This is a genomic window from Myxococcus sp. AS-1-15, from assembly GCF_020037055.1.
GTDB classification, from domain to species: Bacteria; Myxococcota; Myxococcia; order Myxococcales; family Myxococcaceae; genus Myxococcus; species Myxococcus fulvus.
In genome coordinates, this window is sequence record NZ_JAIQDF010000010.1 from 56248 (window position 1) to 171590 (window position 115343).

Genomic DNA, 115343 nt, shown 5'->3' on the forward strand with positions numbered 1-115343 from the left:
CATTCAGGGAGAAGGTGCCGCCGGGGCGCTCGCCGAGCAGCTCGCGCTGACGGGCATTGATGGCCTGGTAGACCCAGCCCGTGGACCCCGCGGTGCCCACCGCCAGGCGCCACTCCTTCGCGAGCGCCTCCCGCCGGGGGTCCTCGCGCGACAGCCCCAGCATCGAGTCCGACAGCCGCGCCTCCCGGGGCGGGCCCAGCTTGCGCAGCTCGGGGAGCCCCTGGGACTGCTCGACGGCCTGGACATAGCGACCGAGGTAGGCGGCGTGGTCGGCCAGGTACGTCCTGCCCGCGGTGACGGCGTGCTCGCTCACGGCCTGGCGCAGCGAGTCCGGCAGGGCCGCGTCGTGACGGAAGAAGGCGGGTCTGCCCGGGTAGCCCAGCGGCCCCGACGCGGGCTCCCCCGCGAGCCGCTGGAGCATGCCCTTGGCGTGGGCCTGCTCCAGGAAGGACGCGCGCGCCTGGGGAGACTGCTCGGCCAGGAAGGTCTTCAAGAGGCCCTCGCGCTCCATCCGCTCCAGGGTGGCGCGGTAGCCCTCCGGCGGGAGCTGTCCCAACAGCGTGTGCACCGTGCGCACGTCCGCGTCGCTGACCGTCCAGTCGCCGAGGCTGCGCGTCAGCCTCGCCTGGAGGTCCGGGTAGACGTCCGCGGGGACCTCCGCGCTCCGGGCCCGGAGCCTGCCGCCCAGCGCCGTCAGCTCTCCGGCCGACACGGTGGGGCCGGTGTCCCGGGACGTGCTCCCTGGCTGCGGAGGGGACGGGGACTTCGAGGTGGGTTCCTTGAACGGCTGCACCGCGTTGCGCTCACGGGCGGCCGGGGTGGGGGGATGAGGAGGGGGCCGCGCCGGCGTGGGCACCTCGTCAGGGACCAGGTCGAGAGCCAGGGCGTTGCTGCCTGCTGTGTCGATTCGGGACATGCGCTCGCTTCCGCAAAGGGGACCTCCGGCCGCACTGCACCGGGCACACCAGGGTCCACTCCGAGCGGCGCGCGGGCCCTCGGCGCCTCACGCCATCGCCAGTTCCGGACGTGAAATCTCCCGGCACGGACGTCCTCGCGCGCGAGGTCGGCGCGAGTCAGGCGACCACGGCGGCGACGGCCCGGGAGTCGAGCGGCAGCTCCAGCGTGAAGGTCGTCCCGGTGCGATCCCCGCTCTCGATGCTCACCCGTCCACCATGGGCCTGGGCACAGCCCCAGACCAGGGTCAGCCCCAGGCCCCAGCCCTTCGAGGGCCCCTCGCGCGCGGAGCGCGTCCTCGAGAACGGCTTGAAGAGCAGGTCCTGGTCGGACTGGGAGAGGACCCGGCCCTCGTTGTGGACGGAGACCCTCGCGCCTGAAGCCGTCCGCGCGACGGTGAGGGTGACGGGGGAGTCGCTCGCGCCGTACTTCACCGCGTTGCTGGTCAGGTTCCAGAGTGCCCGGCGCAGCTCGTCCTCGCTCCAGAAGCCCTCGACGGGCGCCTCGGCCACGAGGAGGAAGCGCTCGCCGTGGATGGTGCTCAGCTCCTCGATGACCTCCCGGGCGATGGCCCGCAGGTCGCACGGCGCGAACTGGAGCGAGAGCTGCTCCCCGGCGCGCAGGCGGTTGGCGTCGAGCAGGTCCCGCACCATGCGGTCCGTGCGCTCGATGTTCTGGTCGATGCGCCGGGCCAGGTCCCGCCGCTCCTCCATCATCTCCGGCCGGCGCAGGAGCAACTGCGCCGCCACCTTCGCCGCCGACAGCGGCCCCCGCAGGTCATGGGCCAGGACGGAGACGAAGCGCTCCCGGAGCACCCGCTCCTCCTGCAGGGTGTCGACCTTCGTCTGCAGGTCCGCGTACAGCTTCGCGTTGTCCAGGTGGATGGTGAGCCGCTCGCCCAGGGACTCGAGCCGCCTCCGCTCCCGGGCCGTGAAGTCGCGCGACGCGGCGGCGCCGACGTACAGCACGCCCCTCAGGGCGTAGTGCGTGGCCAGCCGGATTCCCAGCAACGAGGAGAGCCCCTCGCGCCGCAGGTCCTCGCTCACCGCCATCGGCGTGGCCTCCGCCTCCTCGCCCGAGCCGGGGTCCTCGTCCACGACGCCTCGAGTGGTCGCGTATCGCGCGAGGGCCTCCATCGCCACGCCCGTGGAGACCACCGTGCCAAGACCGGGGAGCGGGGTCTCCTTCAAGAGCAGGGCCGCGCCCTGTCCCCCCAGCGCCTCCATGATGAGCTCGAGGACCTCCCTCAATCGCTCCTGGAGGGAGGCGGCGTCCACCTCCAGGGCCTCGTTGGCCACCTTCTGGATGAGCCGCAGGTAGCGCTTCTCCGCCTGCTCATCCTCCCGCATGTGCTCGCTGAACAGCGCGATGACGCTCGCCGAGGCCGCATGCAGCTCACCGAGCAGCCGCTCGACGTCCTCGACGTCGGGCCGCGCCTGGGGCGGGGCCTCGGCCCACATCCTGGAGATGCACCTGCCCAGGAGCGCGAACTCCTCGACGACCTCCGCGACGTGGAACCCCTGGCGGAGTCGCGCGGCCACATGGCCCTCCACGTACTTGCGCCGCTCAGCGAAGGTGGTGGCCGGCGCCTTCGCGTCCTCCGCGAGCGAGGCCAGATAGGTCGGCATGATGTTCTTGAGCTCGGGGGCGTCCAGGCCTCGGGCGGAGGCGGCCCGGGTCGCCTCCTCGGTCCACAGCCGGACGATGGCGTCGTAGTGCCGGTGGATGATGTCAGCGATGCGGTTCATCGTGTGGCCCCATCGTTCTGCCGCACGGAGACGCCATCCCGTGCATTCCTGGAGAGGGGATAAGGCCTGGGCCTCCCGGAGGTGAGCGGGGAGAGCGCCGGGCCCGCGGACCACCGTTCGCTGGCATACACGCCCCGGGGAGGTCGCGACGGGTGCCCGAGTGGGGGAGGGCATCCCGCCCCGAGGACCGAGGACCCATCCCCGAGCCCCCTCGGCGGGCGAGTGGCCCGCCGCTCCATGTCCGCGGCCGCCTCCGTGTCCATCCTCAAGAAGCTCAACCTTCCCCTTTCAAGCTGTCCTTCTCGCGAGTCGCGCGGCGGGCCGCCCGAGGTCCGCCATGCCTTCGTACACGGTCGACATCCCGCTCCATCTCCACCACGCATACTGGCAACTGCCCAATGAGATGCGCATGGCCGTCGCGCTGCATCTGCTGGCGATGGCGGAGCTGGCGCCCCGGAGATACTCCGCCGTGGACGGGGGGCCGAGCCGCAGTGACATCGCCGGCCTGGACGCGGGCGAGCACCTCGTGGAGCTCGGCGGGCTCTGGTTCTCCTATCGCATCACCCCTCAGGAGAACCTCTTGCGGTTGCTGGATTTCGGGGGCACGACGCGGGGTGTCCCCGCCCCCGCGCCCTCCACCTGGAGAAACCACCTGCTGGACCAGGATGTCTGGACCAACGAGGGCGGCGGCAGCCATGCCCTGGCGCGGGGTGACGACGTGGCGGGGACCTGAAGCCTCCCGCGCGCGGAGCACGCGCGTGGGCCCGAGCGGGCGTGGCCTCCTCTTCAGTTCATCGTGGAGCCGCGCAGCCGCGCCCTCAGCACAGCGGCCTCGTCCGTGTCGCGCAGCACCACCAGCGTCTGCACGTAGTACGCGAGCGCCCACAGGTTCTCCTCGGGAATGGCTCCCTTCCACGTCGGCATGGCCGCGCCGCCCACGCCCGCCGCGATGACCCGGTAGAGGTCCTCGCGCTGACGCTCGGGAGTGTACGGCGCGCCTTCGATGGTTTCTCCCACGGGCCAGATAGTGCGCAGGGGCTGGAAGAGGAAGTCTGGCGGGAGCACTTTCTGCGTGCGCGTGGGCTCGCCGTTCGCGTCCACCTCCACCGGGTGGTCCGACTCGCGGACCTGTGCGGTGTAGGGGTCCACCTTGGACAGGTCCACGTCGCGCCCCGTGGTCTTCTTCATCAACGCCGCCAGCTCCGCGCGGGGAAGGTACGCGACATGACAACTGGAGCAGCCCGCGTTGCCCGCGCCCGACACGTGATAGGCGACGCGGCCCCGCTCGATGGCCTCCGCTTCACGGCCTCGCCACGGGTCGGGTGACATCTCCAGCGGCTTACCGGGGACCTCTTCCTTCCAGCGAGGGCTGAAGGTCTTGAGGTATTGCACCACCGCGTCGAGGTCCGCGTCGGGCACATCCCACGCGAACATCGGCGTGCCATGGAGCCCTCGTCGCAGCGTGCGCTTCAGCGCCTCGTCCGTGGGCAGCTCTCCCACGGAGACACCGCCGAACTTGAACAGTCCCTGACGGAAGCTGCGAGGCACGGGCCGCATGCCCCGTCCCGCCGGGCCTTGTCCGTCGCCCTGCGCTCCGTGACAGGAGGCGCAGTAGTACGCGTACACCGAGTGCCCACGCACCAGCGTCTCCGCGGAGAGGACGCGGCCGTCGGCGAGCTTCAGGGGCTCGAACGTGGGCGAGCTCTTCGAGCGACACCCCGCGAGCGACACCAGGAGCAGCAGGGCCGACAGCACACGAGAGGTCATGGGAGGTACACCGCGATGAAGAGGAACACCCACGTCACCGTCACGAAGTGCCAGCCCAGGGCCCAGGTCCGCCACGAGGCTCGCACGTCCGCTCCGCGCAGATGACGCCAGCAGCAGGCGAAGAGCCCGACCTCCACCGCGAGCACGTGCAGCGCGTGCAGCGCGGTGAGGCCATGGAAGGCCGACGCGGACACGCCGCTCTCGGGGATGCGCAGGTGCTCGGTCCACCAGGCCCGGTGCATCCACATCGCCTGGAGCACGAGGAACCCGAGCCCCGCGGCCCACACTCCCCAAGTTGCCCACAGGGGACGAGGGCCCTCGCGGCGTGAGCCCAGGTGCAGGGCCGCGCTCCCCGCGACGAGCAGGAGCCCCGTGAGGCCCAGACCCCACGTGGGCACCCGCGGCGACGGCCACGCCTCGCGCATCCGGTACCAGCCCACCGCGAACACGAGCGCCGCGAAGAACATCGCCCACGCGGACAGGCCCAGCACCGTGCCGAGCCACTGTGTGGCCTCGGCCCGGGTGTCCGCTTCGGGCCGCGGGCTCATGACGTGCGCTCCAGGAGGGGCAGCGGGCTGCTGATGGCTGGAGACTCCGCGGGCAGCACCTCCGCCTGTCCCACCCAGTCGCGGCCCAGCTGCTCCAGCACCTCCGGCTGGGACAGGGCATGTGGCCCGCGCAGCACGACGGGGAGCTGCTCGAAGTTCTCGTCGCTCGGAGGGCTGGCCGCGCACGTCCACTCGAGCGTGCCCACCTGCCACGGGTTCGCGTCCGCCACGCGCCCGCGCCAGAGCGTCCACACCAGGTTCACGACGAACAACACCTGCGCGGCCCCGAGCAGGAACGCGCACGCCGTGGTCCACTGGTTCAGCGGCAGCAGGTGCTTCAGGTACGTGTACTGGTACGGGTCATAGAGCCGGCGCAGCTGTCCCGCGTAGCCCGCCGCGAGCTGTCCGCCGAAGACCCCGAGGAACAGCACCGCGCTCGACACCACGTGCGCCTTCGCGAGCCCTTCGTGAAGCTGTCGCCCGAACATCTTGGGGAACCAGAAGTACAGCCCCGCGAAGACCCCCAGGAAGCTGGCCGCGCCCATGGTCAGGTGGAAGTGCCCCACCACCCACAGCGTCCCGTGCAGGGGCACGTCCGTGGCCACCGCTCCCAGCGCGAGCCCGGTGATTCCGCCCAGTCCGAACACCCCCATCGTCGAGAGCGCCGCGAGCATCGGCGAGGTCAGCCGCACGCTGCCGCGCCACAGCGTCATCAGCCAGTTGAGGAACATCACCTCCGCCGGCAGCGAGATGAGCAGCGTCAACACCATGAACGTGCGCCCCAACAAGGGCGACATCCCGCTGGTGAAGAGGTGGTGCGCGTAGACCAGCCCGCTCAGCGCGGACACCCCGCCCATGGCCCCCGCCGTCAGGCGATAGCCGTGCGCGGGCTTGCGGCTGAAGAAGGACACCAGGTCCCCCACCATGCCCCACGCGGGCAGGATGAGGATGTAGACCTCCGGGTGGCCGAACAGCCAGAACAGGTGCTGGTACACCACCGGGTCCCCGCCGCCGCCCACCGCCGCCGCGCCCGCGATGAAGAACTGTGTCCCCAGCAACCGGTCCATCAACAGCAACACGGTGGCGGCCGCCAGCACCGGCACGAAGAGCACGTTCAACACCGACGCGAAGAACAGGCCCCACACGGTGAGCGGCAGTCGGCCCCAGGTCATCCCGGGCGCTCGGCATCGCGCCACCGTGACGACGAAGTTCAGCCCGTACGTGAAGGCCGAGACACCCGCGCACAACACCGCCACCGTCACCAGCGTCTGGCCCAGGCCCGGGGTGAACGCGGTGGTCGACAGCGGAGGGTAGGCCGTCCACCCCGCGCTCGCGGGCCCCAGCCGCACCGCGAACGAGAGGAGCACGAGGGCTCCGCCCAGCGCGTAGACCCAGAAGCCCAGCGTCGACAGCCGGGGGAACGCGAGCCTCCGCGCGCCGATGGCCAGGGGCAACACGAAATGCCCCAGCGCGCCGAAGAGCAGCGGCGTCACCGCGAAGAAGATCATCACCAGGCCGTGCATGGTGAAGACGGAGGTGTACGTGGGCGGCGTCAGCGCGCCTCGGGACTCGGGCAGCGCCCACGCGAGCCCAGGCACGGGCTGCCCCGGCCACGCCCACTGCCAGCGGATGAGCAGCGCCAGCAGTCCGCCCAGGAGGAGGAAGCCCAGCCCGCTCCACAGGTAGCGCCGGGCCACCTGCTTGTGGTCGACGCTCACGGCGTCCTCCAGTCCCAGCCCCAGTGGGCCGCGACGTCGTCCGCGTCGTACGCCTGGAGCGCCTGTCGCCCCGCTTCGCGCAGCCACGCGGCGTACGCCTCCGAGGACAGGGCGCGCAGCTCACCGCGCATCCGGTAGTGGCTGGTGCCGCAGTGCTGGTAGCAGGCCACCTCCCACGTGCCCTCGCGCTCGGCCTGGAACCAGGTCTGGTTCACGCGGCCTGGAATCGCGTCCACCTTCACGCGGAAGTGCGGCAACGAGAAGCCGTGCACCACGTCCGTGGAGACGAGCTGCACCCAGACGGGGACGCCGGCGGGGACCCGCAGGTCGTTCCACGTCACCACGTCATCGGGCGTGTTGAAGCGGCCGTCCTCGCCCGCGTAGCGCGCCTCCCAGGACCACTGGTGCGCGTTGATTTCGATGCGCACCGTGCGCGGGTCCTCGGCGGGGACCTGGAGGTTCCACAGCACGTCCCGCAGGTAGCCCTCCGAGCCCACCAGCAGCGTCCCGTCCACGATGAGGAACGTGGTCAGCGCCAGGCCGAGGACGAAGGCGATGGAGCGCTTGGTGCCTCCGTCCGAGGCCGCGCGCTTCGCGCCCCGGAAGCGCCACACCGCGATGAGCATCCACCCGAGCGCAATCGCCGCGAGGCCCGCCTCGAAGCGGTGACTCCACCCGAGCAGCGCGTCGATGCGAGGGCCGTGGGTGCTCGCGTTCTCGGGCAACGCGAGGGTCTTCAGCCCGGAGGGCGCTTCCGTGTCCGTCGAGACAGGGGAGGACCCTTCGACGGGGGTGCTCATGTCGGGTCCTTCCGGCTGTCCTCACGGCTGGCGCGACGCACGGCCCACACGCCCACGCCCAGGACCACGAAGGGCGTGAGCATCAAGCCCACCACGAGCAGCACCGAGCGCACCGCGGACTCCGGCTCCCTGAGCGAGCACGTCGCGCAGGCCCAGGCCTCCACGGGAAGCAAGGCCAGGAGTGCCAGCGCGAGGGCCGCGGCGGCGTGCGCCTGGCTCGCGACACATCGACGAGACGTGGTGCTCCGTGAGGGCTTCACGCCCGACATCGAAGACCGGGCGGTCCACCGGCGCCAGCCGCCTCGAGGGGACTCGCCGCCTCGGCCTTCCTCGAGCGTCGGGTGGGAAGCCAGAGGCGCGGTGGCACCTCGGAAGGACTCGTCGTCCCGGCAGTCCTCCCAGGTTGGGGCGAGCGACGGGCGCGCAGAGGCGCCTCGATGAGGCTCGTGGCCTCGGCCTCCTCTGGGGATTGAGCGTGGCGCGGTTGCGTTTGTTCGGGGGAACTCGTCGACCCAGCCGTCCTCGGGGCAGCACTCCGGTCGAGCCTCGGACCGGACGAAGATGCCTCTGCCCGCTCCCGGGAGGCGGGATGCGGCTCGTCGACCCTGGTTGGAGCGCTCACCGTTCATCACCGCCCTCCCGGCTAGCACGCGGGAGTGGCCGTCTCAAGCCGAGGCCCTCCTGGGCTCGGCTGCCCACCGGGGTGACCTGCCACCGGCTACACCTCGCGAGTAGGCGGGTTGGCCCCTGCGACACCTCGGCGCTTGTGCGCACCCAGGCCTTTCGTTAGTCCCAGGCCCATGTCCGCCGAATCGCCCCTCGCGCTCCCCCAGGCCCGTCTCACCCAGCGCCCCGCCTTCTGGGCCGGCCTGGCCGTCATCGCCCTGGGACTCACCGCCGCCCTGGGCCTGTCCCTGGTGCGCGGAAGCAGCGAGCCGCTGCCCCGGCTCGGCACCCTCCCGGACTTCTCGTTCACCCGGCAGGACGGACAGCCCTTCGGCAACGCCCAGCTCCGCGGGCATCCCTACATCGCCAACTTCATCTTCACCCGCTGCCCCACCATCTGCCCCGCGTTCACCCGGAAGATGGCGCACGTGCAGAAGAGCACCGACGCCCACGGCACGGGCCTCCAGCTCGTCTCCTTCTCCGTCGACCCGAAGTACGACACCCCCGAGCGCCTCGCCGAGTACGGCCAGACGCACGGCGCCAACTTCGCCCGCTGGAGCTTCCTCACTGGCGACTACGCCGTCCTCCAGGACGTCATCGTCCAGGGCTTCAAGGTCAGCATGGGCCGCGAGGCCGGCGCCCCCGAGGATGACCTGACCTCCATCTTCCACGGCTCCCACTTCGTCCTCGTGGACTCGAAGGGGGAGATTCGCGGGTACTACGACAGCGCTGACAGCGACTCGACGGACCGGCTCCTCGTCGACGTGAAGCGGCTGATGCGCGAAGAGGCGTGACGCGAACGGAGTCCCCGCACCCGGGATTGTTGATCCACGGAGTGGTGTTCCCAGCGCGCGCGTGAGGCCGCCAGCGCTCCTCTCGACTCCGGCTCCGCCACGAATCACAGGGCCTGGCGAGCCGGGCGGACTCAACCACTGGCAGTATGACTTCGGGCTCCCGATTCTTGAGTAATGAGGATCATCCGGCCTGCCCTGCCGCGCGAGCCGAGCCCGAGCGGCGGCTCGCCCCACGTATCAGCCTGCCCCCCCCGGGAGCCCGTTGAGTGGCCTCGCGCCTTCGGGCAGCGGCCCTTGATGGACCCGTGAAACCGACGAGTCAGGCCCAAACGGCATCCGGGTCCTCGCGGATAGCGGCCCGTCTGAAGCTCAGGTCGCGCTCCGCATGGACGAAGGGCGGGCTCCGCCTCATGCGTGGAACCACCGTGAAGCTGAAGGGCCGGCCCCGCGTTGGCGGAGGACCGGCCCTCGTCGCATGCCCACGAACCGAAGGGCCGGCACCTCTCTCGGAGGACCGGCCCTCGCATCCGCCCCGCAAAGCCGAAGGGCCGGCCCCGCGTTGGCGGAGGACCGGCCCTCTGGCTTGCCACCTCATCGCGCCAGGGGCGCGAGGTGCCTTACTCGATGAAGGCGGCGTGGCGCTGCGCGATGATGTTCTGCACGTTCTGCTGGCCGAGGACGTTGTCCGTCCACGCGCCCACCTTCTCGGCGCCAGCGCGAACCTGCTCGGCGACCTTGGTCACGTCCTCGATCTTCGAGGTGGCCTTCGCCAGCGCGCCGATGCCGCCGATGGGGCCCTCGCCGACCAGCGACGTCACGCCCTGCTTCAGCAGGCCGTCCACCACCGGGGCCAGGAACTTGCCCACGTAGGGGATCTTGTTGATCTGCTCGCTGATCTTGTTGGTGATGGGCTCGATGATCTCCGAGGCCGGCTTCTTCAGGAAGCCCAGGAGCTTCTCACCGAACTTCGCGATGCCACCGGCGATGCCGCCGACCTTCTCCGCCGCGGTGCCAACGGTCTTGATGACGTTCTGGAACAGCTTCGCGGGGTTCAGCTTGTCGAACAGGCCCATGGTGACACCTCAAAGTTCGCGGGGGACGCGGAAGTTTTTTGGGAGAAGGAAGACTCGAAGTGATTCTCGACAGAGCGGCTGAATAGTTTCCGCCAGAATTTCCGTGAGAATTTCTCCGGACTTCCGCCCCCCGGGGCAGGACCTCAGGCCCTGCCACCACCGCCCCGCTTGATCTGATCCAACATCGCCTGCCGGGCCGCGGCGTCCTGGTTCCCCCCCGTGGAGGGAGCCTGGGTCGTCGTCGACGGAGGCGCGTCCGCGTTCAGGGAGGGCTTGCCCGCGGTGCCCGGGGTGGACTTCTCGAACTTGGAGTTGTCGAAGTCCGGCGCCGACCCGGGCAGCTCGCCCTTCATGCCCCGGATGAGCAGATCCGCGGCCTCATCGGAGGTCACCGGGGTGATGCCGTTCTTCTTGAGCTCCTCGTCGGGGACGATGTTGAGCTCCGGCTCCAGGTCCTTGTCCTGCGCGTACTTGAGGACCAGCTCGACGTAGTCCTCCAGCTTCATGCCGACAGCCTTGGCGATCTTCTTGGTGTCCGCGTCGTTCAGCAGCTCGGCGCGAACGACCTCGATGGGCCGCTTGAGCCCGCGCTTGGGCTTGGCGGGGGCGTTATCCTGAGACATGTGATGCTCCGACGAAGAAAGGACGTGGGCGAAACTCTAGCCCAGTTTTTCTCGTTCACACATTCTCGCCCCCGCCTCCCTCTGACGACAGCGCCGTGAGGGCTCGCTGGTAGGTCTCCAGGTCCGCCTGGGAGAAGAGCACCACCGTCACCTTCTCCAGCTGGGGCAGCCGCCCGAGCGCCGCCCGGATTTCCCGGAGCGCGATGAGCGACGCCCGCTCGATGGGGAAGCGATACACGCCCGTGGAGATGGACGGGAACGCCACCGAGCGCAGGCCGTGCTGCTCCACCAGGGCGAAGACGCTCTTGTAGCACCGCGCGAGCGTGGCCTCCTCGCCCCGAGCCCCCCCGCCCCAGACGGGCCCCACCGTGTGGATGACGTGGCGGGCGGGCAACCGGTAGCCCTTCGTCAGCTTCGCCTGGCCCGTGGGGCAGCCATGCAGCAGGCGGCACTCGGCCAACAGCTCCGGCCCGGCCGCGCGGTGGATGGCGCCGTCCACGCCGCCTCCGCCCAAGAGCGCGCTGTTCGCCGCGTTGACGATGGCGTCCGCGTCGACGCGGGTGATGTCACCTCGGATGAGCTCCAGGGTCATGGCCTCTCCTCTTGCCACGGGTGGGCCACGGACGACGCCTCCGGCGACCGCGCCTGACTCGAGGCGCGGCGGGCCGGGACCACGGGTCCTCAGCGCGGCGAGGCGTTGCGAGGCGCCGACTTGCGCGTGCTCGACACGGGCTTGCGCGCCTTGGGGAAGGTGCGCGTCACCGTGCCGGGGCGGCGGGCCTCGGCGGCGGCGCGGGCCTTCTCCTCGGCGGCGCGGGCGGCGGCGGCCTTCACCGCGAGCTGCTCGGCCTGGAGCGCCCAGCGCCGACGCAGCAAATCCCGCAGGCCCTCCTTCTGGAGGTCCACCTGCGCCTGATGCAGCCGGTAGTGCAGGTCCTCGCGCAGGGTGCCGCGCGCGAGCGCCGCGTCCGCCGCGCCCGACACGCCCACCACCACCTTGGGCCGCTCCTCCTGCATCTGCAGGCAGCGCAGGATGAGCCCCTGCGCCTCGCGCCCCAGCTTCACCGCATCCGGGATGAACACCACGCCGTTGCGCTGGCGGAGCGCGTTGGCCAGGTCCGCGGCCTGCCGCACCTCCACCAGCTCCACGTCGAAGCTGCGCGCGGCCTCCTGGGCCCAGCTGCGTCGCTCCTCCTCCGTGCCTCCGTGGATGATGAGCGAGGCACGATTGCAGACGAGCTCTTCTTCTCGGTAACCGCTGAGCGTCACCGGCAAACCCCCTGCTGCCTGAAGCGTGGAGGCCGGATTCTAACGCCCCCCCGGGTCCTCCATTCAACGCCCCGGGTATCCTGGCAGGTGGGGCTCGGAGCGACCCACCTGAAAGCCCTTTCATGTGTACCTGGGTGACAGCTGTCTCGGGGCTGTCACGAGGCGGGCACCACCATGACGGGGCGACGGCAGCGCGCCACCAGCTCCCGGGCCACCACCACGGGCAGCGCGTCCGGGGCCTGGGAGGGCACGCCCGACGTGCCCAGGCACACCAGGTCCACGCCCTCGCGCTCCGTGGCCTGGCAGATGGCCAGCGCGATGTCCTCGCCGGACACGCCCTCCACGCTCCAGCGCAGCGCCCGCGCGCCCTCGTCCCGGGGGACCAGGTCCCACAGCCGCTGGAGCGTCGCCTCGTGCTCGCGCGGGGGCTCGGGCAGCACGCCGGAGTGGTCCATGAAGCCCGTCTCGCCGAAGCGTCGACGGTGCACGTGCAGCAGGTGCACCCGGCCTCCCGGCCCCACCATCGAGCGCGCCTGGGTGATGGCGCGCAGGCACGCGTCGGAGAAGTCCACTGGCACCAGCACGCTCCTGGGAGGCTGCGCGCGACGGGGCTCGCGCAGCGTGTCCGGCACGCACACCACCGCCTGCTCCGCGTTGCGCAGCACGCCCGCGGACACCGAGCCGTGCCACCAGCGCTTCACCGGCCCCTGCGCGCGCATGCCCACGACGACCAGGTCCGCGCCGCGCGAGAGCGCCACATGCAGCAGGTGGTCCGCCGACCGCCCGAAGCCCGGCTCCAGCACCACCTCCACGCTCCCCTCGCCGAGCAGGTCGCCCACCTGCTCGCGCACCTCGCGCAGCAGCACCGTCTGCACGGCGGGGTCCAGCGCCTCCATGTCCCGCAGGCCGGGCTCCAGCACCTCCACGTGCACCGGCGTGTGGATGCCCAGCCGCTCGCGCGCCTCCAGGGGCGAGCACACGTACGTGGCCAGCACGTCGCACGGCCCCACCCGGCGCAGCTCGCGCAGGAAGCCCACCGCCGCGTCGGCCGTGGGGGACAGCGGATCCACGCCCACCACGACGAGCAGCCGCCTGCGTCCGCGCATCCAGTCCACCAGCGCGTCCGCGCGGCGCACCGACAGCACCGGTCCGCAGCCGTGTCGGGCCAGCCGCTCGGGCAGCGAGGCGCGCCGCCACGCCGACGTGCGCCAGCCCTCCGCCGCGGCCACCACCCAGCGCGAGTGCCTGCACTCCTCGTCGGCGAGCACCGCCTCGGTATCCGAGCGCACCCGGCAGCTCACCCGGCCCGGAGGCAGGTGCAGCCGCTCCGCCTGGGCCTCCAGGTCACGCTGGGCCTCCCGGCGCACGGCGTCGGTGAGGGGCTCGCCGTCCATCACGCCCACGAGCAACAGCGGCTCCCCCAGCCGCGCCGCCAGCGCCGCGGCGACCTCCACTTCGCGGGACTCCCGCGCCATCAGCGGGCTCGCACAGACGATGGCCATGGCCGCCCTCCTCGGAAGGGATGGCCGAGACTCCACCCCTGGAGGACAGATGCGCACGCCGCGCGCGGACGGGGCCCCCTCGGCGGACGGGGAGGAGCGCGGGGACCACCGCACGCCTGCTCCCCTCACACCGCGCGGACGCCTGTCCGGACGGCTACTTCACCTCCGGCCGAGGGTGGCCGTCGTGGTTGGTGTGGTCCTGCTCCTCGCCGTTGCCGCCCCGGTCATCGCTCTTGCCGAACGTGGCGAGGAACACCTGGCTGCCGTTGCTGGTGTAGCGGTAGTGCCGGCCCCACGGGTCCAGGGGCAGCGCGGGCAGGTACTTGGGGACGAGCAGCGGCTCCAGGTCCGCCTCCTCCGGCAGCACGTTGCCGTCCGCGTGGTAGCGGTTCAGGGCGTCCTCCAGCACCGCGAGGTCCTGATGGATGCGCTCCGCGTGCACCGCCTTCGAGCGCGTCAGCGCCCCCACCAGCACCGCCCCGACGAGCGCGACGGCGAACACCAGCCCCACCCAGAGGACGGGGGAGCGGCGAGAGGGCGGAGGGTGGGCATCGGAGGCGGGTGCTGTCATGCCCCCACCCTACCCGTTGAGACGCCCCGGGGCGCGAAAGACTTCGCGTGGGGCCCGGCGGCTAGAGCGCGCGGTAGAGCGGCACGGGCTGCTGCTTGCCCTTCAGGCGCACGGGAGGCAGGTCCTCGAAGGCCGTCTCCCGGGCGTCCACCAGGTCCCGGGTGCGCTCGCCCACCAGGATTTCCCCGGGGCCGGCCAGGGCACACAGGCGCGCGGCGACATTCACCGCGTCGCCGATGCAGGTGTACTCCGAGCGCACGGTGCTGCCGATGTTGCCCGCGACGACGACGCCGGAGTTGATGCCCACGCCCAGCTCGAGCACCAGCGGATGGCCCTCGCGCCCGTTGGCGGCCCACTCGGCCTCCGCCTCCACGCGCAGGTCCGTCATCGCGTCCATCATCATCTTCGAGCACTGGAGGGCACGCAGCGCGTCGTCCGTGCGCGCCACCGGGGCGCCGAACACGGCCATCAGCCCGTCGCCGAGGAACTTGTCCAGCGTGCCGCCGCACGTCAGCACCGCGTCGGACAGCCGGCCCAGGACCTGGTTGAGGACCCCGACGACCTGCTCGGGAGGCAGGCTCTCCGCCAGGCCCGTGAAGTTGCGGATGTCCGCGAACAGCAGGGTGACTTCGCGCTTCTCGCCGGTGAGCACCACGCCGTCGGCGCTCTTGAGGATTTCATCCACCACGGCCGCGGAGGTGTAGCGCGCGAACAGCTTGCGCATGCGCTCCGTCTCGCCGGTGCGGCGCACGACGCTCTCGATGCGCGCGGCGAGCTCGTCCATGGACGCGGACTTGTTGACGTAGTCGTCCGCGCCGGCGCGCAGGCCGCGCACCTTCTCCGCCTCGCGGTCGTTCGCGGTGAGGATGATGACGGGCAGCCCGCGGGTGGGGCCCTCCTTGAGGCGGCGGCACAGCTCCACGCCGTCCAGGCCGGGCATCTCCAAATCACTCAGGACGATGGCGGGCTGCAGGCGGCTCATGCCTTCGAGGGCCTCGAACGGGTCCTGGAAGCAGAGCACCTCGTAGCCCAGGGCGACGAGGCCCTCCTGCACGAAGGCGCAGGCGAGCGGGCTGTCATCGACGACGACGACGCGGCGGCGCCCGTCGATGAAGGGGCGGGGGTTCTCCTGGCGGCCGGCGATGCGGTTCTGCAGGCCCAGGGCCTCGTAGATCTGCTTGTAGGTGCAGTGGCCCAGCTCCACGAGGATTTCGCCCAGCTTGCGGCCGTCGCGGCGCTGGCGGGCGAGCGCCTCCTCGAGTTGAGCGAGCGTCACGTACTTGAGGCCCACGAGCAGCTCGCCCAGCGCGGGCTGGGAGGGGCCCTTGTCGTGGTGCAGGCCCAGGGCCTCGCCGAGCGCGTCCTGAATCTGCTCCCGGGTGACGTAGCCGAGGGAGATGAGGGCCTCGCCCACGCGCTGACCGGTGAGGGCCTGGAGGGCCAGGGCCTCCTGCACCTGCACGGGCGTGACGATGCCCAGCTTGAGCAACAGGTCACCGAAAAGGGGGCTGGATGCGCTCATGTGGGGGCGGCCTTCCGCGTCCAGGAAGCCAGGGACGCAAGGACCGCAGCGTATCCGACCTGCCCCCGGTCCGGGAGGACTCCCACCACCGTGACCAGGACCCTCACGTCCGGAGCGGGCGAGGCATCCAGGACCCGCCCGCGTCGACGCTCAGCGCGGGGCCACGTCCGGCAACGGCAGCTCCACGGTGAAGGTGGAGCCCCGGCCGGGCTGGCTCTCCACGCGGATGCCGCCGCCGTGGGCCTCGACGATGCGCTTGGTAATCCAGAGCCCCAGCCCCAGGCCCTTGAAGTGCTGCGCGGACTCGGTGCGCTCGAAGCGCTCGAAGATGCGCTCCTGGTCCTCCTGCGCCACGCCGATGCCCTCGTCGCGCACCGCGAGCGCCGCCACCAGCCCCCGCGCCTCCACCTGCACCGTCACCGGCCGCCCCGCGCCGTACTTGGCCGCGTTCGACAACAGGTTCACCAACACCTGCTCCAACCGCAGCTTGTCCCAGTGCCCCAGCACCTCCACGTCCGCCACCAGCCGCACCTCGCTGCCCGCGCGCGCCAGCTCCTCGGACATCCGCGACACCAGCTCGCGCGTCAGCGCCGCCAGGTCCAGCTCCTCGCGGTTGAGGCTCAGCCGCCCCGCGCTGATGCGCGACACATCCAACAGGTCGTCGATGAGCAACCCCAGCCGCTGCCCCGCCCGCGCCGCCTTCTCCGCCCGCTCCGCCAGCCCGCTCGCCGCCATCGCGTCCTTCGCCATCCGCGCCAGCAGGTGGATCTGCAGCTGCAGCGCGTTGAGCGGCGACTTCAGCTCGTGCCCCGCCACCGACAACAGCTCGTCACGCGCCTTCACCGCCTGCGTCGCCGCGCCGTACAGCCGCGCGTCCTCGATGGCCAGCGCCGCCCGCGCCGCCAGGCTCTCCAACAGCGCCCGCTCCTCCGCCGTGTACTCGCGCCCCCGCGCCTCGCGGATGACCCCCAGCGTCCCCAGCACCCGCCCCCGCGCGCCCAGCGGCACCACGATGAGGCTCTGCGGCCCGTACCGCTCCAGGAATCCCACCCCCTCCGGCGAGCGGTCCCCCCGCAGCTCCTCCGCGCTCAGCCGCGGCACGAAGAGCGTCTTGCCCGTCGCCACCACCCGGCCCGACAGCCCCTCCCCCACCCGCGCCGGGTCCCTCCGCAACGCCTCCTCCAGCACGCCACGCGCCCGCGGATCCGGATGGTGCGCCGCCACCACCTCCAGTTGCTCCCGGTCCTCCCCGAGCAGCTGCAGCACGCACCCACCCCCCAGCGCCTCCGACACCTTGCTCGCCAGCACGTCCAGCACCGTGGGCAGGTCCAACCCCGCCTCGGCGATGAGCTGGCTGACCTGCACCAGCACATGCAACCGCGCCGCGCCCCGGCGGCTCTCCTCCTCCGCCGCGCGCGCGTCCCGGAACAGCCGCGCGTTGTCCATCGCCAGCGCCGCGCGCCGCGCCAGCTCCTCCGCCAGCGACACGTCCGTCACGTCGAAGGGCGCCCGCTCCGAGTCCCGCACGAAGGTCAGCGCCCCCAGCGTGCGCTGCCGCGCCACCAGCGGCGTGAGGATGACCGTGCTCGCGCGCCAGGACGCGCCGGGCTTCGCGTCCCCGGGCGCTCGCGTCCCGCGGGTCTCCAGCCGGGACTGCCCGCTCGTCAGCACCCGCGACAGGAGCGACGGCTGCCCCGCGTCCAGCGGGAAGCTGGTCAGCTCCAACACCCGCTCCGCCTTCTCCGGGTCCGCGTGCAGCACCGCCAGCCGGCGCACCACGCCGTCCTCGTACGAGTCCACCGCGCACCCGTCCGCGAAGTGCCCCAACGCCAGCCGCGCCACCCCCGCCACCGTCTCCTCCCAGCTCAACGAGCCGGACACCAACGCGCTCGCGTCCGCCAGCAGGCTCAACCGAGCCCCCAGCGCCTCCGCCTCCAGGCGCGCGGTGTGCTCGCGCTCGTACAGCCGCGCGCGCTCCAGCGCCTGCCCGCACTGCCGCGACAACCCCACGAGCGACGCGCGCTCCAGCGCGGAGAACGCCTTCTCCCGCTCGAAGCCGAAGGCCAGCGTCCCGAACACCCGCCCCTCCACGAACAACGGCAGCAGCGCCAACGCGCGGGGCGGCCCCTCCCCCAACGGCCCCGCCAGCGTCGGGTAGCGCTCGCGTATCGCCGCCACCGTCTCCAACCACACCGGCGCCTCCGCGCGCTTCGCCGTCTGCGCCAGCAGCTCCTCGCCCCCTCGGGGCAGCTCGCGCAGGGGCTCCACCAGCGCGTCCGGAACGCCCACCGCCGCGACGAGCTCCGAGGCCGCGCGCCCTTCCGCCGTCAGGTGCACGATGCCCGCCGTCGCCTCCACCGCGGGCAGCCCCAAATCCAGCACGACATGGGCCACCTCCTCGCGCGTGAGCGTCTGACCGAACGCCTCCGTCACCGCCTGGAGACGGCTGAGCCGCAGCACCTCCGCCTGCTCCACCTCCGCGCGCGCCCGCGCCACCGCCTCGCGCGTGCCGACCACCGCCCACTCGCGCTCCAGCGCCAGCCCCGCCAGTCGCGCCTGCAATCCCAGCCGCGCCAGCTCCTCGTCCGTCGGCCCCCGGCCCTCGGGCAGCACCGCGCACAGCACCCCCACGCCGCTGCCCGGCTCCACCCCCGCGAGCAGCGGCAGCGCCACCAGCACCTCCCGCTCCGCGTCCAGCGCCACGTACGGCAACAGGCCCCCGTCGATGTCCCGCAGCCCATCCAGCAGCCGCTCGCCCCGCGCGCGCGCGGCGTCGACGGACAGCCCCGGCGTGACGAGCACGTGCGCTTCGCTTCCGTCCTCTCGCCAACACATGAAGACGTCGGACACGGCGAGGGCGGACGCGGCCTCACGCAGCAGCGCCTCCAGCACCGCCTCCACGGACGGCGCGAGGGACAGCCGCTCCAACGTCCGCGTCACGCGGTCCTCGGCGGCTCCCCGGTTGCTCTCGGGCACCTTCATGCCCACACGTCCCCCCAGCCAAGGCCCACCGGCGGGCCCCACCGCGAATCCCCAGTGTCCCATGTCCGCTGTGCTCGCGAAACCCGCGCGCGCCTTGTACCCGGGAACAAGTCGTCCGGGCGTTCAGTGGACGAACACTCGGCCCTCAGTGGGCGAACACGTTGAAGAAGGCGAAGAAGATCTCCAGGACGATGAGCAGCACGATGACCGCCTCCAGGGTGTGCGAGCGGTCGATGTCCACGTCGCCCTTGAGCAGGCCGTACGTCTGGGCGAGCAGCTGCTGCTTGCGCGTCACCGAGCCCTGCCACGCGGGGATGCGCATGCGGCGCACCGCGGCCTCGTAGACCTTGGCCAGGTAGAAGTCGCCGATGATTTTCAGGCTGTTGTCCACCCGCTCGATGAACTCGTTCAGGTCCACCAGCGTGCCCAAGGTCTGCCGCGTCAGCGTGCGGTACGGACTGCGGAACAGCCGCGTCCACCCGTGGCGCTTGGCCTGCACCTCGTCGTGGATGCGCGCGATGTGCTCGTCCAGCTTCTCGTCGAAGTAGCGGAACTCCAACAGCTGCGCGTTGGCGATTTCGAGCAGGTCCGGGATGTCCCCGGAGCCCGACGGCTCGTAGACGAACGCGCTGTTCCAGTCGATGACGACCAGGTCCTTCACCGTGTAGCTGAAGCGCACCTGGGTGACGGCCTCGCTCTCCCGGCGCGACAGCGGCGTCTCCCCGTTCTCCCCCAACAACAGCCGCGCCAGGTCCGCCTTCTCCAGGAGCTCCTCCGCCGTGGGGTTGCCCCGGATGCTCTCCGCGAAGATGACCGTGTAGCTCTCGTTCTGGTCCCACAGGTGCGCGCCCTGCACCGCCGGCGCAATCGTGCGCCGCACGCCCTCCACCCAATCCAGCGCCAGGTCCTCCAGCGCCTGGCTGTCGTAGAGCTCGTCCGCCACCCGCGTCAGCTGCTCCAGCGACGTGCCCGGCACCACCGGCACCCGCAGGATGATGGACGCCGCGCCATGGTCGAACAGCCGCGCGGTGGCATCCACCGTGACAGGACCGTCACGAAGCGCCAGCGCCCGGCGCCCCAACTCATACGCCAGCGGCGGATTGGGCAGCTGCAGGTACTGGCCATTCTCGCGCGACAGCTTCAGCCGGCGGGTGTCCTCCGAGACGGCCCTGCGCGCCCGCTCGAGGTTGATCTCCTCCGCGATATCGAAGGTCCGGTAGCATAGGATGTGCGCCTTCTCGAAGAGCAGGGGAGACTCGGCGGCCATGGTGCGCTGAAGCCTAGCCGCTGCCTCCCACCCTTCCGCGCGCCAGGTGCCCTTCCTCGCCCGCATGTCCGGGAGGCGTCATTCCATCCACGGCCACTTCACGCGGGGCCCCCGGGGGACCACCCCACCCGTCCTCCCACGTCACATTGTCGATGTTTCAGCGGCCGAAGCCTGTCACCCCCGGCTTCGCCTCATTCCTCTCACCCTCTTGGATGTCAGGACAGGCGCGCAACGCCTGCCATGACCGGGGAAGGCTCACCGCGTGGGAGACGGGGGCCGGGCGCCGGGCGGCAGGAGCTCCGTGCGCACGTCCCACAGCTCCGGGAAGAAGCGCAGGTCCAACGCCTTGCGCAGGAAGGACACGCCCGTCGAGCCACCGGTGCCCTGCTTGAACCCGATGATTCGCATCACCGTCATCATGTGACGGTAGCGCCAGAGCTGGAAGCGCTCCTCGGTGTCCACCAGCTTCTCGCACATCTCGTACGCGTCCCAGTGCGCTTCGGTGTCCTCGTAGATGCGACGGAACACCTCCACCACCGCGGGGCTCTTCTCGTACGGCTTCTTCCAGTCGCGCTTCGCGTGGTCCTCGGGAATCGCGTGGCCCTTGCGAGCCAGGTAGCGCAGGAACTCGTCGTAGAGGCTGGGGGACTCGAGCAGCCGCTCCAGCTCCCCGTGCACGTCCGGCTGGTGACGGAAGGGGCCCAGGGCGTTGGCGTCCTTGTTGCCCAGCAGGAACTCCACCGCGCGGTACTGCCAGCTCTGGAAGCCCGACGCGGGCCCCAGCGCGTCACGGAACTCCAGGTACTCATTCGGCGTGAGCGTCTCCAGCACGCTCCACTGCTCGAAGAGCATCCGCTGGATGTTCCCCACCCGCGCGAAGATCTTGAAGGAAGGCTCCAGCCGGTCCGCCTGGACATAGCGGATACACGCGCTCAGCTCGTGGATGAGCAACTTCATCCACAGCTCGCTCGTCTGGTGCTGGATGATGAAGAGCAGCTCGTCGTGATGCGGTGGCTGCGAGCGCGGAACCTGCGCCGACAACACCCGGTCGAGCTGTAGGTATTCACCGTACGTGGTCCGTCCGGCCAGGTCGGTGATGATGCCAGGCTCCAGATCTCGTTTGTTCATGGGCCCGGGCATTCATGCCCCTGCGAGCCCCCGCGGGCAAGACTTCCCGTACGGGCGTCCCTCGAACCCTCTCCCGACGACGGAGCCTGGGTTGACGAAGGTGCGCGGTCACTCTCTGCCCGGGCCGGGGCAGCGTGCCGCTGTTTAACCGTTCGCGGCTTGCGCTGCTGCTGCCAGGGCCTTCGACGCGGCGCGGCCACGCGGAAGCTTGATGTCCTCGACGCTGTCAGCGGGGGCGTAATCCACCCACGCGGAGGGCCGGCGGTTGGTCTTCTCCAGCATGCGCAGCTTCTGGTAGTGCGCCGCGCAGTAGCCCTTGGTCCGGCTGGGCTTGCCGCAGCCGACGATGGCGCACGCGCGCGAGCCATCCGCCGCCGCCGCCGCGGGCTTGCGACCCCGGCGCTTGCCACCCACGGGGGCCGCCGCGCTCACCGCGCCACGCGCCGCCGCCGCCGGGCGACCCACGGCCTTGCGACCGGGCTTCGCCGCGGGCAGCTGGGCGCCGAACAGGGGACCCACCACCTCGGCCAGGGGGGCCAGCCGCTCCGCCACGTTGCGCAGCGCATCCAGGTCCGCCGTACCGGACTCCAGGCGGGAGACCACGTCGCGCAGCGGCTTGAGCTGGACCTCGATTTCGTTACGGATCATGTCCCGAAACGCTTTATCCACGGACATTCGTTCAATCCTCGTCTTGGCTAGTCTGGGTGTTGAAGGTCTGGAAGGGGGAGTTGATTTGTGAAGCCGTCCATACCCATACCTTCCAATTTAGGATTTGTCTAAAGGAAGCGATAAAAGGTGTGACTGAAGGACGTATCACCCCCCCCGCCGTCCCAGGTCGGGTCCCATTCCAGTGAGGCGGGAACGGCGCTCAACCCTCCCAGCGCAGGTCATCCAGGAAGGGTCCGGAGCCCGAGAAACCGGCCTCGGAGCCCGAGGAGCGCGTGTCCCGCCGGCACCGGGACAGCTCCTGGGCGAGCGCCTGTTGCTCGCGTGGAGCCATCACCGCGGTGAGCCGGGGCAGCAATGAGGACTCCACTTCTTGGAGATGCGCGACCCACAGGTCCTCGAGCGTGAGGAAGCGGGCCTGCCATTCCGCGCTCTGGAGGGGATGCTCCTCCAGCTCATCCAACAGCTCATGCATGGCCTGCCGATCCCCGGCCTGCTGCCGACCCCGGGCACGCCCCTCCACCCGGGTCACCCAGGGCTGAAGACAGCGCTCCTCCAGCCAGAGGTGGTGTCGCAACAGCGCCACCAGCTCCCGCACGACACCGGATGACCCAGACTCATCGTCCCCCGCGCCCAGGGCCTCGAAGCGCTCCTCGAGCTCCCGGTGCTGCTCGACGAGAATGTCGAAAGGGCCTCCCATCCCTGAACCATCTGCACGACGGGGCAGGCAGACAACCAAAGGCGGGCTTCATCCTCACATTATCGAAACTCAAACGATGGGTGGATCGAACGTTCGACAGGGGTGAAACAACCACATGGAATCGTGCCGTATCCGGGGGCTGAAAGCCCATGGGGGTCGACGCCAAGCGTTGCCTACTCAAAGCAACCTGGGGGGTGGGCCGGGAGCATCCCCCCGGGGACGGTGCGTGGGTTTGGGGCGTCTGGGGACATGGAGTCCAGGGGCACGACTGCCCGGCCGGTCCGGCTGACGTGGCGCCCGGGCGTCTCCATGATGAGTCTCCGTGGAAGCCTCGCTCGCCACCGTGCGCAGGGCCGTGTTCCGCCTCGCCGAGCGGGGGGCGGCGCTGTCGGCGCTCTACCATCGCGCGCGGCTGGTGGGGGCCGAGCACGTGCCGACCCGGGGCCCCGTGCTGTTGGTGGGAAACCATGGCGTCTGGGGTTACGAGACACCGGCCTTCTTCCACCTGCTGCACCAGGCGACGGGACGCCGGGCGCTGGGGCTGGCCGAGCGCGGCTTCTTCCGCATCCCCGTCCTCCGCACGGTGTTGCCGTGGCTGGGCGGGGTGGAGGGGACGAAGGACAACGCGCTGGCGGCGCTGAAGGAGGGGGCGCTGGTGGTGTGCTACCCCGGCGGCGCGCGCGAGGTCTTCAAGCGTCCTCCGGGCCGCTATCAGCTCCGGTGGGAGCAGGCCCTGGGCTTCGCGCACGTGGCGGCGCGCGCGGGGGTGCCGGTGGTGCCCTTCGCGGGCTTCGGGGTGGATGACACGTTCCTGTTCCCTCCAGGCGAGGCGAAGCTGGGCGTGCGGCTCACCGACGAGGAGAAGTACCGCGTGCCCCTGCTCGTGGGGTTGGGGCCGCTGCCCTTTCCGGTGCGGCTGACCTTCGCGCTGGGAAGCCCGCACATGCCGCCGCCGGCCGGAGCCTCCGAGTCCCGCCTGCGTGCGTTTCGCGACCGCGTGGCCACGAGCGTGCACCGATTGATGGTGAAGGCCCGCCATGCTTGAGCCGCCCTCCTCTTCCCTGCAGCGCCGTCGCGCGGCACCGCTCGTCCCGGACGTGGAGGACATCCCCTCCGGCTACGAGCGACTGGTGTGCGAGGAGCGCCCGGTGAAGGGGACGTCGGTGCGGCTGTTCACCTTTCCCGACGGCGACACGGACCCATCGCGCACCGTGGTGTGTCTGCCGGGCCTGGGCGCCAGTGGCCGCTCCTTCGCGCCGATGGAGCCCTTGTCCCGCCTGTTCCGTCTGCTGTTGTGGACGCCGCCCCTGCACACGCCGGCCACGCACTCGCCGCTCGCGTGGAACCTGGCCGTGCTGGACCATGTCGAGGCGCGGCTGCCGGAGCGCTTCGCGTTGGTGGGCTCGTCCTACGGGAGCCTGCTGTCCATCGCCTTCGCGCTGGCGCATCCGGAGCGGGTGCGGGCGCTGGTGCTCGTGTCTCCCGTGGCCAGCGTGCGTCGGGTGAGGCGGCTGGCGGTGTCGCTGTCGACGCTGGTGCGCGCGCCTCGGCCGCTGGCGTACCTGGTGGCGCCCATGGTGGCGCGGGTGCTGGGGGGCGCGCGGCTGCCGCCCGAGGGGCGCGCGGAAATCGTGCGCGAGGCGCGGCGGCTGACGCCCCTGGAGCTCTTGCGTCGACTGAGGGACGTGCTGGCCGCGGACTTCCATCCCCGACTGCACGAGCTGCGCGTGCCCACGCTCGTCATCCAGGGCGGCCGGGATTTGCTGGTGCCGCCCGAGGCCGCGGTGGACGTGGCCCGGCACATCCCCGGAGCGCGGCTGGAGCTGCTGCGCGACGCGAGCCACCTGCCGTACATGAGCCACCCGGAGGCGTTCAACGCCCTCGTGGGGGCCTTCCTCGAGGAGTATGGGGTCGCCCCCCGGGAGCTGCGTGGATGAGCGCCATCGCCGAACAGTGGTCTCGCGGAGCGCTGATGTTCCTGTCGCGGCGGACGGGCCTGAAGGACTGGGCCACGCGGCTGCCTCCGCTGAAGAAGCTGTCGCGGCGCTTCGTCGCGGGCGAGACGCTCGACGAGGCGATGGACGCGGTGAAGGCGCTCACCGCGCAAGGGCTGTCGGCGTCCTTCGACCACCTCAACGAGGCGGTGAAGGACGCGGCGGAGACCCGCGAGGAGGTGCGCGAGTACCGCCGACTGCTCGCGCGCATCGACCAGACGGGGGTGCGGGCCAACGTGTCGCTGAAGCTGACGCAGTGCGGGCTGCTGCTCGATGAAGCGCTGGCGCTGGAGAACGCGCGACAGGTGGTGGCGGACGCCACGTCACGCGGCTCGTTCGTGCGCATCGACATGGAGCACGGCGCGGTGACGCAGGTCACGCTGGACATCGTGCGAAAGCTCCACGCGGAGTTCGGAGAGCCGCACGTGGGCGCGGTGCTGCAGAGCTGCCTGCGGCGCACGGAGGCGGACACCCGCGCGCTGTGCGATGAGCGGGTGCGCATCCGTCTGTGCAAGGGCGCCTATCTGGAGAGCGAGGCCATCGCCTATCCAGACAAGGCGGACGTGGACGCGAGCTTCGTGCGGTGCATGAAGGTGCTGCTCGACAGCGGCGTGTATCACGGCATCGCCACGCACGATGAGCGGATGATTGACGCGACGCTGGAGCACGCCGCGCGGCGGGGGCTGCCTCGCGGTGCGTTCGAATTCCAGATGCTCCACGGCATCCGCGCGGACCTGCAACGACAGCTCGCGGACCAGGGGCATCCGGTGCGCGTGTATGTCCCGTACGGCCGCCACTGGTATCCCTATCTCATGCGCCGCATGGCCGAGCGCCCGGCGAACCTGGCCTTCGTGCTGAAGAACCTCGCGCGAGGTTGAAGCGGACACCTTCCCTCGCGTTGGATTGAACAGACGTCCCGTCCGCGAGTCGTGAGCGCTCAGGATTCGCGGGCCGCGTGCGTCCTCCTCCCACGGGAATTCCTGTCGTCCCGCCACCACGACGCCGTGCCAGGACACCCGGGTGTGCCGCACCCGGCAGGGGGAAGCACATGGCCATCCATCTCCGACTCCGGAGCCGTGCTCGCGCGTGCGGTGCGCTCCTCTTCGCCCTCGGGCTCGCGTGCGCGGGAGGCGGCACGGGCGGCTCGGGTCGACCCGACGTGCCCATCGAGCAGGACGCGGCCCGGCTCCATGAAGCGCGGCAGGTCGCCGTGCGCGTGGCGGCGCTGGCCGGCACCGTGCGCGAGGTCGGCTCCAGGCTGGAGCTCACGTTCTGGTCGGAGCAGGGCGCGCTGACGCTGGTGGGCTACCAGGCCCAGGAGCGCGGCGGACGCGCGGGCCGGCCCGTGGACGCCGCGGAGCTCCAGCGACAGGTGGCCACGCGGCTCCTGTCCACCACGCGACAGCCGCCGGGAGAGGTGGTGCTGACGCTGGAGCGCGGGGCCTCCTCGTGGCGGGTGGAGCCGCCCCTCCTGCTCCCGGCCGAGCGTCCCCTGGGAGCCCGCCGCGCCCCGGGCCGACGCGAGGCCGGAACGCCCGAGCCCGGCGCCGTGGTGGAGGGCCTGAAGAAGCTGCTCGCGCCGGTGCGAGTGCCGGCGGGAGGCAGCGCGTGGGCGGACGTGACGGTGCGCCTGCGGGACGGCCGCGTGGTGGGCTGGGGGCTGAAGGACTGGCGCGAGCTGCGGGGTGGCCGGGACGACGCGACGCGACCGGTGTCCCGAAGGGTGCTGGAGGAGACGGCCTCCGTGCTGCTGCTCCATGCGCCGGCGACGGGGGAGCGCTCGCTGCAGCTGGGGCTGCGTCTGGTGCACGAGCCGGGCGCGGCGGCCGCGGGCGGCTGGGTGGAGGTGGCGTCCCCATGAAACGACACGAGCCCCGACGCGCGGAGGAGACTTCCAACCGTGCGCGGGGCCCGTGGGTCCTGCCGACGACTGCCGACTAGAAGTAGCCGCCGAGCGTGGTCGCCACGCCGAACGTCACATCCACGTCGTCACCCAGGCCGATGGCCAGACGGGGGCCGGCGCCGATGAAGAAGTGGCTGGTGACGTGGTACAGGAACGGCGCGTAGCCATCCAGGATGACGGTGGACGCAGCCCCCGTCCCGTCCTGCGTGGCGATGATGTCGTCACCGACGAACAGCGTCACGCCGGCCTTCGGCCACACGGAGATCTTCTCCGCCAGCGCGATGTTGTAGCCCACGCGCCCGCCGATACCGAAGGCGGCCACCGTGTCTCCCTCACCGAAGAGCACGCGCAGCTGCACGTTGGCTCCGACGGAGAGGTTCTCCTTGAGGAAGTAATCGGCGCTCGGCGCGATGTGGAAGTAGCCGTACCCCGCACCCTCCGTCGTGTAGCCCAGGTTACCGAACGCATCCGAGCTGACGACAATCTGCCCGGCGTTCCCGAAGCTGCCCGAACCGCCACCCGTCTCCTGCGCGCTCGCCGTCGACGCCACCATCAACCCTGCCGCCACGGCCATCGCCTGCCACTGATTTGCCTTCATGAAGCGTCCCTCCGTTGCGTTAGCCCGCGGTCATTCCCGGGCGCTCGGCGGCCCCTTCTAGTCAATGGGCGAAAGCGTGCATCCTTTTTTCGTTCTTCATGTGTCGGCTATCGCATCACCACTCCTTGAGAATTCGCGCAGGAGCGTACGACCAGGGTCCCATGGGCCCGGAGAACGGGGAGTTGGCGGAGGCCTCCCGCGGTGGGCGCGCGCGGTGGGGCCCGGCGTGAGACATCGCTGAGACACGGCGCGGAGCACACGCGTCACGCCGCGAGCCCGCGGACGAGAAGGCACGGCCGGGCGGAGGAGTCATGGTTCCCGGCCGGCCTCCCCATTCGCGAAGTCCCACGCACCAGGCGGCCCTGACCGCCCGGGAGGAGTGCGCGGCACGAAGCGTTGGATAGCAATCACCGAGCCACCCGCGCGCCCGGGCGAAATCAATCCCTTGTCACCCCGGGGCCCTCGGCGGACGCGCGGAGGTGGGACCCGCTCATCCCAGAAGCGAACAGTCTTGCAATGATTGGCATGACTGACGTTGCCGTGCTTCTTTAGGATTCCAGCAGGTGCCCCGTTCGCGGTGGGAGGGGACCATGCCTCGAGTGCGCACGCCCGCGGTCGCGGGTTCCTTCTATCCGGCCCAGCCCTCCACGTTGTCCACCCAGCTGGACACGTGGCTGGAGCAGGCGCGTGTGCCGGGGGACGCGTCGCCCGCGGCGCTCATCGTCCCCCATGCCGCGTATGTCTATTCCGGCGGGGTGGCGGCGGCGGCGTACGCCACGCTGTGGCCGCGCCGCGCCGCGCGCACGCGGGTGTTGCTGCTGGGCCCCAGCCACTTCGTCCCCCTGCGGGGCGTGGCGTATCCGGAGGTGGACCTGCTGTGCACGCCCCTGGGGGACGTGCGGCTGGACGAAGGGCTGCGCGAGCGGGCCATGCGGCTGCCCCAGGTGACGGCGTCGACGGGAGCGCACGAGGCGGAGCACGGGCTGGAGGTACAGCTCCCCTTCCTGCAGCGGGTGCTGGAGCACTTCACGGTGTTGCCGCTGGTGGTGGGCCGGGGCGCGGCGGACGAGGTGGCCCAGGTGCTGGAGGCGCTGTGGGACGAGGACGTGCTGCCCGTCATCACGTCGGACCTGTCGCATCACCTGCCCTACGAGCACGCCGCGCGGGCGGACCGGGTGACGGCGGCGCGGGTGCTGTCGTTGGAGGAGCCGCTGGACGCGGGGAGCGCGTGTGGCGCGGAGGCCATCAACGGGCTCTTGCGCGTGGCGAAGCGGCGGGCGCTGCGGCCCCGGATGGTGGCGCTGCGCAGCTCCGGGGATGCGTTCGGCGCGCACGAAGGCGTGGTGGGCTACGGGGCCTTCGTGTTCGACGCGCCGTGAGTCAGTCGTCCCAGGAGAGGGTGTACTCGCTGTCGAGCAGCGACGTCTGGCGGCCCCGCACCTGGATGTCCTGGGCGCCCACGGCCTGGAGCGCGCCCTCGAGCATGCCCTCGTTGTAGGCGACGGGGGTGAAGATGCGGCGCATGTGGATGCGGCCCGCGCGGGCGCTGGTCCACTCCACCACCAGCTCACCGAAGTCGATGGCCATGCGGTAGGCCTCCGGCAGCATGTTGACCAGCTGCTTCGGGTCGCCGCCCACCTGCTGACGCACCTCCGAGCCGAACATGGAGTGCACGAAGGCGAGCGTGCCCTGGACGCCAATCTGGCGCATGGCCTCCTCGAAGCCGCCCAGCTGGGGCGCGAGCAGGTGGGCCGCGGCGAAGAACAGCCGCATGAAGGGCGGCACCGGGTACAGCTCGGTGGGGTCCAGGTCCGCGGGCATGTCGCCCGCGTCGACGATGCGCTTCACCGCCTGCTCACCGCCCAGGAAGCGCACGGTGTCGAGCACGGCGGCGAAGTGCATGCCCCGGATGTGCTCGGAGGGCTGCACGAGCGCGAGCCGCGCCTCCAGCTCGCGCTGGACGTCCTCGGGCGTGTTCCAGATGCCGCGTTCCATGAGAGCCGACCTCCACCGTGAAAAAATCCGCGCGGAATGCTCGCACAGCTTGCTCGCGCGCGCGAACTCCTTGGAGGGCTCGCACCCGCTCCGCGTGGAGCACGAGCCGACGTGTGAGGTCGGGTGACGCCCTCGGCGGAGCCTCCAGCGCTCTGGGTTCAGGAACCAAGGGGGCCGGCGGCACGGGGGGTGGTGGAGGCTTCCTCTTTCCGGAGCTTCGCGTCGAGCAGGAAGTTGCCGAACGGCACCAGCGACGCGCCGAACGCGAACACCACGCGCGAGAAGGACCAGCGCAGGGCGATGGCCACCTCCATCAGCGCGAAGAGGTACAGCACGAACAACAGCCCGTGGGCCATGCCCGCGAAGCGCACCGCCAGGGGCATCCCCGCCGCGTACTTCAGGGGCATCGCGATGAACAGCAGCGCGATGAAGGACAGGCCCTCCAGCAGGGCCACGGCGCGGAATCGTCCAAGAGGGGTCTTCAGCATGAGGGTCTCCTCGTCCTCTCTCCCACCCCCAGGCCTGTCCGTCCATGCGTCAGTGTGACGCACCCGGTGGCACGCTCGCCCGCCAGGTGTGCCCGGCGCATACCCCGCCGCCTTCGAGCCGTGTCATGCCGGGCGCTAGAATGGACGGCGGGCAGGACGTCGGCGTCCACCCAGACCCACGAGGGGGGAACATCATGTCGGGAAACGACAAGCTGGAGTCCACCATCCAGGTGCCTCGCGCGGACCGGAAGGGGGCGAAGCTGGTGCTGGAGCGCCCCTCCGGCACGCTCAACACCGTGGCCATGCGGCTGGTGGTGAGCGGGAAGATGCAGGGCCAGGAGCGGCGGCAGTTGCACTCGGCGACCTTCGCGGGAGAGACCACGCTGCCCCTGCCGGATGACTTCCTGACCAGCGCGGCGCAGGGCTTCGTGCGCGTGGTGTTCTCCGTGGCCGACCCCGCGGGCGTGGGGGCGCGGTTCCTCCAGCGCGCCTCGCTCGTCTTCGAGAAGGGCGGCAAGGAGGCCCTCTGGGATGACTTCTCCCTGGAGAAGGGCTCGGTGGCGGACTTCATCACGCTGACCTGGACGGTGGTGGAATGAGGGCGGCGCTCGCGCTGCTCACGGCGCTCTGCGCGGGGGTCGCGAGTGCCCAGGCCACACCGCCGAAGCCGAACACGGTGGAGCTGGACTTCCCGAGCATCCTGCGCGGCGGCTCGGAGGCGGCCGCGGGGTTGGATGTCGCCACGGCGGGAGAGCTGGTGCACCCGGCGAACCCCACGGCCCTGGTGGCGAGCCTGCGCGGCGTGGGCGCGGTGCTGAATGGAACCCAGGCCTCGTTCGCGCTGCAGTTCAATCCCTACCTGCTCACCGAGGGCTTCGAGCGGCTCTACTCGGAGGCCGTCGCCTCTCGCAATTCGTCGCTCGTCACGCGGCTGCTCCAGGACACGGCCATCACGCTGGGCATCGGACAGGACACGCCGTTTCCGGACGCGGCGCCCCAGAAGGGCCGCTTCGCCACGGTGATGGCGGGTGTGTCCATGGACGTGCTCGGAGAGCGCAGCATCTACGGCGCGCGCTACAGCCAGTGCATCGCCAACGTGCTGGCGGACCCGACCCTGTACGAGTTCCCCGACAAGCCCCTGCCCGGGGACTACGACAGCGCGGAGGACTTCAAGAAGGCGGACGCCGAGTACCGGGTCGCGATGGAGGCCACGCGGCAGGCGGGCATCGCGCGAATCCGGCAGGGGCTCCCCGCGTGCACGAAGGAGTCGCGCGCGTCGTCCAGCGCGCTGTTCCTCTCGGCGGGGGGACGCTGGGTGACGCCGGGGCTCGAGTCGCAAGACGGGGATGGGGTCGCCATCCAGCGCGGGTTCGGCGCGGCCACGTTGGAGTTGTTGAGCGACGCGGACGCGAACCTGGAGGTGGCCCTGCAGGTCCGCGTGCTGCAGGAGCGCGCGCGGCCGGAGCTGTCGATGGAGAAGTGGGTGGACGTCGGCCTGTCGTTCGGCGTCGCGTCGCCGCGCTTCCAGCTCAAGCTGGAGGCGACCCAGTCCCTGCTGAAGCTGGGGGGCACGGAGTCGAGGCGGGCCAGCGTGGTGGCGAGCACGCGGGTGCGCCTGGGCGACAACTTCACGGTGGGCCTGGGCGTGCAGGGGCAAGGCGAGGACATGTCCGATGCGCTCGGACAGATTCGCCCCAGCCTCGTGCTCGACCTGGCGGAGCTGCCCACGCTGCTCCAGTCCGTGCCGACGCCGAGGTGAACCGTGGCTCACCGTGGCGGCAGCGAGACACCGTGCCGCGCGAGGTCCTCGGGGGTGTTGACGTTCACCAGGGAGCGCAGCGTGGGGTCCACCGCGCGCAGTGCGCTCTCGGGCAGGACCCGGGAGCGGAAGCGCGAGAGCAGCCGTCGCAAGGACGGGTCCTCCGGGAGCAGGGGCCTCCAGTGGGACGCCAGCTCGGCGCGATACACGGCGAGGAGCGGCTCCATCCGTCCCTCGGCCTCGAAGCACACCGCGTCCACGTCCTCGCCGCGCGCGGCGAGCAGCACCCGCAGCGCCTCCAGCGACACGAAGGGCATGTCGCACGCCACGGTGACGACCCAGCGCGTGCGCGACGCCGTCAGCGCCGCGTGCACACCCCCTGGAGCGCCCTTGTCCGGGATCGGGTCCGCCACCGTGCGCAGGGCATATGCCGCGTAGGGAGCGGGGGCGTTCGCCACCAGGAGCACGTCGCCGAAGTGGGGGGACAGCGCGAGCTGCCGTGACAGCACGGTGCGCCCCTCGACCTCCAGCAGTCCCTTGGGCACGCCCGACAAGCGACGCCCCTGACCGCCCGCGATGATGGCGAGCGTCACGTCCGGGAACTCGGTGCCAGGGCGGGGGGCCATGAAGAAGGGCGCGTGTCCGGCGGAGGACCGTGGGGCCCGCGCGGCTGGAGCATGACATACACCGGGGGCCTGTCGCGGACAGGTCCCGCGCTTCCACCTTCGGACCATGACGCAGGCCATCTCCGGGGCACGTCTGCGCTGCTCATCGTGCCGTCGGGAGGCCGACCATCGTGGCCTGCAAGGCCTCCCGACAAGCGCACCGGGCGCGTCCCTCGGAAATCCCTCACCCAACACCCCGTGGAGCCACCCGCCAGACAGGATCCGCAACCCGACCGCTGGCCCCCGCGCCCGGCGAGGTGTCCATCCATCGTGGTCCGCAGGGCCTCCCGACAAGCGCACCGGGCGACCCTCGCTACTTCTTTTGAGTCAGGTGCCTGGTGAGTCTCTTCCTGCCCAGCACTCCGTCCGATGAACTTCGCATCCGCCGGTGTCGTGGTCTTCCGCGCCTGGCCTCGCGTCGAGGCATCGCCCGAACCACCCTCCGGACGCCACGGCCAGTCCCCTGGCGGTCACCCGCCAGCCAACGCCCTCCGGATGACGCACCGGCCCACGTCGTGTCCGGCAGGCGGGCAACCGTCACGGGGTACGATGGACAAGGCGCCGCTCCCTCGACGTAGTCTGCGCCGCGTCGATGCCGCTCACGTCCCTTCACACCGCCCGGCAGGCCGCGCTCGAAGCCCTCTCACCGACGGCTCCCGAGTCCGTGCTGCTGCTCGACGCCCACGGCCGCTTCCTCGCCGAGGACGTCCGCGCGGTGCGCTCGCTCCCCGGCTGCGACAACTCCGCGATGGATGGCTGGGCCGTGCGCGCCGAGGAGACCCGCGGCGCCAACCGGGACCGCCCTGCTCGACTCCGGGTCGTCGACACCGTCTACGCGGGCGCCCTGCCCTCGCGCGCGCTCCAGCCCGGAGAGGCGGCCCGCGTCTTCACCGGCGCGCCGATTCCCTCCGGCGCGGATGCCGTCATCCGACAAGAAGCCGCGCGCGCGACGGAGGACGGTCGCCACGTGGACCTCTTCATCACCGTCCCTCCGGGCCATGACATCCGCCGCACGGGCGAAGAGGTGCTCGCGGGCACGCTCCTGTTCAGCGCGGGTCAGCGCTTGAGCGCATCGGCGCTCGGGGTCCTCGCATCCCAGGGGGAGACCCACGTGCGCGTGAGGTCCGCGCCTCGTGTGGCGGTGCTCGCGACGGGGGACGAACTCATCCGCCCGGGCCAGCCCGCGCTCTCGCATCAGGTATACGAGAGCAACTTGATTCTGATAGCGGCGCTCGCTCGCGAGGCCGGCGCGGACGTGCGCCACCTCTCCCGCGCCCGTGATGACGAGCAGGCGCTGCGCGAGTCCATCGAGCACCTCGCGCCACAGGTCGATGTGCTCATCACCACCGGTGGGGCCTCGGTGGGAGACAAGGACCACGTCAAGCGGGTGCTCACGCGCCTGGGCGCGCGCTTTCTCGTGGACGGCGTGGCGCTCAAGCCGGGCAAGCCCGTGGCCGTGGCGAGGTTGGGCACCACCGCCGTCGTCGTGCTGCCGGGCAACCCGGGCGCGGCGAGCGTCGCGTTCGACCAGCTCGCGCGGCCCCTGCTGCTCCGGCACCAGGGAGTCCTCGAGCTGCGCCGCCGTGTCCGCGCGCGCCTGTCCGAGCCGCGCCACAAGCAGGCGGGCCTCACGTACCTCATCACCGCCCTGCTCGAACACGACGACACGGGCGCCCGCGCGGTGCTGCGCCCCCAGGGCGCCGGACAGATTCTCCAGAACGTCCAGGCGGATGGTTGGGCCGTCCTGCCTCCAGGCCAGGCCGACTTCGCCGAGGGAGACGTGGTCGAGGTGGAGCTGTTCGACCGTCCGACACATGTCGCCGTCGACGCCCCCACCGGGGGACAGCCCACATGAGCCGCGTCCCCACCATGCGCATCCACGTCGCCGAGGACGACCTCGCGCGCCGCATCCGCCCCACCCAGGTCGACGCCACGGCTGCGGGGCTCCACCCATGAGCCGAGTCCCCGCGGTGAGCATCATCGGCTGGTCCGGCGCCGGGAAGACGACGCTCCTCGCGCGCCTGCTCCCGGAGCTCGCCTCGCGCGGCCTGCGCGTCGCCGCCGTGAAGCACTCCTCCGACGCGCACCCGCTCCACCGCCCCGGCAGTGACACCGCGCGCTTCCAGCAGGCTGGCGCCGTGCTCACCGGCTTCGCCACCCCCGAGGGCGTCCAGCTCACCCACGACCCGGCCCCCGCGGACAGCCTGCCCACGCTCCTCTCCCGCCTCGTCGGACGCCTGGACCTCGCCCTCGTCGAGGGCTGGAAGGACGGCCCCCTGCCCAAGCTCGAGGTCTGGCGCGAGGGACTCGGCCCGCCCCTGGCTCCGTCACGGCCCGAGGTCTTCGCGCTCATCACCGACTCGCCCCCCCCGAGTCCCACCAGCCCACGAGTCCTCTCCCCCGAGGACCTCGGCGCCATCGCAGACGCGGTGCTCGAGCACCTGCGCCCGCCCCGCCCCGCCCCCCTGGCTCCCGCCGACGCGCGCGGCGTCGCCTCCAAGCCCGTGCGTCGCTGGAGCGGCGCCACCTTCCAGCCCACCGAGGACGACGCCCTCGCCGTCGAAGAGCCGCTCGAGCTTCGCGTGAATGGCGAATCACTCGTCACCACCATGCGCACCCCCGGACACGACCGGGAGCTCGCCGTGGGCTTCCTCCTCGCCGAGGGCCTCATCCGGGGCGCCGAGGACCTGGGCACCCTCGCCCACTGCGGACGGCCCGGAGAGGAAGGCTGGGGAAACGTGCTCGAAGTCACGCCCGCCCCAGGCGTCTTCCTCGACCCGGAGCCCCTGCGCGCCACCCGTCGCGGAACTCTCACCACCTCAGCATGTGGAGTGTGCGGGAGGCGCAGCGTCGAGGACCTGCTCACCGGCTGCACGCCCCTGCCGCCAGGCCCCGTGCTCTCCCCCTTCGCCGTGGCCCGCGCCACCGAGCGCCTGCGCGACGTGCAACGCAACTTCGCCCGCACCGGAGGCGTCCACGCCGCCGCCGCGCTCGACACCGAGGGGCGCCTGCTCGCCGCCTTCGAGGACGTGGGCCGACACAACGCCGTGGACAAGGTCGTCGGCGCGCTCGTCCTGGCGGGCACACTCCGCGCAAATCTCGCGCGCCCCGCCGATTTGACGCGTCAGCCCGCGCTCCTCGCCGTGAGCGGACGCGTCAGCTTCGAAATCATCCAGAAGGCCGTCCGCGCCCGAATCCCCGTCGTCGCGGGCGTTTCCGCGGCCACCACCCTGGCCGTGGACCTGGCCCTGCGTTCCGGCGTGACGCTGGCCACGTTCGTGCGGGACGGCCGCTTCAACGTCCACTCCCACGCGGAACGCCTGGCGGGCGCATAAACCCATGAATTCCCGGCGCACGTCTCGCATGCATCCAGCCCCCCCTCCACGCCCGTACCCCTTCACGTCAGACCGGCACCGTAGATGCAGTATCCCGCACGGCTCCTTCGCAGCGGGGAAGCGAAGGGAGCACTCCCGGTGTTCGCTGGGACCCCGTGAGATGCGACGAGAGTCGGATGATCCAAAGATTTCACACCATGTCACGTCTTACTCACGGTGCGGGGGGTTGCAACGCACCGCACAAGCATGGCAAAAAGCAGTTCTTTCCGACTTGAAGATTTTCAGCCTCAACGGCAGCCTCTATCTGGACTGAACACTCGGTCGAGCAGGTAGAGGGGGGTGGACACGATGAGCAGCGCAAGTACTGGTGCGGCGGTCGGTGCTCCTGGGTCGGCATCCGCTCAGGGCAACGTGGGGGTCGTCGCGGCGGAAGAGCAGGTTCCGGGGCCGAAGCTGGCGCCTGGCTTCGCGGCGAAGTTGAACCTGACGGTGGACCTGGTCCTGATGACGGTGGTCCTGACGGCCTCCGCGTGGATGGACGGCCAGCTGCGGGCGGAGCCCGGGTGGCTCTTGCCCGCCGTCGTGCTGGCGTCGCTGGTGGTGTGGATCATCACCGGCACGGCCCTGTGCCTGTACGACTCGCGCTTCGCCGAGCGCAGCCGGCTGGACCACGTCGCGCTGGTGTCGGTGACGACGCTCGCCGTGGTGACGGTGCTCGCGGTGGCGAACCTGGCCCTGCCGGAGACCCTGAAGGTCCCGGGCCTGGCGCCCCTGCTCATCCTGTTCTGGCCCGTGGCGCTCTTGCTGCGCCTGTTCGTCTTCCGTCCGGTGGCGGCGCAGGAGCGCCCCATGGACGCGGTGCTCATCGTCGGCACGGGGGCCATGGGCCGCTACTCCGGCGAGGACCTGACGCGCCGCGGCCGCCGGCAGATTCTGGGCTACGTGCGCTTCCACGACGACACGGGCTCCATCGGCGAGCTGCCCTCGAAGGTGCTCGGCACGGTGGATGACCTGGAGCACATCCTGCGCAACACGGCGGTGGACGAGGTCTACATCGCGGGCAACACGCTCAAGCAGGGCGAGGCGATGCAGGCCGCCATCAAGCTGGCCGAGCGCTTCGGCGTGCCCTTCGCGCTGCCGGCGCACACCTTCCGCCTGGACCGCGCGCGCCCCGTCGACAGCCGCGCGGTGGCGGACGGCTTCCTGCACTTCGCGGCGGTGAGCCCCAAGCCGCACCAGATGGCGATGAAGCGCCTGTTCGACATCTGCGTGTCCGCGGTGGCGCTGTGGATGCTGCTGCCGCTCCTGGGCTTCGTGGCGCTGATGGTGAAGCTCACGTCGAAGGGGCCCATCTTCTTCAAGCAGTACCGCGTCGGGCAGAACGGCAAGCCGTTCTACATGCTCAAGTTCCGCTCCATGGTGGTGAACGCGGAGGAGCTCAAGGAGAAGCTGGCCGCGCTCAACGAGCAGTCGGGGCCGGTCTTCAAGATGAAGAACGACCCGCGAATCACGGGCATCGGCCGCTTCATCCGCAAGTTCTCCATCGACGAGCTGCCCCAGTTCATCAACGTGCTGCGCGGGGAGATGAGCATCGTCGGCCCTCGGCCGCCGGTGCCCAGCGAGGTGGCCAAGTACGAGACGTGGCAGCGCCGCCGGCTGTCGGTGCGCCCGGGCCTGACGTGCATCTGGCAGGTCTCCGGCCGCAACCAGATTTCCTTCGAGGAGTGGATGTACCTGGACATGCAGTACATCGACCACTGGACGCTGACGAGCGACCTGCGCCTGCTGCTGCAGACGGTGCCGGTGGTCATCACGGGTCGCGGGGCCAGCTAGGCCTCCAGGCGACCTGACTTCCCGCGGGGGTGGCATTGACGTGCCGCCCCCGCTCGTCTTCTATGCACCCGGGCCGTCCGGCCGACGCCGGGAGCGCCCGACTCCCCACCGTGACTACCCACAGCGAATCCTCTCAGCAGAACGCCCAGGAGCATGAGCGCTCCCACGAGGCGATGGGCGCGGTGCGCAACGGCCTGCAGCTCGGCGGCTCGCTGCTGGTGACGTACGCCATCGCCTTCGGCATCCGTCCGCTGCTGACGCACTACCTGTCGCCGGAGGCCTTCGGGCGCTTCAACTGGGCGGACAGCTTCTCCGCCATCTTCTTCATCGCCACGAACCTGGGCCTGGAGATGTACATCCGCAAGGAGGTGTCGCGCAGGCCGGAGCACGCCAGCGACTTCTTCGGCGCCTCCATGCTGCTGCGGCTCATCCTCACCGTCGTGCTGATGGGCGCGCTGTCGCTCGTGATGGCGTGGCGCGAGGACCCGCCGGAGATGCGCGCGCTGGTGTACGTGTTCGGCGTCGCGCAGCTGCTCGTCATGTGCAACGCGTCCATGGCGGCGCTGCTGCACGCCAAGGGCAAGGTCGCGGGGCTGTCCATCTCCAACGTCGTCACCAAGGTGGTGTGGGGCGGCGGCCTGCTCGCGGTGGGGGTGCTGGGGCTGCCCTTGCCGTGGCTCGCGGTGCCCGTCGTCGCATCGGAGGCCATCAAGCTGGGCATCGGCTGGTACCTGGCGCGCGTGCACATGGGCCTGGTGTTCCGCGTGGACTTCCCCGCCACGTGGAAGGTGTGCAAGGCGGGCCTGCCCTACTTCCTCACCGCCGCGGCGCTCGCCACCAACGGACGGCTGGACATCATGATTCTGGGGATGCTCGGCAGCCACGAGGAGGTGGGCTGGTACTCCGCCGCGTGGAGCATCTCCAACGTCACCTTCGCGCTGAACCCCGTCATGGGCTGGGTGCTGCTGCCGCTCATGTCGCGCGCCGCCGCGCGCTCGGAGGAGGAGGTCAGCATCATCGCCCGCCGCGCGCTCGAGGGGACGCTCGCCGTGACGGTGCCCATGATGATGCTCATCGTGATGGGCGCGCCCTTGTGGATTGGCCTCCTGGGCCGCGACTACTCGCTGGCGGTCAACCTGCTGCGCCTGCAGTCGCCGCTGTTCGTGCTCGCGTTCGTGACGATGACGTGCGGCGCGTGGCTCACCATGACGAACCGCGAGTGGTGGGTGACGGGCACCAGCATCTTCGGCAGCCTGCTGCTCAACCCGCTGCTCAACCTGCTGCTCGTGCCCTGGCTGTACGCGAAGTACGGCGACGGCGGCGGCGCGGCGGGCACGGCGATTTCGCTGCTGCTGATGGAGGTGGTCATCACCATCATCATGCTCGGCCGCATGGGCCGCTCCGCGGTGGACCAGCGGCTCCTGGTGCGCGTGGCGAAGACGGCGGTGGTGTGCGTGGCCATCGTCGCGCTGGACCGCACGGTGCTCGCGCCGCTGTCCGACTGGCCGCGGCTCATCGTCGAGGCCTCGCTGTACGTCGTGGGGGTGCTGGCGCTCGGCGCGGTGAAGCCGGGCGAGGTGCTCGCGGTGGTGAAGCTGGCGCGCCGCCGAGGCAACCCCGAACCGGAGCCGGCCGTCGTGGCCGTCGCCCCCGCGCCCTGAAGGAGCCCCATGACCTCCCCGCTCCGCTCCCTGCTCCGCCCGGCCTCGCGCGTGCTCGCCACCGCGGGGCTGGTGCTCGTGGCCTCCGGCTGCACGGGGCTCGGCAAGTACACCTGGGTGGACGAGTACCAGGAGAAGCCGCCCCCGCTGGACGCCAGCTACCGCATCGCCGCCGGCGATCTGCTCAACATCCGCGTGTGGAACCAGGAGTCGCTCACCACGCAGGCGCGCGTGCGCGACGACGGGCGCATCAGCCTGCTGTTCCTGGACGACGTGGAGGCCGCGGGCCACAGCCCCGCCATGCTGTCGCAGCAGATCCAGACGCGGCTGAAGGACTACATCAACCACCCCGTCGTCACGGTGGCGCTGGAGATGCCGCGCCCCATCAAGGTGACCATGGTGGGCGAGGTCAACCGCATCGGTCCGCTGGAAATCGATGTGGGGGCCAGCCTGCTGCAGGCCCTGGCCGGCGCGGGCGGCTTCACCGAGTACGCGCACAAGGACCGCATCTTCGTCATGCGCCAGGACGACGGGCAGGCGCCCGTGCGCATCCGCTTCCGCTACCAGGACCTCATCCACGCCGAGGGGCGCGCGCCGTCGTTCCGCCTGCGCCCCGGTGACGTGGTGGTGGTGGAGTGAGCGGTGCTGGGGGCGGCGCTCACCGCGATGTGGCTGGAGGTCTGTGGGGCCTCCGTCTCCTACACCGCGTCGGTGCGGGTGGACTCGCGCGTGCGCTCCAACGAGGACCCCGCCGAGGACGCGCCCACCCTCGCCGCTGACACGGACTTCACGCCGATTCTGGGCCTGGAGCGGCGCGAGGGGAACACGTCGCTCCAGTTGGACTACGCGCCGCGCATCAGCCTGCGCGAGGTGACGGCCAGGGCGCGCACCGAGATTCAGCACATCGGCCGCTTCGCCGCGCTCTGGCGCCCCGAGCGGGGCCTGTCGTTCCGGCTGAGCGAGGAGCTGGTGCTGGGCAGCGTGAACCTGCTCACGCTCGACGCGCTGCCCTCGCTGGACCCGGACCCCATCGACCCGGACGGCCCCATCCGGCCGCCGCAGGGCGGAGGTCCGCTTCAGCCCCTGCCCGAGGCGGACACCGTCCACTTCCTCTCCTCCGCCACGTCGCTCACCGGCGAGACGGGCTGGCTGGGGCGGCGCTGGCAGCTGTCCGGCACCACGGGCTTCACCGTGAGCGGCGGCCTGGACGGCCCCGCGCGTGAAGCCGTACCCCTGCAGTACGGCCCGCGCCTGGACGTGTCCCTGAGCCACGCGCTGTCCCCGCTCAGCGCCATCACCACCTCGGCCGCCGCCACCTACGCGCGCTTCTCCACCGGGGCCAACAACACCGTGGTGACGCTGACGGAGAGCTGGACGGGCCGCATGACTCGCCGCACGGGCCTGGAGGCCGGCGTGGGCGCGAGCATTGTCCACACCGTGACAGCGGCCGGCGGAGTCGAGCCGGACCCGGCACCTCGCACGGAAGTGCTGCCCAACCTCACGCTCGCGGTGGGGCACCGCATCCCCTCGCGCACGGCGGACTTCGACGGGCGGCTGGGCGTGCGCGTCTCCCCCTTCACGGACCGGCTGACGGCGCGCGTCTATCCGCGCGCGGACCTCACCGCGACGGGGACGTGGGCGCTGGGGCCCCGGGTTCGCGTGGGCACCACGGCGGGGACGGCCTTCGCGGTGGGCGGGGCCACGGGTGACAGGTTGGTGTCCGGCGGGGTGACGGCGTCCTGGATTCTCAACACCTGGATGTCGGTGGACGCGGATACCCGGGGGACGTGGAGCCGCTCGCCCGAGTTGCCGGCGGCCCGGTTCCAATGGGCGGCGGTGCTGGGCCTGTCGCTGCGGCAAACTGGTATCCTCTGAGCCAAAGCGAAGGCCATGGCGAAGCTCATCCTGATGTCCGTCCTCATCCTCACGATTGCCCTCCCCGCGAAGGCGGCGAGGGACCCGAATCCGTCGCGAGGACTGAAGAAGGCCATCCTGTGGGTGATCCTCTTCAACGCGGCATACACCTACGGCGTCATCGTCTGGGTGCCACGGCTCGGCTTCCACTGAGCGCGACTGAGAAGAAAGGCTGACGACGCAATGGAGCCCCAAATGCACACGGTCCTCCTGGTGGAGGACGCGCCCTTCTTCCGGAAGATGCTGGGCGACTACCTGCGTGCCATGGGATTCAAGCAGGTGGTGGAGTTGCCCAACGGGCAGGCGGCGCTCAAGCACCTGGCGAGCGCGGAGCGTCCGGACCTGGTGTGCCTGGACCTGACGCTGCCGGACATCTCCGGCTACGACTTGTGTGAGCACATCCGCAAGAACCCGGGCATGACGGACGTGCCGGTGCTGGTGGTGAGCGCGCGGGATTTGCCCGAGGACAAGGCCCACGCCGAGGAGGCGGGCGCCAACAGCTACCTGGGCAAGCCCTTCACGCAGGAGGAGTTCTCCAAGCGGGTGAAGCACCTGCTCAAGAACGCGCCCGTGAGGAGGACCTCGTGACGGCGCCGGCCCTCGGGCCTCGGGGCCCCCGGGCCGCCCCCGCCGCTCCGGCGTACACGCCCGAGCGCGTGGAGACGAACGCACCGTCGGACCTCATCGACTGGGGCTTCGCCATCGACGCGGTCTTCTATTTGAAGAACGCGGTGCTCAGGCATTGGTTCCTGGCGTTGGTGGTGATGACCGCGGTGTCCGGCCTGGCGGCGGGCGTGACCAAGATCATGCCGCGCAAGTACCACGTCGAGACGCGGATGCTCACGCAGCGCAACTTCATCATCGCCTCGCTGGCGAACCCGGGCCGCTCCATTCCGGTGGACGCGGACCAGCCCACGCGCGCGGCGTGGGAGATGGTGATGAAGGCCGACAACCTGAAGGCCGTGGTGCGGGACGCGAAGCTGGTGGAGTACTGGGAGCTGCAGCGCTCGCCCATGAGCAAGCTGAAGGAGAAGCTCTTGCGCAAGCCGCCGCCGCCCATGTCCGACGAGGACAAGGCGGACGCGCTCAGCGCCATGCTGGAGCAGTCCATGCTGGTGATGGTGGAGGGTGGCACGGGCACGGTGACCATCGGCGTGGACTGGAGCGACCCGCAGCTGGCGCTCAACATCGTCGAGGCGGCGCAGAAGAACTTCCTGGAGATGCGGCAGCAGGCGGAGATGGGCGCGGTGGCGGAGGCCATCACCATCCTGGACAAGCAGGTGGTGGACGAGGCCGAGGGCATCAAGCAGGCCATCGCGTCGCTGGACGCCACGGTGAAGCGCGTGGAGGCCAAGCGCAAGCGCGAGGAGGCCAAGCAGAACAAGGGCCGGGGCGGCGCGGCGGCGCAGGCGGCGGGCGCCTTGGGCATCAACACGAACCACTTGCTCGCGCAGATGCGGTTCATGGTGCAGACCAAGCGTCGGGCCATCTCGGACGTGGAGGAGTTCCGCGCGCGGCGGCTGACGGAGCTGCGCAACCAGCTGGCCGAGCAGCGCGTCATCTACTCGCCGCAGCACCCGCTCATCACGGACCTGGAGCAGCGCATCGTCGCGCTCCAGGAGGACTCGCCGCAGCTGGTGGCGCTGCGCTCGGAGTTGAACGAGCTCATCAACGAGTACATCCGCAACGGCGGGGACCCGGGGGAGCTGGAGCAGGGGACCACGGGCGGGCCGCTGCTGGGCGCGGCGGCGTTTGGTGGGCCCGCGACAGCGGACAACCCGGAGGTGTCGGTGGCGGCGGACCGGGTGCGGATGCTGGTGATGCGGCACCAGGAGAAGATGCGGCGGCTGGACCAGGCGAAGACGGAGCTGGAGATTTCGCGCGCGTCGATGAAGCACCGCTTCAGCGTGCTGTCGCCGCCGACGTTCCCGGAGAAGCCGTCGAAGCCGAAGGTGCAGCTCATCCTGGCGGCGGGTGTGGTGGGTGGCATCGCGATGGGCATCTTCGCGGCGGTGGCGCTGGACATCATCCGTCGGCGCATCCTGGAGAAGTGGCAGGTGGAGCGAATCCTGAAGCTCCCGGTGCTGGCGGAGCTGGAGCGGCGCTAGGGCGCGTGCTCGGGGGAGACAGTCGTGACGGTGTGGACCTGGGTGGACCTGGCGCTGTGCGTGGCGCTGCTGCCGGTGGCGGTGGCGTGCGGCTATCTGCTGCTCCTGACGGTGCTGTCGTGGCGACGCGCGGCGCCGGTGCCGCCCGCGCCCACGCGCAAGTTCGACGTGGTGATTCCGTCGCACAATGAAGAGCTGGGCATCGCCCGGACGGTGGCGAACCTGTCCGCGGTGGACTACCCGGCGTCGCTGCGGCGCATCCTGGTCATCGCGGACAACTGCTCGGATGCGACGGCGCAGAAGGCGCGCGAGGCGGGCGCGACGGTGCTGGAGCGGCAGGACACGCAGAAGCGCGGCAAGGGGTACGCGCTGGCGCACGCGTTCGAGTTCAGCCAGCAGGACGGCTTCGCGGACGCGGTGGTGGTGGTGGACGCGGACACGGTGGTGTCGCCGAACCTGCTGCACGCGTACGGGCGCAGGTTGGAGGACGGGGCGCACGCGGTGCAGGCGCACTACGGGGTGATGAACCCGACGGCGTCGTGGCGCACTCGGCTGATGACGATTGCGCTGGGCATGTTCCACAAGGTGCGCTCGCTGGGGCGCGAGGCGCTGGGGGTGTCCTGCGGCCTGCGTGGCAACGGGATGTGCTTCACGCACGCGGTGCTGCGCGAGGTGCCTCACGACGCGTTCAGCGTGGTGGAGGACCTGGAGTACGGCATCCGGCTGGGCCGCAAGGGGCACCGCGTGCACTACGCCTGGGAGGCGGAGGTGCAGGGCGAGATGGTGTCGGCGGAGAAGCAGAGCCGCTCGCAGCGTCAGCGCTGGGAGGGTGGGCGCGCGCAGATGCGCAAGCTGCACGGGTGGCCGCTGCTGAGTGATGCGTTGAAGCAGCGCAGTGGATTGCTGTTGGACTTGTCGATGGACGTGCTGGTGCCGCCGTTGAGTCAGTTGGTGCTGGCCGCGGTGGGCAGCGCGGTGGCGGCGTCGGTGCTGGTGTGGCTGTCGGGTGGGACGGCGGTGTGGGCCTCGGCGGTGGCGGGCTTCGGGCTGATGAGCCTGGGGGCGTACGTGCTGCGCGGGTGGTGGGTGTCCGGCGTTGGACCGCGAGGGCTGCTGGACCTGGCTTGGGCGCCTGTGTACGTGGTGTGGAAGGTGGGGTTGATGTTGCGCGGCCCTGGCGCGGAGAAGCGCGGCGAGTGGGTGCGCACCGAGCGCGAGGCCGAGCGGCGATGAAGTGGTGTTCCTGGGAGTGACGCGCGTCACTCCCACGTTCGTGAGGAAACGATGATGAAGCCTTGAGCCTCTCATGCGGCTCGGGAGCCGTCGGTTCTGGACGCTGCCCGCCTCTCTCGCTGCTTCGAGGTGGACGTCATGAAAGCTTTCATCGGTGGAGTGCCGTGGGTGCTGTTGTTGCTGCTCGCCGCTCCGGCGTGTTCCCAGAGTGCTCGTGATGCGCGCATCGTCGACACGACCGCGAGCGTCGACGAGAACCTGGAGTTCCTGAAGCGCATCGCCGTTGCACGTCCGCGAGGACGCGTCGATGCGACTCGCGCTATCGAGTATCTGGCTGAGGTGGCTCCAGGAGCCACGAACGAGCTCTCGACTCAAGCCGGCCCCCTCTCCCCCAACATCCCCGATACACACTACGGCATCACTCGAGGTGGGCTCGTCATGACCTGGCGAAGCCCTGAAGCGCCGACGCGACCACCTTACGAGTGCCTGGTGTGTCTCTGAAGCGCCGCTCCAAAAGATGGCGCGCGGCACGCAACCTCGTCGTGCGAGCCCATGACCTCCTGCCCGTGCTGAAACCATGATGGGGCCTGGAGCCTCGCGTGCGATGCGAGGCCCGCTCCGTCTGGATGATGGCCACCTCTCGATGCACCGAGGTGGACCTCATGAACGCTGTCATTCCACGACTGCTATGCGGGCTGCTGGTGCTGCTGGCCCCGCTGGCGCTCGCCCAGAACAGCAACATCATCGGCACCGTCATCGACGTGAAGAGCCGTCAGCCCCTTCCCGACGTCGTCATCACCGCGACGTCGCCCAGCCTCGTGGGTGAACGGACCGCCGTCACCGACGCCAAGGGCGAGTACCGCATCCCTCAGCTCCCTCCGGGCGTCTACACCGTCCGGTACGAGCGGGAGCACTACAAGCGCTACGAACGCGGGGACGTGAAACTGAGGCTCGACCGCACCCTCCGCATCAAGGTCGAGATGCTCGCCGATGACGCGCTCATCGTGCCCATCATCAGTACTCCGCCGACCCTCGGCCCGGGCTCCACCACCACGGGCGTCAACGTCGACCAGGAGTTCATCAAGCGCATCGACAAGGCTCGGCCTCCTGAACCGTCGCGCTCCTTCGAAGCACTGGCGGAACTGGCCCCGGGCCCCGCGCACGACGCATACGGCGTCCCCCTCAACGGGCAGGTTGCCGTCGCGAGCCCTCCACCCCAGCACGACGTCGCCCCCGCCATGCCCAGCATGTCGATGACGCTGCGACTCCACCCCGCCCCTCCGCACCAGGCGCCCACCCAGCCCCACCACGGCGAGCCGATGCCCCGCTCGCGCTACTCCGACATGTACTTCAAGGGGTACGGGGTGAACCCCACCGTCAACACGGAGGAGGAGCGCTTCTCCACGTTCTCCGTCGACACGGACACGGCCTCGTACACACTCACGCGCAGCTACCTGAAGCGCGGCGCCATGCCGGACGCGCGCGCCGTGCGCGTGGAGGAGTTCGTCAACAGCTTCGACTACGGCTACGCGAGCGCGAAGAGCGCGCCCTTCGCCGTCCACGTGCAGGGCTTCCCCTCGCCCGTGCGCAAGGGCTACCAGGTGCTGCGCATCGGCGTGAAGACGCGCGAGGTCTCCCGCGCCGAACGCAAGCCCAGCCACCTCGTCTTCGTCATCGACGTGTCCGGGTCCATGGCCATGGAGAACCGGCTGGAGCTGGTGAAGCAGTCCCTGCGCATGCTGGTAGCGGAACTGGATGAGCGCGACCTCGTGTCGCTCGTCGTGTACGGCTCACGGGCCCGGCAGGTGCTCCCGCCCACGAGCGCGCTCCACGCGTCACGCCTGATGGACGCCATCGACGGGCTCCACACCGAGGGCTCCACCAACGCCCAGGCGGGGCTGGAGCTGGGCTATCGCATCGCCGTCGAACACCTGCTCGAGGGCGGCATCAACCGCGTCATCCTCTGCTCGGATGGCGTGGCCAACGTGGGCATCTCCGACGCGGATGGCATCTGGGAGAAGGTGAAGTCGCTCGCGGCCCGGGGCATCACCCTGTCCACCGTGGGCTTCGGCATGGGCAACTACAACGACGTGCTGATGGAGCGGCTGTCCCACGTCGGCGAGGGGAACTACGCCTACGTGGACGAGCTGAAGGAGGCCCACCGCGTCTTCGTGAAGAACCTCACTGGCACGCTCCAGGTGGTGGCCAAGGACGTGAAACTCCAGGTGGAGTTCGACCCGAAGGCGGTCTCCCTCTACCGGCTGCTCGGGTACGAGAACCGCGCGCTGACGGCCGAGCAGTTCCGCGATGACCGCGTGGACGCGGGTGAGGTGGGCGCGGGCCACTCCGTCACCGCGCTCTACGAAGTGAAGCCTCTCGAGAACGCCCGGGCGCTGGGCACGCTGCGCATCCGCTACAAGTCGCCCGAGGGCGGCACATCGAAGGAGCTGGCGACCCCGTTGCCCCGGGCCACCCTGCGCCCGAGCTACGCCCAGGCTGGCGCGTCCACCCGACTGGCCTACGTGGCCTCCGCCTTCGCCGAGAAGCTCCGCGGCTCGTACTGGACGCGGCCGCTGACCTACGACTCGCTCCTGGAGCTGTGGAGCGAGGTGGGCCCGGAGCTGAAGGCGCGCGAGGACGTCCGCGAGCTGGGTGACCTCATCCGCCGGGCCGGGGGCCTGGACCGGAGAGTGGATCCATTCGAGGCCTTCGCCCCCCTGAGGACCATGGACTTCGACCGGCCGCCCACGGGTTCCTGAGGAGGCCCCTCCCGTTCGACCCGAAATGACGCCTTGGGTCGTATCTCCATCATGCCCACGGCCTCGCATCATGACCGAGCCATGATGAACCCGGGGAGCTGCGTGGGAGATTCTGCCGTCGTGGTCCCGGATGATGGGGTTCGTTCTCCCGAGGCCTTGGAGTCGAGCACGTGACGCCCTTCCTACGCGGTGTGCTGTGTGGACTCGTGTGGATGCTCTCTCCAGTCGCCGGGGCACAGGAGGCCGGCCCGAGCGCCGAGGCACAGGCCCCGGCTTCGACCCAGGCCACGGAGGCATCCTGTGCCACGGCCGAGGAGGAAGCTCCGCCCCGGTCGCAGGTGATTCGCAAGCCCAGCCGTCCGGTCGTCACGCTCGACGCGGGGCGCAGCGCGTGGCCTGTCGAGACGCTGCGCCTGGAGACGGGTGGCCCGACGGTGGACGTGGGCTCGATGACCCCGGGCGTGCGGGTGGACCAGGAGTTCCTGGAGCGCATCGCCGTGCGCCCCGCGGCAATGGAGTCGCACGAGGCGTCCGGAGCCACGAGGGAGACGTCGGCCCTGGAAGACGCGCTGAGCGGAGCCTCTGCGCGGCGTGACACCGCGGAGCCCAAGCTCCGCTTGCGGGGCTTCCGGCCCCTCGCGGAACTGGCCCCGGGGACTCCCGAGCAGGTCGTCCTCGAAGCCTCGGAAGGGCACCACACCCACGAGCCCGAGGCACGCGTCGTGAGTCGGTGAGCCGAGCTCCCGACTCGCAGGACCACGAAGCTCACTCGGCGGCCCACGTCACCACGATGGGGAGCGCCATGCCGGAACGGTGATGGAGCGCGGAGCCGCGCATGCGGTTCGCGTCAGCCCGAGCCGGGAGAATGGCTCCTCTCCCCGAGCCACACCGAGGCCGCCTCCGTGCTGACGCACTTCGTGCCCTACCTGCTGTGCATGTTGGTGCTCATCGTCACGGTGCCTGTCCTGGCCCGAGCGGAGAGCCGCGAGTACGCGCCACCGCCGGGAGTGCTGCTGGGCATCGTCATCGACGGAGACAGTCGCGAGCCGCTCGTGAGGGTGAAGGTCAGCGCCAGCGCATCGGGCCACACGGGGGCCCATGTGACCTGGACGGACCCGGCGGGACGCTATCGGCTGCCCTTGCTCCCCGCGGGGACGTACACGCTGCGGTTCGAGCACCCGGACTACGCACCCTCGTCCCGCGCGGACATCCTGCTGCGAGCCAACCGCGCCATCCGCTCCCGGGTGGCACTGCGCCCGAGCGGCACCCAGGATTGAAGCCCCCGCGGCCTGGACATGGACGTCCAGGCCCTGAGTGACACGGGCTCAGTCCGCCAGCGGCATGCCCCAGTCGGGCTGCCCGCGCTCGCCCAGCACCCAGCGGTACACCTCCAGCACCTGCTCCGCCTTCGCCTTCCACGTGAAGTGCTTGAAGATGCGCTCCCGCGCCCGCTCCCCCATGGGACGAATCACCGACGGGTCCTCGACCAGCTTCGTCAGCACCCCGCGCACCCGCGCCACAATCTCCTCCGGCGTCCCGATGGGCACCGCGAACCCCGTCGCCGGGCTGACAATCTCCCCCGGACCGCCGTAGTCCATGACGATGGGCACCAGCCCCAACGCCATCGCCTCGCACACCACCGCCCCGCCGAACTCGCGCACGCTCGGGAACCCGAATACGTGGTTCTTCGCCAGCCGCCCCTGCAACTCCTGGTGCTTCACCCACCCGGCGAACGTCACCCCGGACTCGATGCCCTCCCTGGCCGCCTGCGCCTTGAGGTTCGGCATCTCCTGCCCGTCGCCGATGTACTCCAGCACCACCTTGCCCTCACGGATGAGCGGCGCCGCCGCCTCCATCAACATCGCCATGCCCTTGTACGGCACGAAGCGCCCCACGAAGGCCACCCTCAAGGGCAGCTCCACCGGCCCCTCCGACTTCGCCGTCCCGAAGCGCCGCGTGTCGATGGCGTTCTCCGGCACGTACACCGTCTTCCCCTGCCACTCCGGCGCCACCTGGCCCCGCGTCGCCCGCGAGCCCGTGATGATGGCCGACGCGTTCTCCCGCGTGGACTTGTAGAAGGGCATCAGCTTGTACGCGTCCCGCACGTAGCTCAGCCACTCCTTCTCCCGCCGCCGCGCGCCACCAAACCCCTTGGGCCACGGCAACCCGCCATTGAGCGGCCCCATCACGAACGGCACCCCCGCCGCCTTGCAGCGCCGCGCCAGCGTGCTCGGCGTCGTCGGGCTGATGGGCGTGTAGCGATGCACCAGGTCGAACTCCCGGGCCTTGATGCGCGCGCCGAAGCGCTGCCACAGCACCTCCTCGAAGTAGTAGTACGGCAGCACGCTCAACGCCGTCGCCGTCGTCCAGCCCACGCCCGCCTTGCCCCGCAACAGCTCGCCCACCTTGTCGAGCGGCTTCTCCACCGGCGTCGAATCCAACGCCGTGAACTGCGAGCCCTCCTGCACCCCCTGCTTCAGGATGTTCTCCCGGTTGCGCACCTGCGTGACCAGGTGCACGTCGGCCACCTCCGCCAGCGCGCGGTAGAGCGACCAGCCTTCCAGCGGGACACTCACCCAGTCGGGGTTGCACAGCTCGGCAATCAGGAGGACGCGTGGTCTGGGAGCAGGCATACGTGAGGCTTCATCTATCCCAACCGGCCCGCCAGATGTAGCCTCCCCTCCGTCGTGACGTACGCCCCGGACCGGCCCTCCTACCTGCGCTTCGTGGCGCTGCTTGGCTTCCTGGTGCTCGCCACCGTGGGAGGGGCCCTCCTGCACCCTGTGGTCGCTTTGGCCCCAGTGCTGCTCGTGGCCGTGCTGTGGCTGGTGGTCAAGGTCCCCATCCGCTACCCGGTGATGCTCGTCACCTACCTGGTGCTCGCGGTGGACTACGTCCCGGAGCGGCCCCAGTCCGGGTTCTGGCCGTCCCCCCTGCACCCCCTGGGCGAGCTGCTCTTCGCCCAGCTCAGCTACATCACCAAGATTGGAGCGCTGCGCTTCCCGCTGGTGGACGTGCTCATCGTCGGCCTGTTGGGCCTGGCGATGTACCGGCGGGTGACGAAGTCGAAGATCGACCCGCCCGCGCTGCCCATGCCCCGGCCGCTCATCGCCGTGGTGGCGCTGTCACTCATCGCCATCCTCTTCATGGAGGTGCGCGGGGTGATGCGCGGCGGGGACTTCAAGAACTCGCTGTGGCAGTGGCACCAGGCCGCGATGATGCCGTTCATCGTCGCCATGTTTCACTACGCCATGCGCGGCCCGGAGGACTGGCCCATCTTCGCGCGCACCGTCATCGCCGCGGGGCTCACCAAGGCCGCCATCAGCGTCTACTTCGGCGCCATCGTCGTGCCGTCCATGGGCGTCTTCGTCGAGTACACCACGTGTCACTCGGACTCGATGACGTTCAACTTCTGCCTGCTCGTCGCCACCATGCGCTTCCTGGAGAAGCCCAAGGGGGCTCACGCGCTGCGCGGCCTCTTGCTCATGTTCTGCATCTTCATGGGCATGGTCTACAACGACCGCCGGCTCGCCTACGTCAGCTTCGTGGGGTGCCTGCTGGCCGGCTACCTCATCACGCCCTGGCCCGCCATCAAGCGCACCTTCACCCGAGGGCTCGTGCTGATGGCGCCGCTGATGCTCGTCTACTTCGCGGTGGGCTGGAACGCGCGCGGCGGCGCCTTCGCGCCCGTGCACAAGGTGCGCTCCCTCATCGACGGCGAGGGCGGCGAGGGCAACCTGGACTATCGCGACATCGAGAACCTGGACGTCATCGCGACGTGGACCCAGTTCCCGCTGCTCGGCACCGGCTACGGCCACGAGTTCCTCGAGCCCATCCCGCTGCCCAACATCGCCTTCGTCTTCCCCCAGTACCGCTACCACCCGCACAACTCGCTGCTCGGCTTGTTCGCCTTCGGCGGGATGGTCGGCTACACGGGCGTGTGGATGTACCTGGTGGTGACCATCTTCCTGGCCGTGCGCGCGTACCATCGCTCGCACATCGCCGAGCACCGCGCCGCCGGGCTCATCATCGTGGGCTCCGTCATCTGCTACATCAACCAGGTGTTCGGAGACATGGGCATCATCTCGTACATCTGCACGTTCGTCGTGTCGCTGTGCGTGGTGACGTCCGGCAAGCTGGCCGTCGCCACCGGCGCGTGGCCCATGCCGCACACCGCCCTGGTCCCCCCCGCGCCGTCCGCGCCCGTGCCGCCTCCGGGCGCCATCATCCACACCAACCCCGAGGACACCCAGGCCCCCGCGCTCGCGAAGCACGGCTGAGCGCACGGCACTTCAGTCTCCGCCCGACAGGCCCACGGTGAAGCCCTCCGCCGTCAGCGCCACCGACTCCACGCGCTCCAGCGCGGGATATGAGAAGCCCGCCTGGGCCTTCAGGAACACCGCCGCTCGCGCCGCGCCGGGCAGCCCCGGCCCCTTCGTCGCGAGCCCTCCAGCGCGCCCCACCGCCGCCGTCGCCAGCATCACGAAGACCCGCGCCGCGTCGTCGCCCAGCACCTCGCCGTAGGCCTCACCGGCGGCCTCCAGCTCCTCGAACGAGCGCGCCAGGTCCACGCGCCGCACCAGCACCACCCACGCATCCAGCACCCGCCACACCGTGTCCACGCCCAGGTAGGCCATCGCCGTCGCGGTGAGCAGCGCCGCCAGCCCCTTCGACACCGGCTCGGGCAGCGACCACAGCATCAAATACATCGCCACCGAGGACGTCAGCGTCGCGCGGAGCGCCACCGGGTCCCCCACCCCCCGCAGGGACTCCGCCGTCTCCTCCCAGACGTCCTCCATCGCGATGGCCAGCGCCAGCGCGTACTTGCCATCACTGCCGAGCAGCGGCCCCTCCTCGAGCAACCGCAGACAGTCCCCCGCGCGCAGCTCGCCGGCACACCAGCGGCCGTACCCGCGCGTCAGCGTCTCGTCCGCATACGACTCCAGCAGGTGCGGTGACGTCTCATCCGCGCCCTCTTGCACCGCGTGGAGCCTGCGCCCTTCATACAGATACACGCCGCCCCGCTCCGGGACACCGAAGCGCAGCCGCGCCTCCCGCAGCGGATGCGCGAAGGGCCTCACGTCCCGGGCGAGCTTCGTCATCGCCTCCTGGAACGTGTCCTCCCCCAGCTCCACCGGCCCGGAGTCCTCCTCGACGGGGAGGTGACGGACGGACGCTCCCGAGCCCAGCTCCAGACGAACGCTCCGCGTCGTCGAGCACCCCGTCACGATGAACAAGCACAGACACAAGGACACAGCCCGACCACGACCCATCTCAGCCCTCCGGCATGGGCGCCGAAATCACCTGATGGGTTTCACATACCAACCGACTCCGACATCCCACGCCGATGCGACACGTGTCTCACGCATCGCCCGCGTCACGCCGGCCCGGGCGCCTCAGCTCACGGGCCGGGGCAACACGACATGGAACGTGCTGCCGCCGCCGGGCCGCCCCGAGGACTCCGCCCAGACGCGCCCGCCGTGGCGCTCGACGATGCCTCGCGCGATGGCCAGCCCCAATCCCAGACCTCCGTACGACACGCCATGCGCGCGTCCGAAGCGCTCGAAGATGTTCTCCAGCCGGTCCGCCGGAATGCCCAGCCCGTGGTCCAGCACCTCCACGTGCACCCACCGGCCCTCCTCGCGCGCCCGCAGGCGGATGTCCCCTCCGTCCGGCGAGTAGCGCAGCGCATTGGACACCAGGTTGGAGAGCACCTGGTCCAGCCGCTCGCCATCGGCGCGCAGCACCAGCCCCTCGGGGGCCTCCACGTGGATGTCCCGCCCCTCCGGCAAGGGCTCGAAGTGCTCCGCCACCTCGTGAAGGAGCGCGCGCACGTCCACGTCTCCCTCCTCCAACAACAGCTCCCCGCGCTGCAGCCGCCCCATGTCGAGCAGGTTCTCCACCAGCCGCGCCATGCGACCCACGCTGCGCTGGATGCCCTCCAGGGCCCGCGCCACGTTCGGGGTCTGCTCCTCCCCCGCCTTCTTCCTCGCCAGGTCCGCGTAGCTGCGCGCCGCCTGCAGGGGCGTGCGCAGCTCGTGCGCCGCCAGGGTGAGGAACATGTCCTTCGCCTCGTTCGTGGCGCGCAGCGTCTCCACCGCGCGCCGCGCGTCGTCGATGTCCGTCGCCGTCGATATCCACCCGACGAGCCGCCCCGCGCCATCGCGCTCCGGCAGCGTGCGGCACAAGAACCAGCGGAACTCGCCATCCGTCGCGCGCCGAAGCCGGTACTCCTGCTCCTCCGGCATCCCCGAGCGGCGCAGCACCTCCCACGTCGCCTGGACCTTCCCCAGGTCATCGGGATGGAAGCAGCGCAGGTTCTCCTCGCGCTGGCGTCCCTGCTCCGCCGTCAGCCCCGCGTAGTCCAGCCAGCCCCGGTTCGCGTAGCTGATGGTGCCGTCCGCGAGCAGCGCCCAGACGAACTGCGGCATCGAGTCCACCAGCCGGCGGAAGCGCAGCTCGCCCTGTCGCTCGAGCATCCGCCGCTCGCGCTCCCACAGCGCCGCCTCCTGTCGCTGCAGGGCCCGCTGCTGGACATACAGCGCGACGAACGCCTCCGCCTTCCAGCGCAGCACCTCCGGGTGGAACGGCTTCACCACGTAGTCGGCCGCGCCGGACGCATAGCCGCTCACCAGGTTCGCCTCATCGCGCCCGTGCGCGGTGAGGAAGATGATGGGCGTGTACCGCGAGCGCTCACGCTGCCGGATGATGCGCGCCGTCTCGAAGCCGTCCATCCCCGGCATCTGCACGTCCAGGAGGATGAGCGCGAAGTCCTCGCGCAAGAGCCACCGCAGCGCCTCCGGCCCCGAGGCCGCCTTCACCAGCTTCTGGCCCATGGGCTCCAGGATGGCTTCCAGCGCCAGCAGGTTCGACGCGTGGTCATCCACCAGGAGGATGCTCGTCGTCCGTGGCTCCACCCGGGCAGGAGCATGGGGGGTGAGTTGCTCGGTGCCTTCCAAGGCCATTCCTCCCTTCCCTCCCTCCGTCAGACCCCATCGCTTAATCAGCGCGGCTCCAACGGTCAGCCCCCATGTAACTCCCCGGTCCGGCCCCTCACCGGGGAACCCCGCGCTCGGACGCCTGGACGCCCTGCCCCGAAGGCGCCCGCCCGCTTCTCCTCCCAGGGTATGGAGCCGACGACGCGGTGGCACGCTCCGCCGTCCCTCCGTGACGCAGGCGCAGGCCGCCCATGAGGGACAGGGAGCGGCGGACAGGGGCCCGCCCGCCCCCTGCTTTCGACTACCCCACCGCGCGCTGGAGCATCAGCGCGAGCATGTCCGCGCTGCGCTCGCTGCTGAACTGCGTCTCCACCTTGCGACGGCCCGCCTCACCCAGCCGCTCGGCCTCGCGCGGATTTCGCGCCACGGCCTCCAGCTTCTCGGCCAGGACAGAGGGCGTCTGCGGCGGCACGAGCATCCCGTCCACGCCGTCGTCCACCAGCTCCTTCACCCCGCCCGCGCCCGTCACCACCACCGGCGCGCGCATGGCCATGGCCTCCATGATGGCCACGCCCAAGGGCTCCTGGAGGCTCGCCAGCGCGAAGATGTGCGCGCGCTCGATGCCGTCGCGCACCACGTCCTCGCCCACCGCGCCCAGCAGCGTCACCGCGTCGCCCAGCTTGGACTCCGCGAGCTTCGCCTCCAGCACCTTGCGGTACGTGGTGCCGCCCGCCTCGTCCTCACCCGCGATGGACAGCCGCGCGTCGATGCCCTTGGCCCGCAGCATCCCCACCGCGTCGATGAGGTCCGCGTGCCCCTTGCACGGGTTGAGGCGTCCGCACGAGAAGACGCGCAGCGGCCCCTCGCCCGTCCACGCCTGGTACGGCGTCGAGCGGTTGAACTTGCCCAGCTCCACGCCCATCGGCGCCAGCTCGATGTCCTTGGGCAGGCTCCCCGCCAGCTCCTGGTTCACCTCGCCGAGCAGCTTCTTCGTGATGACGAACGCGAACCTGGCGTGCCGCCACTTCTCCCGCTGGTTCGGCCCGTAGTCGTCCAGCGGCCCGTGCAGCGTCATGCTGTACGGCAGCCCCGACAACAGGTTCGCGAACAGCGCCACGTGCGCGGCGTTGGCGCACGAGTGCACGTGCACGTGCGTCCACCCCCGCTCACGCGCCAGCGACGCCAGCCGCCCGCCCATCACCGCGAAGGCCAGGAGCCGCGCGCGACCCTTCGCGTCCAGCCCCTCCGCGCGGGCGATGGAGGCCAGGCACCGCGCCCAGCCCGTGGGCATGGCGCGGGCAATCTCCGCCACGGCCTTCACCACGCCGAGCGGCCCGGGCGGGGCCAGGTACTCGGTGCGGGCCATGGCCTCGCGCGCCCAGCTGTGGGAGATGATGCGCGCGGGCGGCGGCTGGGTGGAGACCAGCTCCGGCGTCACGCCCTTCCCGGGAAGGGCCTGCAACTCTCGCCAGAAGAAGATGTGTGTCTGTCCGGGAAACTCGGGGATGAGATAACCAATCTTCGGCACCTGCTTTCCATAACACGGCCGCTCCCACGGCCCCACGGGGAGGGCCCGGAAGTCCCCGGACTCATTGGGGCAGGTCGCAGGGCACCCGCTCCCCCGCCCGCCCGCCAGGTCATTGGGTCGACACCGTGCGTTGGGCTATACCGGGCGGCGCTCCATGGCCGATTCCAGCGCACCGCCCTCCACCTCGGACGCCGAGGTTCCCGACAGCACCGTGCCCTCACCGGCACTGCAGCGGCTGTGGTTCGCCCTGGAGCGCACCGGCTGGAGCTTCCTCACCGTGGTCCCCGCGCACCCGGGTGCCCCCGCGCTGGAGGCCGCCACCGCCATCCTGGAGGCCGGCGCGCCCTACGCGGCCACGCAGAAGATCCACCTGGACGACGCCATCGGCCTGTCCCCCGCCGAGGCCCCCCGCCGCGTGCTGGAGCTGCGCGAGCGCGTGGCCCGGGGCGAGCGCGTGGTCGCCGTCATCGACTCCGTCCTCACCCGCCCCGCCAGCCTCCCCGTGGCGCTCGCCGCCGACGGCGTCCTCCTGTGCGTCACCCTGGGGGAGACGGACTTCGGCTCGGCGCGCAAGACGATGGAGTTCATCGGCCCGGAGCGCTTCGTGGGCAGCGTCACCTTCCCCCGGCAGAAGAAGGGCCGGGGTCTTTTCTCCCGCAAGAAGAAGAAGCCATGACGCCCTCGGACGCCTCCACGCCCCGCCTCAGCGTCGTCGTCGCCACCTACAACCGACTGCCCCTCATCACCCGGCTGCTCGGGCAGCTCGCCCAGCAGACGCTCCCGCCCGAGCGCTACGAGGTCGTCGTCGTCGATGACGGCTCCAAGGAGCCGGTGAAGGCTCCGCTCGACGCGCTCGGCGAGAGCCTCCCCTACGCCCTGCGCGTGGAGGTGCAGACCAACGCGGGCGCGGCGGCGGCGCGACACCGGGGCGTGCTCGCGGCGCGGGGGGACATCGTCCTCGTCACCGACGACGACATGCAGGTGGAGAAGGACTTCCTCGAGCGGCACCTGGCGCACCACCCGGAGGGCTCGCGGCACGTGGTGCTGGGCCGCATCCGTCCGGACCCGTCCATCGGAGACATGCCGCTGTTCGAGCGCTGGTACGCGTACCTCAACCACCGCATGGCGGAGGAGCTGTCCACCCCCGGCGCGCGCGCGCACGGCAACCACCTGTACACGGGCAACGTGTCCTTCCACCGCGAGGACTACGTGGGCGTGGGCGGCTTCGACAAGTCGCTGGGCCAGTCCGAGGACGTGGAATTGGGCGTGCGGCTGGAGAAGGCGGGCTGCGCGTTCGTGTTCGCCAGCGACGCGCACGTGCTGCACGGCAGCGACCACGTGTCCTTCGAGCGCTGGCTCAAGCGCGCGAACCGCTACGGCATGTTCGACACGCACGTGGCGCGCAAGCACCCGGACGTGCGCGGCGTCAATCCGTGGCGGCTGCTCTTCGAGACCAACCCCCTGGCGCGCCCGCTGCTCGCGGCCACCGTCGTCGCGCCCGAGGCCACGCGCGTGCTGACGGGCGCGGTGATGAGCGCCGCGAAGGCCGCGGACAGGCTGGGCCTGGAGAAGGCCGCGTTCGCGGGCACGTCGGTGGTGTACGGCATGGAGTATCTGCGCGGCGCTCGCAACGAGGCCGGCGGCTGGACGGGTATCGCCCGTGAGGTGGTCCGCTACCTCCAGGGCGGGGGGAACCGATGAACTTCCTGAAGTCGAAGCGCTCGATGATTGGCGCGCTGGTCTCCGATGCGATGGAGCTGGCCCGCGCCGCCAATGGACACACCGACGCGAAGTCCGTCGCCAAGGTGGTGCTCACCAGCGACTCGTACCGCATCACCGCGCTCAACCGCGCCCGCGAGGCCGCGCTCGACTACCACATCCCCCTGGTCAACCACGTGCTGCGCGTGGCGCAGACGGCGGTGCTGGGCATCGAGATCGGCAAGGACGTGACGCTGGGCAAGGGCGTGTACTTCGTGCACAGCCTGGGCATCGTCATCGGCGGGGACGCGCGCATCGGCGACCGCGTGCGCTTCTACGGCAACAACACCGTGGGCACCGCCAAGGACAACGGCTACCCCGTCATCGAGGATGACGTGTGGATTGGGGCCGGCGCTCGCATCCTGGGGCCGGTGCGCGTCGGCGCGCGCTCGCGCATCGGCGCCAACGCCGTGGTGCTGCAGGACGTGCCGCCGGACAGCGTGGCCGTGGGGATTCCCGCGCGCATCTTCCCGCGCAAGGACACGGACGACGTGGTGCTGTGAGGGCCCCCAGGCCCGGGGGAGTTGAGTCCATGGAGGCAGGTGTGAAGGGTGCGCGGAGCAAGGCGGGCGCCGCCGTGGTGGTCTGCACGCTGGCGGTCGCCGGTGGCTCGGTGGCGCTGGCGCGCGGCGGTGAGCCCTCCGGCGAGGTGAAGCCCGCGGTGGGTGACGCCGCGAAGCCGGGCGAGACGAAGCCCGCGGCCGTCGAGGCGGCGAGCACCGCGCCGGTGGTCCTCTACGACGGCGGCCTCGGTGCCGGGTGGAAGGACATCGGCTGGGCGCCGCGCGAATTGCCCAAGGGCGCTCCGGCGCGGATGCGCCTGTTCAACTACGGCGGCTGGATTCTCTATCAGCCCAAGCTGTCGGGCAGCTTCGGGGCGCTGTCCCTGCGCCTGAGCGCGCCGGAGGCCTACGGCGAGTTCCTGGAGGTGCGGCTGGACACGCCCGGCGCGGTGTCCTTCCCGCGCGTGCCCGTGACGGCGGACCTGCAGGTGCGCAAGGACGGCGAGTGGGCCGACATCGTCATCCCCATGGAGCTGCTCAACCCCAAGGGGGAGGCGTTCGACCGCGTGGTGCTGCGCGCGTCGAAGGACGTGGGGCGCGACTGGGTGCTGCTCGACAAGGTGGCGCTGGTGCCGCTGCCGCCGGACGTGGCCGCCGCGCTGGCCGCCGGTGGAGGCCGCACGGGCAAGGGCAGCGGGCGCGACACGTCGATGACCATCGACTGCACGGCGCCCGGGCATGACATCAGCCCGCTCATCTACGGCATCGCGCTGGACGGCCTTCGCGAGAAGAAGGACCAGCACCAGTACAAGCTGGGCGCGACGACGCGACGCTGGGGCGGCAACCCCACCTCCCGCTACAACTGGAAGCTGGGCGGCGCGTGGAACACGGCCAACGACTGGTTCTTCCAGAACGTGGACATCGGCCTGAGCTACACGGACTTCCTCGAGTCCAACCGGAAGAACGGGATGAGCTCCGCGCTCACCGTGCCGCTGCTCGGGTGGGTGGCCAAGGACACGCGCTCGGTGGGCTTCCCGGTGGCGACCTTCGGCCCGCAGCGCGGCGAGGACAACGGCTCCGGCAACGGCGTCACGCGCGACGGCACGCCGCTCAAGCCCGGGCCTCCGTCGCAGACGAGCACCGAGGCCTCCCCCGAGTTCGTCGCCGAGTGGGTGCGCGCCATCCGCGAGCGAGATGCGGCTCGCGGCGAGCGCAGCGTGCACATGTACATCCTCGACAACGAGCCCATGCTCTGGAACTCGACGCACCGGGATGTGTTCCCGGAGCCGTTGACGTACGACGGGCTGTTGTCGCGCACGATTGCGTACGGCACCGCGGTGCGGAAGGCGGACCCGGACGCGCTCATCGCGGGCCCCGCCGAGTGGGGCTGGACGAACTACCTCTGGTCCGCGGCGGACTTCGCGCCGGGCAAGGCGCCGCACTCGGACCGCCGCGCGCATGGGGACGTGCCGCTGCTGCCCTGGTACCTGCGGCAGCTGCGCGAGCACGAGAAGAAGACGGGCGTGCGCATCCTGGACGTGGTGGACCTGCACTTCTACCCGCAGACGAACGTGGGCGTGGGGTTGGAGGGGAACACGGACCCGGAGACGAACGCGCGGCGCATCCGCTCCACGCGCGCCTTGTGGGACCCGACGTACAAGGACGAGTCGTGGATTGGCGAGCCGGTGCGGCTGCTCCCGCGCATGAAGGAGTGGATTGCGCAGAACTACCCGGGCCGGCGCATCTCGATTGGTGAGTACAACTTCGGCGCGTTCGGCCACATGAGCGGAGGCCTGGCGCAGGCCGAGGCGCTGGGCCGCTTCGCGCAGGAGAACATCTACTCCGCCTACTTCTGGCAGTACCCGACGAACGGCAGCCCGGTGTTCTGGGCGTTCCGCGCGTTCAGGGACTTCGACGGGCGGGGAGGCCGCTTCCAGGACGTCTGGGTGCCGGCGAAGGCGGAGGAGGGCACGAGCGTGTTCGCCTCGCGCAACAAGGACGGCACCAAGGTGGTGGCGGTGGTGCTGAACTTCGACCCGGACCAGGCGGCGCAGGCGCGGGTGAAGCTGAACGGCTGTGGGACGCTCGAGAACGTGCGCGTGCTGGGGTACTCGGGCGCGCCGGGCGGGTTCCTGCAGCAGCCGGCGGGAAACCATACGGCGGCGGGGCTGACGCAGCGGCTGCCGCCCTACTCGATGACAGTGCTTGATTTGACGGTGAAGAAGCCATGAGTACCGCGACTCCGGACACGAAGCAGACGACGCCGTTCACCACGGGCCACCCTCGGCTGAGCATCGGCCAGTTGGCCATCGACCAGCTCACCTTCGAGGAGGCGGTGCTGGAGATTGGACGGCTGGTGGACTCACGCCAGGGTGGCTACGTGTTCACGGCCAACGTGGACCACGTGGTGCTGGCGGAGGACAACGCGCAGTTCCGCGAGGCGTACTCGCGCGCGGCGATTTCGGTGGTGGATGGGATGCCCATCGTCTGGGCGTCGAAGGCGCTGGACGTGGCGTTGCCCGAGCGCATCGCGGGTTCGGACCTGATTCTGCCGCTGATGAAGCTGGGGGCGGAGCGCAAGTGGCGGGTGTACCTGTTGGGCGCGGGCCCGGGGGTGGCGGAGAAGGTGGCGCGAATCGTGGGGGAGAAGTTCGGGGTGGAGGTGGTGGGGTGGGATTCGCCGATGGTGCGCACGGACGCGGGGGACGCGCAGAACGACCCGATTGTCGCGAGCATCCGGGAGAAGGACCCGCACCTGCTCTTCGTGGCGCTGGGCAGCCCGAAGCAGGAGGTGTGGATTTCGCAGGTGTCGCAGAAGCTGGGCCCCACGGTGGCGATTGGCGTGGGGGCGGGGTTCGACTTCATCGCGGGCACGGCGAAGCGCGCCCCTCAGTGGATTGCCAAGGCGGGCTTCGAGTGGCTGTACCGCCTGGCCAATGAGCCCAAGCGCCTGTGGCGCCGGTACATCCTGAATGACTCTCGCTTCGCCACGATTCTGGCGCGCGAGCTGTGGAAGCGCACGGGCGGGAAGCCGGAGTAGGGCTGGCGAACCCATGGCCACCCTCGGGTGGCCAACACCTGACATTGCGTGGGTAAGGCCTCCCTGTCGGTCTTTGAATGGCCTGACAGTCCCTGGCTACGCTCAATGTCAGGCCATGAGTACGAACGAGAAGACGCGAGGGGAACGAGCGCCACGGGGAAGGGACTCGCTGGTCTCGACGCAGGTCAATGACTTCGTCATCGAGGAGCGCATCGGCGAGGGAGGGATGGGCGTCGTCTATCGCGCCGTCCATCCGCTGATAGGCAAACAGGTCGCCATCAAGGTGCTCCGCGCGGAGAACGTCACCCAGCAGCAGGTGGAACGTCTGCTCATCGAGGCCCGCTCGGTCAATGCCATCCGCCACCCGGGCATCATCGACATCTTCGGCTTCGGCACCCTGCCGGACGGTCGGCCCTACATCATCATGGAGCTGCTCCGGGGCCAGTCCCTCGCGGCGTTGCTCCAGCAGAACACCCGACTCGACCCGAACACCACCGTCTGGATTCTCGACCAGATGCTGTCGGCGCTCGGCGCGGCCCACGAGGCGGGCGTCGTGCACCGAGACCTCAAGCCCGGCAACGTCTTCCTCGCCCAGGGCCTGGATGGCACCCGCACCGTCAAGCTCGTCGACTTTGGCATCGCCAAGTTGATGCGCAGCGCCGACGGGCCCACCACCGTCGATGGCACCATCCTGGGGACGCCCGAGTACATGGCCCCCGAGCAGGTCCGCGGGAACACCGTCAGCTTCGCCACGGACCTCTATGCCACCGGCGTGATGGCCTTCCACATGCTGACGGGTGAGCGCCCCTTCAAGGGCGAACAGCTCCAGGTCCTCTTCGCTCACATCGAGCAGCCTCCACCCCTCCCCTCTTCCCGTGTCCCCGGGCTCCCCGCCGAGTTCGACACGCTCATCCTCCACCTGCTCGCCAAGGACCCCGCGCTCCGGCCCGAGTCCGCCGAGGCCGTGCGACAGGCGTTGAAGCGGATTCCGCCCACCGTCCTCTCGGCCCCCGCCACCGTCCCGCTCCCCGCGCAACTCCCCGTCCCGGAGAGCAGGACGAAGACCACCGCGTCCCAGGTCCGCCCCATGCTGCCCGGAGTACGCTGGAGTCGAGGCTCAACCTGGGCCGTTGGTGGAGCGCTCATCACCAGCGTCGCCCTGGGCAGTTTCTTCCTGGGCTCACGCCAATCCAGCACGACGAGTACGGCGACCGCATCTCAGATTCCGGCTCGAGAGCCCCAAGCCGCCGAGCACCGCCCTCCGCCCTCCGCTCGGACCGAGACGCCCCAGGCAATGCCCGACCCAGCGGGGACAGTCCGAACAGGGGCCCCCCAGGTGGCACGTTCAGAGGCGTCTCCCGAACCACCACCTCCTTCGACCCTCTCGAAGCACGCCCCGGCCACGGAGAAGACAGAGCAAGGCGCTCCGACCGAACAGGCCCGCGTCTCGGCCCTCACGGAGAGCGTGACGACGACGGAGAAGCAGGCCAAGTCCGGCCCTCCCAAGCGAGCCGCGGCGGTTCCCGCGAGTTCGAACAAGCGGCAGGGCGCCGTGCCCGCGGTCATGAGTCGCCACCCCCAGGCATTCCTCGCCCAGAACGCCAAGGCGCCTCTGGACGCGACGCTGCTCCAGCGCGTCTATCAACTCGAGGAGCGCTACCTGAAGCAGACCTCGGGGAGCACGCGCTCCACCGAGTTCGAACAGCAGCTCGAAAGCCTCCATGCGCGCGCACTCAGCGCGAAAACCCGGTCCGAGGTGACGAAGGTGAGCACCGCGCTGTCCGCGCTGAGCAAGGACCTGCCCACATTCCAAGCCGCCGGGTCCGCATCCGACACCACCACGAAACCCAACCTGGACGGCCCACCGCCCCAGACCGCCGCACCCTCCCCGACCCCCCAGGCGGCGCTCCGCGCACCAGGGCCCCAATTCCTGGCGATGCTCACCACCCCAGCGCTGACTCCGGACGATGAAGGGCTCGCCCGTCGCCTCATCCACCTCAAGGCGGTTTACCTGGAGCGCGCCTCGAAGCGCGAGTATCCCAAGCTCCTCGAGGACCTGTTGGTCCGGATCCACGACCTCTCGATGAAGGCAAAGACCCCCACCACCATCACACAAATCCACGACGCACTGGATGGATGGGAAGAGGTCCTCAACGGGGCCACTCCGAAGTAACCCGCGGCCCTCAAACGGACGAGGTACGAGGTGGCTCCGAGGGCGTGAGCACCGGCGCAGCGTGCACGTGCCCCCCGCCCCCCTCACCCACCGCTGGACGCCTCGCCGGCAGGTACCGGGTCGAACCAGGAACGTGCCAGCAGGCTCTCGGAGTGCAGCAGGTCGAAGTCCTTGTCGGTGGTCAGCAGCAACGCGCTGACCGCCGAGGCGGTGGCGGCGATCCACAAGTCGTTCTTGCCGAGCACTCGTCCCTTCGACCCACAGAAGACATCGAAGGTCGCGTACCGCTCGAGCACCACGTCCAGGTGGATGTCCACCACCACGAGCTGCCGAAGCAGCTCGTGAAGCTTCGAGACCTTCTGCGCTCCCCAGGCTCGCTTCTTCGCGAAGGCCAGCAGCTCGCCCACCGTGACGACGGAGACGAGCGGACGGTGGCCCTTGCTCAGCAAGCCATGGACCTCCGCCACCCGCTTGCCGAGCGAGGAGGCCCTCAACAGGTGCACCAGGATGTTCGTATCGAGGAGCACCAGCCCGCTCACGAGAACTCCCGCAGGGCGGCGGACAGCTCCTGCTCCGTCTCCTCACCGGGCCATTGGCCGAAAATCGCGCGGAGGCCCGAGCGCTCATCCTGCGATTGCCTCAACGCGCGCGGGTCCATCGGAGTGAACAACGGCCTTGGGAGCACCGACCAGAGCGCCGCCTGCTGCGCGGACGAGGGCTCGAGGTGCTCCGCCTCGATGCGCAACACCGAGCCGGAGGGACGGAACACGGCCACGCCCGACACGATGACGTTCTGACCAAACGAGGCCGTCACCCTGTCGGACTCCAGACGCTCCCAGACCCCTCGAAGCGCGGCACCGTCCTCCAGAACCAGGGTGAAGAAGCGGTCGCTGTGCCGGATGGCATCCAGCTTTCCCGCGATGCGGATGGCCCGGGGCGGAGGCGTCTGCCGACGCAACCTCACCACACGCTCCACGCCCTCCGCGTCGATGTGGAACGTGTGCCCGTTGACGACCTCGATGCCCTCCACGCCCTGGTCGAGGAGCCTGGAGAACGCACTGAAGGTCTCCACCAGCCCCTCATCGAACCTGTCGCTGTCCGCAACGCCCGCGAGCGCATCCTCGAGCCCCGCCTCGAACAAGTCGACCGCGCTCCCCTCCGCGCCCACGTCGGACAAGGCCTCGCTCGAGCGCAGATGTCCTGGGAGCACCTGCCTCAGGGGCCTCGACTCCACCTTGAAGACACCGGCCTCGGACTGCGGCTCCAGCAGCAGGTCGAACTGCGCGGCGGACCTGAGCCACGAGGGCATGCCTCCGCGAGCGGTGCTGCGTCCCTCAATGCGAAAGCGGAGGGCCCGCTGCGCGCCCTCCACGAAGATGTGCAGCAGGTCCTGGAACAACGGCGCCGAGATTCGCTCCGGATGGACCGCGGCCCCCTTCAGCTTGATTTCATGGAGCAGGCTCATGGCAGGCCTCCAGGATGAAGCCCGTGGAGGACTCGCCGCGAATTCAGGCAAGCAGGCGTCACTTCTGTTTCAAGCATGCATCTCCTCCCTCGCGTGAAGGGAGTCATGCCCGGTGCCACGTCGACCCCGTGTCACTCCTCCCCGCCGCCGGAATGAATCTAGACAGCTCTGGCACCTCGGCCAAAGCGAAGCCGGCGATTGCACGAACGAGGCCCACGGCGTCACACCCGCACGGATGACCGCCCACCCGAGAGGCCGGTGTCCGCACACGAACCTTCCACTGTTTCGAGCAGGCATCCCAGGACGTGGACGCGACATCCCATCCCGGATGAACACGAAACCCGTCAGCGCCGAGAATCCGAGCCTCGGCGTGACGGGCGCATCATCCACATGGCCTCTCGAAGCGGCGCGCCACCCACGCGCCGCCTCGAGCACGTCACGTCACTCCCCCAGGCTGAGCCGCAGGCCGTAGGGGATGGTCTGGTTCTTCGCCCAGCCCGGCTCCACCTTCACCTGGTCGTCGCGCACGAGCGTCGCCGAGTCCGAGCCGTCGAACGACACCGCGTCATCCACGCCGAGCTTCACCAGCGCGTCGCGAATCTCCGAGAGCGTCTTGCCCGGCTTGGAGCCGTCCTCCTGCGCCACCACGTACGTCGTGCCCGTGTCCCGGTCGTAGCCGACGATGACCTTGCCAACCTCCTTGCCCCGCTCCTCCTGCGCACGGAAGCTCTCGTTGTTCCGCTGCGTCAGGTCCCCCGCGAACGCCCCGGGGTCTCCCTTGTCCGGCGCCGCCGCGTCCGTGCCCGGCTTGTACTGATTGCCCACGCCGTACGGCGTGCCGTCGATGATGACCGGCACCGCGCCACCAAACGCCAGGTTCGCGTCCTTCGGCGGATCCCCCTGCCCGAACTTCATGCCCGAGTCCGTCCACGCCGCGTAGAAGCGGTCCGGATCCGAATTTCCCGCAATCACCTCGCCGTTCTTCACCACCTGCCCCACCGGGTTCGTCCCCCACGCGGCGAAGTCGTAGAAGCTCGTGTTGACGATGGTGTCACTGCCCGGCTGCTTCCCCGCCGCCTGCGCCTCCTCGGTGAACGACGGCGAGAGCCCGAGCACGTCCGCCACACTGCCCCCGTTCTCCACCAGCGACGCCTTCGGGTTCCTCATCGCGACGACGTGGATGCCCCCGTCCTCGAACTCCACCGGCTGACGCGGGTTCGCCTTCAACGTCTCCGACACCGACACCGCCAACCGCTCGCCGTCCTCCGGCGTCGTCGGCAGCTTCAGCTGCTGCGTCTCCGCCGAGCGCTGCGCCTCGCGCTGGAGCACGTCCACCGTCGCGCCCTTGCGGCTCAACGTGATGTCGCCGTTGCCCGGCAACGCGTGCCCGTCCGTCCCCGCGCCCGGCAGCCGCGCGTACGACGCGTCGTCCACCACGTGGATGCCGACGCCGCGCGCGTCCAGGTCCTCCAGCGCCTTCTTGCCCTCGGGCGTCGAGCCCAGCTCCGTGCGCAGCCGCTCCACGGACGCCTTGTTCGCCGCGTCCGCCAGCTCCTTCGTCTTGGCGGCATGGGCCTCGAGGAGCTCCTGCCTCAGCCCCATGTTCTGCGGCAAATCCTTGGGCGGCCCCGCCTTCACGTGCGCGTCGTAGCGGTCCCACGCCTGCTGCTCGGCCGGGCTCGCGTCCGCCACCATCATGTTCCGCAGCTCGGGCGACAGCTTCGCCTTCTCCAGCTCCGCGGCGCGCTCGGGCGAGCCGGGCGGCGTGTCGAAGATGCGCTGGGCGTCCGTCGCCGGCACGCTGCCCACCTCCTGGTACTGCGGCTGCGCCTTCTTGTACGCCTCCATGGACTCGTACGACTGGTTCGTCGTCGGGTCCAACACCTGCTCGCCCTGGCGCACCACCACGTGTCCCGTCTGCCCCTCGGCCCCCGGCCGCTGGTCCTGCAGGAACACCATCTCCGAGCGCGCACGCAGCTCCGGCGATGCCTTGTCCACCCAGTCCGCCGCCACATCCAGGCAGTTGACCTTCCCGTCCTTCGCGTCCTCCGTCAGCAGCGTGGAGCCCTCCGCGCTCCCCGTCGGCGAGGGCACGTTGCCCAACAGCTTGTCCATGCCCTCTCTGCGCGGCGCGGCGTCGAACGACGACACGTCCGACGTGGCGGCCCTCGGCTTCACGCCGTTGACGCTCTTGTCGTCGAACGGCTGCGCCAGCCCCTGCTGCGTCGCCAGCACGTTCACCTGACCCATGGCGCCCTGCGCCTGCCGGGCCGTCCGCGCCGCCTTCTCCTCCGCGGCCCGCAGCGCCTCGTCGGCCTTGGATGCGCGCTGCTCGGCCGCCTTCTGGGCCTTGGCCGCCGCCTCGGCCTCCTTGCGAGAGGCCTTCTGCTCCTCGGGCGTCTGCCCAGGCTGCTGGGCCTGCTGCTTCGCCTTCGCCGCTTCCGCGCGAGCCTTCTCCTGCGCGAGCCGCGCCGCCTCCGCGGCCCTGCGGGCTGCCTCCGCCGCCTTGCGCGCAGCTTCCGCCGCCTTGCGCGCAGCCTCGGCCCGCTGCCGGGCTTCCTCGGCGCGTCGTGCCGCGTCCGCTCCAGATGCCCCCGAGGACGAACCTGTCGAAGAGCCACCCCGAATCGACGTCGTGCCGCCCATCAGTCACCCCTTTTCGGAAATCGAGACCGTCTACCGATTCTCGTTCCTACGAATTCCGGAGTTCCTAGGGACGCTCGCCGAGCCCGATTTAGTTGCCCGCGAGACAGGACCTCGCGTCGAACGGTCGTTGCGTATCGTGGCTTTCCACGAGGCGCAGCAGCCCGCGCAGCCATCGTGCGGGCCTCGAGACCGAAGAACGACCCCGCGCGCGATGCTGAAGACGCTCGGCACCGCCACGAAGCAGCCCCTCCGGATTGTTTCCGGGATGGAAACAGTGCTCTTCCCAGGAGCCCGTTTTTCGCCCCGACCCGAATCCGTACTGTTCCCCTCGTCAACGCCGCACACCGCGCCGACGCGGTGAACCAAGAGGGAGCACGTCATGAGCGCCACCGTTCAGCAGACCCAGGGCCAGCCGGATACCATCGTCCTCATCCACGGCATGTGGATGACGCCGCGCAGCTGGCAGGGCTGGATTCAGCGCTACGAGAAGGCCGGCTACCGCGTCATCGCCCCGACGTGGCCGGGGCTGGAGGGCGGAGTCGAGGCGCTGCAGAAGGACCCGACGCCGCTCAACAACCTGGGCGTGAAGGACATCGTCGACCACTACGAGCGCATCATCCGCGCGCTGCCCACCCCGCCCATCCTCATGGGCCACTCGTTCGGCGGCGCCTTCGTGCAGATGCTGTTGGACCGGGGCGTGGGCGCGGCGGGCGTGGCCATCCACTCGGCGCCCGTGAAGGGCGTCTACACACTGCCCTTCACCACCATCAAGTCGACCGCGTCGACGCTCCTCAACCCCGCCAACGTCAAGCGCCACGCGCCCATGACGCCCGAGCAGTTCCACTACGCCTTCACCAACACGCTGACGCAGGAGGAGTCGGACGAAATCTACCGCACCCAGTACATCCCCGGCTCGGGCCGGGCGCTGTTCCAGGGCGCGCTGGCGAACCTGACGCCGCGCTCGGAAGTCACGGTGAATCTGCGCAACGACGCGCGCGCCCCGCTGCTGTTCCTCTCGGGTGACCTGGACGTCATCCTCCCGGCCAGCATCCAGCGCGAGAACGCGAAGCGCTACGCGAAGTCGAAGGCGGTGACGGAGTACGTGGAGGTGCCCGGCCGCTCGCACTACACCGTGGCCCAGCCCGGCTGGGAGGCCATCGCGGACCAAGCCTTGAGCTGGGCCGTGGAGCACGCCGCCGCCCGCAACTGAAGGTCCCTGTCGTGAAGAAACCCGGGGAGTGTCCCCACGCGCGTCACCCATCGACCCAGGGTCGACGCTCCCCGGAGGATTCGGGAGTTCCTCGCGACACGCGTCGAGGCAATCATGTGGAGCCCCGCGCGTACCCACCCGGTCATCGCGCGAGTCCCCCAGGAATCCCCATCCATGTCCCGACTTCCGTCTCTCCGCCTCGCCGCCGTGTCCCTCTCGGGCACGCTCGCGCTCGGTCTGCTCACCGGCGCGGCTCCCTCCAAGCCCCAGACGCAGTGGCTGTCGCGTCCCGCGGAGGCCGCTCGCGTGGCCCGCGTGGAGGAGAGCCTGCCCGCCATCGCGCTGTCCGGTGAGACACCGCGGCACCTGTCGCTGCCGCAGTGGATGGAGCTGTACAAGGTCCCCGGCATGAGCATCGCCGTGTTCGACCAGGGCAAGCTCGTCTGGGCCAAGGCCTACGGCGTCAAGCAGGCGGGCGGAGATGAGCCCGTCACCGTCGACACCCTCTTCCAGGCCGCGTCCATCAGCAAGCCCGTCACGGCGATGGCCGCCATGCACCACGCCGAGAAGCACAAGTGGTCGCTCGATGAGAACGTCAACGACAAGCTGGTGTCGTGGAAGCTCCCCGACAACGACTTCACGAAGGAACAGAAGGTCACCCTGCGCCGGCTGCTCTCTCACACCGCGGGCACCACCGTGCATGGCTTCGCGGGCTACGCCGTCGACGCGCCCCTGCCCACGGTGCAGCAGATTCTCGATGGGGAGAAGCCCGCCAATTCGTCGGCCGTGCGCGTGAACACCGTGCCTGGCACGCTCACCCGCTACAGCGGCGGCGGCACCACCGTCGTCCAGCAGTTGCTCGTCGACCAGTTGAAGAAGCCGTTTCCCCAAATCATGAAGGAGACGGTGCTCGCGCCGCTCGGGATGAAGGACAGCACCTTCGAGCAGCCCCTGCCCGCGTCGCTCGCCTCGCGCGCCGCCACCGGCACCACCCCCGACGGCAAGCGCGTCCAGGGAGGCTGGCACGTGTACCCGGAGCTGGCGCCCGCGGGCTTGTGGACGACGCCGTCGGACCTGGCGCGCGCCGCGCTGGAGATGTCCAAGGCCACCAAGGGCCAGTCGAAGCGCGTGGTGTCGCAGGCCATGGCGAAGCAGATGCTCACCCGTCAGCCCGAATCGAAGTCCTTCGGCATCGGCTTCTTGCGGAACCCGGGGCAGGACTGGTTCGGCCACGGCGGCGCGAACGAGGGCTACCGCGCCCTGCTCGCGGCGTTCGCCGAGTCCGGCAGCGGCATCGTCATCATGACCAACTCCGACAACGGCTCGCGACTGTTCGAGCGCATCATGGCCAGCGCCATCTCCGTGTACGGCTGGAAGGGCTACACCGTCGAGCCCGAGCACCCCTCGGTGACGGTGGACCTGCTGGTGCGCACGAAGAGCGTCGAGGACGCCATCGCGTGGTTCAAGGCGCGCAAGGCGGAAGCGCCCCAGGACGAGAAGCTGTCCGCGGACGTGCTCAACGAGCTGGGGTACTCGCTCTTGCGAGAGGGGCAGCAGGCCGACGCGCTGAAGCTGTTCGAGGCCAATGTCGCGCTCTTCCCCCAGGACGCCAACGCGCACGACAGCCTGGGTGAGGGCTACGTGGCCGCGGGTCGCAAGGCCGAGGGCGCCGCGAGCTACCGCAAGTCGCTGGAGCTCAACCCGAAGAACGACAACGCGCGCAAGGTGCTGGAGACCCTCGGCGCCGCGACGACGAAGTAGTCCGCCCGGGGTGTTACCGGGGCGAAGACCGTGCTCTCTTTCCTGGAGTCCGTCCTTCGCCCTGACGTGCATCGGTATTGTTCCCCCCGTCAACGATGCACACGGTGACGGCGGCCTCCTCGGCCAGCATCCAGCGCGAGAACGTGAGGTCGCGCGGCGGCCGACGAGCGCAATACCGTGCCGCTGGGAGACCCTCGCGGAGCAGGCCGTCGAGAGACAGAGGCTCCTGTCCTGAAGGAACTCCGTCGAGGGCCCCTCAGGCGCGTCACCTTCGGAGTCGACGCGCCGCGGAGGGTGGAGGGCACGTTCGGCTTCGTCACCAACGAGGCTCTCGCGGTGCCGCGCTCCGAGCCGACTCGCCCCCGAGGAGGGCCCGTTCGTCAGTGGCGAGCTTCGTCATCCATGAAGCACTCGCGGTACCTCGCTCCGGACCGCCCGCGCACTGAGTCGCCCTCCATCATCGACCCTGCGCTCCATGCGACGGGTTGGCGCGAGGCCTGACCCGGGAGCGCGTCGACCGCGCACTCCAGCGATGCGCTCCATATCCGACTACAGGCCCGCGGACTCGCTCAACCGCGCGGCCTGCAGCAGCAGATAGTCGCGCTCCGGCAGGCTCGTGGTGCGCTCGGCGGCCTTGCGGTAATGCACCACCGCCTTCGCGGGCTCACCGGCGCGCTCCAGCAGGTGCGCGCGGACCGCGTCCAGCCGGTGGTTCCCGGCGAGCCGCCCGCCCTTGTCCAACACGTCCAGCAACGTCAGCCCCGTGCGAGGCCCATGCACCATCGCCGTCGCGATGGAGTGGTTGAGCGCCACCATCGGGTTGTCCGTCAGTCCCATCAACACGCCGTAGAGCGCGAGAATCTGCGGCCAGTCCGTGTCCTCGGCGCGCGCCGCCTCGTCGTGCACCGCCGCGATGGCCGCCTGCACCTGGTACAACCCCAGCGAGCCCTTCGACAGCGTGGCCGAGATGAGCGCCACGCCCTCGGCAATCATCGCCGCGTCCCAGCGTCCCCGGTCCTGCGCGTCGAGCGGAATCAGCTCTCCCGAGGGCCCCGTCCTCGCGGCCCTCCGCGCATCCGTCAGCAACATCAGCGCGAGCAGCCCCGCCACCTCGCCGTCCTCCGGCAACACCGTGTGCAGCATCCGTGTCAGACGGATGGCCTCGCCCGACAGGTCCGTGCGCAGCACCTGGGCCCCGGAGGTCGCCGCATACCCCTCGTTGAAGATGAGGTAGAGCACGTGCAACACCGCGCCCAGCCGCTGCGCGGTCTCCTCCGGCGTGGGCTTCTGGAACGGCACCCCGGAGGTGTGGATGCCCTGCTTGGCGCGGCTGATTCGCTGCGCCATCGTCGCCTCGGGGACGAGGAACGCCCTGGCGATCTCCGCCGTCGTCAGGCCGCCCACCGCGCGCAGCGTGAGGGCAATCGCCGAGGTCGTCGTCAGCGCCGGGTGACAGCACATGAAGAGCAGCGCCAGCGTGTCGTCGCGCCCCATGGACTCGTCCCCCATCACGGGCAGGACGAGCTGGAGCTCCGGCGGCACCATGCTCACCACCAGCTCCTCCCGGTGGCGTCGGGCCGCCTCGGCGCGCACCTGGTCGGTGATGCGCCGGGAGGCCACCTGGATCAGCCAGGCGCGCGGGTCCTCCGGCACGCCATCGAGAGGCCATTGCATCGCGGCCGCGAGCAGCGCCTCCTGGACCGCGTCCTCCGAGGCTCCGAAGTCACGGAACCGTCGGAGGATGGCGCCCAGCACCCTGGGCGCGTGCTCGCGCAGCAGGGACTCGATGGGGTGGCCTGCTGGGGACTTCACGTCAGAGGAACTCGGGAGGAGGACCGCTCATCACCTGCCGGACCTCGATGTCCATGTTCATCGGCTTGCCTGCGAGGCCCGGCGCGGCGGACGCCTCGGCGGCGATGGCATAGGCGCGCTCGGGGCTGTCCACCTCCACCAGCCAGTAGCCCACCAGGAACTCCTTCGACTCGGGGAAGACGCCGTCGGTGATGGGCTTGCCGTCCGCCCCCGCCTTCACGCGCTTCGCCTGGTCCGGCCCGGCCAGCCCCTCGGCCGCCAGCAGCTCTCCCGCGGAGGAGAGCTTCTTCGCGAACGACACCATGAACGCGATGTGCGCCCGGATGTCCTCCTTCGGCCAGTTCATCATCGCGTACGGGCCCTGACCGGCGTGGTTCATCATCAGCATGTACTTCATGGGTGGCTCCCTCTTTCCGTGTCGGCCGCGCCCCGGAATCGGGGTGCGTTCACCCCTATGTCGAAGCTGCGGAGAGCTTCTCGACATGCCTCCGAAAATACCCGGCGATTTCCGCAAGCCCTCGTCATTCCAGGGGAGTCCGTGCCCCTGGAAGGGATGAGGCTCAGAGCACCTTGCCCGGATTGAGGATGCCGAGGGGGTCCATCGCGGCCTTGAGGCGGTGGTGCAGGCGCAGGCCCTCCTCGCCGAGCTGCCGCCCCAGGAAGGGCTGCTTCAGCGCCCCCACGCCGTGCTCACCGGTGATGGTGCCGCCCAGGTCCAGCGCGGCCGCGAGGATGTCATCGAACGCGCCGCGTGCCCGGATGAGCGCCGCGGGGTCCTGGCGGTCGAAGACGACGGTGGGGTGCATGTTCCCATCGCCCGCGTGGCCGAAGGTCCCCACGAGAACCCCGCGCTCGGCGGCGATGCGCTCCACGGCGGCGAGCAGCTCGGGGATTCGGGACAGGGGCACTCCCACGTCGTCGAGCAGCGTGGCGCCTTGTCGCTCGAGCGCGGGATAGGCGAGGCGGCGCGCGGTGAGCAGCAGCTCGCCCTCCGCTTCATCGGTGGAGTGGGTGACGAAGGTCGCGCCCGCGGCCTCGCAGACGGCCGCCATGGTCTCGATTTCCGCCACGCCCTGGTCGCCGCCCGCGTCCGAGCGCGCCAGCAGGAACGCGGCCGCGTCCACGTCCAGGCCCAGGGGTTTGTACGCCTCCACGGCGCGGCAGGTGGCCTGGTCCATCAGCTCCAGCATGGACGGGCGCGTGCGCGCCATGATGTCCGTGACGGCCGAGCCCGCGCCCGCGAGCGTGGGGAAGGTGGCGACCAGCGTCGTCGCCCTGGGGGGCTTGGGGCGAAGGCGCAGCGTCGCCTCGGTGATGACGCCGAGCGTGCCCTCCGAGCCGACGAACAGCCGCGTCAAATCGTAGCCCGCGACGTTCTTCACGGTGCGCCCGCCGGTGCGCACCACCGAGCCGTCCGCGAGCACGACCTCCAGCCCCAGCACCGCATCCCCGGTGACGCCGTACTTCACGCAGCACAGGCCGCCGGCGTTGGTGGCCAGGTTGCCGCCCAGGCTGGAGAACTCCCAGCTCGCCGGGTCCGGCGCGTACCAGAGCCCGTGCGCCGTCGCGGCCGCCCTCACCTCCGCGTTCAGCACGCCCGGTTGCACGACGGCGAGCATCCCCTTCGCGTCGACCTCCAGCACCCGGTTCATCCGCATCAGCGACAGCACGATGCAGCCCTCCAGCGCGTTGGCGCCGCCGGACAGTCCGGAGCCCGCGCCCCGAGGCACCACCGGGACCTTGTGCGCCGAGGCGACCTTGAGCACCGCGCGCACGTCCTCCGTGCAGGTGGCGCGCACGAGGACGCCAGGGGTGCCCGCGGGGGCCCACTCGGCTTGATCACGCCGGTGCGCCTCCAGCACGTCCGCGTCGGTGACGAGGGCATCAGCGGGGAGCACGGCCGTGAGCTCCCGCACCAGGGCTGCGTTCGTGTCCTTCGTCATGGGGTGCCCTCGCGGCCGCGTAACGATTTTTGAAGCCGAGGCGCCGTTTCTAACGATTTCTACAAAGCCCTAACGATTTCCTGGGCAAAAGCCCTTTCTCTAACGATTTCTAAACCCGGTGCGGAGCACCTGCCGCCGGCTCCCGCGCCCTGAGCCTTCGACGCGCAGACGCCGTGGCCCCTCGCGCGGATTCGGCTAACCTCCGCCTCACGCGCCATGGCCGAGGACGCCTCCACCCCGACGACATCCCCTCGGCTGTCCTTCCCCCGGCTCCTGCTCGTGCGCCTCTGGAGCCTGTGGCTGGACGCGGTGAACCGGGCGGCGGACCTGGCCGTCCTCGTATGGCGCCCACGACTGCTCGGCCCCGCGCTGTCCCTCTGGCTGCGCGAGCTGCTCGTGTCGCCCTACCGGCCGCGTCGCTCCTTCGAGGTGGTCCGCCTCCTCCAGTCCAGCGGCCAGGGCTTCGACGAGCTGATGTACGGCGAGACGCCCGTGCACACCGCCCTGTCGCTCTTCCAGCGGGCCGGGCTCACCGCCCACGGCCACCTGGTGGACCTGGGCGCCGGACGCGGCCGGGCCCTGCTCGCCGCGCGCTGGCTGGGCGCCCGGGCCACGGGCATCGAGCTGCTCGAGGAGCACGTCACCCTCGCCTCCGGCCCCCTGTCCCGGGCCGGCGCCGTGCTGCGCCAGGGCGACGCGGCCCTGGCCGACCTGGGCGAGGCCACCCATGTCCTCGTCAACTGGACGGCCCTGTCCCCCCAGACGCGCACCCGACTCGTCGCCCGCCTGCGCACCTGCCGCCCCGGCACCCGCGTCCTCACGATGACGCGCCCCATCGAGGCCCCGGGCTTCACCGTGCGCTCCCGACACCGCGCCCTCTTCACCTGGGGCCTCGAGCCCGTGTGGATTCACGAAGTCCCGGACTCCACCGCCCAGGTCCCGACTTCCACCGCTTGAGAATCCCCGCCCGTCCGAGGGAGTGGGCGCACCCGACCCTCCAGTGGCTTCCTCTCGTGGGCCTTACTGTCTAGTCTCGCCGGTCCGATACCGGCCGGCAGGACCCGGGCGCGGTGCGTCCCTCTTTCCGTGCCGGATGACCCGGGCCCCGGACCTCCCCCTTCCGGGGCCCCACAGGAGCAGACTCAGATGAAGGCTTGGATGGCCGTGGCGATGCTGGCGGTGGTTCCCCTCGTCGGATGCGGTGGCTCGCGTGAGCTGAACCGCGCGCGCGCCGAGACGAACGTGCTGAAGAAGACCACGGAGGAGCTGCGCTCGGAGAACGAGGCGCTGAAGACCAAGGTGACCGAGCTGGAGGGCGAGGTGGCCAGCGTCACCAAGGAGCGCGATGACCTGAAGGCCGCCGTCGAGCAGGCCGCCGCCGAGGCCGCCGCCGCTGCCCAGTCCGCCGGCAAGAAGCGCAAGAAGTAGTCGGGGGACCCGCCGATGACCGGGGCGCGCACCCAGGCGGTCCATGTCCACGACGGCTGCGACGTGTACGTGGGCCGGGCCTTCCGCGCGTGGGCGAAGCCTGGCCCCACCAACCCCGTGCCCGGTCGCTTCGGCAACCCCTTCAAGCCCGGTGGCGTCGGCACCCCGGGCGCCCTGTGGAAGAAGTACTTCGCCCCCTGGGTCGCCGGGCTGCCGGGCGCGGAGCCACAGCGCATCCACGAGGAGGCCCTCCGCCGCATGGGGCCCAACGTGGATGCCTTCGAGTCCTTCCGCTGGTACCTGGAGCTGCGCTCCCGCCATGACGCCGCCTGGCGCGAGGACGTGCTCGCCCTGCGCGGCAAGCGCCTGGGGTGCTGGTGCAAGCCCGGCCCCTGTCACGCCGACGTGCTGGTGTCCTGGCTGGACTCGCGCGCGAAGCGCTGAGGCCCCTCGCGCCGGTGTCGACATGTCGGGCTCGCGCTCCGACGTGTCGGAAGCCGTGTCGACCCATGTGTCGGAGGCCGTGTCGACGGGGTTCTCCCTCGGAGGACCGGGCTCGGGGCGCGCGGCACACGCGCTGCAGTGAGGGCAGGCACCGGGGGCACACGAGGCCCCTGGCCCATCCCTTCCCACAGGAGTGCGCCATGCCCGAAGTGAGCGTCGAGAAGCCGACCCAGACGAAGCCCGGCCCCGAGTCCACCGAGAGCCTCACCGCCACCATCGTCAACCAGACCTCGGGCGACCTGGTGCTGGTGAAGTCCATCACGAACCAGCAGTGGACGCAGCCGCCCCCGAGCGTCATCCCGTCCGGACAGTCCGGCCGCTTCATCAGCCCCGGTGACTTCAGCAACCCCTCCACCGGCTATGTGGTGTACCAGGCGTCCGCGGTGAACAACGCCACCTTCACGCTCAACTGGGACATCCCCTCGGTGGGTCCCAACAGCTTCAGCTGGCCGACGACGCCCGGGCTGGTCGCGAACGAGAGCGGCTCGCTGAGCGGCTGGAACATCTCCGCGTCCTGGTTCGTCAGCGCGGGCTGAGGCGTGCGGGCGGGCCCGAGGGCCTCATGCTCCCGACTCGGCTAGCATGAGGCCCCGGCCACCATGTCTCCGACGCTCGCCGATGTGTCCACCGCCGCCATGCCCCAACGCGGTGGAGGTCCGCAGGGGCCTCGCCTCATGCCCGCGCTGACGCTCGTCTCCCATCCCGTGCCCGCGCGCGTCGGAGAGCGGCTCCGACTGGATGCGCTCGTGGCGGGACGCGAGGTGGCGCTGTCTCGCAACGCGCCGGACTTCACGCGTCCCGGGTCCGCGCTGGGACAGCCGCTGAACGACCCGTTCATCAGTCGCAAGCCGTTGACGTTCGCCCCGGGCTCGAAGCCGGGGAGCGTGCGGCTGACGTGCACGGCCGGTGGCGAGCGCGTGGTCATCGCCGGCTCGGCGCTGGAGGGCACCTGGGAGCTGTCGGAGGCGGAGCTCCTCCAGGGGGTGCCGCTCGAGCTGGGCGGGCGCGTGGTGGTGCTGCTGCACCTCATGGACGCTGCGGAGGACTCGGCCACGGTGGACACGCTCGGCATGGTGGGCGAGAGCACCGGGGTGCGCCGGCTGCGTCGACACATCGAGCGCGTGGCGGACCTGGATGTGCCCGTGCTCATCCGCGGCGAGACGGGGACGGGCAAGGAGCGCGTGGCCCAGGCCATCCATCAGCGCAGCCGTCGACGCGACGGCCGCTTCCTCAGTGTCAACCTGGGCGCCATCCCGAAGGAGCTGGCCGCGGCGGAGCTGTTCGGTACGCAGAAGGGCGCGTACACGGGCGCGGCGCAGAGCCGTGAGGGCTTCTTCCGCGCGGCGCATGGGGGCACCCTCTTCCTCGACGAGGTGGGCGAGGCGCCGCCCGAGGTCCAGGTGATGCTGCTGCGCGTGCTGGAGACGGGCGAGCTGTATCCCGTCGGAGGCACCACGCCGGTGGCCGTGGACGTGCGGCTGCTCGCCGCCACGGATGCGGACCTGGACGAGCGCATCCGTGATGGGCGCTTCAAGGCGCCGTTGCTGCACCGGCTCGCGGGCTACGAGGTGCATGTGCCTCCGCTGCGCGAGCGGCGTGAAGATTTGGGCCGGCTGTTCTTCCACTTCGCCCGTGAGGAGCTGGCATCGCTGGGCGAGGCGCACCGGCTGGACAACGAGGACGCGTACGCGGCGCCGTGGCTGCCCGCGCCGCTGGCGACCCGGCTGGTGCGCTTCCCGTGGCCGGGCAACATCCGGCAGCTGCGCAACCTCGCGCGGCAGCTCGTCATCGGCAGCCGGGGTGAGCCGACGCTCCACGCCGAGCCTCGACTGGAGCATGAGCTGGAGGTGGCCGCGGCCTCGACCCCTGGGGCCTCGGTGTCTTCGCCCGAGCCCGTCGCGGACACTCGGACTCCGGCGACACCGCGTCGCAAGGCCTCACAGGTGACCGAGCAGGAGCTGCTGGCCGCGCTGCGCGAGCATGCGTGGGACCTGAAGGCCACCGCCGAGGCGCTGGGCATCCCCAGGCCGTCGCTCTACGACCTCATCGACAAGAGCCCGAACCTGCGCACCGCGGGCGACCTGCGCTCGGACGAGATTGCCCAGGCCCACGAGGCACACGGCGGTGATTTGGACGCGATGGCCCGAGCGCTGGAGGTGTCTCGCAAGGCGCTGGGCCGGCGCATGAAGGAGCTGGGCCTGACGCCTCGCGGTGAGTGACACGCTCCCGCGTGGCACGGTGCATGCTGTCTCCGCGTGCATCGCGACATGTGTCGATGGGAGGGAACGTGAGGAACGGAAGCTGGGTCCTGGGAGTGTTGCTCGTTGCGGGCTGGGCGGCGTGCGCGTCACGGACGCGTGAGACAGTCGGCGCGCCGGAGTCGAACCCACGGCAAGCACAGGAGGACGGCCTGCCCCGCTTGCAGCAGACCGACGGAGGCTGCGCGGTGGACCCGTGCCTGGCGGGAGACTCGGGCTGTCTGGACATCGCCGTGGAGACCGGGAGCGTGGGGAAGCGGTTCGACCCGAGGCCCGGCGCGAAGGGCTGGACGCTGTGCTCCGGTCAGGGACTCGAAATCACCTCCGACCTGGACAAGGACCTGTGCATCGACCTGCGCGACGTGCGCTCGACCGCGGATGGGGGCGTCGTCGCCCTGACGAAGCTGCGGAGCAAGAGCGCATGGTCCGACCCCAACCTGCCCTCGGGCGAGTACTGCCTGAGCATCTGTGACGACAAGGACGACCACTGCGCGCAGGGCTGCAAGGACTCCGACTGCGTCACGGATGACCAGACCATCCGCGGCAACCTCGATGTCGTCACCAAGGTGCCCGAGCCCACCGGGGAATCCGACTGAAGCGCCCCCTCACCGCGACTCCGCCACGGAGAGCAGCGGACTCCACGCGCGCGTGAGGTGCGGATTGTCGCCGAGCGCGCGGGACAACAGCTCGCGCGCCTCTGAATGGGTGCTCCCCGCCTCCGTCGAGGCCAGGAGCAACCCGGCGCGCAAGGCCCGCGCCCGTGGCCACGTGGGCCTCGCCGCGAGGACCTCCTGCGTGAGCACCCGCCCACGCTCCAGCCGCCTGGCGTCACTCGCACCGGGCCGCTGTCCCCATGACAGACAGAAGCGCGCGAAGGCCAGGCGGTGCTCGGGCTGGGTGGGCTCCAACGCGAGGGCCTGTTCGAACGCATGCTCGACCTGCGTGAGCGACTCCGCGTCTCCCTTCGCGAGCGCCTCGAGGGCCAGCGCCTCGCCCAGCTCCCGCCACGCCTGGGCCTGCTTCGGATTCAGCGTCAGCGCGCGACGCAGGGCCTGGACGGCCTCCGTCAGCACCGGCTCCACCGGCTGTCGCCGCGCGCGCCTCCACTCGGCCTCCGCCAGGAGCGCCGTGCCCAGGTTCATCCACGGCGGGGCCAGGTCCGGCACCTTCTCCAGCGCGTCCTTCAGCGCGACGCGCGCCGCCTTCACCTCGGCCTCGGGAGAGCGCCCCTCCAGCACTCGCATCCGCGCGCGCCACGCGTGGACCTCGCCCACGTTGTTCTGTCCGTAGCCCTGGGCCGGCGCCAGCGCGATGGCCTGCTCGAACGACTTCAGGGCCTCGCGCAGCGACGGCTCCGGGTCGCCCCCGCGCTCCCACGTGTCCTTGGCCTGCTCGAACCCCACCGTGCCCAGGCCGTTGTGCAGCGGAGGCAGCCTCGGGTTGATGGCCACGCCGCGCAGATACGCCTCACGGGCCCGCAGCAACGTCGGCCTCACGTCCGCGCCCGAGTCGCGCTGCCTCGTGGCCCGCGCCAGGTGCACCTCGCCCTCGTAGAACCAGGGCACCACGTGCGCGGGGTTGAGGGTCCGCGCGCGCTCCAGGGCGGAGGCGGCCCTGTCCAGGTCCTCCACGGGGCTCGGCGCCCGGGGATTCGTGGCGCGCGCGAGGTACTCGGTCCCCAGGTTGATCCACGCCTCGGGCCGCTTCGCGTCCAACGCGACCGCGCGCTCGTGCGAGTCGATGGCCCGCTGCCGATAGGGCAGCGAGTCGCCCCCCACGCCGTCCTCGTGGTCCGCCCACACGCGGAACACCTGCCCGTGGTCGGCGTGGAAGTCGTAGTCCCACGTCTCGGGGCTCGCGCGGTCGAAGGCGGCGACGGCCTCGCGCAGGGAGTCCCGAGGGTCCAGCCCCTTCTCCTGCCGCAGCCGGGCCCGCTGCCAGTGCACCAGGGCCAGCTCATGCAAGCCCTGGAGTCGCAGCGGCGACAGCGCCATCGCCCGACGCGCCGAGGTCAGGGCCTTGTCCAGCAGCGGCTCCACCTCACCGCCCCGCCGGGCGTGATGCTCGGCGAGGCGCCGGTGGAAGCCCGCCTCCAGCTCATGGGCCTCCGCATCATCCGGCGCGAGCAACAGCGCCTGGGACACCGCCGCCATGCCCCGCTCGTAGTGAGGCGCCACCTCGCCCTGGCCATACAGCGCGAGCAACAGCGCCCAGCCCTCCAGGCGCGCCCGCGCGAGCGCCACGGCGGGCACGCTGCGACCGATGTCCGCCGCGTGCGCATAGGCGCGCCGTGCCTCCTCCAGGTCCGCGAGCGCGCCCTCCCGCTGTCCCGTGTTCCAGCGACTCGCGGCCCGCGTCACCAGGATGTCCCCGCGCAGCAACGGGGCCTCGTGGAACCAGGGCGGTCGCGAGCCCGGCGCCTCCAGCTTCGCCAGCGCCTCGTCGAGGCGGTTCTCCAGGAACGCGAGCAGCGCGGCCACGTACTCCGGAGAGGGAACCTGGGCCCCTTCGCTCCGGCGCAGGAAGTCGCGCGCCGTCTCACCGAAGCGACGGGTGGCGTCGTGGAGCCGCTTCGCGCGGGTCGTCTCGTCCCGGGTCCGCTCGGCGTCCAGTCGCGCGCGCTGGTACAGGTGGCTCAGGACCAGGGCCAGCGAGTACGCCACGCGCGGCTCGGTGTTGCCCGCCCGCCACGCCGCATCCAGGTGATGGTGCGCGAGCAGGTCGTCCCCGAGCGCGAGGTGTGCGCGCCCCAGCGCATAGTGTCCGGGGCCATCCGCCATGGGCCCCGCCTCGCGCATCGCGGCCTCCAGCTCACGCATGCGCTGGCGCAGGGCCTCGCGGTCCGCGCGCGTGTCGTGCGCGGGAGCGATGCCCGTGTAACGGACCTGGGCCTCGATGCGCTCCACCTGCTCCGTGAACCGGCGGGCCAGGGCCTCGCGCTGGGAGACCTCGCGACGGGCGAGCACCCCCTGCCCCAGCGCGAGCGACACCACGACGAGCGCCCCCGTCCCCAATGCCACGGAGCGACGGTGCCTGCGCAGCCACTTGCGCGCGCGGTAGCCCGGACCGGTGCGCGCGAGCACGGGCGCGCCATCGAGGAAGCGGGACAGGTCCTCCGCCAGCTCACGCGCCGAGCCGTACCGCGCGGAGCGGTCCTTCTCCAGGCACTTGAGGGTGATGGCCTCCAGGTCCACGGGGATGTCCGCGTCCAGGGCCCGCGGAGGACGCGGCTCCACGGTGGCGATGTTGCCGAGCACCTCCAGCCCGTTCTCACCCGGGATGGGCGCGCGCCCCGTCAACAGCGCGTAGAGCGTGGCGCCCAGGCCGTACACGTCCGCGCGGCGGTCCAGCCGGGTGACCTCCCCTCGGGCCTGCTCGGGCGACATGAAGTGCGGCGTGCCGAGCACGGTGCCCGTCGCGGTGGCGCTCTCCTTCCAGTCGCGCGCGAGCCCGAAGTCCATGACGTACACGGACAGCTCGCCGTCGGCGGAGCGCTCGACCAGGATGTTGGCGGGCTTGAGGTCGCGATGGATGAGCCCGGCGCGATGCGCGGCGTGCACCCCCTCGGCGGCGTCGCGCAGGACGCGGGCCTTCTGCTCGACGCCGAGCGACTCCACCAGCGACTGGAGCGGCAACCCGTCCACGTAGCGCATCGCGATGTAGACGCGCCCCTGGACCTCGCCGACCTCGTACACCTCGCAGACCCGGGGATGGGAGACGCGCGCCTGCGCACGGGCCTCCGCGACGAACCGACGCGCGAGCTCCGGCTCGTCCCCGCGCACGAACTTCAGCGCCACGTGACGATGCAGCCGCGCGTCCCACGCGAGGAACACGCGGCCCATGCCGCCCTGGCCGAGGAAGCGCACGGGGGAGTAGCGCTCCCAGCCCGACACCGGGAACGCGGGCACGTCGACGTCGGCGTCGGCGGGCACCCGCCCGGGTGGCACCTCCGCGCCGAGCCTGTCCGAGGCACCCGGCGGGCTCCCGCCTGGGAGGCTGAGCGTGTCGTCAGCGGCCGGCGCGCCTCCAGGGCGTACGTGGACGACCTCCGCCGCGACAGCGACAGCGCCCGCCACGGGAGCCCCTGGCGTCAACGGCTCGCGACGCTCGAGCGCGGGAGTCACGGACGCAACCGGGGAGGCCCCTGGGGTCACCGCCGCCTCGCGCCCGTTCATCGCCGAGGGCACACCGTCCGCTCCGGCGCGCCCGAGCCCGGACGTGGCCCGCCCGCCCGGCGCCGCGAGCGAGTCCTCCCGCGACTCCACCGGCTCGCACATCCGCACCAGGGACGCATACGTATCCTCGGAGAGCCGGCCTCGCGCGCGGAGCACCTCCAGGGGACGCTGTCCCAGCCGCGCGGCCTCGGCGCGCAGCACCTCCACCTCGTCGCGAGCGAGGAGTCCCTCGGCGACCGCCTGCCGCAGCTGCGCTTCGTCCTGCTCGCTCACGCTGGCGCGCTCCTCGGGCCCGAGGCCCTCCCCGCGAGCCTACCGAAATGCGCGCACACCTCGCGCGTCACACCGGGATGTCCATCCACGGCCGGATGGGACGCTCCTCGCGGAACTTCTCGATGACCTCGCTCATCTCCCACGGCGTCCGCGTGTCCGCGAGCGCCTCCAGGTACAGGCACCTGCGCGCCACCGCCGACAAGTCGAACGCCCAGTACATGCTCATCAGCGGGTTGATCCACAGCGTGCTGCCCTGCGTCCGCACCGTGCGGTGCACGTCGCCGTACTCGCCCTCCAGCGCGGACACCACGGAGAGCGAGACGATGCTCGGGGCCCTCGGCATCCGCTCACACACAAACGACACCGCGTCCCTGTACCGCGCCACCTCCGGCATCGACTCCAGCAGCGCGGTGACGCCCAGGTAGCCCCCGTCCTTGCTGAGCGCGGCCACCGACTCCAGGAAGTGCGCGTGGCAGACCCCGTGGTGCCGGTCCACGCCGAAGCCCAGACACACCACCAGCTTCGTCATCTCCGGCAGCGCTTGCACCGCGCCCAGGCTGGAGATGTCCTCCACCGGCGTGCCCAGTCCGACCTCATCCCCGCGCATCAGGATGTCCGTGCCCCCATCCACCAGCACCACCGCGTCGAACCCGAGTTGCGCGCGCAGGGCCGCGTACGCCTCCCGCACCGGCGCCACACCGCCCCGGTCCAGGCAGTGGATGGACACCTCCTCCCCCTGACGCGCGAACCAGCGCGCCAGCCACCCCTCCGGGAAGTAGTGCTCCGGCCCCGCCGTGGTGGCGTCCACACGGACCACCCCTGGCGCCGTCCACTCTCCCTGGACGGCCTCCAGCCGCGTGAAGCTCATGTTCGCCAGCGACACCGTCTTGCCCTGCGCGCGCAGCCGGAAGTACAGCGGCAGCCCGCTGAACACGTCGAAGCCTCCACCGCCCCCGGCGATGAGCACGTGGCGGGCGGAGGCGAGTCGCTCGAACAGCGGAGAAGTGCACAAGTCCACGACGGGATCTCCCTTCACCGGGCCCTGGAGCATCACCCACAGGGCGGCGTACCGACACCTCCGGTATATAGCGCCGCCATGTCCACCCTCATCCTCAGCGCGAAAGAGCTGCGCGGTCTCTACACCGTCGAGCTCGGCCTCCAGGCCGTCGAGAAGGCCTTCCGGGCCCATGGCCGTGGCGAGTCCCTCATGCCGCCCAAGGTGTACCTCTCCCTGCCGCGGTACGACGGCGACTTCCGCGCCATGCCCGCGTTCCTCGACGGCGCGGCGGGCGTGAAGTGGGTCAACGCCCATCCCCAGAACCCCAAGAAGCACGGCCTGCCCACCGTGCGCGCCCTCTACATCCTCAGCGACCCGGACACCGCGTCGCCGCTGGCCATCCTCGACGGCACCTGGCTCACCGCGTGGCGCACCGGCTGCGCCGGCGGCGTCGCGTCCAAGTACCTGGCGAAGCCCCAGCCCCGCACGCTCGGGCTCGTCGGCTGCGGCGTGCAGGCCCGCGTCCTCATCGACGCGCACCGCGCCCTGTTCGGGGAGCTGGAGCTGCTGCTCGCCGATGCCTCCGACGCCGCCGCGAAGGCGCTCCAGGCCGAGAAGGGCGGCCGCGTGGTCAGCCTCCAGGAGGCCTCCGGCGCGGACATCGTCTGCACCTCCACGCCCTCGCGCACCCCGGTGGTGAAGCGCGAGTGGCTCAAGCCCGGCGCCCACATCAACGCGATGGGCGCGGACGCCCCCGGCAAGCAGGAGCTGGACCCGCGCATCCTCACCGAGGGCCGCGTCTTCATCGACGACACCGAGCAGGCCCTGCACTCCGGCGAGGTCAACGTCCCCCTGCACGACGGCCTCCTGCGCGCCGAGCAGATTGCCGGCACCCTCGGCGAGGTCGTCGCCGGCAAGAAGCCCGGCCGCGCCGGGGAGGAGATCAGCATCTTCGACTCCACCGGCCTCGCGCTGCAGGACGTGGCCCTCGCCCGCGCGCTCTACGACGTCGCCCGGGCCAAGGGCGTCGGCCAGACGCTCGACATCGTCGGAGGCTGAAGCCCGCCCGGGAAGGCCGTGTCCCACCTCGCGCGAGCGGACACCCCGCGCGAGGTCTGCGCCCCGCTGAGATGCACCGCGGTGTCGCACCGTGGTGTCGCACCGTGGTCCTCACCTCTCCTCGCGCGGAGCCGCCCCCACTTCACGGCCGTGAGGCCGACACACCCGCTCGAGCGCGCCCCCACCCCGCCCGGCGGTGTGCTCGCGGCCTCGTGACGGGGGCGTCACGGAAGTCCCACTTGCGGGTCTTTCCAGACCCCTCCGGGCACGCCGCCCTCCCACGAACGGTGGGTGTCACTTAAAACCCCGTTATCACTGAAACTGTCCGATTTTCGGTGACTGGACAATTTCAACCACTGTGGAGTATTTCACGAATACGCGCTGCCTGTGGGGGGGCCAAACGACATCCTGAAGGAGCTGACCTGGGAGGATGACCTCGAGTCATCCGCCCGGAGAGGCCGGATTGCGTCCAGGCGCCCCGGAGGTGACGCGCCCAGTGCCAATGCCTGGCACCGGCCCTTCGCCTGTCCGGAGACCCATGTTCCACCCCGCCTCGTCGCGGCGTGTCGCGCGTCCGTCGGCCCTCGTCGGCCTCGTGACGCTGCTGCTCGCCTTCCTGTCCACGCCTGCCTCCGCGCAGACGCAGACCAACGCCCAGGCCACCCAACGGGCCATCAACTTCCTCAGCTCGGATGTGGCCACGTGGGTGTCGGCCAACGGCTGCGCGGCATGCCACCGCGTGGGCGCATCGACGTTCGGTCTGGCCGCGGCGCGGGCCAACGGCTACGACATGAGCGTCGTCGTCTCGAACGGGCGGACCAACCAGTACAACCTGGAGTTCCTCGGCCAGCGCATCAAGACGGAGCAGCTGGCGAACGGCTCGTGGATTCACGAGGGCACGTCGTTCCGCAACGAGAAGACGTCCTACTCCACGTTCGGCCTGGCCGGGTACGACCAGTACGTGTCCACGCAGTACAGCGCGGGGCTGGTGGCGGCGGCCAACTGGGCGCTGCTCACGCAGGAGGCCAGCGGCCGGTGGCCGTCGGACCACGCCAACTTCCCGGTGGACCACGGCAGCGTGCCCACCACCGCGCGCATCATGGTGGGCATCGCCCAGGCGAAGCAGCGCGTGGACCCGGCCCGGGCCGCGCAGTACCAGACCGCCCTGGACCGCGCCGCCGCCTACCTGCGCGCCAACCTGGACAACGCGGACCAGTCCGCCACGGGCAACGGCATGCCGTACACCTTCCAGGTGGCCTGGGCCGTGGTGGGCCTGAAGGCCGCGGGCCCTGGCCCCTCCAACGTGAACACCACCGCCATCGACACGCTGGCCAACCGGCTGCTCACCCGCGCCTCGCCCGGCAACCCGGGCTGGGGTGACCTGCCCAACACGGCCGCCAACGACATGTCCACCGGCAGCGCCATCTACGCCCTGTGCCTGGCCGGCCGCGAGCCCGCCACGGACCCGCGCGTGCGCAGCAGCATCGAGTGGCTCAAGACGCGCCAGTCCGCGGACGGCAGCTGGCGCACGGGCTCGGCCACGTTCGACATCCCCACGACGTTCGCGGCGCTGGGCCTGTCCTGCTACGGCGACTTCAGCGTGCACGTCACGGTGGTGGGCGAGGCGCGCAAGGAGCTGGTCATCGGCTCGCAGCAGGGCCAGCAGACGACGTTCACCTTCAACGTGAAGAACCACGGCTACCAGGCGGACACGTACACGCTGAGCACGTCGGGCGGGCTCCCCGGCTGGGCCTCCTTCCCCAACCCCGTCAGCCTCTTCCTGCCCGCGGGCGGCGAGGGCACCGTCACCGTCACCGTCAACGCGCCGGCGAACCTGCTGCCCGCGCTCACGTCCGAGTTCACGCTCACCGCCACGTCCGGCGGCGCCCCGGGGGTGTCCGGCTCCGCGCGCGTCAACGCGTACACGCCGCCCCTGCCGCCCGTCACGGGCCTGGCCACCACGACCACCATCCAGGCGCCCGCGGTCAACGCGCACATCACCATCGGCACGGGCAACGTGCTGTCGGCGCGCGTGCGTGACGCCAACAACAACCCCGTCGTGGGCCCCACCCACGGCGTCGTCACGTTCTACGTGGCCGGCGTCCCGGTGGGCGCGGACGCGGACGTCAACGCGGACGGCCTGTTCACCTTCGACTGGGTGCCGCCCTCGGACGCGTGGACGGTGACGGGCGCGCAGGACTTCCGCGCGGTGTACTCGGGCATCGAGCGCCAGGCGCCGCTGTCCAACCTGCTGGGCAGCACCGACGCGCGCACCGTCATCATCGACCCGTTCCCGCACCTGACGCCGTCGGTCACCATCGGCAACCCGCCCGCCTTCACCCGCGAGACGACGCTGGACATCTGGGGCTACGCCACGCCGCGCGCGCCCGGGGCCGTCGTCACCTACGCGGCCTTCATCATCAACGGCGCCACCGTCATCCCGCTCACGCCGGGCAACGGCGGCCTCATCTACACGACCATCACCCTGCAGGAAGGCCCGAACATCATCCAGCTCACCGCACGCGACAGCTTCGGCGGGGTGACGACGAAGCAGGTCAACCTCACGGTGGACCGCGTGCCGCCCATCCTGACGGTGCAGTCGCCGGTGAACGGCGCGGCGCTGGGCCAGCTCAACGTGACGGTGACGTCGTCGGTGCAGGACCAGACGCCGGTGCGCGTGGAGACGCAGTGGGTGGCGTCGTCCATCCTGGAGTTCGGCAACGGCACGGTGGAGCACACGGTGCCCATGAACTACGGCGACCAGGTCATCCTGGTGCGCGCCACGGACAGCGCCTTCAACGTGACGGAGAAGCTGGTGTTCATCTGGGTGGACCCGGGCACGCCCGTCGTCTCCACCAACCCCGGTGACAACCAGCTCTTCGGCGCGCAGCCCAACCACCAGCTGACGTACACGGTCAACGTGCAGTCGCTGTCCGCCACGACGGTGCGCATCAACGGCGGCGCGGCGCTCTCCGTGGCCCGCGGCGGCGGCGCGGTGCAGAGCACGCTGACGCTCAGCCCGGGCGTCAACAACCTCTCCATCGTCACGCTGAGCGAGACGGGCGTGTCCACCACCACCACGCGTCGGGTGAACTACGACGTGCAGGCCCCCACCGCCACGCTGCTGTCGCCCGCCTCGGGCGCCACGGTGAGCGGCACCATCACCCTGCGCGCGCGCGTCACCGACAACTTCGGCCCCATCACCAACGTGGGCTTCAGCCGCGACATGTCCGGCATCCGCCCGGGCACGCAGCAGGCGAACGGTGACTGGACGGCGACGCTCGACACCACCGAGCTGCTGGACGGCTCGCACACCGTCGACGTGTGGATGAGCGACGGCGTGGGCAACTCCACGGTCCAGCGCTTCAACTTCTTCGTCGACAACTGATGCACCCGTAGGTCCGGGGTGGCCTCTTCACGGGAGGCCACCCCGTTGCTTCGTGTGGGCCCGAGTCCTCGTGGCCCCTCGCCGGACCGCTCAGCCCAGCAGAAGGGCCAGCTTCTCGTGGCCCTTCTGCCGGGCGCGGTCCGCCGCCGTCTCTCCCTCCAGGTTGCGCAGCGACTTGTTCGCGCCCGCGGCGAGCAGCACCTCCACCACGTCCTGCAGCCCGTTGCGCGCCGCCGTGTGCAGGGGCGTGTTCCCATCCAGGTCCGGGATGTCCGGGTTGGCCTTGCGCGCCAGCAGCGCCTGCACGCTGCTCACGAGCCCCATCCACGACGCGAGGAACAGGGGCGTCGCGCCGGACGCGTCGCGCGCGTCGACGTCCTGCGTGGGCCGGTGCTCGAGCACCAGCGCCAGCGCCGCGAAGCGCTTCATCGCCGCGTAGTGCAGCAGGTTCTGCTGGTCCGGCGCCACGGGCTTCGTGGTGTCGAGCCCCGTCTCCAGCATCGCCTTGATGACCGAGGGCGGCTGCCCCAACCCCACCGCCATGGACGCGGGCGTGACGAGCACCTGCTCCGGCGGCGTGCCCAGGTCCACCCACTCGTCCAGCGGCGCGCCCGCGGCGACGAGCGCCAGGACGAACTCCTCGGGCAGCCGGTGCAGGAGCGCCTTCGCCAGCGCCGTCTCACCCTTCTGGTCCTTCGTGCCCGGCTTCGCGCCGTGCGCGAGCAGCAGCTTCACCGCCGCCCCCGCCATGTGCTCGCGCTCGCCCTTCTTGTACCGGTCCCCCTCGCGCTCGCGGTACAGCTGCACCAGCAGGTGCAGCGGCGCCATGCCGGACGGGCCCACCGCGTCCGGGTTGGCCCCCGCCTTCAGCAGCGCCTCCGCGATGCCCAGGTGGTGCGTGCGCAGCGCCAGCTCCAGCGGCGTCACCGACGCCTTGGCGCTCACCCCGTCCGCCTTCGCCCCCCGCGCGAGCAGCACCTCCACCGCGCCCAGCGCCTCCGGCGACGTGCCGCGCACACAGGCCTGGTGCAGCGCCGTCCACCCCTCCTCCTCGTCACTGCCCGCGCCCTGCGCCGCGTTCACGTCCGCGCCCGCGTCCAGCAGCACCGTCAGGATGTCCCGCGCCTTCGTACCCGCGCGCGCGGCCGCCATGCCGAGCGGGGCCCGACCGAACCCGTCGCGGACACTCCAATCCACCATCGCGACCTGCGTCTTCACGGCGGCGACATCGTCCTGGGAGATGGCTTCGAGCAGCGCTTGAGACATTCGAGGGTCGTCCTTCCTGTCCCCACGCGCGAGAGCGACGAGCACCGGAATGGGCCACGAGATGGGGCGCGAGACAGGCTGTCTTCCTCGCATGTTTCAGCGCGCCCGGTCAGCAGCCAACCGCGATGACACGACGCATCCATCACCGCGAGCAGTGCACACGGACCTCACGAGTCCGGACACACCCTGGAGTCTGACATTGTGAGAGCCCCGTCTCGCGAGCCGCGAGAGCCACAGGGCCCGGCGCCTCGCTCGCCCACCGAGGCGGGGCTCGGGCGCGTTACACAATGACTGTCATTCGGGATTCCATGGACAGGAGGAATCGACTCGCGGATTCCCGAGCAAATCCCCCGTGCTCACCCAGTATGCCGCTCTCGCGGACACCCTCCTCATGACCCGGTGCTGGGTCTGATGACACCTTCTACACCTGCCCTGCGGGCAGGCGCGAAAGTGCGGGCTCCTTTGTTTGTGATTGAGCGCGTGCCGGTCATGATTCGTCCCGGGCGCCGAGTCTCTGGGCGTGCACCGCGCGCGGGCCCGGCTCCATGGGAACACGTCCGATGTCCATCCGCGCGCGCTCGCTTCGTTCCGTCTCGTCCTCGCTCTGGGGGCTCGTGCTCGTCACGCTGCTGTCGGCCACGGCCTCTCGCGCGAACGAGCGCGTGGCGGCGGCCCAGCGCGCGCTCGACTTCGTCAGCGCGGACGCCGTCACGTGGACGAAGGACCAGGGCTGCACCTCATGCCACCGCCACGGCGCCACGCTCTTCGGCCTCACCCAGGCCGGCGCCAACGGCTTCGACCTGGACACCGCCACGACCAACGGGCGCACCAACCGCGAGAACATGGAGCGGCTCGCGCGCGATTTGCTCGTGGGCCAGGACGCGAGCGGCTCGTGGTCGCTGGAGGGCGTGCACTACCGCAACGCGTACACCAGCTACGCGGCCTTCGGGCTCGCGGGCTACGACGCGAAGGTGGGCACCCGGCACTCGGAGGCGCTCGCGCGCGCGGCGGACTGGGCCGTGAGCACGCAGGAGCTGAGCGGGCGCTGGGTGGAGGACTATCCGCTCCGGCCCGTGGGCGCCTCCAACATGGGCGTCACCGCGCGGCTGATGACGGCGCTCGCCCAGGCCCGCGTGCACGCCGACCCCGCTCGCGCCGCCCGGTACCAGGACGCGCTCCGCCGCGCCGCCGCGTACCTGCGCGAGCACCTGAACGACCTGTCGGAAGGGCCCTTCGACGACGCCCAGCGCTACACGTACCAGGTGGCGTGGACGGCCGTGGGCCTGAAGGCCGCGGGCCCCGGTGAGCAGGGTGAGAACACGGCCGCGCTGGAGTCCGTGGCCACGCGGCTGCTCGCCACGCGCACGCTCGACGATGCGCCGGGCTGGGGCAGCCTCGACCAGGAGGCCCCGGACGAGACCTCCACCAGCTTCGCCCTGTACGCGCTGTGCCTCGCGGGCCGCACGCCGGAGCAGGAGCCTCGCGTGGCCCGGGCGCTCGAGTGGCTCATCTCACGGCAGGCCGAGGACGGAGGCTGGGGCGTGGGCACCTCGCGCCACCCGGACATCCCCACCACCTTCGCCACGCTCGCGCTGTCCTGCTTCCCCGACAAGGGTGACAGCGTCAGCGTCACCGTGGACGACGCCGCGAGCAAACCCGTGGCCCAGGCCCTGCCCCATCCCCAGCGCGTCACGTACACGCTCTGGGTCCTCCACGAGGGCGCTCGCGCGGACACGTTCACGCTCGAGGCCTCGGGCGGGCTGCCGGGCTGGACGGCGACGCTGGACCGCACCACCGTGACGCTCGCTCCGGGTGAGCGGACCTCCGTGGCGCTCTCGGTGGGAACGCCCGTCGAGCTCGCCCCGTCCCTCACCTCGGAGGTCCAGGTGACGGCCACGTCGATGAGCAGGCCGGGCGTTTCGGGCGCTACGTGGGTCACCGCGTACACGAATCCTCCGCCTCCCACCGAGGGCCTGGAGACCACCACCACGGTGCTCGCGGGTGCGCAGCTCACGGTGGGCCGGGACAACCCGCTGTCGGCCCGCGTGACGAGCGCCGATGGCTGGCGCGCGCGGGGCCCGGGACAGGGACAGGTCACATTCCAGGTGGCCGGCGTCACCGTGGGGACGGACCACGACGCGGATGGGGATGGGGTGTACTCGGTGGTGTGGCGGCCGCGAGGGGGCTGGGAGGTGCTGGGCGCCTCGGAGGTGCGCGCGGTGTACTCGGGCGTGACGCTCCAGCCTCGCGAGGCGAACCGCCTGGGCAGCAGCGGGACGCGCGCGGTGGAGATTCTGCCATCGCCGGACCCGCTGCCCTCGGTGACGCTGTGCGGACTGCCCGACTTCATGGGCGAGACGAGCCTGGGCGTGTGCGGCTTCGTGACGGCGCTGGCGCCCGGGGCCACCATCGAGTCCGCCGCGTTCATCCTCCACGGTGAGCAGTACCCGGTGGTGCCCGAGGAAAGCGGCGGCTTCGTGTGGACGGAGCTCCCGCTGCGCGACGGCCTCAACGTCATCCAGTTGGTGGCCACCGACACGTTCGGCGGACGCTCCAGCCAGCAGGCCACGGTGCGCGTGGACGCGGTGGCGCCTGGCATCACCGTGCTGTACCCCGCGGAGGGCTCGATGGTGGGCTCGCTGCTGACGGAGGTCCGCGTGTGGGTGGACGATGCCTCCCCCGTGCGCGTGGAGACCAACTGGGTGCACGTCACGGAGGTGCCCGCGGGCGGAGGACTGGTGGCGCACGAGCTGGCGCTCACCCCCGGGGCCAACGAGGTGCTGATTCGCGCGACGGACGCGGCGGGCCACGTCACGGAGCACGTGCTCACCTTCTGGGTGGACGCCGAGGCGCCGTGGCTCGTGGCGGGCCTTCCGGACGGGTGGCTCGTGGGGCCGCAGCCCGGGGACATGATGGACTACGAGCTGGCCGTGTACTCGGAGTCCGCCACGCGGGTGGAGGTGACGCCCGGCGGGGGCTCGTACGAGGTGCCGCGCGGCGGAGGCGTCTTCGTGGCCCGGCTGCCCCTGGTGCCTGGGGACAACGTCTTCACGATGGTCGCGACGAGCGAGACGGGCCTGAGCACCACCCTCACCCGCACGGTGCGCTACGACGACACGCCCCCGCGCGCCCAGCTGCTCTCACCCGGACCGGACGAGGCCGTCTCCGGCATCGTGGTGCTGGAGGCCCGGGTGACGGACGACGTGAGCGGCGTGAGGAGCGTGGCCTTCACGCGGGACGGCTCGGGCATCCGCGCGGGGACGGACCAGGGTGATGGCGTGTGGACGGCGGAGCTGGACACGCGCGAGCTGCTGGACGGCCCTCACACCGTGGAGGTGTGGATGGAGGACTCCGCGGGGAACTTCATCATCCAGACCTTCCCCTTCGTCACCCGCAACCAGCCGTAGCGCGACGTCAGCGCGGCAGGGGCGTGGCCACGTAGTCCGTCCCCTGGTCCGCGTGGCAGCCGTGGCACGTGTCGTGGCCCCGGCCGTAGTAGTTGTCGTCGTAGTCGGGGCCGAAGCCCTCGTAGAAGACCCAGGTGTCCTTGCCGGTGCCCTCGGCCACCTTGATGTCGAGGGCGTGGCCTCGCGTCGTGCGGCCGTCCGACTCGAACAGCTCCTTCACGGTGATGCTGCCCACGGGGTGGACGCGGTTGCCCTCCGCCATGGAGCGGGCCAGCACGTCGTTGAAGAACACCCGCACCCGGTCGCCATGGGAGCGCACCGAGCGACGGGGCGCCGGCTCCGCGAGCCACTCCCGATAGCGCCCCTCCCGCACGAAGGCGGTGATGCCCGCCTCGGACGTGTCCAGGCCTCCCACCTCCCCCAGGCCCTCGTCGACGGAGGACGAGGGTCCACAGGCGACCAGCGCCAGGAGCACGGTGCACGGCAGGGAGGAGGGACGCACGTGGGGCCTCGTGAGGAGAGGCGCGGACCGGAGCCGGCCCGCGCGGGGACACCCTCGCTACGCCGGGACGTGCCCGCGGGTTACAGCCCGGGGATTTCCGGGGGTTTCATCCACGGCGTGACAGGACACGACCTGTTCCATCACTGAATGTGGTCCCTCCCTGTTAGGTTCGTTACCCAGGAGGTCGTCACCCAGTGTTCCAACCCTACCCCCGGGTCATGTCGATGATTGCCCCCTTTGCTCCGTGGCCCGTTGCATCCCCCGTCACCCGCATGGCCCACAGCCCCCGAGGCGCCCCATGACGACGGGCCATCCCCTCGCGCTGCGTCCCGGGATGAAGGTGGGCCCGTGGCGCGTCCGAGCCCGACTGGGCCAGGGCGCCTTCGGCGCGGTGTTCCAGGTGGAGCAGGGCGGGCGCCTGCACGCGCTCAAGTTCGCGCTGCGAGGACCGGGCAGCGAGGACCTGGACCGCACGGACGCGCGCGCCGTCCGGGAGCTCGCGTGTCTGCTGCACGCGGTGCATCCGCATGTCGTGCGCGTCTGGGCGCACGGGCGCTGGCCGGATGTGAGGACGGGGTACCACTACGTGGTGCTCGACTACGTGGAGGGCGCCACCCTGGCCACGTGGGTGAAGCGCGAGGCCCCCTCCGCGCGGCGGGTGGCCCGGCTGTTCTCCCAGCTCGCGTGGACGCTGGGGGAGCTGCACTCGCGCCACGTCTTCCACCGGGACCTCAAGCCCTCCAACATCCTCGTGCGCGCCTCGGACGAGTCGCCCGTGCTGGTGGACTTCGGCAGCGCCAACCACGCGGAGTCGCAGCCCCTCACCGAAGGCCCGCTGCCGCCGGGCACGCCCCAGTACCGGAGCCCGGAGGCCCTGCGCTTCCACCGCGAGCACCACGCCCAGCGCGCCGCGCGCTACGCCTTCCGCGCCACGGATGACCTCTATGCGCTGGGCGTCTCGCTGCACGAGATGCTCACGGGCGCGCCGGCGTTCTCGCTCACGCTGCCGCGCGAGGTCCTCTCCGAGCACATCGAGACGCGCATGCCCGCGCCCGCGTCCTCGCTGAACGCGCGCGTCCCGAGTGAGCTGGACGCCATCACCCAGCGGCTGCTGCGCAAGAAGCCCGAGGAGCGCTTCCAGGAGGGAGGCTCGCTGCACGCGGCGCTGGAGGCGGCGCTGCGCTCGGCGACGCCCGAGTGGGACCGGCCGCTGTTCCCACGGACTCCGTCACCCTCGGACTCCGAGGCGACACGGAGGAAGCTGTCACCGGACGACGCCTCCGAGAGTCCGTGGCCCGTGCGACTGGCGCGACGGCACCTGCGACATGCGACCTCGTCGGGAGGCTCCCGTGTGGGCCTCGGATCCGAGGACGCCCACCCGCACGAGCACAGCGTGGATCCACGTGAGGGTGCGCATCTCCAGGCGGGGGCCTCTTCCGCGGTGGCCCACCCGCACGAGCACTCCGTGGACTCCCACGAGGCGGTGCAGCCCCACATGAGGCCCCCTTCGGAGAACGCCCGCCCGCACGAGCGCGGCGAGGAGCCCCATGGGGCGGCACGTCGTCGTGCGAGGCCCCCTTCCGAGGGGACCCTCGGGCACACCGCGGATCCACATGAGGCGGCGCGTCGTCGCGTGAGGACGCCGTCCGAGGGCGCTCACTCGCACCCGTCCCCCTCCTCCGAGGGGAGGCGCGCCCACCCGCGCTCCACCCCGCCCCGAGGGAGTCGCGCGCCCCTCCGTCGCATCACTCCGACAGAAGAGGCCCTTGCCCTCGCGTGGCTGCGTCGGGTGGACCCGGCCCACTGGAGCCGCGCGCGGAAGCTCTGGGTGGCGGGCACGTGGCTGGGCCTGTTGTTCCTGTTCGGGGGCACCTTCGCCGCCCTGCGCTGCACCCTGGAGTCCACCCTGGAGAGCGCCGCGCACCCCGGCGCCTCCCTCCAGTCACCCCGCCCCGAGCGGATCCGCGACCGGCGCCCGTGACGGCCTCCTCGGCGATCCAGGTCGGGAGCATCCCCCTCGGCCCCTCCTCCAGCGAACCCACGAGGCTCGCGAGGAGGGCGCCGTCACCCACGGCCCCGTGCACCGGGGCCGCGAGGCGTCACTTCTTCTTCTGCTGCATCGCCGAGGCGACCAGGTTCATCAGCTTCAGCTGCACCGGGGACAGCTTGCGCAGGTTGCGCATCAGCCGCCGCATCTCCGGCGTGTCGTCCTCGCGGGCCTTCGCGCCCGACTTGTCCTTCGCGGGAGGCGGCGCCGCCAGGTCATCCCCCAACCCCAGCAGCTGGTGCGGCGGCACGTTGAGCACCACGCACAGTCGCCGCAGGTTCTGCACGCTGGGGAGCATGTGGCCCCGCTCCAGGCGCCCGTACACCTCCGACGCCATGCCGATGCGCTCCGCCACATCCGCCTGCGTCAGTCCCATCCGCACCCGGGCGGCCCTCGCCGCCGCGCCCAGCATGCTCGCCAGTTCTGTGTCCATGCCTGTGTCAGTCGTCCACGAAAGGAGGGGCCGTGCTCCAGGCACCCCGAAGGCCCCTGGATAACCCTGAAGGTCGGGTACTTTCACCATACCTTCAGCGTTTTTTCAAACACGCGCGACGCCTCGCGTCGCACCCGCCCGCGCCTCTGGTGGCACCCATGCCACGCGCTCTGGTGAGCACCCGCCTCACGGCGCCGACGACGGTGTGCTCTCCGCGATGTCCATCAACGCGCGACGCCGCTCCGCCGCCGTGAAGAGCATCGCCAACGGCAGCCCCAGGAAGACGGCGTGCAACACGATTTGGGCGAACTGCGGCACGTCGAGGAACCACGGGTAGTAGCCACGCGCGACGAACTGGAAGTCCACCAGCCACACGCCGATGCCGAACAGCATCCCCACCGCGGCCTGGAACTCCCAACGCCCGCGTCCATCCGGCGGCAGCATCGCGTCCAGGAACGAGTAGAACAGCCCGACGATGGCGGACACCGTCAGGTGCATCCCCACGCCCAGCATCACCAACGTCCCCAGCGGGTAGTCCTCGCCGAAGGCCCGTGGCCCCAACACCACGCTCGCGGACATGCGCACCGGCCGCCATGGGCTGTCACCCGAGGCCAGGGCCATCACCACCTCCGCGAGCGCCAGCACCACGCCCGCGGCCACTCCGAACAGCAGCCCGTTCGTGGCAGACCAGGGGGTGTACCGCCTCCGTGCCGCCATTTGGCTTCTCCTTGTCCGGGGCCGCTGTCCGCCCCTTGTGTCAACCTGAGCACGTTCGCCATCCACGGGCAGCCAGCGCACGGCGACGGCTCGGGATGTCGCCTCCCCCTCGGGCACGCGGACGGCGCTCCAGGGCGGCCCTGGCGCTCGCCCCGCCCCCGCCTGGACTCGCGAGCCCACGCCCGCTCGCCACCTGTCGTTTCTTCCGTCTCCCAGGGCGTTGTTCGGTAACTCCTTCAGGCTCAAACCACCTCCCCCGCACCCATGCTCCGAGTCCCAGGCGACATCGCGTGGGCACGGCATTGGCATAGGGCTCTGGCCGATGCCCGCGCAGCTTCGCCAGCGTCCGCAAGGACCTCATCGGATCCACTACTCGCCCCAAGCGTGGCGAGAGGTGGGCCGTATGAGCGCGGAGGCCTTCGGCGAGCTCCAGGGCGCGCTGGAGCGGCTGGGGGACGCGTCCGTCAGGGGGCCGTTGCCGGAGGGCGGCGGAGCGGGGCGCCACCGGCTCTCACGCCACGGGCTGGTGCTGGGCTACGCGTGGGAGGACCGCTCGCGCACGCTGACGCTCCTGTCGCTGGAGCGTGAGCCATGAGCGCGGCCGGGCTCACGCGGCGATGGGCAGCATGCTCCGCACCGCGTCCAGCAGCTCCTCCACGGAGAAGGGCTTTCGCAACAGGCTGTTGGCCCCCGGGGGGATGTCCGTCGTCACCGCGGTGAGCACCATCACCGGCACGTTGCGCAGCCTGGCGATGGCCTTGCGCCGCTCGAGGAACTCGTGTCCGTTCATCTCCGGCATCATCAGGTCGAGCAGGATGAGGCTCGGCACGTAGCGCACGTCCGTCAGCTCCTCCATCGCCTCGCGGCCGTTGCAGGCCACGGTGACGTCGTAGCCCTCGCCCTCGAGGATTTCCGCGATGGCGGCCCGGATGTCGTCCTCGTCCTCCACGACGAGCACGGTGCGGTGCTTCGCAGCACTGGACATGGCACGCAGCATAGGGGCCCCCTCCCCCTCGCGGCGACCGGGGGTCCTGTACGACGCGGGGATAGTGGACAGAACTGCGCGCGGCCCGCGGGGAGGCCAGACGCCCCGCGTGCTCCAGAAACGTACATTCCAGCACGGGGGACTCGGGCCCTGGGGGCCTGGGACTTACCTCCTCGCCCAGGCACTCCCTAGGTTGAGTCCGCCATGTCCCGCACGATGGGCCGCTCGACGACAGCACCGACAGGGGATGGAACGAGGCCGGGGTGGAAGGCGCGCGCGTGGGCGCAGCTGGAGGCCGCGCGCGCGCGGGTGCTGCGCATGCTCGCCGGGCTGCCCGAGCGGGTGTTGATGAACCAGCACTCGCCGCTGATGTCGCCGCTCATCTGGGACGTCGCGCACGTGGCCAACTACGAGGAGCAGTGGCTCTTGCGCGCGCTCGGGGCCCCGGCCCTGACGGACCCGGCCTTCGACACCATCTACGACGCCTTCCGACATCCCAGGAGCACGCGCTCCACGCTCCCGCTGCTCCCTCCCGAGTCCGCCTTCGCCTACGCCGCGCGCGTGCGCGAGGCCGTGCGCGCGCACCTGTCCGAGCACGTCCCCGAGGACGGCGACACGCCGCTGCTCGCCGGGGGCTACGTCTTCGGCATGGTGGCGCAGCACGAACAGCAGCACGCGGAGACGCTCGCGGCCACGCTCCAGTTGATGACGGAGGTGGAGTACCGCCTGCCGCCGGTGCCCGCGCGCCCCGCGCCCGCGCCTGTCTCGCGACACCCCGTGCTCATCTCCGGCGGCGTCGCGCGGCTGGGCAGCACCCACCCGTGGGCCTTCGACAACGAGCGCCCCGTGCACACCCGCGAGGTGCGCCCCTTCTTGCTGGACGCGCACCCCGTCACCAACGGCGAGTACCAGGCCTTCATCGAGGACGGTGGCTACGCCGAGCCGCGCTGGTGGCACCCGAAGGGCTGGGACTTCGTGCGCGCGGAGGCGCTCGCCCATCCGCAGTTCTGGCTGCCACAACAGGCGGGACGCTGGCTGCGCAGGCGCTTCGGTCAGGTGGAGCCGCTGCCCTCGGACGAGCCCGTGCAGCACGTGTGCTGGTACGAAGCGGATGCGTACGCGCGCTGGGCCGGCAAGCGCCTGCCCACCGAGTCCGAGTGGGAGCGCGCCGCGCACGGCGCCTGCGACGTGGCACGCGAGCACCCGTGGGGTGACGCACCTCCCACGGCCGCGCACGCCAACCTGGGCGGAGACACGTGGGGCCCGTTGCCGGTGGGCAGCCACCCCCAGGGCGTGAGCGCCGAGGGGGTCTGGGGCCTGCTGGGCGACGTGTGGGAATGGACGGCGAGCGACTTCCAGCCCTACGCGGGCTTCGGCGCGTTCCCGTATCGCGAGTACTCGGAGGTGTTCTTCGGCGAGGACTACAAGGTGCTGCGAGGAGGAGCGTGGGCGAGCGCACCGGTGGCGGTCCGCAACGGATTCCGCAACTGGGACTACCCCATCCGCCGGCAGATTTTCGCCGGCTTTCGTTGTGCGTCAGAGGCGTGAGGAGAGGCGATGAGCTCGATGGTGGAGGCGGTGGAGACGACGACGCTCGAGGAGAAGCCGAACGGCTTTCCCGGGGTGAAGGTGGAGGTCTACGTGAGGCCGGGGGACGCCCGGCGCGCGCTCAAGCAGGAGGTGCTCGAGGGGCTGTGCAACACGCCCAAGGAGCTGTCGCCGAAGTGGCTCTATGACGAGCGCGGCAGCCAGCTCTTCGACGACATCACCCGCCTGCCGGAGTACTACCCCACGCGGCGCGAGCGCGAAATCCTGCTCGCCCACGCCGGGGACGTGGCGCGGCTGAGCGGCGCGACGACGCTCATCGAGCTGGGCAGCGGCACCAGCGAGAAGACGCGCCTCTTGCTGGACGCGATGGAGGAGGCGGGGCAGCTGTCGCGCTTCGTGCCCTTCGACGTGAGCGAGTCCTTCCTGCGCCGCGCGGCGGGGACGCTGGCGCGCGAGTACCCGGGCATCAGTGTGCACGCGGTGGTGGGCGACTTCGAGCACCACCTCAACCGGCTGCCCCAGGGCGGACGGCGGCTGGTGGCCTTCCTCGGAGGCACCATCGGCAACCTGAAGCCCGCGCAGCGCGCGCGCTTCCTCGCGGAGCTGTCCTCGGGCCTGCGCCCCGGTGACGGCCTCTTGCTGGGCACCGACCTCATCAAGGACCGCGAGCGGCTGTACGCCGCGTACAACGACAGCGCGGGCGTGACGGCGGAGTTCAACCGCAACGTGCTGCGCGTGCTCAACCGCGAGCTGGGCGCGGACTTCGACCCGAACGGGTTCGAGCACTTCGCGCCCTTCGACGAGCACAACCGCTGGGTGGAGATGCGCCTGGTGTCGCGGCGCGAGCAGACCGTGTGGATGCAGTCGCTCAAGCGCCGCGTGGACTTCGCCGCGGGCGAGGTGCTGCGCACGGAGGTCAGCTGCAAGTTCGAACAGCACCGCGTGGAGGCGGAGCTGGACGCGGCCGGGCTGGGGCTTGCCGCGTGGTGGACGGACGAGGCGGGCGACTTCGCCCTGTCGCTCGCGCTCAAGCGCGGCTGAGACGTCCGGACTCGGACTCGGGCCTGGGGTCGGGTGTCACCCGGCCCTCGGGCCCGAGGGCTTCAAACACCGGAGCGACTAGCGGCGCGGGTTGCGACGCGAGGAGACGCGCACGGGCACGGGCTGCGCCACGGGGCGCGTCCACGCGTACCAGAGCGCGGCCAGCACGGTGACGGCCAGCCCGCTCGCGGCGAACAGCCGCTCACCCACGGGGCTGAGGTCCACGGTGGCAAGGTGGAGGGGGAGCATTCCGGTGAACGACATGCGGGGACTCCTTGCTGGGCGCTGCGTGGAGGTCCTGGGATGGGTCGGGGTGTTCACCCACCACGGGCCGGGGTAACGACAAGGTTAAGGACTCGCGACGGAATGGGGAAGTCCCCACTCCATCCTTCCATAATGCGTGGGACGCTTGGCGCTCGCGGAATGTTCAGGACCGCGCCACGCCTGCTTGCTTCCGGGCGTCACGCCGGACTCGCCCCGGACAGCTCCCGCTCCTGGGACAGCCGCGCCAGCTCCACCTTCATGCACCGGTCCTGCACCACGCGGATGCCCGCGCGCGCGAGCTTTTCGGCCGCGGCGTCATTGCGGATGCCCAGCTGGAACCACACCGCGTGCGGCTTCTTGGCGAGCAGGTCCGCCACGTGCGCGTCGATGTCCTCCGGGCGACGGAACACCTGCACCAGGTCCACCTGTCCGGGGATGTCCGCGACCGCGCGGTACACGGGCCGCCCGAGGATGGGCTCCGTCTCGCCGTGCACGGGCACGGGCACGATGTCGTAGCCGTGCTTCTGCAGGTACGCGGGCACCGAGTGCGCGGGCTTGTGCGCGTGGCTCTCCGGGCGGATGCCCAGCACCGCCACCCGTCGGGAGCGCGTGAGCACGTCCCGGACGCCCGCGTCGTCCTCGATGAGATTCGCTCTCCAGTCCATGACCACCTCCACCACGAGCCGCCGTGCATCGGAGCCGCTTCCGGGTGGCAACAGCCCACCCGCGAGGTCCCAGTCCCAGCGACAGACGCGCGGACGCGCGCCGCGTTGCGCTCGTGGGGGGTGCGAGTGGAACGGGGCCTTCCTGCCCGCTTGCTCGAAGGGGCGAGCGCAGTCTCCGCCCGCGTCGTGCGGCTCGCACCGAGGGAGATGTTCCACGAGGAGCAGTGGCAGTGCGTCGAAGGGCGCGTCCCGAGGAGCCAGCGTCTCGCGCCCACCCACCGAGGCATGACGCCGCGTGGGCGGAAGACTCGCGGTGATGAGCGGGACATCGCGCCCGGGGGGCCCGGTGCGCCGTGAGGCTCAGCGCGGCTGCGCCGCCTGGACCTCGATTTCGCGGCACGCCTCGGTGGCCAGCCGCACATCCTCCGGCGTGGCCCCCGGCAGCGTCGCGCAGAGGAACAGGTCATTGCCCACGCGGCGCGCGCCGAACAGCGCGGGCGCCGCGGCGCCGACGCCACCGTCACCCTGCTTGGGCGCCAGCGTCACGCGGAGCAGCGCGTAGGTGTCCTTCTCCTCTTCCTGGTCGAGGGACACCTCGAAGTTCTTCGACTCCGCGCGCACCCGGTCGGCCAGGTCCTCCACGGAGGGCATCTCCTCGCCCTTGCCGCGTCGCAGGTCCACCCGGAGCACCGGGCGGCCAGGAGGGCCCGCCTGGAAGCTGTCATCGGGAGCGACCTGCGCGGACCAGCCCTCCGGCAGCGGCACCTTCACGCCCGAGCGCGAGGTCTGCTCCGGGGAGGACGCGTCGGGGGAGTCCTTCCCCCCGTCGCAGCCCTTGCACCCGGACAGCAGCGCCAGCACCACGCCGGACGCGATGTGCCTGGCGCGCCGCACCGGCTACTTCTTCTCGCCGCCAGGAGGAGGAGGACGGGTGTTGCCGCCCAGGTTCTCCATCTTCAGCGAGCCCTCGAAGATGACGCCCCGGTCCATCGACAGGGACGGCGTCTCCAGGTTGCCCTTCACGCGGCCGGGCGTCTTGAGCTCGATGATCTGCGTCGCCTTCACGTTGCCTTCGACCTGTCCGTTGATGATGACGGTGCCGGCCTGGATTTCGGCCTGGACCTTGGCGCCATCACCGATGACGAGCACGTCCTTGGTGATGATCTGCCCCTGGAACTTCCCGTCGATACGGACCTGCCCCTCGAAGGTGAGCTTCCCCTCGAACTCGCTTCCCTTGCCCAGAAGCGTATGGACCTCACCAGAGCGCTGCGACACGGATTCCTCCTCCCGCTTGAACAAGGGCCTGCTGGGTGCTTCGTCTTTCTTCCCGCCAAGGAGCGCCACGCGCTACTCCTTCCTGAGCAGCTTCAACAGCCGGTCCAGGTCATCGTAGGAGAAGAAGTCCACCTCGATGGTGCCCTTTCCCGGGCTTCGTTCGGTCAACCGGACCTTCGTCCCCAATCGACGTTGGAGCTCCTCCACCAGGGACTTCACCTGCGGGCTCTGCTTCGGCGGCGTCTTGCCCGCATCCTTCTTGCCGTTGGAGCGACTCTGCTGGACCAGCCGCTCCGTGTCACGCACGGACAGCTTCTTCTCGGCCACCTGCCTGGCCAGGTTCTGCAGCTCCGGCAGCCGGGGCACGCCCAGCAGCGCGCGCGCGTGTCCCATGCTCAGCGAGCCGTCGGCCACCATGCCCTTGACGTCCGCGGGCAGGGCCAACAGGCGCAGGGCGTTGGCCACCGTGGAGCGCTCCTTGCCCACGCGCTGGCTGATCTGCTCCTGCGTCAGCTTGAACTCGTCGGTGAGGCGCTTGTAGCCCTCCGCCTCTTCAATCGGGTTGAGGTCCGCGCGCTGGAGGTTCTCGACCAGGGCCAGCTCGAAGGCCTGGACCTCCGTCACCTCCTTGACGATGGCGGGGACCTCCTTGAGGCCCGCGGCCTGGGACGCGCGCCAGCGGCGCTCACCCGCGATGATGCGGTAGCCGTCCTGGTCCTTGCGCACGAGGATGGGCTGGATGACGCCCTGCACGCGGATGGACTCGGTGAGCTCCTTGAGCTTCTCCTCGTCGAAGTGATGGCGGGGCTGGTCCTTGTCCCGGTGGATGGACTCAATCGGGAGCTTGAGGACGCCGGCCTTGAGCGCGGCCTGCTCGGCGGCCTTGCCGCCACCGGGAGCGGCCTGGGGGATGAGCGCGGAGAGGCCGCGACCGAGAGCGCGTTTCTGAGTGTCTGCTTTCACCAAGACATGACTCCGGCGCCGTGAGTCGACTCACGGCGGGCATGGGCGGCGCGAGCGGACCGGGCGTGACGGTGGCGCACGACGCGCGGCAAGATTTCAGGCCACCCGACGACGAGGCGCCTGACGGGGGGACTTGGGGGTGTCGCGCTTCATCAACTCGCGGCCGAGCGCCAGGTAGCTCTCGCAGCCCTTCGACTTGATGTCATAGAGAATGATGGGCTTGCCGAAGGACGGGCACTCGGACAGGCGCACGTTGCGCGGGACGACGACCTGGAAGACCTGGTCCTTGAAGTAGCCGCGCACCTCTTCCACCACCTGGTGGGCGATGTTGGCGCGCGCGTCGAACATGGTGAGCAGGATGCCCTCCATCTTCAGGTCCGGGTTGAGGCCCTGCTTCACCAGGTCGATGGTGTGCGTCAGCTGGGAGAGGCCCTCGAGCGCGTAGTACTCGCACTGCAGCGGGATGAGGACGGAGTCCGCGGCGGACAGCGCGTTGAGGGTGAGCAGCCCGAGCGAGGGCGGGCAGTCGATGATGATGTAGTCGAACTCGGCGGCGAGCGGACGCAGGGCGTCGCGCAGGCGGAACTCGCGGTTCTCCTGGCCGACGAGCTCCACCTCGGCGCCGGTGAGGTCGGGCGTGGCGGGGACGACCTGGAGGTAGCGCAGCTCGGTGGGGTGGAACAGCTCCTTCATGGGACGACCGTTGAGGAGCGCGTCGTAGATGGTGCCGTGGAGCTTGTCCTGCTTGAGGCCCAGGCCGCTGCCGGCGTTGCCCTGCGGGTCCATGTCCACCAGGAGCGTGCGGCGCTCGGCGGAGGCCAGGCTCGCGGCCAGGTTGATGGCGGTGGTCGTCTTGCCCACGCCGCCCTTCTGATTGGAGATGCAGATGATTCGACCCACGAGCCCCATCCTCTCTCATGCCTGGCGAGAGCCAGGCGCCGTGCGTGATGCGGTGCACGGTTGCACGCTGATCCCGCTGCTAACATGCGCCTCGGTGTCGGATCAAATTCGCGGCGCACGTTGCGCGAACGCTTCATCCGAGGGCCTGCCAGCCTTCCAAACGGCCTGATTCCGAAGACTTGGAAGAGCCGTCTTCATGCTGGAGAACCCGGCGAGCGGTGCCCTGGCATCCTGGGTCCACGGTGCCGCAACGGGCTCGCTCGGATGCCCTCCTTATAAGGAGGCGCGTGCGGCTACCTGAGGCGGGTGCGTTCGCGTTGGAGCTCGGCGCGCAGGCGCGTGATTTCGTCGAGCAGGTGCCGTACGTCGTCCGTGGCCTGGGTCCACAGGTGCAGGGTTCCATCGAGGCCGACGACATCGAGTGCGTCCATCGCGGCGACGTAGGACTCGGACAGCTTGGGGTCGTGGTCGCGGAGCGTGCGAGCTGAGTCCTCCATGTCGGCGAGGACTTCTTCGCGCGACGCGGCGGGGAGGGACCGCCAGCTCTCGATGAGCAGCGCGGACTTCCATCGCTTGGAGATGTCGGACAGCGTCGCGTCGTCGTGGGGCGGCATGGGGTCTTCCTTCCTTCCGAGCGGGTGGCCGCGCGTGGACGCGGGGACGGGAGGAGTCCGGACACGAGGTTCCGCGTGGAGCGTGGGTGGGTGTTTCCGTCACGACAACCGGGCGGGCGTTCCACGCGGAACACGATGACCTTTCGGCGCGCACCTCGAGCACCTCCTGAACGAGGGCCTGGCCTCATCACGTGAACAGCGCAGCGTGGCTCTTGAGGGGAGTCCCTGTGGAGTTCGACGAAGCCCGCGGCCGGCTTGTCGAGCTGCGTCTCACCGACGCGGCGCCACGAGGACCCGCCTTCGCGACGTCCACCCGCGTTTCAGACCGATGTCGTGACAGGTCGCGCAGACCTCGGTGAGGCCCGTCCCCGCGAAGCTCGGTTCGGCGCATCGACGAGAGCTCACGCCGCTTCGGACCGAGGCCGCGCGATGGACGGCTGAGCCTTGATGCTCCGCATCCGGGTTCCACATGGAGCAGGAGCTGGGTTCCATCGACTTCGTGCAGCTTGGAGTTGCGGTCGCGTCCCGCCTGGACTGGACCTCAGTGTCGCATCCGAGCTCCACCTGGACCCGAGGCCGACGGGTATCGACTTCTCGCGGCACCCCACCGAGGCCCGGTCGCGTGTGGCTGGACCTTCCTGTCCCTCATCCAGGTTCTACGAGGACCGACCGCCCATCGCCCTCCCCCTGGTTCGCGCTGATGCCGCATCCGAACCACCGGCCTGCATCACCTCATCCACGTTCACGCGGAACGGGGACCCGCATCTATCGACTCCTCCTCGCCGCCACGCATCGACGCCGTGTCACCGCTGGCGTGGACCGTCATGCGCCCCATCCACGGGAAGCAGGGACTGACCTCTATCGACGTCTCACGACTTCGCGGGGACGCGGCATCCGAACCCGAGCCCTGCATCGCGAGCATCCGTGCTCCACCTGGAACAGGGACTGGCCTCCGCTGACTTTTCACTGCTTCGCGGTGATGCGCCCCTGAGCGCCCAGACATCTGAACGTCCAGACATCTGGGCCTGTGCCGCGCGCATCCACGCTTCACCTGGAACCGGGCTGGCCATCCATCGGCCCCCATCACCACTTCGCGCCGATGCCGTTCGGTCACCGCGCGCCTTCATGTCCCGCCTCCACGTTCCACGTGGAACGGCCAGACCACCTGTTGGCGTGTCGTGCCGCGCATCACCGCTGCGACGTCGTCATCCGCTCACCTCGCGGTGCGCATCCGGGTTCCACGAGGCACACGTCCCAGCATCGCCAGCTTCTGGCGTGCTGCTGGTCGGGGCGTGCGCGGACTCATCCCGTGGCGTTCCACGTGGAACGTGGTTCGGACTTCCGCTGCTTCGCGAACCACTCCGCGCCGATGCCACACCACGCCCGCGACAGCTTCGCGACGTCCCTGCGTGTTCCACGTGGAACGGTGGAGTCGCATCGGCGCCTTCTCGTCAGCCTCTTCGCCGCGTTCGAGCAGGACATGCCTGGGGGTCTCCGCTCCGCGCTCCGCGTGGACCACGACACGGTCCTCCACGGTCAACCCAGGTGACGGCCTGCGCGAGCACCACCGCGTGACGCTCATCCGCGTTCCACGTGGAACGATGGAGTCGCCATCGATGCCTTCATGGATGTGGTGAGGGACAGTGTTCGACGAGATGGCATCCGGGCCTCGTTCCACGTGGAACACGACATGGTCCGCCACGCTCAACCCAGGTGACGACCTGCGCGAGCACCACCGTGTGACGCTCATCCACGCGGAACACGGCACGACCCTCCACGCGCGAGCCCAACTGGCGCATGCCTGAGCACGCCTTTTCGATGCCCATGCGTGTTCCAGGTCGAACGGTGGAGTCGTCATCGAAGCCTTCATCAACGGGGTGGCTTGCTCGGTCCGACCGGACGGCATCCATCCCGCGTTCCACGTGGAACGTGGTTCGACCCTTCATGGCTCGAACCCAGGTGGCACCTGAGCGAGCACCCGCTCGCGATGCGCATCCACGTTCCACGTGGAACACGAACAGGTCCCCACCTGCCGTCCCCATCGCGCCACATCGATGGGTGCCTGAGCGCGCCCATACTGGCCATCCACGTTCCACGTGGAACACGAACAGGCGTCCACCTGCTTCTCGTGATGGGCGCGCACCCGCCGGCTTGAGCCCATCCTCGTTCCACGTGGAACATGAACAGGCGCCCACCTGCTTCTCGTGATGAGCGCGCACCCGCCGGCTTGAGCCCATCCACGTTCCACGTGGAACACGAACAGGCGTCCACCTGCTTCTCGTGATGAGCGCGCACGTACCCGCTCGCGGGAACTCATCCACGTTCCACGTGGAACACGAACAGGCATCCACCTGCCTCTCGTGATGCTCCACATGATGAGCGTGCACGCACCCGCTGGCTGAAGCTCACCCTCGCTCCACGTGGAACACGAGCCAGCGTCCACCTGCTTCCCGCGCCTCTTCACATCGATACGGGCAGCACCTGCGGAGCCTCTCCACGTTCCACGTGGAACACGAACAAGGCCTCCGCCTGCTTCTCGTGATGACCGCGCGTCCCGCTGGCTGAGCCCATCCTCGTTCCACGTGGAACACGAACCAGCATCGGCCTGCTTCCCAGTACCTCTTCACATCGGTACGGGCGGCACCTGTGGAGCCACGCCACGTTCCACGTGGAACACGTGGGGTCGCCGCATCCGTCTTCGAGCTTCGTGGCGGTGCGACCTCGGACGCGATGCCACCTTCTCCGGCGCATCCACGTTCCACGTGGAACTGCCATCGCCTTCACAGGTCTCCATCCACGTGCACCTTTCGCCGTTCCTCGCGTGGCCGCGCCTCGCTCAACCGTGGGCCCGGACGAAACCCCTGCCCTTCTTCCTGGTTCGTGCTGGAGCCTCGGCAGTGACTCGCACCTTCATGGCCTGCCTCCACGTTCCACGTGGAACGGCCAACTCGTCGGCTTTCTTCATCGGGCTTCTTCGCGGTGCTCATCCAAGTTCCACGTGGAACACGACATGGCCTGCCGCGGACCGCTCCACCTCATGGCGACAAGGCGAGAGGAGAGCCCGCGCGCGCCGCATGCGGGTGCGCGTTCCACGTGGAACACGGCATGGCCTTGGTGTGGACCGCTTCCGTTTCATGGCTGCGCGACCAGCGCGACGACGGCACGCGCCGCATGCGGGTGCGCGTTCCACGTGGAACACGGCATGGCCTTGGTGTGGACCGCTTCCGTTTCATGGCTGCGCGACCAGCGCGACGACGGCACGCGCCGCATGTGGATGTGCGGTTCGAACTGGAACACGGCGTGGCCTCGGTGCGGACGTCTCCACCTTCGTGGCGGTGAGACCCGCGAAGCGCCGGCACACGCCGCATGCAACTGCACGGTTCCACGTGGAGCAGGCCATGGCCCTGGGCGGAACTCTTCACCTCCGTGACAGTGAGGCCCACGAGGCGCCGTCACACGCCACATGCGGATGCACGATTCCACGTGGAACAGGACGTGGCCTCGGGGCTGAGCTCTTCACCTTCGTGGCGGTGACGCCGCTGGCACACGCCACATGTGGATGCACGGTTCCACGTGGAACAGGACGTAGCCCCGGGGCGGAGTTCCTCAACTTCGTGGCGGTGAGACCCGCGAGGCGCCGGCACACGCCACATGTGGATGCACGGTTCCACGTGGAACAGGACATGGCCTCGGTGCGGACGTCTCCACCTTCGTGGCGGTGAGGTCGCTGGCACACGCCACAGGCGATGCGCCGTTCCGCATGGACCACGGCCTCGGCGCGGACCTCTTCACCTTCGCGGCTTCGGGGTCAGCGATGCGCCGGCACACGCCGCATGTGGATGCGCGTTCCATGTGGAACGCCACGCGGTCCCCGGATGCCCATCGGCCTGCGTCACTTCCAGCGTGGTGAAAGCACGAGGACTGACTTCTGCTGCCCGGCCCCTTTCACGAGGAAGTTCGTCGACCTTGTCGCCCATCGAATCGATGGGCATCGCGAAGGTGTCGACCTCCCTCAACCGAGGCCCACCTGCATGGCCGCATCGCGTTCCACGTGGAACGCCTCGTGGTCATCGGCGGACTGCTCGACCTGCTTCGTATCCATCCGGTGGTGGCCTGAGTCTTCGTTGCGGTGTCTACGCCTCCCGCGAAGACGGCCATCGACTCGCCGCACCCTCTTCCGGTTGAGCGCATCGTGATGGTGGGGACAACCACCGGCCACAGGTCGCTGCTGCCCGTTCCGCAGTCGCGGACCGAGTCGAACGCGAACTGGCATCGGCCCACTTCTCGAATCGTCACCGAAGGCACTAACGGCGCGCCTCCGCTTCATGGACCGTGGTCCCGCTCCACGTACTCCACGTACAGAGAGGCCTCGCATCCACCGACCGAAGTCCCGGACCCGACGCATGGGACCCGGCGGCCTCCACACCAGGTCAGCGACTCGGTCCGCATCCGCGTTCCTCACACGTGGCAACCCGCTCTTCGAATCGCTGCACGAAAGCGTGGGTGGCACTGTCCGGAAGCGACTCGGTCCTCATGTTCGGCGACCCGTCATCAGACGGCGCTTCGAACCGCTGCGAGCAAGCAAGGGTGCCGTCGTTCGGGCCCGCAGTACTGCAAGTTGGAGCAGGGCCCGGCTCGCACGGCTGCTCGTCGACTCTCCGCTGCGACATGGCCCCCATGAGACAGACCGAAACCCTCATCGGTTGGCTGAAGGCACGGCCGCATCAGCTCGAAGGGTTGAGGCATCCCGCGCAGCCGAAGCTCGCTCACACGCGTTGCACCTGGCCACACAACCCGTCGGCTTCAACCCTGCTCCGGATGCAGTGGTGCAATCGAGCCCTGGGCCGTCTCCACCGAGTCGTCGTGCTCGCTGCGCGCAGTTCCTCCATCCCTCCGCTGCTGACTGCTCCACCCCGCCGGGGAGCATCGACTCATGCATGAGTCAGTGGCCAGCGCGCTCACCTCTGGGGGACCTCATCGAGTACCTCGCGCGGCGGTGTTCCAGCCACTGTCTCGAAGGGCGCGGATTGGCGGGACCTCACCGCGGCTGCACAGCAAGCACTGGCTGACGAAGTCTTCACCGCCATCTTCGAGGCTTCATCCCAGACCACCTCATCGATAAGGCTCTTGCGGCCCTGTCGACCTCTCGGCAACGCGAAGTCAGGCAACGCTCGCATGCTCTCGACGCGTGCCGTTCGACGTCGCACCCGGCGCACCGCACCCCACCGAATCCAACAGAGCGGATGCACGCACGCATCCCGTGTTGGACTCCGAGCAAGGCACTGCCCGGCGCTTCGGAGCACAGGCTGGCGTGTGCGTCGATGCAGCGAACCGTGGGCTCCTCGCATGTGCACCGATTCACTTCGGAGAGCGCTCGTCACCTCGGCTGCCCGGCTTCAACACGCGTTCTCATCCTCACGGAGACGATGCGCGTCCAAGCCGCGCTCACCCGGGTGCGTGGAGCGCACGAACACCTCACGCGGCATCGACTCACGCACGCTCGCGAACACCTGCGCTGGAGCCGCATCCACGCGAGCAGTGACGCATCACCGAGCCGACGCATGCACCGCACTACCGCGTCCACTCACCTTGATAGAGCACCACGCGGTACCCATCCGGGTCCTCGAAGGTCATCCCATTCACGTCCCAATAGGGATTGTGTGAGCGCACCGGTTCGAAGCCCGCTTGCACCATGCGCTTCACCCTCGCCTTCCACTCGTCCCGCTGCGGCACGTAGAAGACCAACAGGTGTTCCTTCGACGGCGCACGCGGAGCCTCGTGGCCTCGCTCCACCGTGAACTCCAGATGGTAGGGCAGGCCGGGACAACCGAGCATCACGCCGTCGAAGCCCGCGTGGTCCTCGAAGCCTCCTCGCAGCTCGAAGCCGAGTCCCTCCCGATAGAACCTCACCACGGGCGCGAGACTCCGCGTCGGGCGCGCCACCCTCATCTTGCCCATGTCCATGCCAGCTCCATCCTCTCGTCGAGGACGGCATCCACCCGAGTGACAGCGGTGATGCGCGCACCACGCGCTCGACGAGGTGCGGTCAGCATGGCGCTGTCCGGCATCTCCAGGTTCCCGAACGGCAATGCGATGGCAGGAATCCACCCCATCGTCAGCGCATCACTCGGAAGAACGGCGAGCGAGCCTGACGCCAGACGCTCGCCGTGCACTCGACCCTGAAGGTCCTACCCACGACTCAGAACTTCGGAGGCACGTGCTCCACGAAGTAGGCCTGCTTGTGTCGAGGCTCCGCGTCGTACGCGGTGGCGAGCTCCCGGGCGCGCGTCTCACTCGAGAACACGGCCACCTCCGCGCGATTGCCGTGCTCATCCTGTCGGACCACGGCCCAACCCTCACGCGGACGCGGCGGGGGAACCGGCGGTGTTCCACGCACCTCCACCGCGTACCACTGCTTGTGCGCCCGCGCTTCCAACCTGCGCGCCAGGCACTCGGCATGACTTCGCTGGCCCATCACACAGACATCATGGCGATTGCCCGTGTCGTCCTGCCGGTACACCGCCCAGCCGTCCTTCGCGCGAGGCGCGTCGGCATCCAATCGCCACACCACCTCACCCCGCCACCAGTCGAGGTGCGCGAGCGCATGGTCCAGTTCGTCCTCTCGCGCGATGACTTGGAAGAAGTTCTTCACTTCCAGGTATGCGACGACGAACTTGAAGCCACAGTCCGCGCGCCAACCCCAATAACGAGTGGGTCCCCATCCGTCGCCATCCGCATCCCGCTGATGCGCGGGCCCCCAGCGTCGCTCGAAGTCCGCGAGCGGGACTTCCGCGGCGGCGACAATGAAACGATTCGAGGGCTCGTCATCGCCCCACACCACGGGGCGGTCCGTCGGAAGCGGCTTCATCCAGGACACCTCCACCTCGAACCTAACGTCGACATCCACGGTCTTCAGTAGGGGCTCCTCACTCCGGCGACGACCGCTGAAACCTCACAACAGTTGCTCGAATGAGCGCTCGGTCCACCCCAATCCATCGCAACCCGATGACCGTTGTCCGAGGCGCCCACTCACGCACACGACTCAGGAGAAGGGCCTCACAACCCCTCCCCTCCCCCACCGTGCTCAGGGGTTCAGCGCCTTCCACTTCCTGGTGGGTTCCACGAGCAACGAGGCCCGGACTCGGTGTCGAGCGCGGGGCCCTCGAGCGCCCGTTGGATGGCGCGCTCGAAGACCTTCATCCGCCGGGAGATATCCATCTTCCAGGACGTCGCGGGTCGAGGAGCGCGGCCCGCATCTTCCGGGACGCATGGTGACAACCCTGCGTCACCGAAACGATTCCCAGCTCCGCGGGTGGATGGGAAGACCATCAGTACCGTCGCTAAGACGGAGTCGACGACATCTCCGTGGCACGCGATGCAACCGGCCAACGTGACGTTCGTCGTGAGCCCCCCTACCGTGTCGAGGACGAGCGGGAAGCGGCTCACTCAAGAGGGAGCCTTCTCCCCTCCCCTGCCCTACCGCCGCGCGAACACCGCGACCTGACGCTCGGCGCCGGAGAACGGCAGCCGGTACGCACGGGCGGACACCACGCGCAGCTCGCGCTCCTCGGCGCGCGCCGCCAGCTCCGCGTCCGTCTGCGCCTTGCCGAGCATCGCCACCACGCGCCCGCCCTCCGCCACATACGCGGGCGCCAATCCCAACCAATCCGGCAGGTCCATGAACGCGCGGGCAATCAACAGCTCCGCGCGGGGGATGCCCTCCGTCTCCGGCTGTCCCTCCGCGCGCGCATGCAGCCCGCGCACGCCCTGCAACCTCAAGCTCGCCGCCGCCGCCTTGATGAACGCGACCTTCTTGCCCACCGTGTCCACCAGCGTCACGCCGAGCGACGGCAGCGCAATCTTCAACGGCAGTCCCGGGAAGCCCGCACCCGCGCCCAAATCCAACAGCGACGCCGCGCCCGTCACCTCCGGCAGCACCGCCAGCGAGTCCAGGAAGTGCTTCTCCAGCACCTCCTCCGGCGCGGTAATCGCCGTCAGGTTCACCTTGGCGTTCCACTTGAGCAGCTCCGCCATCAGCTGCTGCAACCGGGGCCCCACGTCCTGCCCCACCGACACGCCCAGCGCCTGGCAACCGGATGCCAGCAGATCGTCGAACCGCGTGTTATCCACAGCCCCTCCACAGCCGGCGGAGTCTCAACCCCCCGGAATCATTCAGGGGATTTTCATCCCCAAAGTTTCCCACACGTTATCCACACCCCCAGTCCTGATCACTCCAGGGGGTGTCCGTCCCCGCCGCCCGAGGGCCCCGAGACGCGCTTGAGCGCCACCAGCAGCAGGGACACCGCGGTGGGTGTCAGCCCTGGAATCCTCCGGGCCTGCCCTACCGTCGAGGGCCGGTGCGAGGCCAGCTTCTCCGCCGCCTCCTTGCTCAGCCCCCGCACCTCGCCGAAGCGGAAGCCCTCCGGAATCCGCCACCGGTCCGTGGCCTCCGACTCGCGCGCCGCCGCCCGCGCGGCCTGGGCGATGTAGCCCTCGTACTTCACCTCCACCTCCACCTCCTCGGCCACGTCCTCCCCCACCGAGGGCCAGTCCGCCCTCCCCTCCCCCAGCGCCAGGTACGTCACCTCGGGCCGCTTCAGCCTCGCCGCCAGGCCCGTGCGCTTGAGCCGGGTGACCTCCTCCGTCACCGCGCGCCGCCGCGCCTCGGCCCGCTCCAGCGCCTCGCGCGGCAACAACCCCACGCGGTGCCCGTGACGCGCCAGCCGCAGGTCCGCGTTGCCCTCGCGCAGCTTGAGCCGGTGCTCGGAGCGGCTGGTGAACATGCGGAACGGCTCGTCCACGCCCTTGGTCACCAGGTCATCCACCAGCACCGCGCCGTGCGCCTCGTCGCGGCCGAGCACGAGCGCCGGCTCGCCCTTCACCCGCAGCGCCGCGTTGAGCCCCGCCCACAGGCCCTGGAAGGCGGCCTCCTCGTAGCCGGAGGTGCCGTTGAGCTGCCCCGCGAAGTACAGGCCCGCGACGGACTTGGTCTCCAGCGTGGGGTGCAGCTGCGTGGGCGGCGAGTAGTCGTACTCCACCGCGTAGCCGAAGCGCACGACCTCCACCTTCTCCAGCCCGGGGATGGTGCGCAGGAAGTCGAGCTGCACGTCCGCGGGCAGGCTGGTGGACAGCCCCGCCGGGTACACGAGCGGGGAGTCTGGCCCCTCGGGCTCGAGGAACACCTGGTGCCGCTGGCGGTCCGCGAAGCGCACCACCTTGTCCTCCAGCGACGGGCAGTAGCGCGGGCCCCGGCCGACAATCTCCCCCTGGTACAGCGGCGAGCGGTGCAGGTTGTCGCGCAGCACCCGATGCGTCTCGAGCGTCGTCTGCGTCATGCCGCACGTCACCTCGCGCTGACGTGGGAACGGCACTCCGGAGGCCTGCTCCACGCGCGTGCGCCAGGAGAACGGGCGCGGCGGGAAGTCACCGGGCTGCGGCTCCACGCGGTCCCAGTCGATGCTCGCGCGAGCGAGCCTGGCCGGCGTCCCCGTCTTGAAGCGGCCCAGCGTGAAGCCCAGGCCGCGCAGCGAATCCGACAGGCCCTTGGCCGCGTCATCCCCGAGCCGTCCGCCGACCTCCTTCTTCTCGCCCACGTGCATCAGCGCCTGGAGGAACGTGCCCGTGGTGAGCACCACCGCGGACGCGGCCACGTCGGTGCCGTCGCCCATCCGCACGCCCGTCACCCGGCCACCCTCCGTCACCAGCGCGGAGACTTCGCCCTCGCGCACGGTCAGGTTCGGGGTGTGGAAGAGGACGTCCTGCATCAGCGCGGCGTACTGCTCGCGGTCGCAGAGGATGCGCGTGGCCTGGACCGCGGGGCCCTTGGAGGCGTTGAGTATCTTGAAGTGCGTGCCGGCCAGGTCCGCCACGCGGCCCATCTGTCCGCCGAGCGCGTCCAGCTCGCGCACCAGGTGGCCCTTGGCGGTGCCGCCCACGGCGGGGTTGCAGCTCATCACCGCGGAGCGCTCGCGCTTCAGGGTGACTGCCAGCGTCGAGAGGCCCAGCCGCGCGCACGCGAGCGCCGCCTCGCTGCCGGCATGGCCCAGGCCCACCACGATGACGTCGTACCGGAGTCCCATCGCTCACGAGGGTCGCCGGAGGGCCACCGGGCCTGACCGGGCCCGAGCATTCCGTCATGGCGCCCCGAGCACCCTGGCTCCGGGCGCGCCGCGACCGTGCGTGTCCGTATGTCTCCGGCGGACGCCCTTGGCAAGCAAAGGGAAGGTTTACGGGAGCGCGCGAGGCGGGCAGTGGGAGGGGTTGAGGAGCTGCCTGCCTCGCGCGCACCGGCCATCCTCCGTGAGGTTCAGTCCCGTACGACGGGCTTCCCCCCTCGGCCTGGATGGCGAATCCAAGAATGTCGGGCGGGCCTCCTCTGGCTCGCCGGTCCTGCTGCCAAAGCGCCTCGCGTCCCCGCGCGGTCGCTCCAAGTCCCCCTCTTCACGAGGCGGGCCCATGCCCCCTCGGTGGTTCGTCGCCCCTACTGGCGTCGCACACACGGAGGGCGGGCCTTGGCCGTGCGGTGAGGGCGCTACGGAGAGCTCGAGTCTCTTGGGAGGCCCTGCTCCCCCGTGTGCGCGACGGGGATATGAATAACCGGAGGGTCTGACATGCCGGCTTCCGCCGGGCGGGGCTCCTGGGGGTGGAGGTGGGAGGCGGGCGCTTCCCCGGAAACCGGCCCTTGGGAGGCTGGGATTGTTCGCGGCGGGGAACACACCGTTGACGGTGGGGAGTGCTGGTCAGCCGACGTCCACGCCGCTATCCACACCGCTCACGATGAAGCCGCTCCGAAGTCCTCCCCGACACGTCGTCCCCCGCGCCGCGCGCGAGCGACCGTGCGAGGCCCGGAGCCCCGATGGACGCGCACGCCCCACGAGGGCGCGCCTCACGCTCGAGTTGGCATGAACCCGCTCACGAAGAAGTCGCCCCCTTCGGGCACGCTGTCGATGGAGCTGCTGCTGGGGACGCTCACCGCGTTCGCGCCGCTGTCCATCGACATGTACCTGCCGGCGCTGCCGCGCATCGCGGAGGACCTGCACTCGTCGGCCTCGGTCATCCAGCTCACGCTCGCCTCGTGCTTCGCGGGGCTGGCGCTGGGGCAGCTCTTCACGGGGCCGCTCATCGACCGCTTCGGACGCACGCGGCCCTTGTACGTGGGGCTGGCGGTGTACGTGCTGGGCTCGCTGGGCTGCGCGCTCGCACCCTCGGCGACGGCGTTGGTGGCGATGCGCTTCTTCCAGGCGTTGGGTGGGGCGGTGGCGCTGGTGGCGCCGCGCGCGGTGGTGCGCGACCTGTGGTCCGGCGCGGACGCGGC

Annotated in this window: 97 protein-coding genes and 2 pseudogenes (2 of these 99 only partly in view); 47 read left to right on the forward strand and 52 right to left on the reverse strand. The window is 70.6% G+C overall.

The window, feature by feature from the left end:
• Both K8625_RS25445 and K8625_RS25450 read right to left on the reverse strand, forming a co-directional pair.
• Positions 1 to 916, reverse strand: the 5' portion of a protein-coding gene (locus K8625_RS25445) for a hypothetical protein (RefSeq protein WP_223784158.1). The gene continues 533 nt to the left of window position 1, outside the view; the window shows 916 of its 1449 coding nt (coding positions 1-916); the start codon lies at positions 914 to 916; its stop codon lies off the left edge, out of view.
• Positions 917 to 1073: 157 nt separating this feature from the next.
• On the reverse strand, positions 1074 to 2702 hold the full coding sequence (locus K8625_RS25450; protein WP_223750985.1) for an ATP-binding protein: 1629 nt from the start codon (positions 2700 to 2702) through the stop codon (positions 1074 to 1076).
• Positions 2703 to 3039: 337 nt separating this feature from the next.
• Between K8625_RS25450 and K8625_RS25455 the strand changes: the two genes are divergently transcribed.
• Positions 3040 to 3435, forward strand: coding sequence for a hypothetical protein (locus tag K8625_RS25455; protein ID WP_223784159.1), 396 nt, complete (start codon positions 3040 to 3042; stop codon positions 3433 to 3435).
• A gap of 53 nt (positions 3436 to 3488) precedes the next feature.
• On the opposite strand, the gene K8625_RS25460 is transcribed toward K8625_RS25455, so the two are convergent.
• From K8625_RS25460 to K8625_RS25480, 5 genes are read right to left on the reverse strand one after another with little or no spacing between them, the layout of a single operon-like run.
• Positions 3489 to 4469 carry a cytochrome c gene (locus K8625_RS25460; RefSeq protein ID WP_223750984.1) on the reverse strand — a complete coding sequence of 327 codons (981 nt, stop codon included), beginning with the start codon at positions 4467 to 4469 and terminating at the stop codon, positions 3489 to 3491.
• Positions 4466 to 5017: a cytochrome c oxidase subunit 3 gene (locus tag K8625_RS25465; protein WP_223784160.1), complete on the reverse strand. Its 552-nt coding sequence runs from the start codon at positions 5015 to 5017 to the stop codon at positions 4466 to 4468. Before K8625_RS25465 ends, K8625_RS25460 begins: the two co-directional genes overlap by 4 nt.
• The gene (locus K8625_RS25470) at positions 5014 to 6735 is read right to left on the reverse strand and encodes a cbb3-type cytochrome c oxidase subunit I (RefSeq protein WP_223750982.1); all 1722 of its coding nucleotides are present in this window, start codon (positions 6733 to 6735) and stop codon (positions 5014 to 5016) included. The genes K8625_RS25465 and K8625_RS25470 overlap by 4 nt, the downstream gene beginning before the upstream one ends.
• Positions 6732 to 7535 (reverse strand): cytochrome c oxidase subunit II, encoded by an 804-nt coding sequence (locus K8625_RS25475; RefSeq protein ID WP_223750981.1) that lies wholly within the window; start codon positions 7533 to 7535, stop codon positions 6732 to 6734. Before K8625_RS25475 ends, K8625_RS25470 begins: the two co-directional genes overlap by 4 nt.
• The gene (locus K8625_RS25480) at positions 7532 to 7795 is read right to left on the reverse strand and encodes a hypothetical protein (RefSeq protein ID WP_223750980.1); all 264 of its coding nucleotides are present in this window, start codon (positions 7793 to 7795) and stop codon (positions 7532 to 7534) included. The genes K8625_RS25475 and K8625_RS25480 overlap by 4 nt, the downstream gene beginning before the upstream one ends.
• A gap of 540 nt (positions 7796 to 8335) precedes the next feature.
• Between K8625_RS25480 and K8625_RS25485 the strand changes: the two genes are divergently transcribed.
• Positions 8336 to 8995 carry an SCO family protein gene (locus K8625_RS25485; RefSeq protein WP_223750979.1) on the forward strand — a complete coding sequence of 220 codons (660 nt, stop codon included), beginning with the start codon at positions 8336 to 8338 and terminating at the stop codon, positions 8993 to 8995.
• A 617-nt stretch (positions 8996 to 9612) separates the two neighbouring features.
• Here K8625_RS25485 and K8625_RS25490 read toward each other — a convergent pair.
• The 12 genes from K8625_RS25490 to K8625_RS25545 all read right to left on the reverse strand — a co-directional run bounded on the left by K8625_RS25490 (position 9613) and on the right by K8625_RS25545 (position 22298).
• Positions 9613 to 10068 (reverse strand): hypothetical protein, encoded by a 456-nt coding sequence (locus tag K8625_RS25490; protein WP_194869542.1) that lies wholly within the window; start codon positions 10066 to 10068, stop codon positions 9613 to 9615.
• Between the two features lie 143 nt (positions 10069 to 10211).
• Positions 10212 to 10691 (reverse strand): hypothetical protein, encoded by a 480-nt coding sequence (locus K8625_RS25495; RefSeq protein WP_141332586.1) that lies wholly within the window; start codon positions 10689 to 10691, stop codon positions 10212 to 10214.
• A gap of 55 nt (positions 10692 to 10746) precedes the next feature.
• Positions 10747 to 11283, reverse strand: coding sequence for an O-acetyl-ADP-ribose deacetylase (locus tag K8625_RS25500; protein WP_223750978.1), 537 nt, complete (start codon positions 11281 to 11283; stop codon positions 10747 to 10749).
• 89 nt (positions 11284 to 11372) lie between these two features.
• Positions 11373 to 11960 carry a Fis family transcriptional regulator gene (locus K8625_RS25505; RefSeq protein WP_141333031.1) on the reverse strand — a complete coding sequence of 196 codons (588 nt, stop codon included), beginning with the start codon at positions 11958 to 11960 and terminating at the stop codon, positions 11373 to 11375.
• A gap of 155 nt (positions 11961 to 12115) precedes the next feature.
• Positions 12116 to 13462 carry a universal stress protein gene (locus tag K8625_RS25510; RefSeq protein ID WP_223784161.1) on the reverse strand — a complete coding sequence of 449 codons (1347 nt, stop codon included), beginning with the start codon at positions 13460 to 13462 and terminating at the stop codon, positions 12116 to 12118.
• Between the two features lie 154 nt (positions 13463 to 13616).
• The gene (locus K8625_RS25515) at positions 13617 to 14033 is read right to left on the reverse strand and encodes a type II secretion system protein GspG (RefSeq protein ID WP_223750976.1); all 417 of its coding nucleotides are present in this window, start codon (positions 14031 to 14033) and stop codon (positions 13617 to 13619) included.
• A gap of 61 nt (positions 14034 to 14094) precedes the next feature.
• Positions 14095 to 15555, reverse strand: coding sequence for an adenylate/guanylate cyclase domain-containing protein (locus tag K8625_RS25520; protein WP_267698580.1), 1461 nt, complete (start codon positions 15553 to 15555; stop codon positions 14095 to 14097).
• Positions 15556 to 15705: 150 nt separating this feature from the next.
• Positions 15706 to 18537 (reverse strand): GAF domain-containing protein, encoded by a 2832-nt coding sequence (locus K8625_RS25525; protein ID WP_223750975.1) that lies wholly within the window; start codon positions 18535 to 18537, stop codon positions 15706 to 15708.
• A gap of 145 nt (positions 18538 to 18682) precedes the next feature.
• A complete protein-coding gene (locus K8625_RS44240) occupies positions 18683 to 19804 on the reverse strand; it encodes a hypothetical protein (protein ID WP_267698582.1) in 1122 nt (373 codons plus the stop codon).
• A 255-nt stretch (positions 19805 to 20059) separates the two neighbouring features.
• Positions 20060 to 20944 carry a tryptophan 2,3-dioxygenase gene (locus K8625_RS25535; protein WP_223750974.1) on the reverse strand — a complete coding sequence of 295 codons (885 nt, stop codon included), beginning with the start codon at positions 20942 to 20944 and terminating at the stop codon, positions 20060 to 20062.
• 132 nt (positions 20945 to 21076) lie between these two features.
• Positions 21077 to 21607, reverse strand: a complete 531-nt coding sequence (locus tag K8625_RS25540) for a cell wall protein (RefSeq protein ID WP_223750973.1) — start codon at positions 21605 to 21607, stop codon at positions 21077 to 21079.
• A 193-nt stretch (positions 21608 to 21800) separates the two neighbouring features.
• On the reverse strand, positions 21801 to 22298 hold the full coding sequence (locus tag K8625_RS25545; protein ID WP_223750972.1) for a hemerythrin domain-containing protein: 498 nt from the start codon (positions 22296 to 22298) through the stop codon (positions 21801 to 21803).
• A gap of 322 nt (positions 22299 to 22620) precedes the next feature.
• Here K8625_RS25545 and K8625_RS25550 point away from each other — a divergent pair, with 322 nt between their 5' ends.
• The 4 genes from K8625_RS25550 to K8625_RS25565 all read left to right on the forward strand — a co-directional run bounded on the left by K8625_RS25550 (position 22621) and on the right by K8625_RS25565 (position 26153).
• Complete coding sequence (locus K8625_RS25550; protein ID WP_223784162.1) at positions 22621 to 23343, forward strand: lysophospholipid acyltransferase family protein; 723 nt, start codon at positions 22621 to 22623, stop codon at positions 23341 to 23343.
• Positions 23336 to 24235, forward strand: coding sequence for an alpha/beta fold hydrolase (locus K8625_RS25555; RefSeq protein ID WP_223750970.1), 900 nt, complete (start codon positions 23336 to 23338; stop codon positions 24233 to 24235). The genes K8625_RS25550 and K8625_RS25555 overlap by 8 nt, the downstream gene beginning before the upstream one ends.
• On the forward strand, positions 24232 to 25170 hold the full coding sequence (locus K8625_RS25560) for a proline dehydrogenase family protein (RefSeq protein ID WP_223784163.1): 939 nt from the start codon (positions 24232 to 24234) through the stop codon (positions 25168 to 25170). Before K8625_RS25555 ends, K8625_RS25560 begins: the two co-directional genes overlap by 4 nt.
• A gap of 170 nt (positions 25171 to 25340) precedes the next feature.
• Positions 25341 to 26153, forward strand: a complete 813-nt coding sequence (locus tag K8625_RS25565) for a hypothetical protein (RefSeq protein WP_223784164.1) — start codon at positions 25341 to 25343, stop codon at positions 26151 to 26153.
• A gap of 76 nt (positions 26154 to 26229) precedes the next feature.
• On the opposite strand, the gene K8625_RS25570 is transcribed toward K8625_RS25565, so the two are convergent.
• The gene (locus tag K8625_RS25570; protein ID WP_223750967.1) at positions 26230 to 26793 is read right to left on the reverse strand and encodes a hypothetical protein; all 564 of its coding nucleotides are present in this window, start codon (positions 26791 to 26793) and stop codon (positions 26230 to 26232) included.
• Positions 26794 to 27383: 590 nt separating this feature from the next.
• Here K8625_RS25570 and amrB point away from each other — a divergent pair.
• On the forward strand, positions 27384 to 28172 hold the full coding sequence (gene amrB, locus K8625_RS25575) for an AmmeMemoRadiSam system protein B (RefSeq protein WP_223784165.1): 789 nt from the start codon (positions 27384 to 27386) through the stop codon (positions 28170 to 28172).
• A gap of 1 nt (position 28173) precedes the next feature.
• On the opposite strand, the gene K8625_RS25580 is transcribed toward amrB, so the two are convergent.
• Together K8625_RS25580 and K8625_RS25585 are read right to left on the reverse strand one after the other, a co-directional pair.
• Positions 28174 to 28788: a TIGR02265 family protein gene (locus K8625_RS25580; protein WP_046717182.1), complete on the reverse strand. Its 615-nt coding sequence runs from the start codon at positions 28786 to 28788 to the stop codon at positions 28174 to 28176.
• 158 nt (positions 28789 to 28946) lie between these two features.
• Positions 28947 to 29276, reverse strand: a complete 330-nt coding sequence (locus K8625_RS25585) for a DUF3817 domain-containing protein (RefSeq protein WP_046717183.1) — start codon at positions 29274 to 29276, stop codon at positions 28947 to 28949.
• 194 nt (positions 29277 to 29470) lie between these two features.
• On the opposite strand from K8625_RS25585, the gene K8625_RS25590 reads away from it, so the two are divergent.
• Together K8625_RS25590 and K8625_RS25595 are read left to right on the forward strand one after the other, a co-directional pair.
• Positions 29471 to 29875 (forward strand): hypothetical protein, encoded by a 405-nt coding sequence (locus K8625_RS25590; protein WP_223750964.1) that lies wholly within the window; start codon positions 29471 to 29473, stop codon positions 29873 to 29875.
• Complete coding sequence (locus tag K8625_RS25595; RefSeq protein ID WP_223784166.1) at positions 29872 to 31035, forward strand: hypothetical protein; 1164 nt, start codon at positions 29872 to 29874, stop codon at positions 31033 to 31035. The genes K8625_RS25590 and K8625_RS25595 overlap by 4 nt, the downstream gene beginning before the upstream one ends.
• A gap of 8 nt (positions 31036 to 31043) precedes the next feature.
• On the opposite strand, the gene K8625_RS25600 is transcribed toward K8625_RS25595, so the two are convergent.
• Positions 31044 to 31661, reverse strand: coding sequence for a molybdenum cofactor guanylyltransferase (locus K8625_RS25600; protein WP_223784167.1), 618 nt, complete (start codon positions 31659 to 31661; stop codon positions 31044 to 31046).
• A gap of 631 nt (positions 31662 to 32292) precedes the next feature.
• On the opposite strand from K8625_RS25600, the gene glp reads away from it, so the two are divergent.
• From glp to K8625_RS25670, 15 genes and pseudogenes are all read left to right on the forward strand, one after another.
• On the forward strand, positions 32293 to 33555 hold the full coding sequence (gene glp / locus K8625_RS25605) for a gephyrin-like molybdotransferase Glp (RefSeq protein ID WP_223750961.1): 1263 nt from the start codon (positions 32293 to 32295) through the stop codon (positions 33553 to 33555).
• A gap of 97 nt (positions 33556 to 33652) precedes the next feature.
• Positions 33653 to 34051: pseudogene (gene mobB / locus K8625_RS44540) on the forward strand (molybdopterin-guanine dinucleotide biosynthesis protein B); the annotation flags it as partial.
• A 114-nt stretch (positions 34052 to 34165) separates the two neighbouring features.
• Positions 34166 to 35035, forward strand: a complete 870-nt coding sequence (locus tag K8625_RS44545) for a formate dehydrogenase accessory sulfurtransferase FdhD (RefSeq protein ID WP_370641986.1) — start codon at positions 34166 to 34168, stop codon at positions 35033 to 35035.
• 339 nt (positions 35036 to 35374) lie between these two features.
• On the forward strand, positions 35375 to 36868 hold the full coding sequence (gene epsZ / locus K8625_RS25615; RefSeq protein ID WP_141329052.1) for an exopolysaccharide biosynthesis polyisoprenyl-phosphate hexose-1-phosphate transferase EpsZ: 1494 nt from the start codon (positions 35375 to 35377) through the stop codon (positions 36866 to 36868).
• Between the two features lie 110 nt (positions 36869 to 36978).
• On the forward strand, positions 36979 to 38529 hold the full coding sequence (wzx, locus tag K8625_RS25620; protein WP_223784169.1) for an exopolysaccharide biosynthesis flippase: 1551 nt from the start codon (positions 36979 to 36981) through the stop codon (positions 38527 to 38529).
• 9 nt (positions 38530 to 38538) lie between these two features.
• A complete protein-coding gene (gene epsY / locus K8625_RS25625; protein WP_223750958.1) occupies positions 38539 to 39168 on the forward strand; it encodes an exopolysaccharide export protein EpsY in 630 nt (209 codons plus the stop codon).
• 3 nt (positions 39169 to 39171) lie between these two features.
• The gene (epsX, locus tag K8625_RS25630) at positions 39172 to 40404 is read left to right on the forward strand and encodes an exopolysaccharide export protein EpsX (protein ID WP_141329057.1); all 1233 of its coding nucleotides are present in this window, start codon (positions 39172 to 39174) and stop codon (positions 40402 to 40404) included.
• A gap of 15 nt (positions 40405 to 40419) precedes the next feature.
• A complete protein-coding gene (locus K8625_RS25635; protein WP_170300513.1) occupies positions 40420 to 40596 on the forward strand; it encodes a hypothetical protein in 177 nt (58 codons plus the stop codon).
• 30 nt (positions 40597 to 40626) lie between these two features.
• Positions 40627 to 41031: an exopolysaccharide biosynthesis response regulator EpsW gene (gene epsW / locus K8625_RS25640; protein WP_141329058.1), complete on the forward strand. Its 405-nt coding sequence runs from the start codon at positions 40627 to 40629 to the stop codon at positions 41029 to 41031.
• A complete protein-coding gene (epsV, locus tag K8625_RS25645; protein ID WP_223784170.1) occupies positions 41028 to 42551 on the forward strand; it encodes a PCP family exopolysaccharide biosynthesis protein EpsV in 1524 nt (507 codons plus the stop codon). The genes epsW and epsV overlap by 4 nt, the downstream gene beginning before the upstream one ends.
• Before the next feature lie 24 nt (positions 42552 to 42575).
• Positions 42576 to 43784, forward strand: coding sequence for an exopolysaccharide biosynthesis GT2 family glycosyltransferase EpsU (gene epsU / locus K8625_RS25650; protein WP_223784171.1), 1209 nt, complete (start codon positions 42576 to 42578; stop codon positions 43782 to 43784).
• Between the two features lie 138 nt (positions 43785 to 43922).
• Positions 43923 to 44285: a hypothetical protein gene (locus tag K8625_RS25655; RefSeq protein WP_223784172.1), complete on the forward strand. Its 363-nt coding sequence runs from the start codon at positions 43923 to 43925 to the stop codon at positions 44283 to 44285.
• Between the two features lie 161 nt (positions 44286 to 44446).
• Complete coding sequence (locus K8625_RS25660) at positions 44447 to 46543, forward strand: von Willebrand factor type A domain-containing protein (protein WP_223784173.1); 2097 nt, start codon at positions 44447 to 44449, stop codon at positions 46541 to 46543.
• 212 nt (positions 46544 to 46755) lie between these two features.
• Positions 46756 to 47277 carry a hypothetical protein gene (locus tag K8625_RS25665; protein ID WP_223784174.1) on the forward strand — a complete coding sequence of 174 codons (522 nt, stop codon included), beginning with the start codon at positions 46756 to 46758 and terminating at the stop codon, positions 47275 to 47277.
• 168 nt (positions 47278 to 47445) lie between these two features.
• Positions 47446 to 47820, forward strand: a complete 375-nt coding sequence (locus K8625_RS25670) for a carboxypeptidase-like regulatory domain-containing protein (RefSeq protein ID WP_223750953.1) — start codon at positions 47446 to 47448, stop codon at positions 47818 to 47820.
• Positions 47821 to 47868: 48 nt separating this feature from the next.
• On the opposite strand, the gene epsH is transcribed toward K8625_RS25670, so the two are convergent.
• Entirely contained in the window at positions 47869 to 49176 is a 1308-nt protein-coding gene (gene epsH / locus K8625_RS25675) for an exopolysaccharide biosynthesis glycosyltransferase EpsH (protein WP_223784175.1), read from the reverse strand.
• A gap of 54 nt (positions 49177 to 49230) precedes the next feature.
• On the opposite strand from epsH, the gene wzy reads away from it, so the two are divergent.
• On the forward strand, positions 49231 to 50823 hold the full coding sequence (gene wzy / locus K8625_RS25680; RefSeq protein ID WP_223784176.1) for an exopolysaccharide repeat unit polymerase: 1593 nt from the start codon (positions 49231 to 49233) through the stop codon (positions 50821 to 50823).
• A 24-nt stretch (positions 50824 to 50847) separates the two neighbouring features.
• Here the strand turns inward: wzy and K8625_RS25685 are convergent.
• The 3 genes and pseudogenes from K8625_RS25685 to epsE all read right to left on the reverse strand — a co-directional run.
• Positions 50848 to 51816: pseudogene (locus tag K8625_RS25685) on the reverse strand (hypothetical protein); the annotation flags it as partial.
• Positions 51817 to 51939: 123 nt separating this feature from the next.
• Positions 51940 to 53508 (reverse strand): response regulator EpsF, encoded by a 1569-nt coding sequence (epsF, locus tag K8625_RS25690; RefSeq protein WP_223750950.1) that lies wholly within the window; start codon positions 53506 to 53508, stop codon positions 51940 to 51942.
• A gap of 274 nt (positions 53509 to 53782) precedes the next feature.
• Positions 53783 to 55009: an exopolysaccharide biosynthesis GT4 family glycosyltransferase EpsE gene (gene epsE, locus K8625_RS44245; RefSeq protein WP_223784177.1), complete on the reverse strand. Its 1227-nt coding sequence runs from the start codon at positions 55007 to 55009 to the stop codon at positions 53783 to 53785.
• Between the two features lie 154 nt (positions 55010 to 55163).
• On the opposite strand from epsE, the gene K8625_RS25700 reads away from it, so the two are divergent.
• The 6 genes from K8625_RS25700 to K8625_RS25725 all read left to right on the forward strand — a co-directional run bounded on the left by K8625_RS25700 (position 55164) and on the right by K8625_RS25725 (position 62483).
• Positions 55164 to 55685, forward strand: a complete 522-nt coding sequence (locus tag K8625_RS25700) for a hypothetical protein (RefSeq protein ID WP_223750948.1) — start codon at positions 55164 to 55166, stop codon at positions 55683 to 55685.
• Positions 55682 to 56710, forward strand: coding sequence for an exopolysaccharide biosynthesis glycosyltransferase EpsD (gene epsD / locus K8625_RS25705; protein WP_223784178.1), 1029 nt, complete (start codon positions 55682 to 55684; stop codon positions 56708 to 56710). Before K8625_RS25700 ends, epsD begins: the two co-directional genes overlap by 4 nt.
• Positions 56707 to 57270, forward strand: a complete 564-nt coding sequence (gene epsC, locus K8625_RS25710; protein ID WP_223750946.1) for a serine O-acetyltransferase EpsC — start codon at positions 56707 to 56709, stop codon at positions 57268 to 57270. The genes epsD and epsC overlap by 4 nt, the downstream gene beginning before the upstream one ends.
• A gap of 29 nt (positions 57271 to 57299) precedes the next feature.
• Positions 57300 to 59501, forward strand: coding sequence for a GH44 family glycoside hydrolase EpsB (gene epsB, locus K8625_RS25715; protein ID WP_223750945.1), 2202 nt, complete (start codon positions 57300 to 57302; stop codon positions 59499 to 59501).
• A complete protein-coding gene (epsA, locus tag K8625_RS25720; protein ID WP_223750944.1) occupies positions 59498 to 60310 on the forward strand; it encodes an exopolysaccharide biosynthesis glycosyltransferase EpsA in 813 nt (270 codons plus the stop codon). The genes epsB and epsA overlap by 4 nt, the downstream gene beginning before the upstream one ends.
• Before the next feature lie 115 nt (positions 60311 to 60425).
• On the forward strand, positions 60426 to 62483 hold the full coding sequence (locus K8625_RS25725; RefSeq protein WP_223750943.1) for a serine/threonine-protein kinase: 2058 nt from the start codon (positions 60426 to 60428) through the stop codon (positions 62481 to 62483).
• Between the two features lie 83 nt (positions 62484 to 62566).
• Here K8625_RS25725 and K8625_RS25730 read toward each other — a convergent pair whose 3' ends face one another.
• The 3 genes from K8625_RS25730 to K8625_RS25740 form a co-directional block, all read right to left on the reverse strand.
• Complete coding sequence (locus K8625_RS25730; RefSeq protein WP_223784179.1) at positions 62567 to 63022, reverse strand: type II toxin-antitoxin system VapC family toxin; 456 nt, start codon at positions 63020 to 63022, stop codon at positions 62567 to 62569.
• Positions 63019 to 63948 (reverse strand): hypothetical protein, encoded by a 930-nt coding sequence (locus tag K8625_RS25735; RefSeq protein ID WP_223784180.1) that lies wholly within the window; start codon positions 63946 to 63948, stop codon positions 63019 to 63021. The genes K8625_RS25730 and K8625_RS25735 overlap by 4 nt, the downstream gene beginning before the upstream one ends.
• A 441-nt stretch (positions 63949 to 64389) precedes the next feature.
• On the reverse strand, positions 64390 to 66594 hold the full coding sequence (locus tag K8625_RS25740; protein ID WP_223784181.1) for a phosphodiester glycosidase family protein: 2205 nt from the start codon (positions 66592 to 66594) through the stop codon (positions 64390 to 64392).
• A gap of 379 nt (positions 66595 to 66973) precedes the next feature.
• Here K8625_RS25740 and K8625_RS25745 point away from each other — a divergent pair, with 379 nt between their 5' ends.
• Together K8625_RS25745 and K8625_RS25750 are read left to right on the forward strand one after the other, a co-directional pair.
• Entirely contained in the window at positions 66974 to 67804 is an 831-nt protein-coding gene (locus K8625_RS25745) for an alpha/beta hydrolase (protein WP_223784182.1), read from the forward strand.
• 174 nt (positions 67805 to 67978) lie between these two features.
• Complete coding sequence (locus K8625_RS25750; protein WP_223784183.1) at positions 67979 to 69565, forward strand: class A beta-lactamase-related serine hydrolase; 1587 nt, start codon at positions 67979 to 67981, stop codon at positions 69563 to 69565.
• 549 nt (positions 69566 to 70114) lie between these two features.
• On the opposite strand, the gene K8625_RS25755 is transcribed toward K8625_RS25750, so the two are convergent.
• The 3 genes from K8625_RS25755 to K8625_RS25765 form a co-directional block, all read right to left on the reverse strand.
• Positions 70115 to 71377, reverse strand: a complete 1263-nt coding sequence (locus tag K8625_RS25755) for an RNA polymerase sigma factor (protein WP_223784184.1) — start codon at positions 71375 to 71377, stop codon at positions 70115 to 70117.
• A 1-nt stretch (position 71378) separates the two neighbouring features.
• The gene (locus K8625_RS25760) at positions 71379 to 71774 is read right to left on the reverse strand and encodes a YciI family protein (RefSeq protein ID WP_223750936.1); all 396 of its coding nucleotides are present in this window, start codon (positions 71772 to 71774) and stop codon (positions 71379 to 71381) included.
• 163 nt (positions 71775 to 71937) lie between these two features.
• A complete protein-coding gene (locus tag K8625_RS25765) occupies positions 71938 to 73320 on the reverse strand; it encodes an FAD-binding oxidoreductase (protein ID WP_223784185.1) in 1383 nt (460 codons plus the stop codon).
• A 216-nt stretch (positions 73321 to 73536) separates the two neighbouring features.
• On the opposite strand from K8625_RS25765, the gene K8625_RS25770 reads away from it, so the two are divergent.
• The 6 genes from K8625_RS25770 (at position 73537) to K8625_RS25795 (ending at position 78106) form a co-directional block, all read left to right on the forward strand.
• Positions 73537 to 74277 (forward strand): cyclopropane-fatty-acyl-phospholipid synthase family protein, encoded by a 741-nt coding sequence (locus tag K8625_RS25770; RefSeq protein WP_223784186.1) that lies wholly within the window; start codon positions 73537 to 73539, stop codon positions 74275 to 74277.
• 189 nt (positions 74278 to 74466) lie between these two features.
• Complete coding sequence (locus K8625_RS25775; protein WP_141325103.1) at positions 74467 to 74748, forward strand: hypothetical protein; 282 nt, start codon at positions 74467 to 74469, stop codon at positions 74746 to 74748.
• Between the two features lie 15 nt (positions 74749 to 74763).
• Positions 74764 to 75192, forward strand: a complete 429-nt coding sequence (locus tag K8625_RS25780; RefSeq protein ID WP_223750933.1) for a DUF4326 domain-containing protein — start codon at positions 74764 to 74766, stop codon at positions 75190 to 75192.
• A 200-nt stretch (positions 75193 to 75392) separates the two neighbouring features.
• Positions 75393 to 75788, forward strand: coding sequence for a hypothetical protein (locus K8625_RS25785; protein WP_223750932.1), 396 nt, complete (start codon positions 75393 to 75395; stop codon positions 75786 to 75788).
• Between the two features lie 63 nt (positions 75789 to 75851).
• A complete protein-coding gene (locus K8625_RS25790) occupies positions 75852 to 77471 on the forward strand; it encodes a sigma 54-interacting transcriptional regulator (RefSeq protein WP_223784187.1) in 1620 nt (539 codons plus the stop codon).
• A 200-nt stretch (positions 77472 to 77671) separates the two neighbouring features.
• Positions 77672 to 78106 (forward strand): hypothetical protein, encoded by a 435-nt coding sequence (locus K8625_RS25795; RefSeq protein ID WP_223784188.1) that lies wholly within the window; start codon positions 77672 to 77674, stop codon positions 78104 to 78106.
• Between the two features lie 9 nt (positions 78107 to 78115).
• Here K8625_RS25795 and K8625_RS25800 read toward each other — a convergent pair whose 3' ends face one another.
• Positions 78116 to 81958 (reverse strand): serine/threonine-protein kinase, encoded by a 3843-nt coding sequence (locus K8625_RS25800; RefSeq protein WP_223784189.1) that lies wholly within the window; start codon positions 81956 to 81958, stop codon positions 78116 to 78118.
• Between the two features lie 67 nt (positions 81959 to 82025).
• Entirely contained in the window at positions 82026 to 82976 is a 951-nt protein-coding gene (locus K8625_RS25805) for a DUF1152 domain-containing protein (RefSeq protein ID WP_223750928.1), read from the reverse strand.
• Between the two features lie 78 nt (positions 82977 to 83054).
• Here K8625_RS25805 and K8625_RS25810 point away from each other — a divergent pair, with 78 nt between their 5' ends.
• Both K8625_RS25810 and K8625_RS25815 read left to right on the forward strand, forming a co-directional pair.
• Entirely contained in the window at positions 83055 to 84014 is a 960-nt protein-coding gene (locus K8625_RS25810) for an ornithine cyclodeaminase family protein (RefSeq protein WP_223750927.1), read from the forward strand.
• Positions 84015 to 84552: 538 nt separating this feature from the next.
• Positions 84553 to 87402 carry an Ig-like domain-containing protein gene (locus tag K8625_RS25815; RefSeq protein WP_223784190.1) on the forward strand — a complete coding sequence of 950 codons (2850 nt, stop codon included), beginning with the start codon at positions 84553 to 84555 and terminating at the stop codon, positions 87400 to 87402.
• Between the two features lie 90 nt (positions 87403 to 87492).
• Here K8625_RS25815 and K8625_RS25820 read toward each other — a convergent pair whose 3' ends face one another.
• The gene (locus K8625_RS25820; RefSeq protein ID WP_223784191.1) at positions 87493 to 88668 is read right to left on the reverse strand and encodes an ankyrin repeat domain-containing protein; all 1176 of its coding nucleotides are present in this window, start codon (positions 88666 to 88668) and stop codon (positions 87493 to 87495) included.
• Positions 88669 to 89228: 560 nt separating this feature from the next.
• Here K8625_RS25820 and K8625_RS25825 point away from each other — a divergent pair.
• Positions 89229 to 92075 carry an Ig-like domain-containing protein gene (locus K8625_RS25825; RefSeq protein ID WP_223784192.1) on the forward strand — a complete coding sequence of 949 codons (2847 nt, stop codon included), beginning with the start codon at positions 89229 to 89231 and terminating at the stop codon, positions 92073 to 92075.
• Positions 92076 to 92082: 7 nt separating this feature from the next.
• Here K8625_RS25825 and K8625_RS25830 read toward each other — a convergent pair whose 3' ends face one another.
• Positions 92083 to 92577, reverse strand: a complete 495-nt coding sequence (locus tag K8625_RS25830; RefSeq protein WP_223784193.1) for a hypothetical protein — start codon at positions 92575 to 92577, stop codon at positions 92083 to 92085.
• Positions 92578 to 92875: 298 nt separating this feature from the next.
• Between K8625_RS25830 and K8625_RS25835 the strand changes: the two genes are divergently transcribed.
• Entirely contained in the window at positions 92876 to 94558 is a 1683-nt protein-coding gene (locus K8625_RS25835) for a serine/threonine-protein kinase (RefSeq protein ID WP_223784194.1), read from the forward strand.
• A 118-nt stretch (positions 94559 to 94676) separates the two neighbouring features.
• Here K8625_RS25835 and K8625_RS25840 read toward each other — a convergent pair whose 3' ends face one another.
• A complete protein-coding gene (locus tag K8625_RS25840) occupies positions 94677 to 95057 on the reverse strand; it encodes a helix-turn-helix domain-containing protein (RefSeq protein WP_046717224.1) in 381 nt (126 codons plus the stop codon).
• 186 nt (positions 95058 to 95243) lie between these two features.
• Positions 95244 to 95774, reverse strand: coding sequence for a hypothetical protein (locus tag K8625_RS25845; protein ID WP_223750921.1), 531 nt, complete (start codon positions 95772 to 95774; stop codon positions 95244 to 95246).
• Positions 95775 to 96177: 403 nt separating this feature from the next.
• On the opposite strand from K8625_RS25845, the gene K8625_RS25850 reads away from it, so the two are divergent.
• A complete protein-coding gene (locus K8625_RS25850; RefSeq protein ID WP_141325115.1) occupies positions 96178 to 96369 on the forward strand; it encodes a hypothetical protein in 192 nt (63 codons plus the stop codon).
• 12 nt (positions 96370 to 96381) lie between these two features.
• Here K8625_RS25850 and K8625_RS25855 read toward each other — a convergent pair whose 3' ends face one another.
• Positions 96382 to 96771, reverse strand: coding sequence for a response regulator transcription factor (locus K8625_RS25855; RefSeq protein WP_223750920.1), 390 nt, complete (start codon positions 96769 to 96771; stop codon positions 96382 to 96384).
• 192 nt (positions 96772 to 96963) lie between these two features.
• Here K8625_RS25855 and egtB point away from each other — a divergent pair, with 192 nt between their 5' ends.
• Positions 96964 to 98307, forward strand: a complete 1344-nt coding sequence (gene egtB, locus K8625_RS25860) for an ergothioneine biosynthesis protein EgtB (RefSeq protein WP_223750919.1) — start codon at positions 96964 to 96966, stop codon at positions 98305 to 98307.
• Positions 98308 to 98325: 18 nt separating this feature from the next.
• Entirely contained in the window at positions 98326 to 99348 is a 1023-nt protein-coding gene (egtD, locus tag K8625_RS25865) for an L-histidine N(alpha)-methyltransferase (protein ID WP_223751026.1), read from the forward strand.
• A 78-nt stretch (positions 99349 to 99426) separates the two neighbouring features.
• Here the strand turns inward: egtD and K8625_RS25870 are convergent, their stop codons facing one another.
• The 12 genes from K8625_RS25870 to mnmG all read right to left on the reverse strand — a co-directional run bounded on the left by K8625_RS25870 (position 99427) and on the right by mnmG (position 114108).
• Positions 99427 to 99612, reverse strand: coding sequence for a hypothetical protein (locus tag K8625_RS25870; protein ID WP_223750918.1), 186 nt, complete (start codon positions 99610 to 99612; stop codon positions 99427 to 99429).
• Between the two features lie 197 nt (positions 99613 to 99809).
• Positions 99810 to 100277, reverse strand: coding sequence for a CoA-binding protein (locus K8625_RS25875; RefSeq protein WP_223750917.1), 468 nt, complete (start codon positions 100275 to 100277; stop codon positions 99810 to 99812).
• A 360-nt stretch (positions 100278 to 100637) separates the two neighbouring features.
• On the reverse strand, positions 100638 to 101171 hold the full coding sequence (locus tag K8625_RS25880) for a hypothetical protein (protein ID WP_223784195.1): 534 nt from the start codon (positions 101169 to 101171) through the stop codon (positions 100638 to 100640).
• Positions 101172 to 101174: 3 nt separating this feature from the next.
• Positions 101175 to 101621 carry a bactofilin BacM gene (bacM, locus tag K8625_RS25885; RefSeq protein ID WP_141325120.1) on the reverse strand — a complete coding sequence of 149 codons (447 nt, stop codon included), beginning with the start codon at positions 101619 to 101621 and terminating at the stop codon, positions 101175 to 101177.
• Positions 101622 to 101624: 3 nt separating this feature from the next.
• Positions 101625 to 102518: a ParB/RepB/Spo0J family partition protein gene (locus K8625_RS25890; RefSeq protein WP_141325121.1), complete on the reverse strand. Its 894-nt coding sequence runs from the start codon at positions 102516 to 102518 to the stop codon at positions 101625 to 101627.
• A 93-nt stretch (positions 102519 to 102611) separates the two neighbouring features.
• On the reverse strand, positions 102612 to 103415 hold the full coding sequence (locus K8625_RS25895; protein WP_046718730.1) for a ParA family protein: 804 nt from the start codon (positions 103413 to 103415) through the stop codon (positions 102612 to 102614).
• A gap of 293 nt (positions 103416 to 103708) precedes the next feature.
• Positions 103709 to 104029, reverse strand: a complete 321-nt coding sequence (locus tag K8625_RS25900) for a hypothetical protein (RefSeq protein WP_223750915.1) — start codon at positions 104027 to 104029, stop codon at positions 103709 to 103711.
• 3132 nt (positions 104030 to 107161) lie between these two features.
• A complete protein-coding gene (locus K8625_RS25905) occupies positions 107162 to 107326 on the reverse strand; it encodes a hypothetical protein (protein ID WP_223749520.1) in 165 nt (54 codons plus the stop codon).
• Between the two features lie 2274 nt (positions 107327 to 109600).
• Entirely contained in the window at positions 109601 to 109993 is a 393-nt protein-coding gene (locus K8625_RS25910) for a VOC family protein (protein ID WP_143097474.1), read from the reverse strand.
• Positions 109994 to 110228: 235 nt separating this feature from the next.
• The gene (locus tag K8625_RS25915) at positions 110229 to 110897 is read right to left on the reverse strand and encodes a hypothetical protein (RefSeq protein ID WP_223784196.1); all 669 of its coding nucleotides are present in this window, start codon (positions 110895 to 110897) and stop codon (positions 110229 to 110231) included.
• Positions 110898 to 111505: 608 nt separating this feature from the next.
• Positions 111506 to 112159: a 16S rRNA (guanine(527)-N(7))-methyltransferase RsmG gene (rsmG, locus tag K8625_RS25920; protein WP_223749518.1), complete on the reverse strand. Its 654-nt coding sequence runs from the start codon at positions 112157 to 112159 to the stop codon at positions 111506 to 111508.
• Between the two features lie 98 nt (positions 112160 to 112257).
• Positions 112258 to 114108, reverse strand: a complete 1851-nt coding sequence (gene mnmG, locus K8625_RS25925; protein WP_223749517.1) for a tRNA uridine-5-carboxymethylaminomethyl(34) synthesis enzyme MnmG — start codon at positions 114106 to 114108, stop codon at positions 112258 to 112260.
• An 822-nt stretch (positions 114109 to 114930) separates the two neighbouring features.
• Between mnmG and K8625_RS25930 the strand changes: the two genes are divergently transcribed.
• Positions 114931 to 115343: the beginning of a multidrug effflux MFS transporter gene (locus K8625_RS25930; RefSeq protein ID WP_223784197.1), read on the forward strand. The gene runs 808 nt beyond the window's last position; the window shows 413 of its 1221 coding nt (coding positions 1-413); it begins with the start codon at positions 114931 to 114933; its stop codon lies off the right edge, out of view.

Coding starts and splice junctions, on each gene's coding strand:
- K8625_RS25515 (WP_223750976.1), bottom strand. CDS start 14,033: ATGACAGCACCCGCCTCCGATGCCCACCCTCCGCCCTCTCGCCGCTCC.
- K8625_RS25810 (WP_223750927.1), top strand. CDS start 83,055: ATGTCCACCCTCATCCTCAGCGCGAAAGAGCTGCGCGGTCTCTACACC.
- epsH (WP_223784175.1), bottom strand. CDS start 49,176: ATGCCTGCTCCCAGACCACGCGTCCTCCTGATTGCCGAGCTGTGCAAC.
- K8625_RS25570 (WP_223750967.1), bottom strand. CDS start 26,793: ATGAAGGCAAATCAGTGGCAGGCGATGGCCGTGGCGGCAGGGTTGATG.
- K8625_RS25635 (WP_170300513.1), top strand. CDS start 40,420: ATGGCGAAGCTCATCCTGATGTCCGTCCTCATCCTCACGATTGCCCTC.
- K8625_RS25820 (WP_223784191.1), bottom strand. CDS start 88,668: ATGTCTCAAGCGCTGCTCGAAGCCATCTCCCAGGACGATGTCGCCGCC.
- glp (WP_223750961.1), top strand. CDS start 32,293: ATGCCGCTCACGTCCCTTCACACCGCCCGGCAGGCCGCGCTCGAAGCC.
- K8625_RS25745 (WP_223784182.1), top strand. CDS start 66,974: ATGAGCGCCACCGTTCAGCAGACCCAGGGCCAGCCGGATACCATCGTC.
- K8625_RS25765 (WP_223784185.1), bottom strand. CDS start 73,320: ATGACGAAGGACACGAACGCAGCCCTGGTGCGGGAGCTCACGGCCGTG.
- K8625_RS25700 (WP_223750948.1), top strand. CDS start 55,164: ATGGCCGATTCCAGCGCACCGCCCTCCACCTCGGACGCCGAGGTTCCC.
- K8625_RS25600 (WP_223784167.1), bottom strand. CDS start 31,661: ATGGCCCCCCGCCCTGGCACCGAGTTCCCGGACGTGACGCTCGCCATC.
- K8625_RS25900 (WP_223750915.1), bottom strand. CDS start 104,029: ATGCCGCCCCACGACGACGCGACGCTGTCCGACATCTCCAAGCGATGG.
- epsY (WP_223750958.1), top strand. CDS start 38,539: ATGACCTCCCCGCTCCGCTCCCTGCTCCGCCCGGCCTCGCGCGTGCTC.
- K8625_RS25545 (WP_223750972.1), bottom strand. CDS start 22,298: ATGGGAGGCCCTTTCGACATTCTCGTCGAGCAGCACCGGGAGCTCGAG.
- K8625_RS25750 (WP_223784183.1), top strand. CDS start 67,979: ATGTCCCGACTTCCGTCTCTCCGCCTCGCCGCCGTGTCCCTCTCGGGC.
- K8625_RS25740 (WP_223784181.1), bottom strand. CDS start 66,594: ATGGGCGGCACGACGTCGATTCGGGGTGGCTCTTCGACAGGTTCGTCC.
- epsA (WP_223750944.1), top strand. CDS start 59,498: ATGAGTACCGCGACTCCGGACACGAAGCAGACGACGCCGTTCACCACG.
- K8625_RS25840 (WP_046717224.1), bottom strand. CDS start 95,057: ATGGACACAGAACTGGCGAGCATGCTGGGCGCGGCGGCGAGGGCCGCC.
- K8625_RS25870 (WP_223750918.1), bottom strand. CDS start 99,612: ATGTCGTTCACCGGAATGCTCCCCCTCCACCTTGCCACCGTGGACCTC.
- K8625_RS25790 (WP_223784187.1), top strand. CDS start 75,852: ATGTCTCCGACGCTCGCCGATGTGTCCACCGCCGCCATGCCCCAACGC.
- epsF (WP_223750950.1), bottom strand. CDS start 53,508: ATGGCCTTGGAAGGCACCGAGCAACTCACCCCCCATGCTCCTGCCCGG.
- K8625_RS25725 (WP_223750943.1), top strand. CDS start 60,426: ATGAGTACGAACGAGAAGACGCGAGGGGAACGAGCGCCACGGGGAAGG.
- K8625_RS25825 (WP_223784192.1), top strand. CDS start 89,229: ATGTCCATCCGCGCGCGCTCGCTTCGTTCCGTCTCGTCCTCGCTCTGG.
- epsC (WP_223750946.1), top strand. CDS start 56,707: ATGAACTTCCTGAAGTCGAAGCGCTCGATGATTGGCGCGCTGGTCTCC.
- K8625_RS25500 (WP_223750978.1), bottom strand. CDS start 11,283: ATGACCCTGGAGCTCATCCGAGGTGACATCACCCGCGTCGACGCGGAC.
- K8625_RS25785 (WP_223750932.1), top strand. CDS start 75,393: ATGCCCGAAGTGAGCGTCGAGAAGCCGACCCAGACGAAGCCCGGCCCC.
- K8625_RS25520 (WP_267698580.1), bottom strand. CDS start 15,555: ATGAGCGCATCCAGCCCCCTTTTCGGTGACCTGTTGCTCAAGCTGGGC.
- K8625_RS25855 (WP_223750920.1), bottom strand. CDS start 96,771: ATGCTGCGTGCCATGTCCAGTGCTGCGAAGCACCGCACCGTGCTCGTC.
- K8625_RS25455 (WP_223784159.1), top strand. CDS start 3,040: ATGCCTTCGTACACGGTCGACATCCCGCTCCATCTCCACCACGCATAC.
- K8625_RS25560 (WP_223784163.1), top strand. CDS start 24,232: ATGAGCGCCATCGCCGAACAGTGGTCTCGCGGAGCGCTGATGTTCCTG.
- K8625_RS25915 (WP_223784196.1), bottom strand. CDS start 110,897: ATGAAGCCGCTTCCGACGGACCGCCCCGTGGTGTGGGGCGATGACGAG.
- K8625_RS25495 (WP_141332586.1), bottom strand. CDS start 10,691: ATGTCTCAGGATAACGCCCCCGCCAAGCCCAAGCGCGGGCTCAAGCGG.
- K8625_RS25835 (WP_223784194.1), top strand. CDS start 92,876: ATGACGACGGGCCATCCCCTCGCGCTGCGTCCCGGGATGAAGGTGGGC.
- egtD (WP_223751026.1), top strand. CDS start 98,326: ATGGTGGAGGCGGTGGAGACGACGACGCTCGAGGAGAAGCCGAACGGC.
- amrB (WP_223784165.1), top strand. CDS start 27,384: ATGCCTCGAGTGCGCACGCCCGCGGTCGCGGGTTCCTTCTATCCGGCC.
- K8625_RS25845 (WP_223750921.1), bottom strand. CDS start 95,774: ATGGCGGCACGGAGGCGGTACACCCCCTGGTCTGCCACGAACGGGCTG.
- K8625_RS25555 (WP_223750970.1), top strand. CDS start 23,336: ATGCTTGAGCCGCCCTCCTCTTCCCTGCAGCGCCGTCGCGCGGCACCG.
- egtB (WP_223750919.1), top strand. CDS start 96,964: ATGTCCCGCACGATGGGCCGCTCGACGACAGCACCGACAGGGGATGGA.
- K8625_RS25875 (WP_223750917.1), bottom strand. CDS start 100,277: ATGGACTGGAGAGCGAATCTCATCGAGGACGACGCGGGCGTCCGGGAC.
- K8625_RS25475 (WP_223750981.1), bottom strand. CDS start 7,535: ATGAGCACCCCCGTCGAAGGGTCCTCCCCTGTCTCGACGGACACGGAA.
- K8625_RS25465 (WP_223784160.1), bottom strand. CDS start 5,017: ATGAGCCCGCGGCCCGAAGCGGACACCCGGGCCGAGGCCACACAGTGG.
- K8625_RS25770 (WP_223784186.1), top strand. CDS start 73,537: ATGGCCGAGGACGCCTCCACCCCGACGACATCCCCTCGGCTGTCCTTC.
- K8625_RS25590 (WP_223750964.1), top strand. CDS start 29,471: ATGTCGGGAAACGACAAGCTGGAGTCCACCATCCAGGTGCCTCGCGCG.
- K8625_RS25585 (WP_046717183.1), bottom strand. CDS start 29,276: ATGCTGAAGACCCCTCTTGGACGATTCCGCGCCGTGGCCCTGCTGGAG.
- K8625_RS25660 (WP_223784173.1), top strand. CDS start 44,447: ATGAACGCTGTCATTCCACGACTGCTATGCGGGCTGCTGGTGCTGCTG.
- K8625_RS25535 (WP_223750974.1), bottom strand. CDS start 20,944: ATGCCCGGGCCCATGAACAAACGAGATCTGGAGCCTGGCATCATCACC.
- K8625_RS25815 (WP_223784190.1), top strand. CDS start 84,553: ATGTTCCACCCCGCCTCGTCGCGGCGTGTCGCGCGTCCGTCGGCCCTC.
- K8625_RS25490 (WP_194869542.1), bottom strand. CDS start 10,068: ATGGGCCTGTTCGACAAGCTGAACCCCGCGAAGCTGTTCCAGAACGTC.
- K8625_RS25565 (WP_223784164.1), top strand. CDS start 25,341: ATGGCCATCCATCTCCGACTCCGGAGCCGTGCTCGCGCGTGCGGTGCG.
- epsD (WP_223784178.1), top strand. CDS start 55,682: ATGACGCCCTCGGACGCCTCCACGCCCCGCCTCAGCGTCGTCGTCGCC.
- K8625_RS25655 (WP_223784172.1), top strand. CDS start 43,923: ATGAAAGCTTTCATCGGTGGAGTGCCGTGGGTGCTGTTGTTGCTGCTC.
- epsB (WP_223750945.1), top strand. CDS start 57,300: ATGGAGGCAGGTGTGAAGGGTGCGCGGAGCAAGGCGGGCGCCGCCGTG.
- K8625_RS25780 (WP_223750933.1), top strand. CDS start 74,764: ATGACCGGGGCGCGCACCCAGGCGGTCCATGTCCACGACGGCTGCGAC.
- mnmG (WP_223749517.1), bottom strand. CDS start 114,108: ATGGGACTCCGGTACGACGTCATCGTGGTGGGCCTGGGCCATGCCGGC.
- K8625_RS25850 (WP_141325115.1), top strand. CDS start 96,178: ATGAGCGCGGAGGCCTTCGGCGAGCTCCAGGGCGCGCTGGAGCGGCTG.
- K8625_RS44240 (WP_267698582.1), bottom strand. CDS start 19,804: ATGGCCGCCGAGTCTCCCCTGCTCTTCGAGAAGGCGCACATCCTATGC.
- K8625_RS25460 (WP_223750984.1), bottom strand. CDS start 4,469: ATGACCTCTCGTGTGCTGTCGGCCCTGCTGCTCCTGGTGTCGCTCGCG.
- K8625_RS25485 (WP_223750979.1), top strand. CDS start 8,336: ATGTCCGCCGAATCGCCCCTCGCGCTCCCCCAGGCCCGTCTCACCCAG.
- K8625_RS25510 (WP_223784161.1), bottom strand. CDS start 13,462: ATGGCCATCGTCTGTGCGAGCCCGCTGATGGCGCGGGAGTCCCGCGAA.
- K8625_RS25735 (WP_223784180.1), bottom strand. CDS start 63,948: ATGAGCCTGCTCCATGAAATCAAGCTGAAGGGGGCCGCGGTCCATCCG.
- K8625_RS25580 (WP_046717182.1), bottom strand. CDS start 28,788: ATGGAACGCGGCATCTGGAACACGCCCGAGGACGTCCAGCGCGAGCTG.
- K8625_RS25595 (WP_223784166.1), top strand. CDS start 29,872: ATGAGGGCGGCGCTCGCGCTGCTCACGGCGCTCTGCGCGGGGGTCGCG.
- K8625_RS25910 (WP_143097474.1), bottom strand. CDS start 109,993: ATGGACATGGGCAAGATGAGGGTGGCGCGCCCGACGCGGAGTCTCGCG.
- K8625_RS25760 (WP_223750936.1), bottom strand. CDS start 71,774: ATGAAGTACATGCTGATGATGAACCACGCCGGTCAGGGCCCGTACGCG.
- K8625_RS25525 (WP_223750975.1), bottom strand. CDS start 18,537: ATGAAGGTGCCCGAGAGCAACCGGGGAGCCGCCGAGGACCGCGTGACG.
- K8625_RS25775 (WP_141325103.1), top strand. CDS start 74,467: ATGAAGGCTTGGATGGCCGTGGCGATGCTGGCGGTGGTTCCCCTCGTC.
- K8625_RS25540 (WP_223750973.1), bottom strand. CDS start 21,607: ATGTCCGTGGATAAAGCGTTTCGGGACATGATCCGTAACGAAATCGAG.
- epsW (WP_141329058.1), top strand. CDS start 40,627: ATGGAGCCCCAAATGCACACGGTCCTCCTGGTGGAGGACGCGCCCTTC.
- K8625_RS25665 (WP_223784174.1), top strand. CDS start 46,756: ATGCTCTCTCCAGTCGCCGGGGCACAGGAGGCCGGCCCGAGCGCCGAG.
- K8625_RS25450 (WP_223750985.1), bottom strand. CDS start 2,702: ATGAACCGCATCGCTGACATCATCCACCGGCACTACGACGCCATCGTC.